Raw genomic sequence first — 115343 nt, 5'->3', positions numbered from 1 at the left:
CAGAAGACATATCCGGTTTACCCTTCTTTTAAACGAAGCCCTGCTGTAGCCGGAAAAATCATATCCGTACATCTCATATACATCGTTGATCAGATACTCAACTTCCTGATCTTTTATGATACTTGGTTCCAGCATGTATTACAATTTTTCTATTGCTTTTATTAAAAGATCCACATCTATCGGCTTTGAAACATAATCATCAGCTCCGGCTTCGATACATTTCTGACGGTCTTCAGGCATTGCCTGTGCAGTAACAGCAATGATGGGAATATTTTTGATTTCAGGGGTATTTCTTATAATCCTGGCAGCTTCATAGCCATCTATCCCGGGCATCATCATATCCATGAGAACAACAGAAAACTGAGGGTCTGATTTCAGGATATCAAAAGCTTCCTGAGCCATTGTACAGGTTTCAACAGCATATCCACGGGCCTTCAGGGTCAGTTTCAATGCAAATATATTACGCGGATCATCATCCACAATTAAAATTTTCTTACTCATCAGAATTATATCTGTTTAACTTTCATATAACCAAACGCGAAGGAGCGATAATAACTGATCGATATCTACAGGTTTTGAGATATAATCCGAAGCTCCAGCCGTAATGCATTTTTCACGTTCTCCGATCATTGATTTTGCCGTTATAGCAATAATAGGCAGTCTTTTAAATGCTGGCATTTTTCTGATCTGCTTGATTGTTTCATAGCCATCCATTTCCGGCATCATCATGTCCATTAAAACAACATCTATGTCTGGATGGTGATTCATCTGCTCAAGGGCATGTTTTCCATCCATCGCAACAATGACTTCAACTTTATATTTTTCCAGTGCCTTGGTTAAAGAAAAAATATTGCGGACATCATCATCAGTGATCAGTACTTTTTTTCCACTCAGCACTTCTGTCAGAGAACCCAGCATTCTTCCCGTATTGTTTTCCGCTGAATTGTTTTTTTCTTCCACCAGATGCAGGAACAACCCAACCTCATCCAGAATTCTCTGGTACGAGTGTGCTGTTTTTACAACAATTGAATCTGCATACTGCTTTATTTTAAGTTCTTCTTCTTTAGAAAGATGATGTTCTGTGAAGATAATGATCGGAAGATTTTCAAGTCCCTCATGGCTTTTGATGGATTCTATTACATGGTAGTCATTTCCTTTTGAGCTTCCGATATCCAGAATAACGCAGTCAACAAGATCTGAAGTCAGTGTTTTCACACTATCTTCCACCGTATGCTCTACCGATAAAGAGATATTAAAATTGCTCAGGAAGTAAGACAATGCACTGGCATGTTTGGCATTTTCCTCTACAATGAGAACTTTCTGAGGTCCTTTTTTTAATGCTTCCTCTATTTTTCCGAATACATCAGTCATTTTATCCAGCGCTACCGGCTTGTTGATAAAATCGACTGCACCTTTCATAAGACTTTCTTTTTTGAGATGAAGGACAGACATCATATGCACCGGGATATGTTTTATATCCGGATCAGATTTCAGTTCATCCATTACCTCCCAGCCATCTTTTACAGGAAGCTGCACGTCCAGCAAAATAGCATGAGGCCGGTACTTCTGCGCTGCAGAAAGCCCATGGTCTCCCCTTACAACAACAACACCTTTATAATTCTGCAAGTGTGCATATTTCAATAAGGCTTTTGCAAAGTTGATGTCATCTTCAATGATGAGAATAACCCTATCTCCATCTTTAATATTTTCCCTGTCATCTGCTACATCTTCAGGAATTTCAAGAGTGTTCAGAGGAGCTGTTTTTATTTCGCCTTCATCCAGAATATTCTGAATTTCTTCAACATCTTCACGGATGACCTCTACAATATCCTGGTCTGTTCCGGAATGCGTAATTTCTGTGACAGCATGTACAGGAATGATAAAACTGAATTCACTGCCTTTGTCTACTTCACTTTTCAGAACGAGTTCACCTCCAAGAAGTCTGGCAATTTCACGGCTAATCGACAAACCTAAGCCTGTGCCCCCGAATTTCCGTTTGGTAGATCCGTCAGCCTGCTGGAAAGCTTCAAAAATAATTTTCTGTTTATCCTCTGCAATCCCAACACCTGTATCCTTCACTGAAAATATTATAAAATCAGGTTTTTCAGCATGTTTTCTGATATGCAGATCAATGCTTCCTTTCGTAGTAAATTTTAATGCATTGGATAACAGATTTCTCAACACCTGATCAATTCTAAGACGGTCGCTTTCAATCACTTTCTGCACATCTGCACCGATCACAATGTTAAACGGCAGTGCCTTTTCCTGAAATACGGGATTGAATAAACTCTTTAAATCTTTTACTATTTCTTCAATGACTACCTCCTGATATTCCAGGGTCATTTTTCCGGATTCTATTTTTGCAAGATCCAGAATTTCATCGATAAGCGTTAATAAGCTCGATCCTGAACTATGGATAACCCTAGCAGATTCTACCTGGTCTTCATTGAGATTTTCATCCGGATTTTCCGTCATTAAACGTGATAAAAGGAGAATGGAGTTCAGAGGAGTGCGCAATTCATGAGACATATTGGCTAAGAATTCAGACTTATATTTGGTACTTAACGCCAGCTCTTCCACTTTTTTCTGAATCTCATTGTTACGTTCTGCAATCAGATGATTTTTTTCTTCCAGCAATCTTGAACGCTCCTCAAGCTCCGCATTAGCCTGCATCAGCTCTTCCTGCTGCACCTTGAGTTCTTCTTCCGAAGCCTGAAGTTTCTGTGTCTGTGCCTCCAATTCGGTATTTAAGTTTTCCAGCTCAGAATGCTGAACCTGCAGTTCTTCAGACTGTGCCTGGGTCTCTTCCAGCAACTGCTGTTCTTTTTCCCTGCTTTTTGCAGCGCTGAGGGCAATTCCTATATTAACGCAGCATTCTTCAAAATAACTCACTCTGTCTTCATCAAAATTAGATGTTGAGCCAAGTTCCAAGACTCCGATGATACGTCCATCTGCAAAAAGCGGTATCAGTATGATCCCGTAAATCTTTATTGTACTGCTGGCAAAGGTTACCACAAAGTCATCTTCATGAAGGTTATTGTAAACCTGTGTTTTAGCATTAACAAAAGCCTGTCCTATCATCCCTTCGCCAGGTTCAAAAGTTCTTTTCATATTGGATTCCAGCCCGAATGCTTTGTTAAGCTTTAAAATACCTTCATCGTACAGGTACAATGCCCCGTTGATACAGTTCCCGTATTCAATGAGCTGCATCAAAGCCTTATTGGAAACTTCCTGCACCGACTTGGTTCCTACCAGGGATTCATTCAGCAAAGCAAGTCCTTTCTGACGCCAGTCGCTCTTATTAATCTTCTCAAAAGAGATTTTGAGGGATTCTGTCATATGATTCAGAGATTCTACAAGATCTCCAAGGTCATCCTGAGCATTATCTACTGCTTTCTCACTGTAATCACCGTTAGCTACCCTGTTTGCAATTTTCTGAATAGCACTTACACGGCGGGTCATTTCCTCATCTTTTTCCTTAAGCATTCTTTCCAGCTTATCCCGACGGATAAGATCAGCACGCATTTTCAGATAAAAAAACGTAGTTACCACAATAGCAGCAATTGCCGAAAAAATAATAAAAAGAACGGTTGTACCGGAGGAACGGTTGAGATCCTTATTTTTGATTTCAAGCTGACTTTCTTCATATTGCACAAAATCATTGACAATTTTACGGCACTGATCCATATACGCTTTACCGTCCGTAATTTGCTGCTGGGTCATAATGATTCCCCGCCGCCTGTTTTCAACCAGCTGTTTCAGGTTCCCCATCACCCTGTCAACTGCAGTCTTTAAGCCTGCAAGTCTTTCGGATTGATTCTGATCATCTATACCCAAAGATTCGGCACGTATCAGGGCTTTCGGGTACTCCCTCAATCCCCGTTTATAAGGCTCAAGAAAATCTTCCCTGCCGGTAAGCTGATACCCTCTGTTTCCTGTTTCTGCATCCAGTAAAGCAACCAGTACATCTTTCACTGCTGTTACAGAACGTCTGCTTTTGGAAAGGCTTTCACGGTGATTCATCTGATTCCGGATACTCCAGTAGGAAGCCATTGAGCTGGCTATCAAAATCAAAAGGGAAAGACCTACTCCAAACTGGAGATTTCGTATAATTTTTTTCGGCATTAAAATTAATTTAGTGGTAATGTGAAATAAAAGGTAGAACCTTCACCTACGATACTGGAAACCCCAACGCTTCCATGATGCTGTTTGATGATTTCGGAACAGATAAACAATCCGATCCCCATTCCCTGAAACTGCAGTGAAGATTCTTCTACACGATAGAATTTTTTGAATACAGCATCCTGTTTAAAATCCGGGATACCGATTCCAAAGTCGGTTACATTAACCCTTACTTCCTCCGCTTCTTTATCTACAAAAGTGGTAACGATAACCTGATTATTATGAGGTGAATATTTAATCGCGTTAGTCAGGAAATTGATCAGTACCTGTTCTATACGGATTTCATCCAGAGGAATTAAAATATCCGGTTTGATTCCGTGGCGTTCAATTTTTACTTCACGCTGGTCGTGAGTCTGCAATATGGTTTCAATGGCATTACTGATGACATTTTCAAGGTTAACCGGTTTTTTATTGATTTTCAGTTTTCCGTTTTCTATTTTAGAAACATCCAGCAGATCGGTAATGAGCGTATTCAGCTTCTCAATCTGCCCCTGGACTTTCGTTACAAACCCTGCTTCGGAGCTTTCTTTATCAAGCTTTAATTTTCTTTCCAGTAGCTGTACGTATGCTTTAATACTCGTTAAAGGGGTTTTCAGCTCATGGCTTGCAATGCTTAGGAATTCATCTTTTTCTTTTTCAACTTTCTTCTGATCATCAATATCCGTAAAGGTTCCCACCCAGTTTTTGATACGGTCTTCATCATAAACCGGTGTTATTCTGAGCAGATGGTAACGGTAATGACCTGAAATGACATTTTTAATTCTGATTTCCATTTCAAGGGCTTTTCCCTTTTTTCTGCATCTCTCCAATTCTTCTTTGATATTGAGGTCATCGGGATGTGTTTCCGGAAAATCCAATTCAGAATCAGAATACTGGTACCATTTACCATTCACGAAGTCCACGGCTCCGGATTCATTGAGTGTGAACGCAATCTGGGGAAGTGACTCAAGCATTAAGTGGAAGTGATCAATCTGGGACTTCATGGTAACCTGGGATTCTCTTCTTCCCTTTACTTCCAGCTCAAGATTCTGCTGTGTTTTTTTCATGGCAATGTTCTGCTCCTGAAGGTTATAGAAAGTCTTTACTTTCAGCAGAAGAATTTCAGGATCAACAGGTTTGGTAACATAATCTTTCGCTCCGGAGGCATATCCCCGTGTTATAAAGCGTTTATCCGTATTGACAGCAGATAAGAATATGATAGGAACATCTTTTGTTTTGCTGTAATCAGCAAGGGTTTCTGCAACTTCAAAACCATCCATATCCGGCATCTGAACATCCAAAATAATTAGGGCATAGTCATTTTTCAGGGCTTTACCAAGAGCCTCTTCGCCGGAATTGGCGGTTTCCACCTGAAAATCCTTGGATTCAAGTAATTTCTGCAGTGAATAGAGGTTATTTTGGTTGTCATCAACAATTAAAATCATAAAAATTAAAATCAATAATTAGTTACAGCTAGTTTAGTTTCAAAAATACTCACAATATTTGAGAAAACAGTAATTTTTAAAGGTATTTGGGGGTATAATTCATACCACATTTTGTAAATAAAATTTCAATGGCATAAGGATTGAAATGTTATTACTATTTTTAAACTTTCTTCATAATTTAAGAAAAAAACAAGCCTATGAAAAAAACGATAAGCTGCATGAATATAGATGAGAAAATTCTATATTCATACGGGGGCGAGCGGGTTACTTATAAACCTAAAGAATTCATTTTCCGCGAGGGTGAGCATTCACAATATTATTTTCAGATCATAAGCGGAAAGGTAAAGCTGAATACATTCAATGAAAACGGAAAAGAATTTATTCTGAATATCCTGGGTAAAAACCAGAGTTTTGGTGATCCGTTATTGTTTATTGAAAAACTTTATCCTACGAATGCCGTCAGTTTACAAGCTACTGAAGTTATAAGAATGCCTAAAAATAACTTCATGGAAATGCTTCAGAAACATCCTGAGCTTTCTCTTGAAATGAATATATGCCTGTCCCAAAGATTGTATTACAACAGTCTGATGATCCATAATATGGCTTCATCAGATCCTTCCCAGCGTCTAAAAGGTCTACTGGATTACCTTAAAAGTTATCATGACGGAGACTGCCAGCACTGCTTCCCTATAGAACTTACCCGCCAGCAAATGGCAGATCTTACAGGCTTAAGGGTAGAAACCATCATCCGGACTGTGAAAAAGATGGTTAAAAATGAAGTGATAAAACTGGACGGACGTAAAATTTTGTACTAGCTAATCCAACAAAAAAACACTCAAATATAGAATACAAATAAACCACATTCATAATAAATGACCAGAGCCTCAAGAACTCCGGTCATTTATCAAACTAACTTTAATTTGTTTTTTTTCTCCATTCTGCCTTCACATCTTCTGCAGCATCCTTTGTCTTTTCCCAGGCTTCATCAGCTTTATCTTTAATATCATCCCACGCGTCAGAAATATTGGATTTTACCCTTTCTATCCAGTCTTCCTGCGTTGCTTCTTCATCATTATTCCTTTTTTCATTGATATAGTCTCTGGCTTTGTCTGCCAGGTCACTGACCTTCCATTTAGCATCGTTAGCTGCATTTTTCAGCGTATTTTCCGTTTCGTTTACTGCATTTTCTGCTTTGTTGTAATCTGAATTATTCATAATATAATATTTAAGTAATTGGTATATAAATAAACAATGTTCATGCCTAAAAAACAGACATTATGTTAAAATATTCTTAAAATCACATGATAAGAATTTTAATTTCCCTTTCCACTGAGACTTCTGATCATTCCTTTGAAGATCAATCCATGAAATGGCAGCACCATAAACCAATACAACCTGCCCCAAAGGCCTTTTGGACGAAATACAGCTTTTTGCCAGATCTTATTTCTGTAAATTTTAAACATCAGCCATGCTTCTCCGGGCAGCTTCATCTCTGCCAGTAATATAAGCCTGCCTTCTTTACGGTCAGCATATAATACCCGCCAGAAATCTAATGCATCACCATCTTTAAGATCTGAAGGATGTCTGCGTCCCCTTCTCAATCCCGGGCCGCCAACGAGTTTATCAAGAAATCCTCTCATCTTCCAGAGATACTGCCCATACCAGCCATGCTCACCTCCTAACTGAAAGATACGGTTCATACAGGCTTCCCTGTCATCATACTCTTCACTCCGGAGGTCCGTAAAACAGCCGTATTTCGGTACATCCTGGTATTCTTTCAAGGTTGAATCATTACGACTGCTGATAAAACTGTCTTTCCAGCTGGAAATAATTTCATTGGCCTGAATTTTTGCGAGCGTTCTCTTCAATGCTGTATCATAGGAAAACGGCTGCACACCGGTAATTAATTTGATCCTGGCAAGACTTCCGGGGCGGCAGACCACTTCTACCTTCATGCTTCCAACCAATGCCCTGGCCAGATTATAAGAGGTTGAAGTAATAAAATAGAGCCAGTATGAAGACAATCTGGGAGTCATTACAGGGAGTGTAAAAATTGTTCTTTTCAGGCCTCTTACTTTTGCAAATTGCAATAGCATGTCTTTATAAGTCAATACATCATCACAGCCGATGTCAAAATTTTTCTGATAAGCAGGCTCTTTAAACAGAACAAAAATCAGGAAATCCAGCACGTTGGCAATTCCTATCGGCTGACATTGGGTATAGAGCCATTTGGGCGCTACCATGACAGGCAGCTTTTCAACGAGATCTCTTATGATTTCAAATGATGCGCTTCCTGACCCAATGATAATTCCTGCACGAAGAACTGTTGCAGGAACCCTGCAGTCCATCAGAATTTTTTCAACTTCATACCTTGAATTCAAATGCTTTGACAGTTCTTTTTCATTCGCCAGACCTGAGAGATAGATAATATGTTTACACTGCGTCTTCTCAATATAACCGGAAAAGCTGGCGGCACATTTTTTTTCTGAGTCTTCATAATCAGCAGTATTGCTCATGGAATGCATCAGATAGTAAGCACCTGCAATATCTTCGGGAATATTTTTAAGTGTTTCGGGCTTCAGAAAATCAACTTCAATAACTTCAATGAGCTGTTCGTCAATATCCGTGTCTCTTGTAAAACGGCGGATATCCCTGCAGCAGCAAACGACTTTATATCCCTGCGCGGCAATCACACTGATCATTCTTTTACCGATATAGCCGGTAGCTCCCGTAAGCAGTATTTTTTCCATAATTATTGGATTTAACAGATCAATACATTTCCTGTCTGAAGACCATTAAATTTTTTCTAAAAAATGGCCAAAATAATCTTTCTTTTTTACAAGATAGCCCGCATTAATCTCATTGGAATCAATTTCCAAAGGAATCCTGCTTTTGAGAATGATACTGCTGTTCTCAACAGATTTAATTTTGTCAGGATTGTTGGTTAACAGATTGATTTCCTTAACATCCAGCAGATTCAGCATTTCCACCGCCACATCAAAGTTTCTTCCGTCTGCCGGCAGACCCAGTCTGAGATTAGCTTCAACAGTATCTATCCCCTGTTCCTGAAGGGCATATGCTCTCAGCTTATTGATGATCCCAATATTTCTTCCCTCCTGGCGGAGATAAATGATCATTCCTCCTTTTTCAGATATATATTTCATGGCAGCATCAAGCTGCTGGCCGCATTCACATTTTTTAGAATGAAAAACTTCCCCGGTAATACACTCAGAATGAAAACGGACATTAACCGTCTTATTACAATCTGTATTTTCTGCTACCAGAACCAGATGCGGACTCCAGTCTTTTTCATTTTCTGAAAATGCATATATGGTGAATGTTCCGTAATCTGTAGGTATTTTTGATTGTGCCTGTATTGTAAGCATAGGTTTCGTTTCGGTTTTAATTTAAATTTGAGAATCTATTTGTCAAACGGATTTTTCTTATCCTGTTTCACCCAGATAAGTTTAGAGGTATCATATCCGATTTCCTTTGCTTTGGAAATAAAGTCCTGTTTTATAGTTTCAGGAATTGTTTTTTCACGGGAAAGAATCCACAGATAGTCCAGATTTTTCCCGGCAACCAAAGCATATTTGTAATTTTCCAGTGCCACCACATTATATCCTGCATAAAAGGGTCCGAAAAAGCTTACCTTTAAGGCGGCTATATCTTTATCACCTCTGAATTTTGCCGTTCCATCAGCCGATACCCATTTTTCTTTTTTAGTGTTATACCCGCTGTTGACGACATTAACACTTCCATCTTTATTAAGACTATACTGAGCCACAGCATTATCCAGATCTTTTTCAAAACGATAATCAAATCTGGCGATCTCATACCATGTACCTAAATATTTATTGATATCAAACTGATTCACAGGCTGTGCTTTTTCAGGCATAGAAGTACATGAAGACACCATGAATATCCATAATCCGCAGGCAGCAATAAGTTTAAAAATTAAGTTATTTTTCATTTTTAGTAATTTTTTTAAAGAAATAAATATTCAACAGAAATTGGCTGTAGCCATATACAGCATCTTCTATGGGAATGGTACCCATTCTGATTCCCAGAAATTCTTCCGGATTATAATTAACAACCGGTGATGGAATTAAAGATCCTGTCAGGATTCCATTCACAGCAAAAAATCCGGGCATTAAAGCCAGATAGACCAGACTGGCTTTTCCTATCCATTCTTTTTTAGCAATAAAATGAAGGTAGCAAAGCGTGGCCATTGTAACAATTACAGTAAGCAAAGTATATATTCTGTCATAATACAGAAAGCCTGTTACACCTAGCACAATAACTGATGTAAATACGATGAGATTATTAAACATTCCCGCCCAATCCAGTTTAAAAAATTTTTCAAAGCAGTAATAGGTAAAAACACAGGCGAAGGGGATACAGTAAAAAAACAGCCATTCTTCACCAGGAAGCCCTGCGATTTTAAACCCTAAGGTGTACCTGAGATCAAACCACCACACCCCTTTTCCGGTAAACCATATATCCCAGATAATAAAAGGAACAGCCACAATAGTAGATGATATCAGAAACTTCCCGAAAAGCCTGTTAAATTGTATCCTTCTGTCAAAAGAAGCCAGAAAGCAGATAATGACCGTAAAAAAATTAATCAGTATGTAAGTGTAGGGCATCATTTTTTATCGAAATACATTTTAAAATATTGAACAGGCACCCATAAAAAGCCGAAGCATTCTCCTTTTTCTTTTCCCAGATGTTTATGATGCTGTTTGTGAGCACGTCTTATCGCAAGCAAATAAGGATTTTTGGTTTTGGTAAAAATTTTTGCTCTCTGATGGATGAAAATATCATGTACAAAGAAATAGGCCATTCCGTAAAGGCTTATTCCAAGGCCAATATAAAACCAATAGCTGAATTCCTGTTGTACTCCCAGATATAATAAAGCTATGGCCGGACTTGCAAAAATGAAAAAGAAAAGATCATTTCTCTCAAGTTTTCCTTCATTGCTGTGATCATGATGGTCACGGTGAAGCACCCACAGGAAGCCATGCATAATATACCGGTGGATGAGCCATGTAACGCCTTCCATACCGATAAAAACACCCAAAACGATCAGAAAATTCATTGCCAATTATTTTTTGCTGTTAAAACGATTATCCAGAATTCTGTATCTGAAATCAAATATGCTGTTCAGTTTTTCTTTTATAAACAAGCTATGAACTATCCGTCCTAAAAAACCTAATGGAAGTTCGTAATCTACCGTATCTTTCATTAATACTCCTTTTTCATTGGGAATAAACTCATGGAAGTGGTTCCAGTATTTATAAGGTCCTGATTCCTGGAAATCGGTAAAACTTTTAAGCTCATCTACCTGGCTGATAATGGTTTTCCATCTCATTGGAATCCCCAGCAAAGGAGAAACACGGTAATCGATCTCCATTCCTTTGAACACAGGCGTATCCTTAACATCTGAAAGAACGACAAAATTCATGCTTGCCGGGGTTATTTCAGATAAATTATGAGGGGATGAAAAGAACTTCCAGGCGGTTTCAATGGTACAGTTCAACTGCTGCTCTCTGTATAATCTGTATCTCATTACTTATTTTTTATTCAAGATTTTCCAACGAATTAATTACCAGTTTTTTACCATCACAGATAGGCAGATTTATATCTTATATAGCTTTTGAATGCTACCAGCAGTTTCTGTGAATTCGCAATCCTGATCCTGTTCTGTAAAATATGATGTGAACTCGCTTTTTTTATTTTTTCAAACAATGACAGGTAATACTTATAAGCGAGATAAACTCCAAACATTGAAGAGCCGGGCAGTTTTTTAATCCCTTGTAATGCTTCTCTGAACTCTTCCTCAATTTCTTTTTCAATCCGGACTTTCACATCATTATCAAAGACAGACATATTCAAAGCAGGAAAATATGTTCGTCCCAATATCTGGTAATCATCTTTGAGATCCCGTAAAAAATTAACTTTCTGAAAAGCGGAACCAAGCTTCATGGCAAATGGTTTAAGCTCTTCAAACTGTTGCTTATTTCCTCCGGTAAATATTTGCAGACACATAAGGCCGACAACTTCTGCTGATCCGTAGATATATTCATTATACAAAGCAGAATTGTAATCTATTTTTTGCAGATCCATTTCCATACTGTGCAAAAACCGGTTGATAAGCTGAACATCAATATCATACTGACGAACCGTTTCCTGAAACGAATGCAGAATGGGATTGATTGATATGCCTTCTTCCAGCGCATTATAAGTTTCAGCTTTTAATCTTTTTAAAAGTTTTTCTTTATCATAGCCGTGAAAACTGTCTACAATTTCATCTGCTAGACGTACATAGCCATAAATGGCATAAATGGCGGGTCTTATGGAAGGTTTTAATGCCAATATTCCTAATGAAAAACTGGTACTGTATTTCCGGGTAGTATATTTGCTCACCTCGCAAGACAACTCATCAAACAATTTTTTCATATTAATTAAGTTTTAGTTTACTGACCTCAGATGCTACAATTTTACCTGAAATAACAGATGGAGGCACTCCCGGCCCGGGAACAGTGAGCTGCCCTGTATAAAAAAGGTTCATGATCTTTTTGTTCCTGATTTTTGGCTTCAGTACTGCCGTTTGGGATAAAGTGTTAGATAATCCGTAGGCATTACCCTGATAGGCATTATAATCTGAAATAAAATCACTGACACAATAACTTTTTTTATACTCAATCCTTGAAATAAGATGAGTTTCTCCTGTATGTTTTTCTATTCTTCCGAGCATTTCCAACAGATACTTTTCCCTGACCGATTCTTCATCATGAATTCCCGGCGCCAGGGGCAGCAGCAGAAAAAGATTCTCACAGTCTTCAGGTGCTACACCCGGATCTGTTTTTGAAGGGCAGCAGGAATAAAAAAGAGGTTTTGCAGGCCATTTCTTATTTTTATAAATGCAGTCTATATGATTATCCAGCTCATTTTCAAAGAAAAGTGTATGGTGTTTTAAGTGAGGGATTTTACCTTTAATTCCGAGATAATATATGAGGCATGAAGGGGCAAAGGTTTTGGACTCCCAGTAAGCATTCTTGTAATTTCTGAGGGATTTGGGAATCAAGGTTTCCGTATGATGGTAATCTGATGAGGCAATGACCGCATCAAATTCATAATCTTTATCATTTACCCTGATTGAGGTAACCTTCCCGTCTTCTGTATTAATTTTCTGAACATCATGATTAAAATGGAAAACAACCCCTTGTTTTTCCGCCACTTTCTGCATAGCCAGAACGAGCTGATAGAAGCCACCCATAGGATATTTCGTTCCCAAGACATATCCACCATAATTCATAAGGCTGTACAGTGCCGGTATATTCTGAGGGGAAGCTCCGAGGAAGATGACAGGAAATTCCATTAATGATCTCAGTTTTTCGTCTGAAAAATATCCGGATACATATTTTCGGAAATTACTGAGAAGATCAAGCTTTACAGCACTGCCTGCTATTTTTAAAGAAGCAAACTCCAGCCAGCTGTAGCAGGGTTTGGTAACAAATTCTTTCATTCCCACTTCATATTTATATTTTGCAGATTCCATGAATTTGTCATACTGCTTACCTGCTCCGTTCTCAATCTTTTCAAACAGGGCCCTTATTTCATCATTTTTTCCGGGAATGCAGATCTTTTCACCTGAAAAAACCATTTCAAACTGGGGATCCAAAGCAACAAGTTTAAAAAAATCACCTGAATTCATATTAAAATCCCTGAAAAAATCTTCAATAATATCAGGCATCCAGTACCAGCTGGGACCCATATCAAAAACATATCCTTCTTCAGTTGTAAACTGCCTTGCGCGCCCACCCGGCTGATTGTGTTTTTCAAATACGTGCACTTCATTTCCGGATTTAGCGGCGTAGGCTGCTGCTGAAAGCCCGGAAAAGCCAGAACCTATAACTGCTATCCTTTTTCTCAATTTTTCCTTATTCATTGCTATTCATTTAATAGTTGGGAATAACCCGGCTCAATTCAGTCTTTTATATGCAATATCCAGCAGCTCCATCGCTTCAAGATTCATTTTGTATACAGCATAGTGAAATTCATCTAACTTGGAAAGTATGGCAATGAGCAGCATTTTCTCGGAATGACTCAGGTTTCCGGTCACCATTTTTGAGGCTTTGCGGATTTCATCCATATGCCGGTCCAGCATCTTAAGCCCTTCTTCTGTTATCTGAATATGCCTGGCCCTTTTGTCTTTTTCCGATACAGTCTGCTCTATCCAGCCATTCCTGAGTAAGCGGTTAATGATGAGTATGCCTGCAGGTTTTTCATGAACATTATGCCTTATGAGTTCCATTTTTGACATCGCTCCCATAGATTTCAGGCTGATCAGATAAATGAAGTCATCCTGGCTGGAAAATCCTGAATTATTAATGGCAGACTTAGAATAAGACTTTGCATACCTGCTTATTCTTATCAACAAAGTATTGATTACACTTTCTTCACTTCTTCCCATCTCCTTACCTATCCATCCGGGCTCCTCTGACAGCTCATTTCCTTTATGGGAAGATTCGATCCATTCTATAAAACCCTGAAGATTGTTGCTATAAATAGCTTTTTCTTCATTTTCATCAGCAAATTGTTTAATAAGTTCCACAACTGCTTTTATAAGATCATAATTCATATTCAACAAATTAGTATACAAATATACTTATAAAAATAAAACAAGTATATAAATAAACTTAATGAATTGCAAACAAACACCCAACCAGCTGATTTACAGTTGATTTATTTTTCACATAAAAGGTATTAGCTAAGGAATATGATATATTTATAAACTTGAAATTCTGTTTATACTAAACCGCTACGTACACGCCTACTTAGGTTTTCAGACATCAGACAACTTAAGAATAGTATGGCAATATGATCTTAGCTAAAAATATTTTTCGTAATATAAATGCGTATTAAATGGCCTGATGAAAAACTTCCGTAATGACAGACTAAGTGGATATTAAAATCCTCTAAAAGAAAATGAAAATTATACAATAGTCAGTATGAGTATCACTTTTTATAAACCAAAATCAGATCTATTAAGCCAGTATATTGAGGGATTTTATTTTATTTCTGAACATGATACGCTGGAATCAAATCAATATTGGACATTTCCCAGTAATTTTTGTCTTGCAACGATTTGTCAGGACACAGAATTAAATCCTGAAGAAAACAAAATCACAATAAGGAAATCAATCGTTAAAAGGGTGGATTCATTTCTCTTCTACAACATTTCCAAACCCGTTAACGTTACTTATGAAGAACCTAGAAATGAACTGACAATATATTTCAAACCCCTTGCTGTTTTTCATTTTTTCCCTAAATTGTCATTATCATCAACTGAAGATCATTTGGAGAATTTCAAACCATATCCTGATTATCAATCTAAAATCCAGGATCTGTTGAAAATAAATAATAAAGATGAACAGGCACATATGTTGGAAAATTATCTTATCTCCAAACTTTGCAGTCCTAAGCTCGAAACGATTCGCGACATCCTGCAAAAAGTTGAAGAAGGATGGAAATTAAATGATATTGCAGAATCAATGGGTATATCCAGGCAATATCTCCACAGGACATTTTTAAAATATACGGGAAAGTCTCCGTCTCTGTATAAAAGAATACACCGCTTCAGGCAGGTTACCTCTTCTCTGCAGACCCATGAAAAATTCATTTCATTATCACACGAAAACTTATTTTTTGACCAGCCTCATTTTAACAGGGAATTCAAAGCGCTGACGGGTGTTGTTCCCACCTTATTTTTCAAAAACATTAATGATTCGAAAGATATGCTCTGGCTTTTTGTTTAATGGTTTACATTCATACAATGTTCAGGGTATTTGTATTTATAATTTTGTACATGAACAATAGACAAGAGATGATCAGATTACTTTTTATTCTTTGGGGAACATTAGCTTTTGGACAGTCGGTTAACCTGTCTGCCATAAGAAAACAACTGCGTATCCTTGAGAAAGAGAATTACTTCAGTGGTGTTGTTCTGATTGCCAAAGGTGATAAAACGATCTATAAGAAAGCTTTCGGATATGCTAATTTAGCTGACGAAATTCCCAATAAAACAAATACCAAATTTAATTTGGCTTCTATGAATAAAATGTTTACGGGTTTAGCCATTATGCAGTTAGCAGAAAAGGGAAAGCTTTCGCTACATGACAGAGTCGGTAAATATTTACCGGATTTCCCCAATAAACTCATAGCCGATTCCGTTACCATTCATCAATTACTGACACACACTTCCGGAATGGGAAACTTTTGGACTGAACATGACAAATTAGCGAAAGAAAAATTTAAAACGGTAAGTGATTATTTGCCACTGTTTATACATCAGGAATTACTATTTTCTCCCGGGAAAGGGTTTCAATACAGCAATTCGGGATACATGGTTTTAGGACTGATCATTGAAAAAGTTTCCGGATTAAATTATTTCGATTATGTAAGAACTTACATTTTCGAACCGGCAAAAATGAAGGATACAGATTCTTATGATCTGGAAGAAGCAATCCCGAATATGGCAACAGGATATACAATGTTATCAGAAAAACCAGGGCATTGGAAAAACAATATGTACAGTAATGTAACCAAAGGCACACCAGCAGGTGGAGGGTATTCGACTGCAGAGGACCTGCTGAGATTTTCTGTAGCTCTTCAGCAAAACACGATACTGAAGAAAGAATTTACACAGCTGTATTCCACTGGTAAAGTGAAATATAAAGACGGTTCTTACGCTTATGGTATCGTTGAGAATTTTTTAAATGGTCAAAGAATGCTTGGACATACGGGCGGACATTTCGGAATAGCAAATGAACTGATGATTTTCCCGGAATCCGGCTATACCGTTGTAATTTTAACAAACGGAGAAGTTGAAAATTATTGGGAAGCTTCCAATCTCATCAAAAAGGAATTAACCGGAAGCACAAATGCTACAGATAACTTTTTCTATACTAAAGATGTTATCCGGACAGTAGAAAAAAACGGTCTTTCTGCCGGAATAAAAAAGTTAGAAGCAGATTCAGACAAAAAATATGTCCTTAAGGAGAATTTAATAGAAAGATACGGGCAAAAGTTCCTTTTCGAAAAAAAATATATTCAGGCAATTCATCTGTTTCAGCTGTGTACTGCTCAGTTTCCTGATTCTGCCACACCCTATTACAACCTGAGCGAAGCGTATAGATTATCCCATCAGACGGAAAAAGCCGTTGAATTTTTGAAAATCTATTTAAATAGAGAACCGCTGGACAAGGAAGCTGAAATGAAGTATGAAAATTTAAAAAGCAGTAAATAATAGTATTCATCTTTTTCCCAATATTGTCCGCTTAAGGACAATAACTTAGAAATCCAACCATTACCACCTGAATATTAAACATACTGAAAAACAACCATATGTATTCATAAAAAAAGAGACAACTATTAAAGTTGTCTCTTTAGTGACCCGGCTGGGATTCGAACCCAGGACCCATACATTAAAAGTGTATTGCTCTACCAGCTGAGCTACCGAGTCGGCCGCTTACTTTTTCAAGTAAATCCCTTTGTTTAAGGGACTGCAAAGATAGGAAAACCCTCCTTAATTCCAAATTTTCCGGCACTTTTTTGTAATAAATTTTCTGCCAAAAAAGTCAAACACCTGTTTATAAAACAATTACGTTATTTATTTTTTTATTGAATTTTTCCAGCAATAATCATAGTTGACAGATAAACTGCGGTTTTGGGCATGGAAAATGTTTGGCAGAATAAAAAACAAATTATATTTTAGCAACTAAGATAATTATCAAATAAGTAAATTAATGACAAAATATAATATTCAGAATTTCAGGGACGCCAGCAGGGCCTATTCCGATGCCAGTATCTTCATGCATGAGGCCATTGCCAGAAAGGCAGGGCTTTCCAGTACCGATCATAAATACCTGGGGCTCATTCTGCAGTATGAATCGGTTACAGCCGGCGAAATTTCCAGGTTGACAGGCCTTACAACCGGTGCTGTAACAGGCTTAATAGATCGTCTGGAGAAAAAGAATCTTCTGAAAAGACAGTTTATTAAGGAAGACCGAAGAAAAGTGGTCATTATCCCAAATGTTGAGAACAGCATGAAATTACTGGGCCCCATTTTCGATGAACTGCAGCAAAAAACACTGCACTTAATTTCTACCTTTTCAAAAAAAGAAGTAGAAACCATTGAACGCTATTTCAGGGAAGCAACAATCCTTATGAAAGAAACAGCAGACCATTTAAACAACCAAAAAACAATATAAAACCATGGAAAGTTTAACCACCACTTATATAACCCGTGCAGAAATATGGCTTTGCATTACGACTTTGCTGTATTTTCTTATGAATGGCGCACAGATTTTTGAGACCCTTGTTTTTGTCCCCAAATGGGCTTCTTCCCCACCCGAGACATTTAAGTTTCTTCAGGATGGAAAAGGAGCAAGCCTGAAGTTTTTCTGGATTATACTCCACTCACTGCATGAAATCGCTTTTATTCTTGCCATTATTTTCTGCTGGAAAATAGATCCGGTAAGGAACTGGCTTTGGGTATTATTCATCATTCACGCCGCTGTAAGAGTATGGACACTTACATTTTTTGCGCCCAATATTATCCAGTTTCAGAATCTGGCTGCAGCTTCTTCGGTTCCGGAACAAATCTTAACAAAAATATCGCTTTGGAAAACGTTTAACTATATCCGGGTAGCAGTTTATATTGCTGTTTCAATAGGTTTTATTCCTCTCTGTATTAAACTTTTCGGGCTTCGCCAGTGATGAACGGCACAGTATTTAAAATATAAGAAAAAGAGACTGCCTGATCAGGCAGTCTCAGCACTCTACTATAAAATCAGCTGATAAGCTATACTTTTGTTAAAACATTTCCTTACGCAGGTGAAAGTCTGCGTGACTTCAGATAAAGGGCAGTACGGTTGAGATATGGAAAAAGGAAAATCAATAACAGTGAGGCGGCAAGAAGCCACACCATCATTTCATAATAGTCCATTGCAAAACGGACATGATCCTGAACATTCATCCTTCCAACCAACATTTTATTGGCAGCTTTTACGGCTTTACCTTCAGACATTCCTCTTGCAGCAAGTTTAGCAGTCTGCTGATGAAGAAAATTTTTAACTGCCGGGTCCACAGCACTTAAATGATCCTGAAAGGCATTATAATGACGGCTTTTTTCAAACAGTTCAAAAAAATTGATCAATGCAATGCTGATACAAAACCCAAGATATCGTACCGCCAGGGCTGTTGCAGCAGCTGAAGGGCCAATGGCAGCAGGAACTGAGGAGATAATAAAAATAATCGTCGGAACCATAATTAATCCTACTCCCAATCCCTGAATGAATAATGGAATATAATAATTAAACTCATCAGCCTGAACATCAAAAGAGCAATACATTAATCCATGAAAGATAAGAAGCATTAAAAATCCGGGGCCCCAGATATATCTTATATTTTTCTTCTGTAAAACCATACAGCAGGCGATGATCACACCTGTAACCAGTCCTGCAAGGTTGAATATATTGATATAGGAAATGTGAAACGGATCCAGATGCAGTTCTGATGCAAAATAACTATTAACAATTCCTGATGCAAACCGGCAGATGTACATTATAAAAAGGATCAGCAGACCTACCTTAAAATTTCTGTACCTGAAAACACGCAGATCAATATACGGCCTTTTGATAGCCTGCTGACGGAATACGGATATTATTGCCAGAACAACAATTCCAATGACACTTCCCATAATCCGTCTGTCTTCCAGCCAATAATATTCCTGTCCGAAAATGGTTATGTATCCGATGAGCACCAGCATTGTACTGAACAGCCCAAAACTTTGCCAGTCGAGCTTGTACAAATGAAATCTTGCATGGGTTCTGTAATTGCTCATGGCCAGTGTAAGAAAAATAAGTCCCGGCAGATATGAGAATATAGCTGTTTTATAAACGATATTAAAATTATAGGAATCAATAAGATCTGCTGTGATCAGGTTATTAAAAGGCAAAGCGCAGATCAGAATTCCGAAGAATACTGAAAAGCTGATCTCCCGGCCTCTCTCACTGCTTAATCTTGTAAAAATAAGAGTCAGCGAAAGATTCACGTTCCCTGCAAACAGCATTCCCTGCATGAAGCGTATCGGGAACAGTATATAAATTTCATGGGTAAAATAGCAGGCCAGGCAGGCCAGGATCTGCAGTGTGGTAAAAACAAGAAAATACTCTTTCGCAGCCAGGAAACTGAAAAATCTTCTTTCAAGGCTGTAAAAGCCTACATATCCAGCATAAAATAATGCTACTGAAAACTGGATATCTGCCGGTTCACTTCCGTAATATCCAGCTGCTGCATTCACATTCGCAAGCGGAAGGAAAAAGATAATGATTCCCGGCAGTGTCATTGAAAAAAGGATGATTTTAACAAGCCACTCAGGAGCCCATTTTTTGAAATAAGGCATCTGTCTTTTAGCCATTGGAATGCTTTTTATCGGCATATACATTTACATTCATTCCTACTTTCAGAATATCAATGTCTTTTCTTTGCCCATCCACCCTGATTCGTACAGGAATACGCTGTACAATTTTCACGTAATTTCCTGTAGAGTTATCCGGAGGAAGCAATGAAAAACTTGAACCTGTAGCCGGGGAAAGTGAAATAATGGTTCCCTTAAACTCTCTGTCAGGATAAGAGTCTGCTACAATTTTTACATGATCTCCGATATGCATGTCTTTAATCTGTGTTTCTTTATAATTGGCCACTACCCATTTGTCGGTTTCATTATTGACTATAAATGCAAGTGTTTCTCCTGCATCAATCATCTGCCCTACTTCAACGGTTCTTCTTCCCATCCTTCCGTCATATGCTGCAGTAACGGCTGTATAGCTCACATCCAGCTTATGACGGTCCAGCAATGCTTTCAGTCTGGCAATTTCTGCAAGGACAACCGTTTTTTCCGCCCGGATATCATTTATTTTGGATATTGAAGCAGCATAATTATCCTGTGAAGATCTGTAATCACTTTCATTGATGTCAAGGGTTGCTTTTACATCTTCAAGACGCTGTCTGGTGGCAGATTCTTCATCATACAGTTTTTTGTACCTGTTATAATCAAGCTTTTGTTTCCAAACCTTTGCTTTATTGGCATCTACCAGATCCATTGCTGCAGCGGCTTCTTTTTCTGTAGTTTCTGTAGTACTTTCCAGGACTTTCAGTTGAGCGCAGGCTTTACGGAGGGCTGCCTGCGTTTGTTTTTCCTGAAGAACATATTCACGGTTATCAATGATTAAAAGGGTATCTCCTTTTTTTACTTCCTGATTTTCCTCAAATTTTACTGCAACAATGAATCCTCCGGCTCTTGAAATAATCGGGTTTACATATTCCTGAACCTGGGCATCATTGGTCTGTTCATATGCATAATAATTCTTTAAGGTAAAACCGCCCCAGACAGCAAGTGCGGCAACGATAGCAAGTGAAATCCATCCTGTGATCTTCGTGATCAGTCTGTCGGTTGGGGTATATTTTTTTTTCATTGTATTATAAAACGCCTGTAATGTTTTGTAGTAAATAATAATTGTTCTGTGCCATAATCTTTGCCGCTTCCAGCTCAAATTTTGTCTGAAGAAGCTGTATATCTGCATCCAGCAGTTCTGTAATAAGGGAAGTCTGGCTGAAGTAAGTATTTTTGATGATTCTTGCATTTTCCTTTGCCTGGGCTACATTGGCTTCTGCCACTTTGATCTGTTCCAGAGCTTCCTGATATCGCAGATAAGCTTCCTTCACCTGCTGTCTTACTTTATCTTCCGTATCCTTGTGTGCTTCCTCTTCTTTTTCAAACTCCAGCTGCGCTGCCTTTACCTTTTGGGTATTATGATACAGTGAAGAGATAGAAAACGAAGCTTTTATTCCCACTATTCCCAACGAATACCAATACGGATTGTAAGGATACAGGAAAATCTGTGGATTGGCATAATAAAATTCACCATACATCCCTATTTTAGGCCTTACATTCGCTTTTACCTGTTTCAGTTTGATGATACTCAGTGCGGTCTGCTGTTCAGAAACGTGGTAGTCAAAAGAATGGTCCAGCGCCATTTTCAAATACTCATTATAAGAAGTATTTTCATTCCACTGGCCAGATGGCGCTTCCGGGATAACAACCTGCTCATCAGGAATCCCCAGAATAATATTCAGCTTCTGTGTAGCGATGAGAATATCATTTTCTATGGTCACCAGGGCCATTTTCCGTTTTGAAAGTTCAAGTTCAATCCTTAAAACGTCACTTTTTAAAACCACTCCGTTTTTGTAAAGAGTCTGTATTTCTTTCAGCTGCGTTTTCTGATCAGCAATATCCTGTTTGATAAGATCTCTGAAGATGAATGTTTTCTGTAATTCCAGATAAAGCGCTGCTGTTTTGTAATGAATATCTGAAACAGATTGTTCTTTCTGAATATCCTTTATTTTCTGAAGTGTCTGATTTTCTTTAATCTTTAGATTCAGTTTATTTCCGTTATAAATATTCAGGTAAAAATCTGCTCCGGCTCTGTAAAGCGTATGGATAACCTCATGCTGGGTAGGTTTTGAAAAGATTCCGTTTTCATAGATCGGAATATTGGACGCTTTTTCTGCAGAACCTTTAACTTCTATTTCCGGAAGGCGCTCTCTTCTGGCATCTTTTACTTCGGCTTCGGCAATGTCTGCGTTGAGGGTATTGATTCTGATATGGCGGCTGTTTTCTTCCGCTTTCTGCCATGCGTCTTTCAGGGAGAGTCGTATGGTATCCTTTGCCGGACTGCCGGTCTGAGCTGATATGGTGGAGGAAATTCCAAACATCAGCAATCCGGCGACATAAATTTTCATTTGAATTTTTGAATTATTGCACTGCAAATTTATTGGCAATCCGGAAATTTTATTTATCTAAAATAGTCAAGTTTTACATGATTCCGGCCAAATGGTTATATTTGCATTTTCATTGTTATTTTAAATTTTTATGGGATTAATTGCTGCGCTTCCGGATATCGATAAAGACGATAAAAGTGTATTTGTAATGCACGAAAAATCGGAAAAGCTGATTCCTTTTCACAAACATACCAAAGGACAGCTGAGCTATGTGGAAGGCGGTATCGCTTATATTACCATTGATAACAAAACCTATGTGGTACCGGCCAGACATTTCTTCTGGATTCCTCAGGGAATGGAGCATATTTTAGAGATCGGGCACACCGCAACGGTTCTGCGGTCTCTTTATTTTTATGCTCATGATGACGTCTCAGATCCTTTTTACAGCAGACTGGGGATTTATCCGGCATCCGAACTGCTCATCCAGATGATAAAGTATACTGAAATATGGGATGAAAAACATGTTACCGCAAAAGACGAAAATTTTGAATTCCTGGTGGCATTAAAAAAGATTCTTCCGAAAACCCATCAACAGCCATTGCCTATTATTCTTCCGGCTACTCACCATAAACAGATGATGAAAATTGTATCTTATCTGGAATGGAATATCGGGGAAAGGCTTACCCTGGCCCATGTAAGCAGCAAGTTTGGCTTGAGTGAACGTTCTTTGTCCCGCCTGTTCAAAGCGGATATGGATATTTCTTTCCTGCAGTACCTGAAGACCTTGAGAATTATCAAGGCTATTGAACTGCTTTTAAATACGGACAAGCCCATCAACGAGATAGCAGATGATGTCGGCTATAGCTCTATCAGTGCTTTTAGCGATACTTTTCATGAATTCACCCAATCCAGACCTTCGGATTTAAGGAAGAGCAATAAAGCCATTCAGAACCTTACAGATTAAAGAATCCTGAATTAAACAATAAAGCCTTTAAGCTGTTTGCTTAAAGGCTTTTCACTTATTATTACTGTGTCACTTTCATCATTGCATGGGTAATCTCAATTTCCTTTTTCCCGGAATATGTGGAATCAAAAGGTTCCATAACGTTGAACAGATACTGATAAAAAGGAGCAATCTGGCGTATATTTTCGGATTCCTTCACTGCTTTTTCTTTGCCCATCTGCTGAAGTCCCTTTATAAAAACATTGAATTTTTTGTCGATGGGCTCAATCGATTTTAAAAGGTAGGCATGCGCTTTTTCATTTTGTCCCAGGTTCTTATAGGCGTCAGTAACTGCTGAGACAACAAGTGCATATTCCATCGGTTTTGACCTCAACTGCCTTTTTGCCACGGCTTTAAATGATGGTGAGAGACTTTGATAGTAATCATATTCGTCAAATATCCCTTTCTTAAGCATTTCGGCCAGCTGAAGCCCCTTCTGCTCCTGCCCTGCAACAATATATCCCGTAACCATGGCGCTCAGTGAACGTGGGTCATTGTATTTTTCAGCAGGAATTTCTTTTGCAGCAAGTTCCAGTAACTCGAGTGCTTTCGCTTTCTGCCCGCTTGCTACAAGTGCAGATACAGCTCTGCTCACCGACACTCTGTAGCCCAGAATATTTGACGTTGCTGTTTCATCATAATAATTACTCAGATCTTTAAAATTTCCCCATCTGAAATTTTTTACCACCTGATAAATAGAATTGGCATCTACCCTTCCTTTATCTCCACCAGATCCCTGAGGAGTATGGATAGGTACCAGTCTGTAGCTGAAACCGTCAAACTGCAGATATTCATCGAGATAAAAAACATTTTCACTGTCATACATTCCGCCTGATGAGAAGTTTACCGGGCGCTTCCAATCAAAATTCGCGAGCATATCCAGCATCATCAGGTTACTTTTGTAAAGGGTGTTCGCTTCATAATTAATCATAATCTGATCTACTGCATTCGGAACATCAGCTTGATTAATAATCCCTGCCTTTACGGCATTTTCTTTGTTCACAGGCAGAATAAATTTACTTACCGGAAGAATATTATATTTTTCATATTGCTTTTCACCAAAGTACATTTTCAGAAGTTCGTCTTTTTCAGATGATTTTAGTTTCAGGAATTTAACAGCATCTTTCAGCGTCAGAGAATCCTGCGTCAGGTATTTCCTGAAATCCTGGAAAGCGGTTTCCGGTGCCCCCTGCTCTTTCAGCATTTGGAAAAGCCCTTGCCAGTCTTCTTTTTTCATCAGATACACCTGATCATTCACTCCGTCTCTATATTCCTCATGCGTTAGCTCACCCGGAATTCCCATGGCATTGTAGGTTCTTCTTTTCACCTGATCAATATTCCATGGAGTGGCTAAAAGGGTGAAGTTGACCGTTTTCACATCGTCCCTGAATCTTTCTGTTTCCTGAATAGCCCATACCGGGAAGGTATCATTATCACCATAAATAAAAATGATATCATCTTTAGGCAGTGAACGTAACAATGAATAGGCATAATCACGGGCTGCCGTTTTTTTACTTCTGTCATGCGAAGTATAACTCTGAAATCCCATCATAAAAGGAATTCCCAGCAATACAGCTCCCAAAACAATATTGACAGCATTGGATTTTACCTTAGACTGAATAAAACAAAGTATGGATCCCGCACCCAGACCGATCCAGATGGCAAAAGCATAGAACGAGCCCACCATGGCGTAATCTCTTTCCCTTACCTCAAACGGTTTTACTCCGGTATAGAAGACAATTCCCACACTGGTCAGAATAAACAGTGAAAGAATGGCATAAAACCTTCCGAAATCCCTGTTGAGCTGGAAAAAGAAGCCTATCAGGCCCAAAATCAACGGAAGGAAGAAAAACTTTACGGTACTTTCGTTTTTAAACTGTGCAGGTATATGGTCCTGATCGCCCAGCAAAGCATTATCAATGAAAGAAAATCCTGAAATCCAGTTTCCATTGGTATTTTCCATATGGCCCTGGAGATCGTTCTGTCTTCCAACAAAATTCCACATCAGGTATCTTACAAAATAATACCCGTTCTGGAACGAGATGAAATAATCCATATTCTGTGCAAAGGAAGGACGCTGCACCTTGATCAGATCATATGGTTTTACTTTCAGATAGTCTTCTGCCGTGATAGAATCTCCTTCATATTTTGCTCTCAGTTCATCAAAAATACGGTGGGCTTCAGGATTGTCTGCCACCTCTTCGTTATCATAATTAAAGCTAAAATCAGGAGCTCCGTACAAAGAAATATAATTAGCCATCACCTCTTTGTCCTCGTTGAACATCCTTGGCATAAAGCTTATATGAGATTTATTAAACACATAATTGAATCTTTCCCCGGTTTTTCTGTAGGTCCCGGTTTTTTCATCTTTTTCATAAATATCTCCGGTGATGTCCCTTTTATAACTTCCGTCTTCCTCTTTTTCCAGTCCGTTTTTATCGAGAAATGCAGTGTAATTCTGTCCGTAGATGGTAGGCCAGTCTCCATATTGCACCCTGTTATAATAATCTCTCATTCCGATGGCTGTATCCGGATCATTAAGGTTCATTGGCGGGTTGGCATTGGCCCTGATCGGAATCACCAGCCAGCAGGAGAAACCAATGATCATGTAAACAAGGGATAATACTACAGTCTGGTATACCTTTTTTTGGGTTTTTCCGGCATATTGAATCAGGAAATAACTTATTAAAGTCATGAGAACAAATGCAGCAATTGTCCCTGAATGGAAAGGAAGCCCTAAACCGTTAACAAAGAAAATCTCAAGCTTTCCGAATAATGTCATAATCAAAGGGAAAATTATCTTGAACACAAAGGCAAGAATTCCCAAAGTAACAAGATTGGCTATGATAAAACTTTTCCACGAAAATGTGTAATTCCGGGTGTAGTATACCAGACATATAGCCGGAAGAGCCAGCATACACATCATATGTACTCCCACAGAAAGTCCTATGATGAAAAAAATAAGAATAAGCCATCTTTCGCTGTCCACAGCTTTATATTCGTTCTCCCATTTCGTGATGAGCCATACCAGCAACGCAATAAACAGCGAAGCCATTGCATACACCTCACCTTCTACAGCTGAAAACCAAAAGGTATCTGAAAAGGTAAAGCATAAGGCCCCGATAGCTCCGGCAAAAAGGATGGAGATTTCCTGATGTCTTGTCATCTCTTCAAAGTCTTTATGCAAAAGCCGTCTTAAAAAATGGGTGATCGTCCAGAACAGAAACAGAATGGTAAATGCACTGAATAACGCCGACATGGCATTGATCACAATGGAATAATTTTCAGCATTCCCCAATGCAAAAATACTCGCCACGGCTCCCACAATCTGGAATAAAGCGGCTCCCGGTGCGTGCGTGACCTCCAGTTTTACGGCTGAAGAGATGTATTCGCCACAATCCCAGAAACTCAGAGAATGTTCAATGGTTGAAAGGTAAGTAATAAGCGCAACAGCGAAAAGGAACCATCCCAGTACGGTGTTCCATTTTTTAAAAGACCAGTTTTTCATATTATATTTTCCAATATGTATATGACAACCGGGAGAAAGAGTTTATTACATTTCCCTTATTTATTCTAAAACCACAAAGTCACAAAAGTCTTGGCGTAGTTTAATTAAGTTTAAAAACAATGCTGCAAAAAGTTCATATAAGAAGGAGCAAATCAAAGATTTCAATACCTTAAGTGTAATGCTCAAAATAGAAAGCTTAGAAACAAACTCAAAAAACTTTGGGACTTTTGTGGTTTAAAAATATGCATATTTCTTAAATGGTAAAATTTTAATAGGTATTATTCAATCCCCCATCCAGCGGAATGCTTGTTCCGGTAAGATAACCTGCATAATCAGATGCCAGGAAAGCCACCAGATGTCCGTATTCTTCAGGCTGTCCTAATCTTTTCATCGGAATTTTATTTTCCCTCGCCTTTTTTATTTCTTCTGCAGAATTTCCGGTTTGTTCAGCTTCATGGGCAACCAGTTTCTGAATTCTTTCAGTATCAAAATACCCTGTCAGCACATTATTTACCGTAATATTATGTTGTGCAATTTCATTGGATAGGGTTTTGGCCCATGCAATTACAGCGGAACGAATTGAATTGGATAATGCGAGATTTCCGATCGGTTCTTTTACTGAAAGTGATGAAACATTAATGATACGCCCGCTTTTCTGTTGGATCATATGAGGCAGAGCCAGTAATGTTGTTTCGCAAACTGTTTTAAAAAGGAGATCAAATGCTTTCTGGTAATCATCTGTGCTTTTATCAACTGCCAGGCCGGGTTCCGGACCATTGGTATTATTAACAAGGATATCTACTGAATGTTCCTTAAAATATCCTGCAATTACTTTCTTATAGCTTTCAAAATCCGAGAAGTCAGCAACCAGATATCTGTGTTTCTGACCGGCATCAATGATTGGCAGTGAAGAAACGAAATCTTTCAGTTTTTCTTCATTGCGGGACATAACGGTTACGTTGGCACCACAACTTGCCAGTTCTAAAGCAATCCCGGCGCCTATTCCCTGTGTAGCTCCTCCCACTAAAGCATTTTTTGAAAAAAGTTGAATGTTCATATGGAGTTTGGATATAATAATTGGTATAGATAAATGTAAGAAAAAACCTTCAGATTATATTTTTAAGGTTTAATTTTTTAAGTTCGATACTGGCAGAAAACAGCGTTAAAATGTAAACGGATACACATCACTTAATGCAGGATGAATAGTATTCAGGGCTTTATAAAACTCTTGACGAACCGGCTCCGGGATATGGTCATATTTTTCAAAACAGTGATCCAGCTGACGGATAATGAACGCCATTTGCAGCCATTCTTCAAAATTAATATGCATCGGCTTCAGCTTCCCGTCATCATCATGATCATAGAAAAAAACCTGATGGTCTGTATTCAAAAACCATCGGTCGCCCTGCCCATTGCCAGCAAAACACCAGTAATCCGGTAAATTAAATTGTTTATTTTCATTGACTGCATCCCCTGAATTGTACAGGATAGTCTCAGAAGAGACTTCAGCTGTTTTTATTTGGGTAACCAGGCTTATATAGCTATCAGAGAAAGGAAATACTATAGCCTTTGGAAAGTTCTGTACAGATTTTTTTTCTTTCAGAATTGCAGCTCTTATTTCTGTAAGAGCAGGCAGGATAAAGGGAATCATCATTAGATTTAAAATTATGACTTTTCATTCAATAGTTCATCAATCTGTTTATAAAACGAATCTTTACTATAATCGGCAAGGCCTTTATGGTGTAAACGGATTTCACCTTTTTTATCCAGTACAACAGTTGTTGGCAAAGATCCGCTATACAATATATCAGGAATATTTCCAGCTGGTGTAAGAAAAGGAACCGTAAAACTTTTCTCTTTTAAATAAGATTTTCCAAGACTCATATTATCATCCAGATTTACCGTGAGAAACACCATTTCCGGATTGTTTCTGTACCGGTCATATAACTTCTGAACAGACGGAAACTCCGCCCTGCAGGGAGGACACCATGATGCCCAGAAATTAATGAAGATTACTTTATTCTGTAAAGCGGAAACATCGATCATTGTTCCGTCTTCATTTTTCAGCATCAGCCCGGTATAAGAAACTTTGGCTGAAACATGCCGGCCTTCTTTTGATTCTGATATACTGGAATTAAGGATTCCGGTAGACGCTGCCTGCCGCATAAGCCATGCTTTTTCATCTTTATTCACCAACAGGATAATGAAAAGCACTGTAAGTATTGCAGTGGAACCATTTTTTCTTATCCAGATCTTCAGATTTTCCATATTCTTCCGCTTAATTCCCAGCCAATATAAGGTTAATATTCTGATCAAAGTCCGGAAAGGTTATTTTTAAAACAAAAAACCTTCAAATACCTAGATTTAAAGGCCTTTCTCTGTGTTTTATTTTAAGTTATCATCATGGTAAGATTCTTTAAAACTATATCTTATTGAGCAATTTCTTTCTGAAAAGGAATAGCAGTGAACTGAAAAATGTCAGATAGGCAATATTGAATATTGCTCCTCCTACCCATCCTGAAAAAGGAAGAGGTAAAAGATTTTTTATAGGAATGATAAACAAAGTAAGCGCAAATGGAGTCAGCAAAGCCATCCACCCCGGCAACAGGGTTTTATTGGAAAGAATACAAACAGCAAAGGAAATCCATCCGGCTGCCAGTACACCAATAGCTGTTCCCCAGGCAATGTTAAGCATTTTCATAAAACCTCTTCCCGTCTCCAGAAGATAAGGATGAGAGGCAGAATCCGTATGATAAACCGCTTTATAGATCTCCCCCACATAGAAGAATCCGGCATGCCCCAGAGGTGATAAAACCGCTCCTGCCAGTAAGATCCAATACACCAAGACTGCATACCATTTTTGAGTGTCTTTGAAAAACTGATACACCAGCCAGGTGGCAGGAAGCAGTAAAGGCCCCGTAAGAGCACCAATCAAAGCACCAAACATCAATCTCGGAGTGGAACCTTCCAGCATTAAAGTTGCAAATTCTACATTCACCTGATCTGCATAGGTCTTTGAAAACAAAGGATAATCCGATGGGTCCGGATCAAATCCGGCAACGTAAATATCACCAATAATCCAACATATTGACACTGCTATTGCTGCAGCAAAAGACCAGTTTATTTTACCTGAATATTTCATAAATTTTAACAATTAATTGTAGATGAGATGTACATCGTTTCATTATTTTTTCTTTTTTTTAAAAGCAATTTAATTATTAAGAATGATTCTAAATAATTATTACCTTTGTGCAAACTTACTCTAAACATTCAACAGAAAGGGTCTATAAAACGGAATAAAAAGTCCGTAAAAAGGAAATTCTGACAAAGCAAAAGGAAATGACAGTACGGTTATATGATGAAAAATTGGAAAACATGCTTATGGAGCGAGATTATACCTCCTCTTATTTCGTAGACGATGGAGGCATCCAGGAATGCATTACCCAGCTCATTCCTCCTTATGGAAATGGTTTTTATCACGAAATAAGCTTTACCCATGTCCACATCAGTTTTGGGAATATTGTATTGAATAAACCGCTTCGATTGTACCTCGAAAGTGATTTTGATTCGGTAGAAATGCATTTTACCCTGAAAGGAAAAAGCAAAGCAATTTCAGGTAATTTCCAAAAAACAATAGTGTTTGATAGCTACCAGCACAACATTATTTATGCCCATCATATGGAAGGCAGGATGGAATTCGAAGGTCCGGAAATGTATGTATTCGAAATCAACCTTGCTCCTGAATTCTTTAAAAAATTTCTGCCTGAACATTCAGTACTGTTTGAAATATTCAGAAATTCGATTGACAAGCAGAATTCATCTCTCATTCAGACTGAGCATAACCGCATTACCCATGATATGTATCAGATTCTGAACGACATCATTCTTTGCAACAGAAAGGGGACTTTCAAACGAATTTATCTTGAAGCTAAAGTAAATGAACTTCTTCTGTTGCAGCTTGAACAGTTTTTCAACAGTGAATCCCCATCTTCTTCTCTTCAGAAAAAAGATATAGAGAAAATGTATGATGTGAGGGATTATATTGTAAAGAACCTGAATGCAGATAGTTCTCTGAATGATCTTGCCCATCTGGTGGGAACCAACGAATTTACTTTAAAGAAAGGATTCAAAGAGCTTTTCGGGACTACCGTTTTCGGATTCTGGAATGATCTCAAAATGGAGCAGGCCAAAAAAATGCTTCTCAATAGTGATCTGAATATCAGTGAAATTTCTGATCATATCGGCTATAAAAATCCGAGACATTTTTCATCAGCATTTAAACGAAAATTCAATATCCTGCCCAGCCAGCTCAGAAGCAGGTAGCATCATACAGTTTTGTAAAAGCTTATTTGTATTTTTTAATTCCGGATAATAATAAAAACTAAACAACAGTCGTTAATAATTTGTTTTTCAATAAAATCTACCAAAGAACAACAATAAATTAATATCCAATGCATAATACTGCTTTTTATCTGACAATCCTCTTTTATCCTTGTCATTACCATTTCCGGAAGTAAGCTTTTTCAATGGATTTATTTCATAATTAATTTGTTACATGTAACAAATCCCCTATTCATCCAACTCATTGAACATCATCAAAACATTAACTCATAGACAAGAGATCTATTACTTTAAAATAAACTAATGCAAACATCCTTTCTAAAAATTACCGCTGCCACCGCTGCGCTCTGCTTCAGTACACTGGCAATGGCCCAACAGACGTATTCCGTAAGTGGAACCGTGAAAGATAAAAAAAACGGGGAATTGCTCATCGGAGTCTCTGTAAAAGTAAGCGAAGATCCCAGCATCAATGTTGTTGCCAATGAATATGGATTTTATTCTCTTTCATTACCCGAAGGAAATTATACACTTATTATTTCCAATCCGGGATATAAGGATTTTGAACAACAAATCAAAGTGGACCAGAATATAAAACTGGATCTTCCTCTTATTCCGCAGGAAACAGAGACAAAAACCATTGACGAAGTAGTGGTAACCGCTATAAAAAAGGATAAAAACCTAACATCTGCCCAAATGGGGGCGGAAACGTTAAACATTAAAAATATAGAAAAGCTTCCTGTTCTTTTCGGGGAAAAGGATGTGATGAAAACCATACAGCTTTTACCGGGTATCAAAAGTAACGGTGAAGGAAGCAGCGGGTTCAGTGTAAGAGGCGGCGCTACAGACCAAAACCTGATATTACTGGATGAAGCACCGGTTTATAATGCCTCCCATCTTCTTGGTTTTTTCAGCACATTCAACAGTGATGCTCTTAAAGATGCCAGCATTATTAAGGGAAACAGTCCTGCCCAATATGGAGGCCGTCTTTCTTCTGTTCTGGATGTCAAAATGAAAGACGGAAACAATAAAGACTATAACGTGAACGGAGGAATCGGCCTGATCAGCAGCAGGCTGAGTGTGGAAGGCCCTATTCAGAAAGAAAAGTCGTCATTCATTGTTTCCGGAAGAAGAACGTATGCCGATTTGTTCCTTAAGACGAGTAAGGATTATAAAGACAACAAACTGTACTTTTATGATCTTAACCTGAAGGCCAATTACCAGATCAATGAAAACAACCGTATTTACCTGTCAGGGTATTTCGGAAGAGATGTTCTGGGACTGGGAGATACTTTCAATACAGACTGGGGAAATACTACAGCCACTTTGAGATGGAACAGCATCATCAGCAGTAAGCTATTCTCCAATACATCATTTATTTACAGTAATTATGATTATAAAATCAGTCTGAAAAATGATGATACGGTATTTGATTTAAATTCAAAAATCCGTGACTGGAATCTGAAGCAGGATTTTACCTGGTTTGCAGGAAACAAGCATTCTGTAAAATTCGGGCTGCAGTCTATTTATCACACCTTAACGCCGAGCAGCGCTTCCGGTACTACGGTGAGCAGCTTTGCAAGAAATCCGAGATATTCATGGGAAAATGCCGTTTACATTAACGATGATTATAAAGCAACGGAGAAGCTGACCATCAATTACGGGGCAAGGCTTTCCATGTTTAGTGTATTGGGAGGTGATACCTTTAATACTTATGAGAATGGAGTGCTTACCGACAGCAGATTCCTGGAAAAAGGGAAATTCGGGAAAACCTATGTGAATCTTGAGCCGCGGATCAGTGCCAACTACCGCATCAATGAAGTGAGCAGTGTAAAAGGAGGTTATTCCAGAAATACCCAGAATCTTCATCTGTTAAGCAACAGCAACAGCGGAAATCCTACCGACCAGTGGATCGGAAGCAGCTATACGGTAAAACCGGAGATTGCAGATCAGATCAGTCTTGGGTACAGCAGAAATTTCAATAACAACAATTATGAATTGAATGCTGAGGTGTACTATAAAGACATGAAAAACCAGATCGACTTTAAAAACGGGGCTCAGATTGGCTTTGACACAGGAGCGGATGTGGAAAGTGAACTGTTATTCGGAAAAGGGAGAGCATACGGTCTGGAACTTATCGCCAAAAAGAAGAGCGGAAAACTTACAGGATGGATTTCGTATACGCTTTCCAAAACAGAAAGAAAGATCAACGGAATCAATAATAACGAATGGTACAATGCCAGAATGGACAAAACACATGATCTCTCCATTGTTGCAACGTATCAGCTTAATCCGAAATGGAGTTTTTCAGGGCTGTTCGTTTACAGTACAGGAAATGCCGTTACCTTCCCTACCGGGAAATATGAGCTGAACGGACAAACCATATTCCAGTACAGCAACAGAAATGCAGACAGAATGCCTGCTTATCACAGAATGGACCTGAGTGCAACTTATGAACCTGGTTCCAATAAGCGTTTCCGCGGATCGTGGACATTCGGTATTTATAATTTGTATGGGCGTGAAAATGCCTACACCATTAATTTCGAGGACAATCCTGACCGTCCCGGAACAACCCGTGCCATGCAGACCTCTTTATTCCGCTGGGTACCTAACATCACTTATAATTTCAAATTCTAAATCATGAAAAATACATTGTATATCATATTATCTCTCCTGGCATTAACTTCTTGTGAAAAGGAAATCGACCTGGATCTGAATGATCAGAGCGGAAACATTGTCATTGAAGGAAATGTTACGAACCAGCCAGGCCCTTACACCGTAAAAATCACAAAATCAGTTGGCTTTTCAGAGCCTAATCAATACCCGGCTGTTACCGGCGCCCAGGTTATTTTAAGTGATGATATGGGACAGACCGAAACACTTCAGTATACGGGAAATGGAGTGTACCAAACCTCAACTTTTACAGGGTCACCCGGCAGAACCTATACATTGAAGGTACAGGCTGAAGGAAAAGAATATACAGCCCAGAGCAAAATGCCTGAAGTTGTTTATTTTGACGGATTGAAGCAAAGCTCTTTTAAATTTGGGGATAAGACTACTTATACCCTCTTACCACTCTTTACAGACCCAATGCCACTCGGGAACCGTTACCTTTTCATTTTTACGATCAATGATCTTTCTAAAAAATACCTGAATACAATTTCGGATAATGTTAATAACGGATTGCCCAACCAGCAGCCTCTCATCCTTCCTAATGATGATAACAAAGGCAGGGATCATGAAGTCGTTGCAGGAGATAAAATTTATGTGGAAATGCAGTCTATAGACACGAATGTATTCACTTATTACAGTGCATTGCTTCAGATTTCGGGAGGTAATGGGGGAACCGCTACTCCAGCCAATCCTCCAAGCAATATCAGCAATGGAGCATTAGGATATTTTTCAGCGCACACAACAGACACGGAGACTTTTGTAATCCAGCCTCCTGTTACTCCATAAATTAAAAAGGATATTCATCACAGAATATCCTTTTTTATTTTTCGTTTATCTCAATCTTCTTTTCAGGGAATAATACCTATACAAAAGTTTATCATACCGGATAACAAACAATAATAATCCGGCAGTCACTATCAGTGTTTTTAGCTGAATGATGCTGTAAACAAAACCACCAGCAATACATCCAGAGAAAAAGCAGGCAATAATCACCAGTTTCAGGGTAATATTCTTTTTAAGCTGGCGCTGTTCATTTTCCCGCTCCTTAAAAAACAGCTTTGAAAGCTCTATTCCCAGATCAGTAAACAGCCCGGTAAGATGGGTGGTTCTCACTACAGACTGGGATACTCGTGTTACCAATGAATTCTGAACTCCCATTGCAAAAAGTAAAAGCCCGGCAGTTGTATAAGGAGATATTGAAATTCCTAATGGCTTCCCGCCAGATATTCCTACAAAACCCAATATCATAATTTCAGTGATCAGAGGAATGAGATGTGGACGGAACATTTTACGTCCTGATGAAAATTCTACCATAAAGCTTGAGCAGAACGCGCCGCTAAGAAAACACACAATAAAGATGAAGTAAATAAATGCTTTGCTGTAATGATCCAGAAGAATCTCCTCAGAAAAAAAGGCAAAATGCCCGGTTATATTCGTAGTAAGCACTTTAACAGACAAAACACCTGCAATATTCACGATTCCGGCAACAAATGAAAGTGCTGATGCCAGCTTAAGGTTATGAAAATAGGTTCTGTTTTTCCCTCTGTGTCTGAACATTCTGAATCTCTAAGAAATGTATTGCTGTAAAAAACAGCTGGATAAAATAAATAAGTAAAAAAAAATAATTTAGAAATGTCAGTATCAACTGTGAAAAACATGTCCGCTTAAATATCTATCCAGTGTTCTTTATAAATTTACTATTGCCTTTTATTATAAAAACCTGTTGTTTTAATAATGATGACAGATCTGGAACTGCGTCCAAAAGACCTCTCTGAAATGCCTGTTTCTTATTTCAGGATCAATTTCATTACTTTTGTAAAAGTAATCCGTTTAAGAAAAAAACATTGTGATGCTGATCATCTTTAAATGTGATTTAAGTTAAAAACTGAGCGTATTCAACAGCCTGTATAGAAAAATTATGATCTCAAAATTTATTTTCAATAATCAATATCTTTTTGATGAACTTCCTGAGTATGATAAAAACCTGCTTACAGGAGCTATGAAAACCAAAAATTACCGTAAAAATGAGCCTGTATTTACTGACGGAACAAAACCTAACGGCGTTTACTATCTGAATGAAGGGAAAATAAAGAAATACAAGGTGGATAATGATGGAAGAGAACAGATTATTTATATTTACACTTCTGGTGAGTTTTTAGGTTATTCAGCTATTCTGAGCAATGAATCTTACGGTGACACTGCATCAACACTGGAAAATTCTGTGATTTCCTTTATTTCAAAAGACAGTTTTCTTGATATTCTCAATCAGTCATCAGTACTTTCAAGGCTGCTGCTGAAGTCTTTAAGTCATGAATTCAGTGTGATGGCCAATCTTATTGCAGTTTTGTCCCATCGGACCGTTCGGGAAAGAGCTGCCCTCAGCTTACTGATTCTTCATGATAAGTATAAATCAAATGGTGCACCTGACAATGAAGTATTCATTACTCTTTCGCGCATAGATCTTGCCAATATGGTGGGAACTGCCAGAGAAACTTTGGCCCGCATCATCAATGATTTTAAACAGGAAAAACTAATCAGATCTGAAGGGCGGAAAATACAAATTACCGACTTTAAGCGGCTAATTCATATTGCTAATTTTTATTAATTTATTTTTTTACTTTCAGTTTTTTCCTGTTCTTGTTTGATTTTCATGAGCATATCAATAGCATCGGTATTGTTAGGATTAAGGGATAATGATTTACCATAGTTCATAATGGCAGCCTTATAGTCTTTTGCCATCCAGTAAGCCTCTCCCAGGCTATCAAATAAATTAGCATTTTCAGGGTACATTTCTGTAGCGAAGGTAAAAATCTTAATAACCGCACCTATTTGTTTTTTGTCCCGCATCCATTCATATCCGATATAATTGCTAAGCCAGGCTAATCCTGATGTAGCTTTATAATTTTCAATTTCTTCCTTGGTTTTACCAGCTTTTCCTTTTGCCCAGATATCCTGAAGATATCCCGCAGGATTATCTGCATCATTATATTTCTTATAAAATAATACTCCTTCTGAAGAGGCAGGGAAAAGGTCTGCCATCATGTAAGAATGGGTCCCTTTTTTCAATTCTTTCTCAAGATTAATTTCGACTGAATGAGAGAAGTCATGATGAAGGAAAAGCTGTATTGTTCCTTTATTCAGATCATAAATATTGGTATACTGCGTATCTTTCACATGCATCTGATCCATCACTGAAGTACAGAAAGCAGGCGTTCCGTCAGGCTGCCGGGCTTTAAGAAAACCGACACCTTTCATATAATAATCCAGCTTTTTCTTATCTTCTTCAACGGTACTTTTTGTAGGATTAAAATTCGACTGGATATAGTATTCCTGATTTCCCAGAACCAAAGCTCCGCCTTCTACAAGTAAATATTCTCCTGTTGTATCAACAAACATCATCACACTGGAAGTCAGAAAACTCATATCTATGCCAGACAGATAGTCTTTTACCTGATGAACAGTATTAAAATTTGCCATTACGTAATGTACAATATCCCGAACCGGCTTTTGAACCTTCCCTTCCTGTTTGGGAACTGAAATTTCCGGAGTGGCAAATCCATCAAAAACTAACCCGGCTTCGTTCATGGCTCCCTGAGGAAAACGATTGATAAAACCAACATAGGCTACTCCGTATGTATCCTGCTGTTTAGGCTCAAACCAGATTTCAGCATTGGGACTTACCCAATCTTCATTATTTCCAACGATTGTCTTTCCTTTATGGGTCATTTTAAACATGCTGCAGCCATAAAAGACATGGCTAAGGAAAAGCAGAAAAAGAGTTAATACTTTGATTTTCACAGGTTATTAATTTGGTGCTATCAAATTTAATCAAAAAAATAAAAACTGTCAATAACTGCTGACAATCTGCTGTCATAAACACCTCTTACCTTTGTTTTAAATAATTTAAATAAATATTCTTATGAAACTTACCTCATTAAGACTCATCAGTAAAGACATCAAAACAGCAGTAGCTTTTTATGAACAGGTAATAGGTATAACTGCCACATGGTATACAGAAGATTTCGCAGAGCTCTCTGCTGATTCTATCACAATCGCTGTCGGAAGTACCCGGACAATGCAAATGTTCTCAGAAGGTCTGACAGATTTCGCAGGAACAAAATCAACCATAATCGAATTTCTGGTTAAAAATGTAGACGAAGAATATGAAAGAATTAAAGAGATAGCATCTGAAATCATCCAGGAACCAACAACAATGCCTTGGGGAAACCGATCTCTCCTGTTTTGTGATCCGGATGGAAATATGATTAACTTTTTTACTCCCGTAACTGAAGAGGCTGTGAAGAAATTCAGCTAAATCCTGATATCATCAAAAAAATAAAACCTCACTGTCCAACAGCGGGGTTTTATTCTGATTTTTAAAGCCAATCTTATTTCTTCAGGAATTCAATGGCTTTGGCAACAAATGTATCATGGTACTGATAAAAAGAGGCATGTCCCGAATCAGGAAAAATAACCAGTTCTGCATGGTCTAAATGCTGAGCCATATTTTTAGCATTCTGAACAGACACCGGAAGGTCATTTTCACCATGTACAATCAGTACCGGATTTTTAATTTTCTCTATTTCCGTAAGGGCATCAGCATTAGGCTGGGCCCAGCTCAATACAGCTGTAAACTGTGCGTTGGAAGCAGCATCGCTCAACGGAAGATCCCGGTCCGTAGTACGGAGCTGAATTCTTGCAAAAGAAGCTTTTCCTTCCGCAATACTCTGCGCAGATTCTGTGAACCCGAATTTCAGAAATGAAGCTTCGGGACTTAATCCTGCGGTTCCTGCAACAATATCAGGCAGATTAGACAACCCGATTGCTCCCTGTGGTCCTGTCCCGGTTAAAATCACTTTATTGACCAACGACGGATTGGTCAGTACTATTCGCTGTGCAACAAATCCACCCATAGAAAACCCCATGATATTCACTCTGGTCAGATTCAATGCTTTGATAAAGTCTGCCGCATCATCGGCCATTGCCTGCACCGTATTGGGGGTGGTTCCTTTTGAGGAAGCTACGCCTTTATTATCAAAGATGATTACTTTATATTGTTTTGCAAGACCATCTGTGACTGCAGGATCCCAGTCATCCATAGAGCCGCCTAACCCCGGCAGCAGTACCAATGGAATCCCTTCTTCTTTTCCTAAAACGCGGTACGCAATGGCATTTCCTTTAACGGTTATGAATTGGGTCTTGGCAGTTTGGTGGTTTCTGTTTTGTACCTCCTGTAACGTGGGAGGCTCGTTTTCTTCCGTACAGGATACTGTTGCTACAGTAAAAAGAGTTAAACATAGTAATAAGCTTAAGACGGAGGTTTTTCTGATTGTTTTCATTGTAGTTTATTTTTGTTTGATTATGGTGCAAACATAAAACACAAAAACAGGCAGAACACGTGAAAGCTTTATCAACAGGACATTTTAGTGATTCAAGTAGACAATTGGGATTGCGAAATTAAAACCGGATGTTCAAAACGTTTTAAAAACATTCTATTTTGTTTTTAACGAGCCAAGAGTTTTCATCGCCTTATCAGTGTCTTCTTTCGCTATAAATATATGGTCATGGAAATAAGCGGCTACTACATTGCAACTGATATTTTCGTTTTTTAAGGCATTGGCAAAGGCAGCGGTAAGCCCTACGGCTTCCAGTGAAGAATGAATAGTAAGGGTTATCCATGAAGAAACATAGCTGTAAGCCATATTCCATTCATCTGCTACGGATCTCTGCAGCACAATGGTAACAGCTTCATGCTCGCGGAAGAAAAACAGAATCTTTTCTATATCCGGAATTTCATCTAAGGTTTCAATGGGACAAAACACATATTCTCCGGCATTCAATACCGGTTCCATCTTTTGAAGCAATACAGCTAAGTCTTTTTCTCCTGACATTTTTTTGTCTGCAAAACTAAGATATAGGCAGCAACATTCATTTATCATTTGATAAAAACCCTATTCGTTGCTATTTTATCAGTATTTTTAAAAGATTTTCCATCCAAAAAACAAAAAAGGAGGCTGACTGCCTCCTCTTTGTTTTTGTACTGTAACCTATCAACTGAACCTCACTATATGTGTTTGTGTTTTTTTTTGATCATTTGGTTTTTTAAGAAGTCCGCTTAAGGTTATTCATACACTTCTTTAATTTCATCGTTGTGTTATTAATTTTCATCATTTGTGTTTTTATAACTACCGTTTATTATTTGTATAGTTATAAATCATCATTTGTTTTTTGTGTATGAAATTCCAATAATTGGAAGCAATTCTCATTTGCTTTTTTCATTATTTAAATTTCACATTACAAAGGAACAACTTTATAAAATAAAATCCTCTATAAACCTCATCGATACATATCGATCGATTTATAGATATTTATCGATAAAATATAATATCCTGATACAATGAAGTGATGAACTTTCTTAAAAAACTACAGCTTATGATGGGTTTTGATAAGGTCAACAAGCTCAACCATATTTTCGATCTTTAATTTTTCAAAAATATTTTTTTTAATTGTGCTTACTGTATTTTGTTTGATATTCAGACTGTTTGATATTTCCAGGTTTCCATATCCTTCAGCATAAAGTTCTGCAATCTGCAGTTCTCTTTTGGTTAAAATGCTGAGAGGGCTTATAAGATCCGGATTGTAAACAAACTGTACCAGAAGATTTCGTAAAAGATCAGAAAAATATTCTCCCTTCTCGATAAAGGTTGTCAGAGCCTCCCTTACCTCTTCTTCTTCACTCAGTTTGCTCAGGTAACCATTAGCGCCGGCTTTGATAAATTTAAGTCCGTGCAGATCCTCTTCAAGTCCCGTAAAAATTAAAATTTTCATATCAGGATTTACACTTTTCATCTGAGGAAGAATATGAAGACTGTTTCCGTCCGGGAAATGAGCATCAATAATTGCCATCTCTATTCCTTTTGATTCAACCAGTTCCAATACCTGATGTAAAGAAGAAGTCTGATATACCTTCGCGTTAGGAACAATATCACTGATAACAATTTCCATTCCCTGGCGCACAATGCTGTGATCATCTGCCAGCAGGAATATAATCTCTTTATTTTGAATTGATGTTTCCATTATTATTACTATTTAAATTGATCCTGAATGTCACTTTCGTTCCTTTGTGCAGTTTACTTTCAACCGATATATCACCATCGAAAAGCTCTACAATTTCTTTTACCAGGTTAAGGCCAAGCCCTGCTCCCAGATTATCCACTTCATCAGATACTATTCCCTGATAATACGGATCAAAAATTTTACCAAGATCAGATTCTGATATTCCCACTCCGGTATCTCCTACTGTTGTAATCAGGGTGATTTTATTTTCGCCGGCAGGTTCTGTAGCCATTACAAGATCAATCTGACCGTTTTCCGTAAACTTGTTGGCATTTCCGAGAATATTCATAAAAATCTGATTGATTCTGATATTATCCGAATATACCATTATATTTTCAGGAATTCTGTCCGTGACCACAAATCTGTTGTTCCTGGTTTCCAGATAAGGTGTAATTACCTTTACGATAGAACTGACCTCATCTTTAAGGTTGAAAACTGATTTTATAAGTTCTTTTTCAGCATTTTCATTTTTGGTGTATTCCAGGATCTGATTAGACTGCAGAAGCAAAGTACTGTTCGTAAACTTGATTGATTTAAGATAATCCCTGATCGTTTCATCCTTTGTGGTTCTGTGAATTTTATCAATGAAAATATTGATGATTTTTAATGGTGACCGCAGATCATGGCTCAGCATTCCAAGAATCCTGTTTTTGAAATTAAGATTCTTTTTAATCTCTTTATTGGCAGCATTAAGTTTTTGTTCATAGATAAATGCTACTCGTGTAAAATACATGATCAGGATAGATACAATAAACATCAGAATCATCAGTCCCAATACCAGATAAGTCCTTATCCTGTTATTGTTTGAGCTCTGCTCGTTATACTCTTTTTCCAGCTGGGCTTTAAAATCATTGATTGCATTTTCATACACCTCTATCAGCCCGTTGCTATACACCAGCAGCTTACTGAAATTGCTGTAAAACTGTAAGCTGTTTTTCTGATTCCGGGCTGCCAGGAGCTGTACTTTTTTCACTTCGGCAGCATAATGTTTATCCATAGACTTTAAAGTATTGTCCATTTTGGATTTTACCTGGGAAAGATCCAGCGTTTTGTTGTTGGTCATCGTAATTACCGTACTTTCCTTCTGTACATCCACCTTTCCTGTTACAGCATCTTTTAAACGTCCGAAAAAGCCTTTCTTTTTAACGGTATCGGCATAAGTACGGGTTTGAATTTTGAAATCTTCAAAATCATTTTTATACTTGGCAGGTACATACTGCTTATCTTCAATATTGGCAGGCGGGTTCAGGGAAGTCTGGTACACTGAATCTATTAGTGTTTTCAGTTTTGCAGCTTTCACTGTATCCCGGCGGTGAAGGGCCAGCATTTTTTTCAGTCCCGGGCTGGTATTTTCATATTCCCCTATTTTGTCAAAATTCAATTTCAGCTTTCTCAAAGACTGGAAATACAGCTGCAGCTCTTTATTATCCTGAGTCGCCATATATTTCTGAAGATGCTCCTGGGCATCCAGGAAATCTTTCCTTGAATGATCTGTCAACCCACCCAGGGCACGGCTTTCTTCCAGCTGATCTTTAATAAACTTAAGCTTTTTCCCGTTGACAAATTCGTTATAGAAAAATATGGCGATAATGACCTGTATCAGCAGAATACAAAGGATCAATGAGTAATGAACAAGTTTTCTCAATTTAAAATTTAAGAATTTATATTTCATATTTGTTTATCAGTTAAATTAATTTCCTGACTACATAAGTTCATGAGGTATTAGCCTTTAACAATATACCATTATTTTCAATAATTTCATAATACCGGTATATCATTCAATTGGCAAAGTTAAAGTAATTTTTGTCTTCTTATAATAATGAATATTTGATAAAACCCCGGGAATTTAATTTTTTTTGCTATTAAAACGTCTTACAGACATTCAGTTTTATTTACGTAAATCTGTTTTTTTAGATCAATTGCAAAAGTTAGAGGCTCTATAAAATATTCTAAATCTGTTGATTTATTTTATCTGATGAACAATATCTAATCGGCAACGTATGAAAAATAAAAGATCATTAATCAAATGGAGAAGCCGTATGCGGGCTTCAGGTTTGAATTGAATATCTTTATTTATAGAATATTCTTTCCGGCGGTCATCCATATCAGAATTTTAATTGGTATCCGGCCTTCTTAAGATTTCTAATCATTACCTTTATTCATTCAAATTATATTCTTATCCATATCACCATCATTAGTATTTTCTATTTTTCTGATGAAATCCTGAGATGATATTTTCCTAACTTTTCAGTTTGAAACGAAACAAAGAATATCCCGGACAATTCATTCGGCTATCCGGGATATTCAAACCAATAACAGCAAAACAGCTTTATCATCTTATGACAGACAAAAATTTTAATCCTCAGAGAGGCTTTATATTCAGCAAACATGTGCCGGAGGAATTATCGCATTTTGACCGGGTCTTTGATGTGTTCAAAGATTTGCTTACCCACACTTCCGGAGACATCGAAGAAGCTTTCGAGTGGCTTGATATGCTTGACCAGGAATATGATATTTTCAGTGATGAATATACCCTTCAGGATTTTGAAGAAGATCTGAAAAAAAGAGGCTATATCAGGGAAGAAGATCCAGAAGAGGGAAATACAGGAAGCGGAAAAGGTAAAAATATATTAACCCCCAAACTGGAGGCAGCCCTTCGGGAATATGCCCTGGATCAGATTTTCGGAAAACTGAAGAAAACCGGAGCCGGAAATCACCGCACCAGCAAAACAGGAATCGGAGATGAACGCGACGGCGAAAACCGATCGTATCAGTATGGAGATGACCTGGCAGCAGTGAACATGACTGAAAGCTTAAAAAATGCCCAGATCAATAACGGCATCTCAGATCTTCACCTGACTGAAGATGACCTCATCGTAGAGGAAACCAAACATAAGGCTCAGATGAGTACTGTCCTGATGATCGATATCAGCCACTCCATGATTTTATATGGTGAAGACCGCATTACTCCGGCCAAAAAAGTAGCCATGGCACTTGTGGAGCTGATTAAGCGTAAATACCCTAAAGATTCCATCGATATTATAGTATTCGGGAACGAAGCCTGGCCCATCAAGATCAAAGACCTTCCCTACCTGAAAGTAGGACCTTATCATACCAATACGGTAGCTGGTCTGGAGCTGGCCATGGATATTCTGCGCAGAAAAAGAAATACCAACAAACAGATTTTTATGATCACCGACGGTAAGCCCAGCTGTATACAGCTGCCCAGCGGAGAGTTTTATATGAATAGTTTTGGGTTGGATGAAAGGATTGTTAACCAATGCCTCAACAGAGCGGCACAGGCCAGAAAACTCAAAATTCCTATCACAACCTTCATGATTGCGCAGGACCCTTATCTCCGTCAGTTTGTAGAAGAATTTACCGCTCAGAATAAAGGAAAAGCTTTTCTGACAGGACTTTCAGGCTTAGGACAAATGATTTTTGAAGATTATGAGAAAAACAGAATAAGAAGAATATAAAAGCAGAATTCCCTTAAAACATTACCATAAAATCTTACCAGATAATTAGTATTACAAGACAATGAAAAACGATATTACATTCAAAGAATTAAAAGACTCCGGTTACACCCATAAAACAATTAATGAGGAGATCCAGGCCAACCTGATTGCCAGGATTAAAGCTAAAGAGCCCGTATTTGAAGGTCTTTGGGGGTATGAAGATACTGTTGTTCCCCAATTGAAAAAAGCAATTCTTGCCAGCCACCACATCAATCTGCTTGGACTGCGCGGACAGGCAAAAACAAGAATAGCAAGAAGTATGGTCAACCTGCTTGATGAATATATGCCTGTTGTAAAAGGATCAGAAATCAATGACAGCCCATTCCATCCGATTTCAAAATATGCCAGGGATCTTATTGAAGAACTTGGCGATGACACTCCGATTTCCTGGGTACACCGCTCTCACCGTTTTTATGAAAAGCTGGCCACCCCGGATGTAAATGTTGCCGATTTAATCGGAGATATAGACCCTATAAAAGCAGCTACTTTAAAACTCCCCTATTCTGATGAACGTGTTTTACATTACGGAATGATTCCACGTGCCAACCGTTCTATCTTTGTTTTAAATGAGCTTCCGGATCTACAGGCAAGAATCCAGGTTTCTCTGTTTAATATTTTACAGGAAGGAGATATACAGATCCGTGGTTTCCAGCTGAGAATGCCTCTTGATATTCAGTTTGTATTCACAGCCAATCCGGAAGACTATACCAACAGAGGAAGTATTGTAACTCCGCTGAAAGACAGAATCGGATCCCAGATTTTCACCCATTATCCAAAAACAATTGCCCTTGCCCGTCAGATTACGGAACAGGAGGCATTGATTTCTGCACAAGATAAAGCACAGATACAAATTCCAGATCTGGCTAAAGACCTTTTGGAGGAAGTTGCTTTTGCAGCCCGTATCAGTGAATATGTAGATGCAAAAAGCGGTGTCAGTGCCCGTCTGACAATCAGTGCTATGGAAAATTTAGTCGCAGCAGCCAAATTACGGCTGATTGAATCCGGTGAAGAGAGAACTACCGTCCGCCTGCTTGATTTCATGTCAATTATCCCATCTATTACGGGAAAAATTGAACTCGTGTATGAAGGTGAACAGGAAGGTGCAGATTATGTAGCCAAAATGCTGATCGACAAAGCTGTGATGACACAGTTTGAAAGCATATTCCCGCGTATTTCCAAACTGGAAAAAGAAGGAATCAAAACGCCGTACACAGATCTGATCAGATGGTTCAATAAAAATCACCTGGAACTTAATTACAATGATACGGATGAAGAATTCTATGCTAAACTTGATAAAATAGAACCTTTGGTAACCGTTGTTGAAGAAAATACTTCCGAACTGAGTGCTGAAGACCGGAATTTCTGTAAAGAGCTTGTGCTGTGGGCACTAACCATCAGCAATAAAATTGACAAATCTGAAAGCCAGAATACTTTCACATTTGATTCTCCCGGAATCGGTCAGTTTTTACGCAATTAAAATAAATATTTGACACATTTAAAATAAAACCTTCAGCCTGAGCCTGAAGGTTTTTTTTGTTCACAAAATTGAAAGTTATTCATCAAAAAATACCGTAAATTTGCCCCGTCCATCTCAAAAAGATGGTTTTCCAGTTTTATGATTATGAAAAAAACAGCAGTTTCTTTATTGGCCCTTCTTCTGAATATTGTTTGTCAGGCACAGAATTTTGATGTGATTCCCTTAGGGATATATGGTGGGGAGCAGGAAGATAATTTATCAGCTTATCTGGTAGGTGCACCTAAAGATAATGCATTTCTTTGCCTTGATGCCGGTACTGTCAATGCAGGCATCCGGAAAGCCATTCAATTGAAAAGCCTTGACGGAACTACAGAAACAGTTCTGAAGGATCAGATAAAAGGATATTTCGTCTCGCATGGTCACCTTGATCACCTGTCAGGTCTTATCATCAATTCCCCGGCTGATTCTAAAAAAGATATTTTCGCTATACCTCCGGTAATTCAGATTTTGCAGAATCATTATTTCATTACAGATACCTGGATTAATTTTGCCGATCAGGGTCAGAAACCAATCCTTGGAAAGTATCATTACAATGAGCTTCAGGAAGGAACCGAAATTCCGGCACCTAAAACACCGTTTTTTATAACAGGCTACGAATTAAGCCATGTGAACCCTTACAAAAGCAGTGCTGCACTGGTAAGAAGAGATGATCACTACCTTCTTTATCTGGGAGATACCGGTGCTGACCGTATCGAAAAGTCTGACCGCCTTGACAACCTATGGAAGACTATAGCTCCTCTTGTTAAAAAAAGACAGTTAAACACCATATTAATTGAAGTTTCTTTTCCTAACAGCCAGCCGGAGCATCTGCTCTTTGGGCACCTTACTCCTAACCTACTGATAGAGGAACTGAGCAAACTGAAAGAAAAGACAGGACAAAACAGCCTTGAGAACCTCAGCATTGTGGTTACTCATAGAAAACCTACCGGAGATAATCCCGAACTTATTAAAAAAGAATTATTACAGAACAATCCTTTAAAAATAAACTATATCTTCCCTGAACAGGGTAAAAAGATAAGTTTGCCATAAGAACCAATTGAAAGATGAAGCGGCAATATGCTTCATCTTTATTTTTACAACCTGAAATTCAATCAGTTAAAATAATTTTTTTAAAATTAAAATCTTTCTTTCATTGTTTTACGAATTTAACATCGTAATATTGCAATATAAAATAAGAATAATGGGAGTTACTAAAACTGACATTTACACGCAAGAACAGAATAAGCTGGCTTCGCTTCTAAAAGTTTTGGGGCATCCGGCAAGGATAGCCATCTTACAATACATCATCAATCAGAAAGCATGTATTTGTAATGATCTCGTTGAAGAACTTGGACTGGCACAGGCTACTATCTCACAACATTTAAAGGAATTAAAGAACATTGATATTATCAAAGGTTCCATTGAAGGGAAATCCGTATGCTATTGCATTAATGAAAGCACCTGGAAAAAATTTCAAAATGAATTTAATCTGTTCTTTAATCAGGATGTCACAATAAAGCAATGCTGTTAAGCATTTTTTCACACTTCAACATCGTAATATTGCAATATATAATTATAAAATCAATACATTTAATCTCTAAAAATACCTATTATGAAATTATCAGAAATTAAAGAAATTCTACCTACTCTCAAAAGTGTTGAATTTCAATTGGAAAATGGAACTTTTGTACCTGAACATTTCCATGTAACGGAGATCGGTCAGATTATAAAAAAATTCATCGATTGCGGAGGTGTGATCCGGAGTGAAAAAGCAGTAAACTTTCAGCTATGGAATGCCAATGACTACGAACACCGTCTTAAGCCGGAAAAACTGCTTCACATTATACAGCTTTCAGAAGAAAAATTAGGTATAGAAGATTCGGAAATTGAAGTGGAATATCAGGGTGAAACCATCGGTAAATATGATTTGGAATTCAACGGGAGAAATTTTATCCTTAAAAATAAAACTACAGCATGCCTTGCACAGGAAGCTTGTGGAATCCCGTCTGAAAAACAAAAGAAAAACCTGTCTGAACTGTCTGTAAACCCAACATCGGCCTGCACTCCGGGATCAGGATGCTGCTAATTAATTTTATTAGAAACTTATGTATCAGGAATTATTAAATACGGTTCAATCTCTGAAATGGGAAAAGACAGATACTGACAGAAAAGAGGTTCTGGAGCCACTAATCAGCTTTATCCAGCAGAAAGTGGATGATAGAAAGGAAGTCAACCTGAATTTTATCTGCACCCACAATTCACGACGGAGTCATCTGGCACAGATCTGGGCACAGACAGCTGCTTCTTTCTTTGCGATTCCGGAAGTTCATTGCTATTCCGGAGGAACGGAAACAACGGCATTATTCCCTAAGATTGCGGCAACTTTAACCGATCAGGGGTTTACAGTTTTCAGTGTTTCTGATACAACCAACCCTGTATATGCTGTAAAATATGATGATAACAGTCTTCCAATAATTGGTTTTTCAAAGAAATACGACAGCCTGTTCAATCCTGTATCCGGTTTTGCTGCGATAATGACATGTTCACAGGCAGATGGCGAATGCCCCTTTATTCCTGGTGCCGAAAAAAGAATCCCCATTACATTTGAAGATCCAAAAATCTCAGACAATACTCCAGATCAAACAGCAGTGTATGCTGAAAGAAGTTTACAGATTGCTGAAGAAATATTCTATGTGTTTTCAAAAATCAAAAAATAATCATGCAGGTATCATTGAGATCAAATTCTTTATCATAGGTATACTATTCCCATTTTGTATATTTGAATACCTATAACAACCATCATTTTGGAAAATATTATCAATCATTTTAAAAAGTACCTACCCCTTAATAACGAAGAAATACAGGCTTTGAAAGACCGCGTAACGGAACGGAAAATTAAACGCAGACAGTTTCTTTTGCAGGAAGGGGATGTATGTAAGTATTTCACGTATGTACAAAGCGGGTGCTTCAAAATGTATGGTGTAGATGATAAAGGTGTGGAGCACAATCTTGTTTTTGCGGCTGAAGATGACTGGATTTCAGACATTGGCAGCCTGCACAAGGAAATCCCTTCCAAATTGTTTATCGAAGCAATTGAGCCATCAGTGGTTCTGCAGATTTCCAAAGGAGATTTGTGGTATCTGTATACCAATTATCCAAAATTTGACAGAAACTTTCGAGTCATCATTGAAAATAAATATATTGAACTTCAGGACCGGCTGCTTCAAACGTTTAGCACAACTGCCCTGGACAGATATGAAAGCTTCATCAGCCAGTATCCTCATCTGGCCAACAGGTTACCCAATACACAAATTGCTTCATATCTGGGAGTTACTGCCGAATTTCTGAGCAAAATAAAGAATGACAGGTTTAAAAAATAACTTATACCCTTAAACTAGATTAAGGGTATTTCTTAAGATACCTTATAGGCGGCAAATAGTAGTTCATTGCAACTTTGTAATGTCGATATTGACAAACAATTTAAAACAGAGTAATGAACACAAACAATTCAACAACAAAAGTTGCCGTTATAGGCTTAGGAAACATAGGTAAAACTATTGCTGCCAATCTTATAAAAGGCGGTCATCCGGTTATCGTATCGTCAAGAGAAATCGAAAAAGCAAAAGGTTTTGCAGGAGAGCTGGGTGAACTTGCCGATGCAGAGGAAATATCTGCTGCCATCCATCATGCAGATGTGGTTATTCCGGCAATTTATTTTGATAAGATTAAAGAATTTTTAAAACAGTATGCCGAAGAGCTGAAAGGAAAGATCATTGTGGATGTCTCAAACCCTATTGCACCGGATGGGAACGGGGGGTTTAAAAAGATTATTGATAAAGACACCTCAGCCGGCCAGATACTTTCATCTTTAATACCTAAAGAGGTGCATTTCATTAAAGCTTTCGGAACATTAGGAGCCGCCTCCTTGTCGGGATCTGCATTTTCAGAGCCTGAAAGAAAAGTTCTTTTCTATGCTTCAGACAGTATTAACAGTAATAAAGCTATTGAAGAACTCATCATTGACAGTGGTTTTGAACCTTTACACATAGGCAGTATCAGCCAGTCTATCCGTATTGAGGTATTTGGTGACCTTCATGAGTTTGGCAGATTGGGTAAACCTATATCCATTAAAGAGGCTAAAAATGCTCTTAATCAGCACAAAGAATAAAACCAGCTATTATGAAAACAGTTATCATAACGGCAGTATTGCTATTCAGTGTAACAGCCTGCCAGAAAGATATAAAGCAAAAAAAAGACAATTCTGCAATTCTAAATTCAACAGCAATGGAAAACCCAACAACAAAGACAGGAATAGAAAAGTCATTACATATTTACTTTGATGCTCTGAACCAATCAAGTGTAGAACAGGCAGCTGGCCAGTATACCTCGGACGGAATTTTTATGCCAGCCGGACTGCCAACTGCTTCCGGAACATCAGAACTTACAACGGCCTATAAAAACATATTCCAGGCAATTCAACTTAATGTAAATTTTAAAATCGAAGAAATCGTAACACTTGACGATAATACCGCATTTGTCCGTACACAATCAAACGGAACGCAATTAATACATGCCAATGGCCAAAAAACTGAAGAGCTTAACAGAGAGTTCTTCCTGATGAAAAATGAAAATGGTGCCTGGAAGATTTCACGGTATATGTTCAATCAACCCAAATAATCAGGAATGCCTGTAAACTCTTAATTATATAATAATTTTAAGTTTTAAGTCATATTTATTTTCCCATAAAAAAGCTCCTGAAATATCTGATTTCAGGAGCTTTTTATCGATTGGTATCAATTCTTGACCAGTTTATAATTTCCACTGTCCTTATCCTTACTTATGGTGTAGCCGTCAGACAGTTCAAGGATCCAGCCATCCCCGGATATTTTTTTATTTTCAGTTTTCACCGGATTTGATATTGAAATTTTATCCCAATCAGGGCTCATTAATGCCCCGTTTTCTACTGTCAGGATGCCCCATAAATCTGTAACCCTGATATTGGGATATACGGTACCTTTATCTTCCAGCGGGACAATATTTCTTGGATCAAACGAAACATTCATCTTCTCAAATCTGATCTCAAAATGAGGCTGTTGAATAAATTTCAGCTTATATTCTGCAATAAGCTTTTTAGTCCGTTCTTCTCTTTCTGCTTCTTCTTTAATAATTGTTTTACCATTATAATCATCATATAATTCCTCAACTGCTTTCTGCAGATCAGCCGGAATTGTAATCTTGAATGCTTTAATGAAATAACCGGTCAGATCTGTTTTTGCATCAATTTTTTTGTTCCAGCCTTTATCTTTATTATACAACAGATATCCATAAACAGGAGTCGTATGATAAGCAAATGATCGTACAAAGGTGGGGTTTTTCATAAAATCATCTATCCCGTTCAAAAGAGATGACCTTGCGTCCTCTTTATTTCTGCCGCTCACAACAAGCCCTGTAAACTCGGCAATTCCTTCGTTCAGTTCCAGCAAATTTTCTGCAGCCTCTGAACCGTTATAAAGTGTATTCCTGTATTTTCTAAACGTAAATGCACTGGTGAGATGCTGCTTTAATTCTTTTTCTGAAGATGAGCGGACTGCCTGTTTCAGTGCCTCCAACTCTAACCGCAGATAAATTCTCCCGTCTTTTTGATCAAGATGATTATTCTCCACATTATTGAGCGTAAATCCTAATGAAGGCTGGATCCTGTGAAATGATTCATGGGCCAGCAGATTGATTCTGTTTTGCCGGTTTTGAGAAAGAGGAAGCATGATCATCGCCCATTTTTTTCCACTCCAGTTAACAGCTGTATTGGCAATGTTAATGTCAGGAGGCAGAATTCCGGAAAAAATATTTCCGTTTTGTTTCAGAATTCCTTCTGCATCTTGCTCGTTGGAAAAAACTTCTCTGGTCTTCGGATCTATTAAAATTGTGGGGCCATATAAATCTTTGTCCCAAAGCGTGATATTCTTCGCTGAAGCGGTTTTTAGCTCATCGAAAAAAATAGAAATTGTATCAGGGGAAATAGATTGCTTTTGTGCTTTTACACCCAATATAAACAAAAAAAAGAAAGATGTAAGAAAAGTCTGCTTCATGGTCAGATTCTTGTGGTTTTATCACTGAATAGTAAATACATACCAAAAATACTTATTAAATACTTTTGGAATTGCCAATATAATGAATTTTAACCAGGAGTAAAAGCCCACCTACTCTTTATTATTTCATATGCCTTTTCTGAGTAAGGAATTTTTCTGATTCTACAAATTCAAATAAAAAAACCTGCAGATCGCAGGTTTTTTGCAACATATCAGAAAAAATCTAAAATTCAGGAACGTCCGGAATTGTTTTTAATAAAAACCGAGGGCTGTTTTCACTAAAATTCGTTCTCTTTAAATAGGAATATGACGTTTGTGTTCTTAGAATCGAATCAATAAAATAATAATTCCAGGATTATTGTAATTAATCACAGCCCCAGTTTCTTTTTGATGGCATCCATTTCTGTTTCCAGCTTTTTAATCTTATCTTTTTGCAGCTCTATTTCAGCCTGCTGCTCCTGAATAGCTTTTGTAAGTGCAGGAACAAGCGAAGCATAATCAACAGCCCAGGCCTCTTTTGTGTCATCTTTTGGTTTATAAACCGCTTCAGGAACTACTTTATAAAGATCCTGTGCCAGGAATCCGATTTTATGCTGCGTTTTCTGGCCTGGATCTACAGCCGGTTTCCCATTTTTGATCTGGTTATTGGCTGACAGTTCGTATTGTTTCGGCTGCAATGCCATGATGGTGTTTAGTCCATATCCGATATCTTTAATCTGAGTTTTCAGACGCATATCTGAAGTATTGACAAAGCCTCCTGCGGCACTCACCAGTCCGTTGCCGTCAATAGTCACTTTAGTACTGCCATTGTAGCTGTATTTGAATCCTTCTGCACCAAGATAGATCTGGGTAACGGAACCATTCAGTGTATTATATCCGCTTAAATCAAGATGCCCTTTTGTAGCGGCAACTTTATTTCCACCAACACCTCCTGTTTCCGGCCTGTTCATATTGATATCCCCATTACCATCGATGTCAAGCATGCTGTTTGTATTATTGCCATAATAATATCTAAGACCTGTACTCCCCAACGTCATCTGAGAAAATGCAGCACTGTTGCTGTTCCCTTTTAAAGTAAGAAGACCGTTGTAGGCATTAACGGCATTTCCGGCAGCACCAAAGGCTGTAATATCTCCATCTCCGTTGAAGTTGAGCCTTCTGTTACCATTATAAAGATAATCACCACCACTCAGCTGGCTTAGCCTTAACTGTGCCACATTATTATTACCGGCAACAGTTAAAGGGCCTCCCACACTATTCACTGTTGATGCATTGGCACCACCGTCCGTAGTTTTTGTAGAAGAGTTCAGGAACATGTTCAGAGAACTGCCTGTATCATTGGTAAACTGCAACAGCGCTGCAGCATTGGTTCCCGGATTGCTGTTACTGATTGCTGTAAGTCCGAAACCGTCAACATTACTTCTGAAATATAAAGCCTTATCTGCATAATCAATTGCTGTATTCTGCAAAAGTGTACCACCAAGTCTCACATCATTACCCACAGTACTAAGGCCGTTACTTGCCGTTACAGCTGCAGAATTGTTTCCGGATATTTCCCATGTGGAAGCCGCCCCTGTAAGGCCGGTACTGATCAGCTGCAAACTTTGGTCAGGACCTACAGCAACGCTGGCATTACCATTAATGGTTTCTGTAGCTGCAGGATTTACTGTAACGGTAAAAGACGTGTTATTCTTAATGGTATACATACGGCCTTTGAAATTACCTGTACCCGTTATCGCCGCTGGCAATGTAAAAACGGCATTGGCTGTTCCGTTATACGAGATATGAAAATCTCCGGAGGTCATGGCATAAGCCGTAGAGGTGACTGCGCTGTACTTTGCAGCCAGAGAGCCGTTAACGTCAAGGGTTGATCCAGGCTGGGCTGTGTTGATTCCCACACTTTGCGCTGACATAATGCTGTATGAAAGCAAGGCTGCCGCTACTGATAATGTAGTAAAGTTTTTAAACATTCTTATATAATTATGAGTTTTTAATGAAGTGAAGAAATCGTATGAAAGCCTTGGAGATCTGATCCCGGATCAGTTAGGATAAAGTTTCATACATTGCCTGGCTTTGTCAACAGAATAAAATTGGAATAACCTCTTTCTGAAAGATTTAAATGAAGAAAATCATGGTCATATTTTTTCATTGTTTTCTGTTTTTGATAGTACAAAGCTAAATTTTCCTGAACCTTTTCCGAAAAAACACCTGTACGAAAATATCCACCTGCATGTGGAAAAATTATTACAAATTAAACAGGGAATACATCATTACTATTTTATATAACAAGATTTGAATCCCAAAATATCCATTCCTGATCTATTCATAATATTTGAGATTGTTCATTATTCTAACCACAAAAGGCACAAAAGTTTTAAACACTTAAGTTTTTTCAGAGACAAACTTTATGCATAATAAGTACATGTAAGTTTTGCAAAACTCTTTGCTTTTTCATCTTATGTGAACTTTTCTCCGAAATCATTTTAAACTTAATTAGGTGAACCAAGGTGTTTTAAATGAAACTTTGTGTGACTTTTGTGGCTGGGTAAATTTTAAACAGCTTTATTGAGAAAACACTGCTGACCGGAGGCTTTTTCCCGGAAATAGATTACCTTTATACGGAACGAAATATTTATTATAATGAAGTTAGAATTATATCAGATAGATTCTTTTACAGAAGATATCTTTCATGGAAATCCTGCATGTGTTGTCCCCCTGGAAAACTGGTTACCCGATGAATTACTTTTAAAAATAGCCCGTGAAAATGCTGTAGCGGAAACCGCTTTCTTTATCGATAACGGAAATAATACCATTCAGCTGAGATGGTTTACCCCGGAAGTAGAGATGGATTTGTGCGGACATGCTACCCTTGCCACGGCCCATTGCCTGATTTCTATATTAAATTATCCAAACAATACTATAATTTTTGATACCAAAAGCGGCGATCTAACAGTACATGTAAAAGATGGAGTTTACTATATGGATTTCCCTTCCAGAATGCCTGAGCCGGCCTCACTTCCGGATATCATAACGAGATCTCTGAATATACAGCCTAAGGAGGTATTTCAATCAAGAGACTACGTGCTGGTATATGATTCTGAGGAAGACATAAAAAATATCAAAATTGAAAGATCTGTTTTTGACCTTATCAATCTGGATCCGGGCGGTGTCGTGGTAACATCAGCTGGAACCGATTGTGATTTTGTATCAAGATACTTTACCCCCCAGTCAACCATTCTTGAAGATCCGGTAACCGGCTCTGCACACTGCTCGCTCATCCCCTTCTGGGCAGCAAAACTGGGAAAAGATAAGCTTTTTGCCCGGCAGCTGTCTGAAAGAGGAGGCCAGCTCTTTTGTGAAAATAACAATGAAAGAGTCATTGTGGCAGGAAAAGCCAAAACTTATTCTGTGGGCCACCTGTGGATTGAATAATAAAATCATCTTATCTGTAAAGCGACAGCGCTCAGATATAATAAAAAGCCTTGGACATCCGATCCAGGGCTTTTGCTGATTTTACCGGTAATCTTTTGGAGCTGCAATTTATTGAGTTAGTTTAAAGATATCCAAACAGCAGTTTCCGGAAACATTGTTATATTTGAACGATATTAATAACCATCTGTTAGTTTTAAAAATGAAAATCTTCATTCCTCTTTTCCTTTTTATCTCCGGAATTTTGTTTTCTCAAAATCAAAGATTTGTCTACGAATATTCATTTAAGATGGATACGTTAAACAAGGATAAAGTAGAAAAGGAAATCATGAATCTTGATATCACCAAAGAAGGCTCCTGTTTTTACAGTGCATTGCTGATTACGCGTGATTCTCTTGTCAATGCTGAAGTTGAAAAAGGAAAGGCTTCAAATTCCGTTACCATTGATTTTAGAAAGATCAGACACCCGAAAGTCAATTTCAGGATTTCCAAAACATATCCTGATCTGACAACAATATACCACACTTCACTTAACGCCAGCAATGTTGCAGTAAAAGAACTGAATAAAATGAATTGGACAGTTCTTCCTGAAACAAAGAATATCGAAGGTTTTAAAGCTCAGAAAGCCACCACGCATTTCGGCGGAAGAAACTGGACTGCCTGGTTCGCGAATGATATCCAGATACAGGACGGACCTTATAAATTTTGTGGTTTGCCAGGCCTGATCTTACAGATTGAAGATGAAGAGGCTACCCATATTTTTAAATTGCTTGGAAGCATGAAGCTTAACAACGGGTTTTCACTTATAGACTCAAAAACAGCAGAAATATTCGTGACAAAGGAAAAATTCAACAAGCTTTGGAATGAATACATACAAGATCCTGCTAAAAATATCAAACTCATGCATAGTACTTCCGGAATGTCAGAAACAATATTATTTGATTCAAATACAGGAAATCCCCTGAGCAAACAAGAGTTAATAAGGAACAAAGAAACACGTGCAAAAGAGTTCCTGAAACGATTTAATAATTTTATAGAAAAGGATTTGTATAAATAATTCCGGTATTCGATTTTTGTCAGAAGCAGACACGAAAGATTACACAATTCAGTAAATTCAATCCTTTAAGCATTCAAAAGGTTACTAAAAACATATAGATTTGAAACAGATTATCGTTTCTGCATAACAAAAACCTATCGGAATCCGGTAGGTTTACTTGTTTTCTACAGAAGAAATATTATTCCGTAATTATAGCATATTCAGGTTTAGGAAATCCACCGGGAGTTTTTATCTGGTTGAATTGCTTTTATGATAACCCTCGTACTACAACATAGAAATTCAGGCTAAATCAAAATACAAAGGAAGAAATAAATACCACATTTCATGTAATGGCAAAAAAATTGTAATTATTTGAACAAAACAGATATCATATGAACAATACAGTAAAAATAGCAATGGCCTTAGCGGCAGGAAGCTCTTTGCTTTATCTGGGCCTGCGAAAAAAGAACCAAAAGAAAAAGTTATACCTCGCTCCCGACGGAAACACTTATAAAGAGGATCAGATTTACCGTACGTATGACAACAAACTTTATAAGAACGGTAAAGAGTTTCATTATAATGTTCCGGAATTGCATGATGACCTTAAAGCCGGCAATATGAATTATGAAAAAGCAGATAACGGTATTCATCTGAATTACAAAACCAATCAGAAAAATCCGATCTACCACCACAAAGGCTTAAGGCATCAATAGAGCTGAACACCATTACATCACACTAACCACAAAAAATAATATTATGAGAAATTTATTATGGCTTGTTGCAGTAATCTGCATCGCCGTATGGCTTTTAGGAATGCTCGGAATTATTCCGGGTATGGATACAGGAAATTTAATTCATACGCTTTTGGTGATTGCCATCATCGTTGTTTTGATTAATCTTTTTACAGGGAGAAAACCTCTTAATTAAGATAAGCTAAAATGATAGTTACTTCCTTAAGTATATCATTTTTTAGTCATCGTTTTAAACAATTATAAAAATTTTATTTCAATAATTTAACCCAAAGTCCGGAAATTCCCGGGCTTTTCTTTTTATTTCTATTAAAAATTTAAGATTTCTTTAAGTACCACATCTCACCAAACAGGCTGTTTAAGGCACGGCACTTGTAAAGTTTATACTACCATTTTAAAAAATATACAATATGAACAACGAAAAAACAGTGTCAGTATTAAACGATTTACTGAACATTACAAACGACAGAATTCAAGGATTTTCTAAAGTTGAGGATAAGGTATGGGAGCAATATCCACTGTTGCGTGCAGATTATGACAAGATGGTATCACAATCGTATACCATGAAAAATGAGCTTACCGATCTTATTACAGAAAGAGGGGGTACACCGGATCAGTCTGGTTCTGCTGCAGGAGCCATCCACAGAGCCTGGATTGATGTAAAAAATTCTTTTGCAGGAGATACAGCCGATGCTACACTCGGAAATGTTGTGTATGGGGAAAGTGCTGCTATTGATGCCTATCAGGATGCCTTAGACAGTGGTGATCTATGCCCGGAAAGCTCCCGTGTAGTGCTTGATCAGCTTCACCAGCTGAAAGCTTCTCATGATAAATTTGAGAATCTTGAGGATTTAAAGAAATAAAATCATGCCCGCATCTGAAAGCGGAGCTTCTTATAGTGGCTGTCAGCGGTTTTACAGGTGGTTGAGCCACTGCTTTATCAACAAAAAAAAATAAAATTATGTCAAAAAAGATTGCAATACTGGCCACTCATGGCTTTGAAGAGAGTGAGCTGAGCTCCCCTAAAGAATATCTGGAACAACAGGGATGGACCACACACATTGTAAGCCCTGAAAGCGGAAGCATTAAAGCCTGGGCAGAAAAGAACTGGGGTAAAGAGTATCCTGTAGATAAAAATTTAGATCAGGTACAAGCCGCAGATTATGATGCATTGGTGCTGCCGGGAGGTGTTATTAATCCCGATCAGTTGCGGACCAATGAAAAGGCCATTTCCTTCGTGAAAGAATTTTTTGCCCAGCATAAACCTGTAGGTGCCATCTGCCACGGGCCTCAGGTTCTCATCAATGCCGGCGTTGTTGAAGACAGAAATTTAACTTCAGTTCATTCCATCAGTCAGGATTTGAAAAATGCAGGAGCCCATTGGGAAGATCGTGAAGTGGTTGTAGATTCCGGGCTTGTCACCAGCCGGACTCCCAAAGATCTTCCTGCTTTCAACTCGAAGCTTGTAGAGGAAATTAATGAGGGAAAGCACTAAATTCAGGAGACAGTACATCATAAAACGTAAATAAAGAAGGATGCTATTCCAGCATCCTTCTTTATTTTTCCTTGATATTTCCCAGACTTCCGGTCTCAATTAAAGGAAGCCCGGAATTCCAGTGGTGACATATCTGTTTTGGTCTTAAACAGTTTACTGAAAGACTGTGAATGTTCAAATCCTAAGTCATAAGCAATTTCACTGACTGATAGACTGGTGGTGGAAAGCTTTTCTTTGGCTTTGCTGATAAGTTTATCATGGATATGCTGCTGTGTACTCTGCCCGGTTAGCGTTTTGAGCAAGCCGCTCAGATATTTTGGCGAAACATGTAAGGTATCTGCAATATATTGAACCGTCGGCAATCCCTTCATCGTTAAATTATCGCTGTCAAAATAATCTTCAAGCAGATCTTCCAGACGGCCCAAAATCTGATGGTTCGCCTTCTCTCTTGTAATGAACTGGCGGTTATAAAACCTTTCAGAATAATTAAGCAGGCTTTCGATCTGTGAAATGATAATCTGCTTGCTGAATTGGTCTATATTCGTATGATATTCCTGTTGAATGTTCTCAACGATGCCGTTCAGGGTTTTTTGTTCCTTTTCCGAAAGAAACAACGCTTCATTGACGGAATAATCAAAATAATCATACCGTTTAATTGTTTTCGCAAGCGGTGTGTTCCATAGAAAATCCGGATGGATGAGCAACATCCAGCCCGAACGTTCTTCAACAGAAGCAGGGTCAGACTGTATCCTGAAAACCTGATTGGGCTCTATAAAAGCCATCACTCCATCATCAAAATCAAATTCCTGCTGTCCGTAATACATTTTCCCGCCGATTCCTCTTTTCTGGGAAATCATATAAAAATCGAGAACCATACTTATTTCGCTGATGTCCGAGGGTCTTTTGATCGCCGAATAATCGACAACACTGATCAGGGGATGCTCAGGCCTTGCCAGGCCACGCAGCAGATGAAATTCGCTAATCGTTTTTATCCTTTGAATCTGCCGTTTGTCCATTGTTCAAAATTAAACTGATTTTTAGAGCATTACATTACCAGGCTAATTCGTTTCCGTTGCTGTCAAAAAACTTACCTGATGGTACGTCTTGTAAAGTTACAAATTTTACAATGATACCTGCTGCCTGCTCAGGAGTTTGAGTACCCTGATATTGGTTAAGATTTGATGCCGTATATCCGGGCTCTACACTTATTATTTTAAAACCTGTTTCCTGGAATTCTTTTGCAAGAAGGACGGTAAAAGCATTGAGTGCCGTTTTGGAGGCACTGTACGCATCGTACATTCTGAAATTGGGATTCGGAGATTCACTTTGAATGGAAAGGGAACCCAAAGGACTTGACACATTGATGATTCTTGGTCCGTCCGATTTTTTTAACAGGTCAATGAACAATTGGGTAGTCTGTACCGCTCCGAAAAAATTGGTTTCAAAGACATTCCTAAGATTGCTCATACTTCCACCGGACATATTCTGCGGCTGTTCACCTGCAATTCCGGCATTGTTAATCAACACATCCAGCTGCTCTGTTTTGGATTCCAGGACCTGTCTCGCAGATTGTATGGAATGAATATCCGTAACATCTATTTCAATGCATTCTACATTCTGAAAACCTGCCTTGTTCAGTTTTTCCTTAGCTTCCATCCCATTTGACAGGTTACGGCTTCCGAGATAAACATAATGGCCGAGTGCGGCCAGCTGTCTGGCTGTTTCGAAGCCAATCCCCTGATTGGCGCCTGTTATAAGTACCTTTTTCATTCTGAAATCTTAAATTTTACGTTTACTTTAGTATTCTGCATCGGTCTTTTAAAAATAATGCTGCTGCATATCTTCCAGCAGTCCGATGTGTACAGGTTTCCAACCCAGCATTTCCTGTGTTTTGAGGTTACTTACAGGGCAATCCATTGTGATAAAGTGGCTCATCCACTCAAAATGCTCTTGAAGTTCTTCGCCGGAAACAGAGATAACCGGCAGATCCAGACTTTTGCCAATAACTTCGGCTATAGTTTTTATCTCAATGCTATGTTCTTCCACCACATTGTACCGTGCTCCTTTATGCCCTTTTTCCAAAGCTAAACGGAAAGCCCTTGCAGCATCCAAACGGTGTACTCCTATCCAGCGGTTTTTGCCGGCATCCGGATAAGCTGAAACTCCGTTTTTGCGTGCCTGATGAATTATGAAAGGAATGAAGCCTTTATCCCCTTTATCATGAACCGAAGGGGCCAGCCTGATCACTGAGGCATTCACTCCTTTTTCAGCCAAAGCCAATGCAGCAGCTTCAGATGATCTGAGTGAATTTTCCGCAATACTGTCTTCAGTTATAAAGTCATTGATGACAGGCAAGCCCAGCATTCCTGCAGTTACCACAATAGCTTTATCTGTGCCTATAAGCGCTTCTCCCATTGCATGGATGGCCTTTTTGTCTGTTAGTGCTGCCTCAGAAAATGTAGTTGCCCCACCTTTCATAAAATCATGGTTGAAACCACAGTGAATGATACCGTCCGTATCAGCAGCGGCTTGTTTCAGGATATCAAGATCCTCAAGACTGCCTTTTAATACTTCAGCACCCAGATCATGAATAATTTCTGCCGATTTTTCCGAACGGGCCAAACCTACTACCTGATGTCCGGCACCAATTAATTCTTTTACAACTGCAGAGCCGTTAAAGCCCGATGCTCCTGTTACAAATACTTTCATTGTCTTACTATTTTGTTGAAGCAAAGTTGCAATGATTTGGCAACCCGGATGTAGCCAAAAGTTAGTTTGTTGTAGTCAAAAAAGAGGATGTTATGAAAAATGTTTTAATTAAAATATCAGGCTGAGTTTCAATGCTGGAAAATCTTTGGCTGTGTAAAAGAAAAAAAGCTGTAAACATTACTGTTTACAGCTTTTTTGTATGTTTTGGTTTCTAACCTTGCGGAGAGTGAGGGATTCGAACCCCCGGACCTGTTACAGTCAACAGTTTTCAAGACTGCCGCAATCGACCACTCTGCCAACTCTCCCTAAACTCCGGCTATACCGTTGTTTTCAGTGGTGCAAATATAGAACGATTTTTAATTTCTGCAAAACTTTTCCCACACAAATTTTAACAAAACTTAATAATAGACTAGGAATCAGGGGAATTATTTTTCACTCTTTCGCTAAAGTTTCAATATAAAAATCTAAAACGTCCATGTTTTGGGGAATCCCATTCTAGAAAGGCTTTTGTATGACAAAACTTACAGCTATATTTACAAACACACATATTTTTCACTACATTTGTAAAAACACAGGTATCCTATGACAATGGAAAAACTAAGAACTTTAAGAAAGCAGAAAGGTTATACTCAGCAGCAGATTGCTGATCTTCTTGCCACCGATGTCTCCAATTACAGCAGAAAAGAAAATGGAGACGTTAAAATATTTGATGACGAATGGGAGAAACTGGCTAAAGCACTAGATGTTCCTGTAGAAGATATCAGAGAGGAGAAAGCAGCAACTGTTATACAGAATCTTACATTCAACGATAGTAGTTCTAATACCAGCAACCAATCTGGCAACTATAATCAGTATTGCAATATTCCAGAGTATTTATTAGACAACCAACAGGAATACATTAATTTTCTGAAAGAGCAAATTAAAGCTTTAAAAGAAGAAAATGAAAAACTAAAAAAAGGATAATCACTTTTATATAAGAACAAAACGGCTTCTACTGGAAGCCGTTTTTATTTTGTACCTGTAAAAGTTTCTATTCCCGATCAACAATGGAAATAAAACTGTTTTTTAAAAGGTCAGACGGGTATACAAACTGATCACCATTCTCTCCTTTTACAACGATAGCTCCCTGTTCATCATTCAGACATTTGTCCAGCTGGGTTTTCAGGTCGTTCAGTGATCCGTTGGGAACATCAATAATGTAAGTTCCGGTGACATGTGTGATTTTGATGATTTTTCTTTCCATATTCTTTTTTGATTAGGGAGCTAAATGTAAGGATTTTACCTGACACAACAGGAATGATTGCTTACCGCAACGTTTGTTATTCTGAAGAATTTAAACTGCTATTTTATCATCACTTATGATAAGAATACTTTTTGGCCTGTATTCGTATGGAATGATAAGCAGAACGCTTTATCTATGCGCACACTTTGTCATTCCGCAGGAATCTAAGCTTTATTAAAATATTCCAGTCCACGCTTATCTTGTTCCGCACTGAATGACAAGCTTTAAGTATAGCTAATAGCAGGTTGTCAATCACAGCCCTTTCCGTCCTCTACTCTCCTGCCGGTTCAAACAATTCGATTTTGTTTCCTTCCGGATCCAGGATGTGTACAAATTTTCCATATTCGTATACCGCGATTTCATCCAGAACCGTAACCCCTTCTTTTTTTAATTCCTCTACCAGCGTTTCAATATTCTCCACATGATAATTGATCATAAATTCTTTGGCAGAAGGCTCAAAGTATTGGGTAGATTCTTTAAAAGGACTCCACAGCGTATATCCTTTCTTACCGGATTCTTCGTCTTTCCAGTCGAATTTGGCTCCGTATGGGCTGGTGGGCAATCCCAGGTGGGTTTTATACCATTCATTTACTTGTTCAGGGTCTTTACACTTAAAGAATATTCCCCCGATAGCGGTTACTCTTTTCATTTTTGATTCGTTTTTCAGTTTAAAATAATGGGTTGCAAAGCGGAATCGTTTGCAGTTTCACAAATATATTAATGTTTTCATGGAATATTTGATATGGAAAAACATTTTATATTGGAAAACAGTATAATATTTGACCATTAAGAAAAATGAAATCATTAAGAAATATTAAGAAACAGTACGCTTTTAAAGGCATCTTTGATGCTTCCTTAATTTTCCTTCACAGCTTCAATCTGTTTAATGGTTCAAAAATCTGAAAACATTGTATTATTTCAATCCTCAGAAAAGAATATAACAAAAAAGCGCACCCTTCAGGTACGCTTTGTATTGTATAAACTGAATAGTATTAGTGTAATTCAGCTAAATATTTCTCTGCATCCATAGCAGCCATACATCCGCTTCCTGCAGCTGTAATAGCCTGTCTGTAGATGTGATCCTGAACATCTCCTGCAGCAAATACACCCGGAAGATTTGTTCTTGAAGAACCTTTCTCTGTTAAGATGTATCCGTTTTCATCAAGATCTACCTGACCAACGAAAATATCAGTATTCGGTTTGTGACCAATAGCAATGAAGATTCCTTCAACATCTACAGTAGATTTCTCCTGAGTCTGGTTATTGATGATTACCGCTCTTTCTACCAGGCTGTTTTCTCCTTCAATCCCGATTAACTCATGGTGAAATTTCACTTCAATATTCGGAGTATTTTCTACTCTGTGGATCATGGCCTTTGATGCTCTGAAAACGTCTTTTCTTACCAGCATAGTCACCTTTTTACAAAGTTTGGCAAGGTAAGTAGCCTCCTCAGCTGCTGTATCTCCTGCTCCTACCACTACAACGTCTTTACCTCTGTAGAAGAATCCGTCACATGTAGCGCAGGCAGAAACTCCGCCTCCTGCATATTTTTTTTCATCCTCAAGACCTAAATATTTTGCTGTAGCTCCTGTAGAGATAATAACTGTTTTTGCAAGGATTTCTTTGTTGCCTGCGTATAGTTTGTGAACACCGCCTTTTTCCTTAGAGAATTCAGCTTTGGTGATCATTTCGTAATGAACTTTGGTATCAAATCTTTCTGCCTGTTTCTGCAGATCCATCATCATTTCAGGACCTGTAATCCCGGCTGGATACCCTGGAAAGTTATCCACTTCAGTAGTGGTTGTTAATTGTCCGCCCGGCTCCAAACCTGTATACAATTCAGGTTTTAAGTCTGCTCTTGCTGCATAGATAGCAGCTGTGAAACCAGAAGGTCCAGATCCAACGATCACACAATCTAAAATGTTTTGCTCCATAATTTGCTTTGTTCGAAAAGATTTAATTTGAATTAAGACCGCTAATTTCGGAATTTTTAATTTCTTTTTAAAGTTATTTTAATGATACTTGTCAATATCTGATATGTTGAATTTCGATGGCTGCTGTTGGGGATTCGGATGCGAGTTATTTTAAAACCTTTTTACATTAACCCTCGAATCACGGATCTCGAAACCCGTACCACGTCACCTCATATCCCGCCTCACACCTTCATCTTAATCTTATCTACGTTGATGATCTTGTACACCAGTTCTCTGATCAGCTCAGCATCTCCCATATTCACCGCTCCAAGTCCTTTTCCTTTCATATCGAATTCACGGAGAATGGAAATCACTCTTGTGGCATGTTTCAAAGGATAAAGCCTGGCACTTTCCGCGTAGTCTTTAATAAAATAAGGATTTACGCCCATCTGTGAAGCAATAGCCTGCGGAGACTGTCCGGCCATAGTCTGATAAATAATAACGTTCGAAAAATAATTGTAAAGGCTTGCCAGCATCATGACAAAAGGATTATTCTTCGGGTTCTTTCCCATAAAATGGGCAATTTTAAAAGCTGCATTGGCATTTTTGGTACCTAAAGCCTTCTGAAGTTCAAAAATATTGTACTCTTTACTGATCCCGATATGGTTTTCAACAATGGTACCGTCAAGAATTTCTCCTTCTTTAAGGATCATCTTCAGCTTGTTCAGCTCATTGGCAATTCTGGACAGGTCGTTTCCCAGATATTCTGCCAGAAGATGGGAAATATTGGGAGCGGTATTGATTTTAAGCTTTGCACATTCATCCGAAATCCATTTGGGAAGGTTGCTTTCCTTTACAGACTCGCTCAGGAAAAGTGCTTTAGCTTTATCTAATGCTTTGGCTGCTTTTTTCCTGCTGTCCAGTTTTTTGTGCTTGTGAGCGAAAACCAATACTGTTGAAGGCACCGGGTTCTCTACGTACGATTCCAGAATTCTGTTTTCCTCTTCATTAAACCGTAAATCCTGAGCTTCTTTTACAATAATCACCTGCTTGTCCCCCATCATCGGAAACTGCCTTGCCAGGGAAAGAACTTCCTGGTAAGAAGTATCTTTTCCGTAGGTAACCGTTTGGTTGAAGGCTTTTTCATCCTCTTCCAAAAAGTTGTGTTCAAGGGCTTTTACAGCAACATCAATAAAGTAGGCTTCTTCTCCGTGGAAAAAATAAATAGGTAAAACTTCTTTATTTTTAATATTTTTGAGGATTAAATCTAATTCTTTCATCTTATTAATGGAACTTCCAAAACTGAATTTTCAGGAAACTTTTGATTTTAAATTCAAGAAAGACAAAGATAAGTTTTTTATTTATGATTTGGTCCGCAAAACTTATCTTCTGCTCACTCCTGAGGAGTGGGTCAGACAGCACTGGATTCATTATTACCTTACTGTAAAATCTTATTCCACTTCTGCCCTGATTACAGAAAAAAAGATTGTTCTGAATGGTCTTACCAAACGTATTGACCTCCTTATCACTGAAAAAACAGAACCTGTAATTCTGATCGAATGTAAAGCACCCCAAATCAAATTAACGGAAAAAACATTTGAGCAAACCGCCAGATACAATTCAATTATCGGAGCAAAAGAAATTATCTTAACCAATGGTTTGCAGCACATCAATGCCTATTATGAAAATGAGCAGTACCAGTTTTACAGACCTGAGTAGGGCTTACCATATCAGATAATTCATGAAAAGAGTTAAAATCATATTCTATTAATACTCTTTCTGAGTTATTTTTATTAATTTCGATAAGGTTTTCTAAACACTAATATCACATATTTCTACATGAATTATACAATTGTTATGTTTTGTATTTGTGAAAAGCATTAGTGTGAATTTGTGTTAAAAATAAATTACAAAATATGATACGTTCCATCTTTTTAACTGCAGTGCTTATGGCTTCAGGAACCCTTTTCAGTCAAAAACTTAAACCTGTTTCCTACCAGGACGGTTCACAGAAATTAAATGGTCTCATCACCCCCAATGCTGGAAAAAAGCTTCCGGGAGTTCTGATCCTTCCGGCCTGGAAAGGTATTGATGAAGAAGCTAAAACGGCAGCTCTTGAACTTGAAAAGCAAGGTTATATTGCTTTTATCGCTGATATTTATGGCGAAGGAAAAATTCCTGCAGACAATGAATCTGCTGCAAAAAGCTCAGGATATTACAAACAGAATTATCAGGAATACCAGAAAAGGATTTCTCTGGCATTGGAGCAGCTTAAAAAAAACGGAGCTGTTCCTGACAAAATTGCTGTGATCGGATATTGTTTCGGAGGTACCGGTGCCCTGGAATCTGCAAGAGGCCACTTACCTGTTGCCGGTGTGGTTTCTATCCACGGAAGCCTGGCAAAGGATCAAACCAGAAAAAATGAAGCTTTAACAGCTAAAATTCTTGTTGAAAACCCTGCAGATGATAAAAGCGTTACCCCTGATGATTATAATAACCTCATCAAAGAGATGAATGAAGGAAACGCCGACTGGCAAATCATCACCTATGCACACTCAAAGCATACTTTTACAGATCCGAAATCCCCGGATTATAACGAAACCATGGCTAAAAGAGCATGGAATCATACATTGATGTTCCTGAAAGAAATTTTGAAATAAACATAAAAAGGCAAATTCATTGATTTATGAATTTGCCTTTATTTTTTTACCTGAATCAGTTATGGTTTAGCTTCCAGCTCAACGTCATATTTTTTTGGAGAATATTTGGTAAGAGAACCTGTTGCAGCATCAATTCCGACACCTATTGCTCCTCCAAGAATAATATTCAGTAAAGTCACGGCATTAAAATTTTTCGTAAGTTTTACTTCTTTCTTCTCAAATCCTTCTTTTTCGAATGTAACCGTCTGCTTACTCAGAGATCTTGGGATCTTAACTGTACAAGGTGTAGTACATTTTTCAATTCCTTTGTGAAATACTTTTGCTCCTTCAGGATTGGAAGAAAAAGCTATCGGATCCTGAGTTCCTGTAAAAATGGTTGCACAAGAAGTGGTAGAAAGTGCAATACTCAGTGAAAGCACCATTGATAATTTGTTTTTCATAGATTACTTAGTTCATTTTTTTAAGTCCGCGAACTTACGAAATAATTCAAAAAATCAGAACTATCAATGGGGCAAATATTTCAAAAAATGTAGTATTGACAGACGTTTTCATTACCTGCAGACTGAAATCCGATCTCAAAACACTCAATAACACGGAGTTATTTGTATTGTAAAAATTAGATAAAAAAAAGCAAATCTGCATTTCTGCAAATTTGCTTTTTTTATTTTTCAACTATTATTCTAATCCACTCCTTCCTCTTCCCTGTGCACCAGCTCCATAGAGAATGCGGGAAGACAGATCGCAAGATATTCGCATGGCTCAGAAAATGGATTGCTGTAGCGGATCCTCGCCCCTTTTTCAATAAGGATACTCTGACCTTTTTCCAGCGTAACAATCTCACCATCGATTTCAAATTGCTTTTTCCCGGAAATGATATAGGTAAATTCATCGAACTCGGGAGTCTGATGCGGCTCGCTCCACTCAGGAGGTGCTACCATATGAGCAATGGAAATATTGGAATTTCCGGTAGAATTCCCCCAGTGTTCTTCAATCAGTTTTCCATCTGTTGTAGGAACGATAAACGGAGATTGCTGAATTTTATATTTTTTCATAACCAGTCTTCTTTTTTGATTTCATATACAAAATTGGTTCTTGTGGGTTCTGCAAAATAAGCCACTTCCTCTTCAGCAATTTTCTTCCCGCCAAGTCTCTCCAAAGCCTTTTGAGAACGGAAATTTTCTTTTCCGATATGGAAATGAACTTTATCTACAAACTGAAAGATATAATCCAGCATCAGTTTCTTAACCTGCGGATTAATACCTTTTCCCCATGACTTTGTTCCATAGAAAGTATATCCTATGAAAATACGACCGTCTTTTTCATCAAAATCATAATAACGGCTGCTTCCCAATACATCTCCGGTCGCTTTCTCAATAATTTTGAAAGCTCCCTTACTCTCCATAGCTCCTCTGAAAAAGTTTTCAAAAACCTCTTTTTTGTAACGGTCCTTATTCGGGTGCTGTTCCCAAACTTCAGGATCGGAAGCTACTTTATATAAGGATTCAAAATCCCCTTGCTGTAAGGGGATCAATTGAATTTCTTCATTCTCTAAAACGGGCTGAACAGAAAAATTCATTGCTTAGCTTTTTTTAGCAGAATCTGATTCTATCTTTTTGATCTCTTTCAGTTTATCAGAAATCTTAATTACCGTGTCTAATTTTGAAGGCTTCAATGGAACTTCTGCCTGAGCCATATCCCACTTGATTACCAGATTCCCTGAGTTTTCGTCTGTAGGATTCAAAGTAATTTCAAACCATTCCTGCTTGTCTGCCAGTTTGTTAACCGGTACCGTAACGTCTACAACGTCCTGTTTTGGATCGTAAGTATAGGCACCCCATTGCTGGAAGTCTTTATTCAGGATCACTTTCCATTCTTTTTCTGTAGGAACGATGAATAATCCGTAAGTCCCGGCAGGAACTATTTTCCCTCCGAAACTAACCGACTGTCCAAAAGTAATTTTCGTAGATGAGTTCGCTCCTGCTCTCCAAACCTGGCCATAAGGAACCAATTCCCCGAAAATCTTACGTCCTTTCACTCCCGGTCTTCCATAATCAATGGTAATTTTAGACATTGAAAACTGCTGCTCTACCTTCTGGCGCGGACTTACTGCCGGCACAGAGTAATCCTGAGCAAAACTGAATGCTGAAACTGAAATGCAAACTGCTATTATTAACTTTTTCACGTGTAAATTTTTGTTTAAAATTACAAAAATCAAAACGAAATAACTTTCCCAAACTTCGTTAAATTTTGTTCTACCGATATTTTTCTATTAACATATTTTTAACTCAAATTCTTTTTTACAGATGAATCTGTCCGCCATTTTTACCATGAAGGAAAAAAAAAATCTTAAAACAAAATAGCTTTTTCCAGTTCCAGTAATTTTTGTTTTCTCCATATTCCTCCTCCATATCCTGTTAACTGTCCATTGCTGCCGATCACCCGGTGGCAAGGTATCAGAATGGATATTTTATTCAATCCATTAGCATTTGCAACAGCTCTTACGGATTTAGGATTGCCGAGAATATCAGCCTGTTCCTGGTAGCTTCTGGTAGCTCCATAGGGAATCTCCTGCAAAATATTCCAGACTTCTTTCTGAAAAGCTGTTCCTACCGGAGAAAGGGGAACTGTAAATTCTGTTCTTCTTCCTTCGAAATATTCGGAAAGCTGTTTTTCCAGGGTTTCAAAATGAGGGTTTTCTCCTTGTATAATATTTGCTTTACAATGGGCTGCAATACTTTTCAGTTCGGAGGGGAGAGCTTTCCTGTCAGAAAACTCCAGAAGGCAGATCCCATTTTCATCAGCACACGCTATCATGGTTCCCAGCATGGTTTCAATTCTCTTCAGATCAATAATTTTCTCCATGGTATTATTTTTAGGGGATACTCCAAAAATATTCTTAAAACTGTCGTTAAAACCACTGAGACTTTCATATCCTGTGTCAAATGCAACTTCCGTAACCGACTCTCCCTGCTGAAGTTTTTTAAATGCCGTATTAAGTTTAGACATTCTCTGAAAGGCATGAAATGTTATTCCATGGTGTTTCAGAAACCATCTGCGGACCGTCGCCGGTTCAAGTCCTCTTTTTACAAGATCATAATCTTTGAGTTTCAATGCAGGATCATCCGCAATTTCTTTAAGCAGTTCTTTAATATATGGTGGGGTTGCATTGAGGTTTTCCAAAGGTCGGCACACTTTACACGGACGGTAACCTTTCAGCATCGCATCTTTGGTACTGGAGAAAAACTCTACATTTTCAAACTTGGGTTTCCTGGCTGTACAGGTTGGTCTGCAGAATATTCCTGTGGTTTTTACACCCATCCAGAATATGCCTTCAAATGAAACATCTTTGGTATAAGATGCCTCATACATTATTTTTCCTGTGAGTTCCATACTTAAACAAAAAGGGTTGAAAAGCTTTTCTCATTTGTAATCTTCTGCCCCGTTTTTTCCAGCGCTTTATAAAGGTGTCTGTACATAAAAGCGCCTGAAGTAATTCTTTTGACCCCTGATTCTCCAAGGGTATCAAATTCCGGCAAATCAGGAAGGCTCATCACATTTACAGGAAGATCAGTAGACGCGGTAATTGTTCTGATATCGGTTTCAGAAGTCACTCCGGGAACGAAAACGCCATCAGCTTTGAGTTCTTCAAAGAGTTTAATTCTCTGCAGGGTTTCTTTCAGCGCATTCTCCATATTCAGTAAAAAAGGATCTGTCCGTACATTGATAAATACCTTGTCTCTGTTTTCTCCTAATTTGATGAAAATGTCTTTCAATCTTTCGTAGAAGATATTCTTGTCTGTTAGTTTTCTTTCTCCTTCAATCACATAAGTATCTTCAATATTGATTCCGGATACTCCTATTTCTAAAAGCTTCAGGATATTGGATACGACGGTATCATTTTCACTGCCATATCCTGATTCCAGGTCTACAGAAAGAGGAATTGAAACTGAAGCTTTAATTCTTTTGATGATATAAAAATATTCTTCGAAAGACATCTGCTCTCCGTCCTCATATCCCAGGCTGAGTGCCACTGCCGAGCTTGAGGTTGCCAGTGCTTTGTAACCCAGCTTTTGATATACTCTGGCACTTTCTACATTCCATACATTACCCAAAAGTAATGGCTGTTCACCATGATGTAACTGTTTAAAACTGATCATAATTTTTTTATTCAAAAGTAGAAAGATTACAGAGTGTTATACAACCGAAAAATGAACATCTATTTTTTAATAACTTTAAAGTAAAGCTCAGGTATTAAAATAAAATAGCTTTTTCCAGCTCCAGCAGCTTTTGTTTTCTCCAGATCCCTCCGGCATATCCCACCAGTTCTCCATTGGAACCTATTACACGATGGCATGGGATTAAAATGGCAATTTTATTGATTCCGTTCGCTGTCCCTACGGCACGTATCGCCTTGGGATTTCCCAGTATCTCCGACTGCTGTTTGTAGGTTCTTATTTCTCCCATTGGAATTTCACGCAGAAGCTGCCATACTTTTTCCTGAAATGCTGTTCCCGTGGTAAACAACGGAACTTCAAAATGACGTCTTTTTCCTTCAAAATATTCTTTCAGTTCTTCTTCCAGCTGTGCGAAATGAGGATGATCTTTTTCTATGATGTCTGCTTTCAAAGCCTTTGATAAGGCTTTCAGCTGTTTTTCAATATTCTTCCGGTCTGTAAATTCAAGCAGACAAATTCCCTGATCTACAGCACAGGCAATCATTTCTCCCAGCGGTGTTGATATGTTTTTTTGAGATACTTTCATTTTTTAATAATAAAACCTCATAAGAAAACTTATGAGGTTTAAATTTATATAAAAAAAAAATTAATATCCGTAAATAGCAGATACTCTCAAAAAATCATTTGGCGTATTATCGGAAACCTTCTCCTGATAATAAATTATGGAGGGCAGGCCATTATTCTGATATTGAGAAATCATTTTAATTTCTTTTTTCGGGCTATTAGGCAGCGAACCGAAATAATACACATTTTTTTTACTTACATTATTCCTGGAAATTTGTGAGTAATCCTGAAGCATAAAAATATTATATGCATATTCAGGCAATGCAAGTATTCTATTTCTGTCAATCAAAAAGTCAGGATTTATATTATTCTCATATTCATAAGTGATAATATTTCCCAACTTAGATAAATTTCCTTCTTCATATCTTTCAACTTTTGTTACATTCTTATTATTTATATAAATTTTAAGCATATATGTATTGAATGGTATACCAGAATAATTATCAATATAGTTTTTCACAATAATAACATCTTCAGAAGGATATTCAAAGGTTTTGTAATTTTTTTCGTAGTTTATATTTAAATTTTCCACCTTTACAAGTCTCTGATTATCATCATAAATAAGCCTTCTTTTTTCGCTAAACGGAGAAGGATCAGACAGTCCAGGATACGAATTTCCTTCGATAGAAATTGAGGTTAATAATCCATTGGCATAGTCAAGATTTTCAGTATAATTGCCATTAATATCCCAGACCTTAATTAATTTATCATTGTTGTATTCAAATTTAAAATCTAGTTTTTCGATAACGGAAACCGCACTATTTGTAAGCTCTTCGTCTTTAATGGTAAGTGTTTTAATTTTACCTAATGGCGGATTAATATCTGGTATTTGATTGTCTAGTTCGTCAGAACTTCCACATGATATGATCGAGAATAATAGAACTCCTAATAAATATTTTTTCATATAAGGCTTTTAGTGCTGCAAAGCTATGAAAAGTTGATCTATAATCTAAGTTTATAAGTTAAGTATTTTTTGAATCTGTGCCATATGTCTTGCATTATGGTAAATAACAAAACGGAAGGTATCTCCCAGTCTTAGTTTGATCAGTTTTGAGATACTGATACCTGTTTTTGTCTTTTCCAGATCAACATGCTGTGCTTCTTCTAATAACTCAAGCAGCTTTTCCTGTTGTTTTATGAATGTGTGAACTACGGTTTTATCCAAATGACTGTACATAGGATTCATTTGCTTAAGTGTTTTCATTGTATTCAGCTTCTCTTTGGGAAGCATGCTTTTGGCAAAATAGTTCCCAAGAATCCCGGGTTTAAAATAAGTTCGTGACGATTTTCCGGCTGAATTAATATTGCGTTTGATTTCAGGAATATAAAAATTCCCATATCGGTTGAGATGTTCCAGACATTCTAATGCACTCCAGCTGTCTTCTGAAATTCTGAAATTGAGATCATCTTCCGGTTTTACAGACAGCATTTCAGCGAAGCGTAAATGCTGTTCTGTCCTGTTTTTTAATTCATCCAATAATTCTGAGGTTGAAATTTTCATTACGTTTTTTATACAAATATCCTCATCTGACAATTCTTAAATCTTGACTGAACTCAAGATTTTTTGAGTCTGGATAAAGTTTCAGGTGACATTCTCAGATAATTGGCAATATATTTATTGGGAACCTCCTGAAACAGCTTCGGACTTCTTTTCAGAACTCTTTCAAAGCGCTCTCCGGGAGCATTGATCAGCAGATCTTTTTCTCTTTCAAGCTGCTGCAATACCAGGTCTTCAAGAATGTCCATCCAGAATTTCATGTGTTCTTCGTCAGATTGTACAAACCCATAGAAATCTTTTTTTGAAGCTGTTTTTACGGTTGTTTTTTTAATCGCCCGGATATAAAGATCCGAAGGTTTTCCCGATAAAAAGGAATCCAGGCTGACAATAATATTTCCGGTATAACCGAAACGAATTATTCTTTCCTCATTTTCATCCATCATAAAGATCCGGACACTTCCGCTTTCAATAAAATAAATGCTGGTATCTGTACTTCCTGAAATCTTCAGGAACTCATTTCTCCTGAATTCTTTCTTCTCCCAATGGATTCCGCTTTGAAGCAATTTTTCAACCATTTCATTTTATTTATTTGCTTTTCCAAAGATAATGGGTAATTTTAAAGTTTTAAAACACTAATCACGATAATGCTCAAAAGAACAGTCCTTTTCACACTGCTTTCTGCAGGATGCTGTACCATGAAAGCCCAGCAGACCATTCCATTCAGGATTACAAAGCACAATAACATTATTGTCAAAACCCTGGTCAACCAAAAGGATTCGCTGGATCTGATGTTCCAGATCGCTATGAAAGATAATGCAATCTCACCTGAACGAAAGCGGAAAGCGGATCATATCATTTTCAACAAGGAAGAACTCAGCGATCATAATACGGTTGAGATTGGAAAAATCACACAAAAGAATGTACGCTTTTTTAATAATCAGTTAACAGGGCTTGAAGCTGACGGAAAAATAGGAACCGGAATTTTTGAGGGCAAAGCTTTTAAAATTGATTATGACAACAACCAGTTTGTGATGTATGATACAATGCCTGATGTGAACGGTTACCAGCCCATCAATATTATCTTAGATCATGACGGATTTTATCTGGCTGCGGATAATATTATTGAAGGTGATCAACAGCAGGAAGCTTATTTTGTACTGCAATCCGGATTTTCCGGAGCTATTCTATACAGTAATGAATTCGCTGAAGAAAAGCATCTGGAGAAAAAACTGAAGGTAACGGGAGAAAAAACGCTGAAAAATTCTGAAGGAAAAACTTTAACTACCAAACAGGCTGTCCTTCCCTATTTTAAATTGGGAAGCAGTGTATTCAAAGATGTGTCCGTGGGATTCTTTTCAGGGGAGCTGAAAACACAAAATGTAAGTTATCTGGGTGCTGATATGCTCCGCAGATTTATATGGATATTTGATGCCGACAGGAAAACGGCTTACATCAAGCCCAGCAAATATTTTTCCGAACCTTACTACAAAATCAATTAGAAACAATGATAAACACTTTACTATTAAGAAAAATGATGAAGTTTAAAACTGCTGCTGCTCTGGTATTTTTTCAACTGGTTATTGTGGGCTGTCAGAAAGAAGAGAAAAAAACAGCTGCCACAGAAACAAAAATCAAGAATGACACTATAAAAACGACAAAAGCAGAGGAGAAAATAGATTACTCGGATTTCAATATTTTTAATCTGTCTGTCATTTCATCAGCTGAAAAAGATTCTGATATAGATATTTTTATTTCGGTTTCGGATATTTATAAAGGGGTTCAGCCTGTTCCTGAAAATATTATAAAAAACCATAAGCAGATGACTTATGAAGAACTCCAGCATTTTGATCTGGATGCCCCCAGCAGAAAAAAACTGCTCAACGGGATTCATCTTACCGAAAATGATTCCCTTTATATTTATGAGTATTGGTCTAATAAACTTCAGAGAATACCGGTAAGCCGATTAAAGGCGGTGGCTTATTTAAGTCCTTATTCAGATAGTGAAGATTTGGATCCGGATGCTTATATGATGGGGTTTCAGGTAGCAGCTCACCAAAAAACAACAGAGTATGACCGGTACATTAATGCCATTGCTTATTTTGGGAATAAAAATCCTTTCGTAGCGAATAAAATGAAGGCTGTAAAATGGCAAAAAGCAGGTACTGATGTTTCTAAAAAATACTTTAGCCATTCAAAACTTACTCAGGGAAATACCTACCAGACAAAGTATGAAAACATGACCTATTATCTGCAGGATTATCTTGAAGAAGGAAATACGGTGGAACGCAGACTTGCAGTCATTAATGATCATCAGGAAAAGATGGCGGAAAAAACATTCAGCCTTGCGGAAAGTGATGGCGGAGAATTTCTTCCTCTGTATGGAATAGATACCGATGAAGCTAACATATTCCAATATACAGGCTACCTTTTTAAAGGAAAACCTCCTGTTATTTTCGGATTCATTGCACAGTCTTTTGGCTGTCCTTCCATTAGTTTTTTAGATAAAAACGAGAAAGATTTTTGGATCAACTGTGATAACAGGCATTAAGGGATAAAAACAAAATGGTAAAATGCAGCTTTACACTTACTGTACATTATGAAAATACATTATCAGGAGCAGGTTAACAGCAAACCTACACATGTATTTTCAGTGTTCATCAATTATACAACCGCTGGAGCAATCATCGACATGTAATAATTGGCACAATGCAGTGCATTGATCAATAATATTTCTTTGGCCGGATACATTTCGAATTTTTCTGTTGTGGTAATGTGATATTCATAGTTCATGGAACTCCACTTCAGATGGGGTTTCATCACGAAAAGTTCATTACCCTGCTGATCGGCAAGAACAAATGATTCTTTGAAAATTCCCCGGTGCTTAAAAAGAAAGCCTTCTTTTACGCTGTCAAAATACGTCTGTATTACAATTTCACCATTCCAGTTCATCCGAAACTTAAGGAGCACTTTTTCATTGTCTTTAAGTTCAATAGTGGTTCCCCAGAAACCTTTCGGTTCAATCAGATAAAAACGGTTGGCAATTTCAATCTCAGCATTAAACTTAAACCAGCTTTCGTAAATAAGCCTGCCTATAATCTGGCTTTCTTTGGTGATTTCAAAGGATAAAGAGTTGTGTGATTTTGCGTAATATTCTGCCATGGCTGTATTTTGGTTTGGTGAATTTTATTAGTTTTTCAAATAGTAATAACGGCCTGAATTTTAACGCTCTAATTTATAAATAATTCGGTAAACATAATGTATTTTTAAAAGTGATCTGATAAAAAACGATTAATTATTAGCCATGGCCGTTTTTTTCCAGATTTCAATTGAAAAATGTTGAAAATTATTTCATAATTAGATTCAAACCTAACAGTTTTAGAAACCTGTTAGGTTTAGCAGTTAATAAAATTGCTCATTATATCATAATATTCTTCTGAAATACCATAATCTCATTTTTTACTTATTCAATTTTAAATATATAATCATCTTTAATATTCTCAGATTTTTTGACTATTTCGTCTATACTATATTTTTTTCCGTCAATTTCAATATCAACAATATACCATTCCCACATAAAATTATGAGTTTTTTCAATCCGTACTGTTGAATGAGGGTTGATTTCCAGCATGACACCAGAGCTGTCAATCTTTTTTTCAAGAGATTTTAAATTTTTATTTTTTCTAAAAAATTTTGGCTGTACAATATCGTTCTCATAATTGAAGCCAGGTGTACCGTAAGAACCTTCAGATAATTCTTTGACCATTCTTTTTTTATAATTAATCTTTACTATTTTCTTCGTCTCTGTTAGATTTTGAAGATAAAAGTCTGTCGGTATTGAACATCCCCAAAATACGAGCACAAAAACAACACTCAAAATACCTTTAAAAATTGCATTCATATAATTTTAGCTTACATGTTTTTTTGCAAAAATAAACAGAATCCTCTGTGTTTAGATTAACAGAAAAAAATCCCGCAAGAAAACCTGTGGGATTCATTTATTTACATTGTTTCACTTGCAAACTATACATTAAGTTGCAGCAGTACAATAGATTTTCAATGAGTCAGTATTATCCTATCCGGTCATAAAAGACCTCAGCTTGTTAATTTATTCTTATATAATAATTAACAGCCATATTTTTGGGACGGGTTTCTTTTCCTCCGGCAACAGCAATAATTAAAGGGACAGTTGCTTTGTCATAACCGCTAATCACTTGTGAGCCATCAAGGTCACCATCTGCACCAGATGTATTTGCTGAAACTGCCCGGGGTGTTGAAGTTACTCCTCCAAAACTCTGCTGCATAATCTGGTGATCATGTTCTTTAATCTCATCTCCCTGAATACTGCCCCGTAATCTGTTACCCGAAGGATCTTTTTGATTTTCAGAAACCGATGGGATACCGAAGGCCATTTCATTGGTATCAAAAGCATTATTCCCGCGCAGGAAGATTCCTCTCAAATCAGGAACATTTGTGAGATTTTGCGTAGCACGGGCGAGCCCGCAGTTTGTGTCTACTTTTCTACCATCACACGGAGCCCATTTAGAATATTTACTGTTCCAGTTTTTATCAGGATTGGTTAAATTATTTTTAGTTACTTCCTGGAATTCTTCCCAACTTAAATATGAACATAAGATTGTACCCACAGGGAAATCTTTATTGAAACCTGTGGGAAGTCCATTTAACAAACAATTTACAGGTCCTTTATCTGTGTCTAAGAAAAAGAAAATATCTTTTGAAGGATCATCTCTTTTAATGGTAATTGAATTATTAATATCCAATATACTTCCCTTTTGAAAGCTCTTACTAACTTCTATTCCATTCGTTACTGTATAATCCTCAACAATGGGATTGGGATCCGTACTCGATATTTTGTTGTAGAAAATATAAATGGTTATTCCTTCATCCCCTTCCTGTACTACTGTTGATAATCCTTTTTTATTATTTTGAACATCTAAACACTTCACATATCCTTCAATAATATCTTTGTTTGGGGTATGTAAAGTAAATGAATCAAAGAATGATTGTGAAACCATAATGGTTTTCAGTGATTTAATTGTCTCCTGAAAACCATTAATTTCATCATCGGAAGCTCCAAGGTTTAAGACATTCTTAACCATTGATGTAGGATCAATGGCTTCAAAGCCAAATGAAAATTTTTTAGTTTTAAAATCATCTTTGAATTTTTCGGATTCATAATATTTTTTCAGGTCGTAAAGAAAATCACCTGTGTTTGCGACATTCAGAGTGGTATAAATTCCACCTTCAAGAAGCTTGGTACATTGATTAGGTTCCATTTTGTATAGTTTTTTGAGGTTAGTTTTGTATTGTCAATTTTCATCTGTTATGCCTTATCAAAAGTACTCTGTATGGAATACCATGTCAATTACCCTTTTGTGGTATTATTTATATTAAGCACAAAAAACCCCGCAAGAAACTTGCGGGGTTTGAATATTTATTTTCGAAATTACATTGTCTCCATTTTGAAGCTCATGCTTTCGATTACTTTTAGAATGGCTTCTACCGTATCCATTGAAGTTAAACAAGGAACACCGTTTTCCACACTCATCCTTCTGATCTGGAATCCGTCTCTTTCTGCCTGCTTACCTTTTGTAGTGGTATTTACAACATACTGAACTTTTCCTTTCTGGATCAGGTCGATAAGATTTACATCTTCTTCTCCTATTTTATATCCGATCTTGCAAGGGATTCCTTTTTCTTCAAAGAACTTCGCAGTCCCTTCCGTAGCCCAGATTCTGAAACCTACTTCATGGAATCTCGCTGCAAGCGCTGCTGCTTCTTCTTTGTGCTTATCTGCTACTGTGAACAGGATAGAACCGTGCATAGGAACTTTTCTTCCTGCTGCTACCAATCCTTTGTATAATGCTTTTTCAAGGGTTGTATCTTTCCCCATAACTTCTCCTGTAGACTTCATTTCAGGACCTAAAGAGATATCAACTTTCGTTAGTTTAGAGAAAGAGAATACCGGCACTTTTACAAAAACTCCTTCTTTGTTTGGAACCAATCCGTTTTCGTATCCTAAGTCTTTCAGCTTTTGTCCTAAGATTGCCTTTGTTGCAAGGTTAGCCATCGGAACGTCTGTAATTTTAGATAAGAAAGGAACTGTTCTTGAAGAACGAGGGTTTACTTCAATTACATATACATTTCCTTCGAAAAGAACGTACTGGATATTCATTAATCCGATAACGTTCAGTCCTTTTGCCAGTCTCTTCGTGTAGTCTACCAAGGTATCGACTTCACTCTGAGAGATATTCTGTGGCGGATATACAGCGATAGAATCCCCGGAGTGAACTCCTGCTCTTTCGATATGTTCCATGATTCCGGGAATCACTACTGTTTCACCGTCGCAGATGGCATCTACTTCGATTTCCTTTCCTACCATGTACTTATCTACCAGTACAGGATGCTCAGGGCTTGCGTCTACAGCATTCTCCATATAGTGAGCCAGTTCTGATTCTGCGTACACAATCTCCATGGCTCTACCTCCAAGAACGTAGCTTGGACGTACCAATACCGGATAACCGATTTCGTTGGCAATTTTTATCGCTTCTTCTTTCGAAGTTGAAGTTCTTCCTTTTGGCTGAGGAATTCCAAGCTCCTGAAGTGCTTTTTCAAATTTGTCTCTGTTTTCAGCTCTGTCAAGATCTTCCAGGGAAGTTCCCAGGATCCGTACTCCGTGAGAAGCTAGCTTATCTGCAAGATTGATGGCAGTCTGTCCTCCGAACTGTACCACAACCCCTTTAGGTTTTTCAAGCTCGATGATGTTCATTACATCTTCTTCCGTAAGTGGCTCGAAGTATAGTTTATCAGAGATAGAGAAGTCTGTAGAAACTGTTTCAGGGTTGTTGTTGATGATAATCGCTTCATAACCCATTTCTTTGATTGCCCATACTGAGTGAACGGTTGCGTAGTCAAACTCAACTCCCTGTCCGATTCTGATAGGCCCGGAACCCAGTACAATGATTTTTTCTTTATTTGAAACCACACTTTCATTTTCTTCTTCGTATGTTCCGTAGAAGTAAGGGGTTTCGCTTTCAAATTCAGCAGCGCAGGTATCAACCATTTTGTAAACCGGCATTACCCCGTTTTCTTTTCTGAAATTGAATACTTCACGTTCTGTCACATCCCAAAGAACTGCGATATTGACATCTGCAAAACCTAATCTCTTCGCTTCAGTTAATATTTCTTTATCAAATTTGTTGGCAGCGATTACTTTTTCAAAATCAACCAGCTTTTTCAGTTTCCAGATAAAGAATTTGTCGATCTTACTCCATTCTACGATCTGCTCCCAGTCATACCCTCTTCTTAAAGCATCTCCGATGATGAATAATCTCTCATCATCACATACTCTGATTCTTCTTTCGATTTCCTCTGCAGTAAGTGCCTGCGCCTGTTTTGTCTTTAATCCTAAATGTCTGATTCCTGTTTCTAATGAACGGATGGCTTTCTGTAAAGACTCTTCAAGGTTTCTTCCGATCGCCATTACCTCACCGGTTGCTTTCATCTGAGTGGAAAGTCTTCTGTCTGCCGTTTCGAATTTATCGAATGGGAATCTTGGGAATTTTGTTACCACATAGTCAAGAGCAGGCTCGAAACATGCGTAAGTTTTTCCGGTTACCGGATTCATGATTTCATCCAGCGTTAATCCTACAGCGATCTTTGCAGCAATCTTTGCAATCGGATATCCTGTTGCCTTACTTGCCAATGCCGATGAACGGGAAACTCTAGGATTTACCTCAATGATATAATAGTTGAACGAATGCGGATCCAAAGCTAACTGTACGTTACATCCTCCTTCAATTCCTAAGGCTCTGATGATTTTCAGTGAAGCGTTTCTCAGTAACTGATACTCTCTGTCTGAAAGCGTCTGAGAAGGTGCTACTACGATAGAGTCTCCTGTGTGAACTCCTACCGGGTCTATATTTTCCATGTTACAAACCACAATGGCGTTGTCGTTTGCATCACGCATTACCTCATATTCAATTTCTTTGAAGCCAGCAATTGATTTTTCAATAAGACACTGTGTAACCGGGCTGTGTTTTAGTCCCAGTTCAGCAATCTCTTTCAATTCAGCTTCTGTGGAAGCGATACCACCTCCGGTTCCTCCCATTGTAAAGGCAGGACGAACAATTACAGGATAACCGATTTCATCTGCGAAAGCAAGGGCTCCTTCTACTGTATTTACAATATCAGATTCCGGTACCGGCTCGTTCAGTTCTCTCATCAGCTCACGGAAAAGGTCTCTGTCTTCTGCTCTGTTGATCGCAGAAAGCTTTGTTCCCAATACTTCCACTTTGCATTCTTCAAGAATTCCTGATTTTTCAAGCTCTACCGCCATGTTAAGACCTGTCTGCCCTCCAAGGGTTGGCAGTAATGCATCCGGACGTTCTTTTCTGATGATGTGGCTTACAAACTGTAATGAAATCGGCTCGATATATACTTTATCCGCGATTTCCACATCCGTCATGATCGTTGCAGGGTTTGAGTTGATCAAAATTACCTTGTAGCCTTCTTCTTTCAGAGACAGACAAGCCTGCGTTCCTGCGTAATCAAATTCAGCTGCCTGACCGATGATGATAGGTCCTGAACCGATTACTAAAATTGTTTTTATATCGTTTCTTTTCATAGGGGGTTAAAATGTAACAATTTATCAGTCTAACAGTGTAACAATGTTACTAACCGTTTTCATTTGATAAACTTGTGCTTAAAATTTTATAAATAATCTTTCCAATTTCTATAATCTGTGTTTCCAATTTTTCATCAAATGGGTAACTTTGAGAATGTTTACACAGATATAACCAATATTTTGTTTCTTCAAGCTCCTTAGCAGCAATTTTAATTTTATTCACAAAATCTTTTTTACTGTATGGATTCTGTGCTTCAAAAGAATTTGCTCCAATACTTGTTCCCGAACGTAATAACTGTTTAGCAATAATAAATTTCTTTTTACTTTCCAATAATTCACAGAACTCTATAATATCTAATGAGAACTTAACGGTCTTTTCAATTAAAGGATTGCTTTCGAAATTGATCATCTTAGTTATTGTTAAACTGGTACATTTTTAAATTGGTACATTAAATCAATGAACTCATCAAACAGATAGTTTGCATCTTCCGGACCCGGGCTCGCTTCAGGGTGGTACTGAACTGAGAAACAAGGGTGGATTTTGTGTTTTAAACCTTCGTTTGTTCTGTCATTCAGTGCGATGTGCGTTTCGATAAGATCTGTTCCTTTTAAACTTTCCTGATCTACAGCATATCCGTGGTTCTGAGAAGTAATGGCTACTGTATTTTTCTCAAGGTCTAACACCGGGTGGTTTCCTCCTCTGTGTCCGAATTTCAGTTTGAACGTTTTCGCTCCGCAGGCAAGACCAATTAACTGGTGCCCTAAACAGATTCCGAAGATCGGAACTTTTCCTAATAATCCTCTGATCATATCTAAAGCGTGCGGTACATCTTCAGGATCACCAGGACCGTTTGACAGCATGATTCCGTCCGGATACATCAACAGGATTTCTTCTGCTGTAGTATCCTGAGAAACCACGATAATGTCACAGTTTCTCTGAGACAATTCTCTGATGATTCCCAGTTTGGCACCGAAATCTACCAATACAACCTTGAAACCTCTGTTAGGATTGGCATAAGGTGTTTTTGTAGAAACTTCCTCTACCTGATTGGTTGGGAAAGCTGTTGATTTCAACTCTGAAGCTACAGCAGTTTCATCAGCATCAGCGTTTACAATTTTTCCTTTCACTACTCCGTGGTTACGAAGAACCCTGGTAAGCCTTCTGGTGTCGATCCCTGAAATTCCTGAAAGGTTTTTCTTTTTAAATAATTCATCTAAAGTGATCTGAGTACGGAAGTTGGAAGGAAGATCGCAAAGTTCTTTTACGATAAGCCCTTTGATTGCCGGCTCAATACTTTCATAATCATCACGGTTAATACCATAATTCCCGATAAGCGGATAGGTCATACAAACTATCTGACCGCAATACGACGGGTCAGAAATCAATTCCTGATACCCTGTCATTCCGGTATTGAAAACTACTTCCCCTGCAGTTTCCAATTCTGCTCCGAAACCTTCTCCATGAAACACTTCACCGGACTCCAGTATTAATTTTTTCTTCATTTTTAAAAATTAGATTTTCTATTATTTTCTTTTTGTACAATGTCAGGTAAAATGTATCATGTATTCTTTACATTTTATTTATTCATTGTACTTTGTATATTTTACTTTTTACAATTACTTAAAGGTATACCCTTTGCTTTCCAGCGCATCTTTCAGAATAGCCATTCTTGCGAATACTCCGTTTTGCATCTGCTTGAAGACTCTTGATCTTTCGCATTCTACAAGTTCAGAGTCAATTTCTACACCTCTGTTGATTGGAGCCGGGTGCATGATAATGGCTTCTTTTTTCATCGCATGTTCTCTTTCTTTGGTCAGGCCGTACCTTTTATGGTATTCCGAAGCGGTGAAACTCATTGCAGAATCATGCCTTTCATGTTGTATTCTTAACAGCATCAGAACATCCACTTCACCAATCAGTTCGTCCACTGACATATAAGTTCCGTTAATCAGAGCTCCTTCGTCAAACCACTGTTCCGGTCCTGAGAAATATACTTTAGCCCCCAATCTTCTTAACGCCTCTGCGTTTGAGTTGGCTACGCGGCTGTGTTTTACGTCTCCTACAATTCCTACTTTAAGGCCTTCAAACTTTCCGAATTCCTGATAGATAGTCAGCAAATCCAGCATACATTGTGAAGGGTGGTTTCCTGTTCCGTCTCCTCCGTTGATTACAGGAATATTAATATTTTTCAGTTCCTCGAAGTATCTGTCTTTTTTATCGCGGATCACCACAAGGTTTACTCCTATGCTTTCAATCGTCTTTACTGTATCATAAAGACTTTCTCCTTTGTTTACCGAACTGTGTGATGCATCAAAGGGAACTACCTGAAGTCCCAGTTTTCTTTCTGCAAGGTCAAAACTTGTTTTCGTTCTTGTGCTGTCTTCGAAGAAAAGGTTTGAGCAAAAAACTTCTCCTTCAATTTTAGCAGTTTTACCATTTGCAAAAGCCATTGCTTCTGTCAGTATACTGTTGATTCTCTCGGTGCTTAGTTCTGTAATCGTAAACATAATTCTTATTTTTTGGCATAAAAAAAAGCGAAGACAACTATCTTCGCTTAATAACAATAAATATCGTAAAGGGCGCTTTCGCCCGGTAAATCTAATGATATAAATGCTTTTTTATTCATTAGGTGCAAAGATACAACAATTTTATGAACCTACAAAAATTATGTTCAAAATAAATTAAAAACTTCCGTCATTCCTTATTCTCATTAAAAATTAATATTTTTGTTATCACTCAAATATATTCTATGGATTTAAAAGACAAAATGATTCTCAGTATTATTCAGGAAGATTCTACACTATCGGTAAAGGAAATTTCCGAAAAGATAGGTCTTACCTTTACCCCAACGTATGAGCGAATCAAACAATTGGAGAAACAAGGGATCATTCAGAAGTATGTGGGGCTTTTAAACCGTGAAAAGCTGGGTTTAAATATTGTAGTCTACTGTAACGTACGTCTCAAGGAACAATCCAAGAAAGTATTGGAAACTTTTGAGAACCATATCGGGAAATATGATGAAGTACAGGAAATCATCAGTCTCTCCGGGGAGTATGACTATATGCTGAAGATTATTGCCAAGGACATCAACTCTTATAACGAATTCGCTGTTAATGTTATTTCAAACATTCCCAATATCGGGCAGTACCACAGTTCTATCGTGCTTCACGAGGTAAAAAAATCCACCAAGTTCAAAATTGATCTGGAATAATCCTTCCATTTTTTAAACCATTAAGAACTTTAAGAATGAAGAATAATTAAGGAATCCGCTTGCGGATTTGAAGCTATGCGGCTAAAAAATCGCAGATTTTCTTAACTTACCTTAAAGTCTTCATCTGCCTTAATGGTTCAGTTTATCAATCATCAAATTCAAAGAACGGAATAAAATCAAACCATTAAGATCACTTAAGCAGTTAAGATTTATTAAGATTAAGGTTTCCACAACGAAAAGACAGCAGGCTAAAATAATTTAGAAATTCCACTGATTTTTGCTTAAGTTCTGATGACCTTAATGGTTTAGACTCTAACCCAATAATTTATTTTTCAGTTTATTGAACTGATATTCTATTTTATCCAGACAAAGGTTTCCGATACTTCCCTGGTGGGTGTGCTCAAGGTTGCCGGGTTCAAATTCAAATTCACTGTTTTCAATCTCCTGTCCGACTTTCACATACGCATCACGGAATGAACTTCCGTTTTTAACCTCCTCATTGATCTTTTCTACACTGAAAAGGTACTTATATTTCTCATCCTCCAGAATTCCGTCTTTAACCTGGATATTCGGTAAGGTATAGCTTAAGATTTCCAGACATTCCTTTAAAGAATCTATCGCAGGGAAAAGAATTTCTTTCGTCAGCTGAACGTCTCTGTGATATCCTGAAGGCAGATTACTTGTTAAAAGAATCAGTTCGTTCGGAAGAGACTGAATCCTGTTGCAACGTGCACGGACCAGCTCAAAGATATCCGGGTTCTTTTTATGAGGCATAATGCTGCTCCCTGTAGTAAATTCCTTTGGAAAGCTGATAAAATCGAAATTCTGGCTCAGATACAGACATACATCGTAAGCAAACTTCCCCAGCGTTCCTGCCAGAGTAGCCATAGCCATGGCAAGCATTTTCTCTGACTTCCCGCGGGTCATCTGAGCGTACACCGAGTTATAATTCATCGACTGGAACCCGAGGTTATAAGTAGTGCTTTCACGATTGATCGGGAATGAAGAACCGTAACCGGCAGCTGATCCCAATGGATTTTTATTAATGATATTCTTTACCGAAAACAGCATTTCAACATCATCCAAAAGCGCTTCCGCATAAGCTCCGAACCATAATCCGAATGATGAAGGCATCGCAATCTGCAAATGGGTATATCCCGGAAGCAGTACATTTTTATGCTGATCTGCCAGTTGAATTAAAATCTGGAAAAACTCATCTGTAAGCGATGTTATTTCACGGATTTCATCCAGCAAATACAATTTGATATCCAGTAAAACCTGATCGTTTCTTGATCTTGCGGTATGGATTTTCTTTCCTGTATCTCCTAATTCTTCAATAAGAATAGCTTCTACCTGAGAATGGATATCCTCAGCATCTTTATCAATTTCAAAACTACCTTCTTCAATTTTATATAAAATACTGTTTAAAACAGATAGCATCTGTTCTGATTCTTCCTTAGTGATAATCCCGGTTTCTGCCAGCATTTTGCAATGCGCCATAGAACCTTTGACATCATATTTGGCTAAACGTTCGTCAAAGTCAAGATCTTTACCGACTGTAAAGTTATTGACTAATATATTGGTGGCAAGGTCATCCTTCTGCCATATTTTTTTCATGATAATATTTGATTTAAATATTTATTGGTCTTGACATGCCCGGCAAGGCAATCCTTATTACTATTAACTATAAAAAAACATTTCCTTATGTAAAGCCTTCATTTCTAATTTTCTTCTTGCATAAATCTTATTAAAAACTAAACTTCTAGCGCCTGCCGGACGGAGTCAAAACATATTTTTTGACATTCAGATTTCAGATGGCAGACATCAGACTTTAAATTTCATCTGATATCTCATATCTGGCATCTTATATCTTTATAACACTTTTTCTAAAATGCTGATGTAGATTTCTATACCTTCTTCTATTTCATGGATATAGACAAACTCATCTGCAGTGTGGGAGCGCCTACTGTCTCCAGGTCCTATCTTTACTGATGTGCATGGAATAATCGCCTGATCTGAGGAGGTAGGTGAACCATAGGTTGTCCTTCCGATTTCAATTCCTGCTTTTACAAACGGATGATCCATTTCGATCTTTGAGGAATTCAGCCTGAAAGATCTGGCAGTGAGTGTAGATTTCATCCGGGACTGGATAATTTCAAATGCTTCCTGATTGGAATATTCATCCGTTACCCTCACATCCAGGGTAAAATTGCATGACTCCGGAACAACATTATGCTGTACCCCTGCATGAATTCCTGATAAGGTAACTTTAACTTCTCCCAGATATTCTGAAACCTTTGGAAATTTAAAGGCTAGAATATTCTGCAGATCCTGCATACATTTTACAATTGAGTTATCATCATTAGGATGAGCGGCGTGAGAAGGAGTACCTTTCATTTCTCCATCAATCACAAGAAGTCCTTTTTCTGCAATCGCCAGGTTCATCTGCGTGGGTTCTCCTACAATGGCAAGCTCTACGTTGGGTAGCTGCGGAAATAAGGCTTCGATTCCATCAAATCCTGAAATCTCCTCCTCTGCCGTCAAAGCAATAACTAAATTATATTTTAAATCTTCTTTATCATAAAAATGTAAAAAAACCTGTGCCATAGCAACCAGCGATGCTCCGGCATCATTGCTTCCCAAACCGAACAGTTTTCCTTCTTTTTCGACAGGTACAAACGGATCAAGGGTGTAAGCTTTGTTAGGCTTTACCGTATCATGATGGGTATTCAGTAAAACGGAAGGCTTAAATACATCAAAGTGCTTGTTTACCGCCCAGATATTGTTTTTAAAACGCTTGGTAGGAATCCGGTGTTTTTTGAAAAAATTCTCGATTTCTACGGACGTATTAAATTCATCTTTACTGAATGAAGGAATTTCAATCAAATTCTTAAGCAATCCGACTGCATTATTCAGCAGTTCTTCTTTATTATAAACAGATTTCAGTTCCTGCATGATGATTTTCTATATGGTTTTTCAGTTCTGTTTCTTTGATCAGAAACACTTTATTTACATTATTTTTTATTGCTCCGAGAGCATTCTCAAGTTTGGGTAAAATCCCCTTGTGAAGTTTCCCTTCTTCTTTTAATACGGTGAATTCTTCCTCATTTACACTTTTGATCACAGATTCCGGGTCGTTTACATCCTCCAGCACTCCTTCTTTATCAAAACAATACAACAGTTCAACTTCATATTTCTCAGAAAGCGCCTGTGCGATCACAGAAGCAATGGTATCTGCATTGGTATTGAAAAGATTTCCTTTTCTGTCATGGGTAATGGCAGAAAATACAGGAACAAGATCCAGCTTGATTAATTTTGAAACCAGCTTCCTGTTCACACTTTTCTTGGTAATATCCCCCACAAACCCAAAGTCTATTTCAGGATGTTCTCTTTTCTTAGCTTTGATCAGGTTTCCGTCGGCTCCGGAAAATCCTATGGCATTGCATTTTTTCTGCTGCAGCTTTTCAACAATGTTCTTATTGATCCCTCCTGCGTATACCATCGTGACAATATCCAATGTTTCTTTATCCGTAATCCTCCTTCCGTTGATCATTTTCTGTTCTATACCCAGTTTATCGGCCAACGTTGTAGCCAGCTTTCCACCACCATGAACAAGAATTTTCTTTTCATTAATTTCGGAAAACTGTTCTAAAAACTGATCCAGCAATTGTTCATCATCAATGAGCGCTCCGCCTATTTTTATGATGTATATTTTCTGTTTCATTAGAAAGGATTAAAGATTAAAATTATAGGGTGTATACTACTTAATATCATTTAAAATTTCACTGAACACAGCCTGTGCAGAGAAAATACGGTTTTTAGCCTGCTGATAAATGATTGAATGCTCTCCATCCATTACCTCATCACTCAGCTCCACATTACGGCGAACCGGAAGGCAGTGCATTACTTTTGCATTATTGGTATTGCCCAGTTTTTCATTCGTCAGCATCCAGTCACCTTTCACTTCAGGCATTGCAGCATAGTCATCAAAAGAAGACCAGTTCTTCACATAGATAAAATCTGCATCTTTCAAAGCTTCCTCCTGATCATGGATTACTTTTACATCTTTTGTAAAGTTTTTATCTAAATCATACCCTTCGGGATTGGCAATAACCAACTCAACATCCATTTCCTGCATCCACTCAGCGAAAGAGTTTCCAACAGCGTGCGCAATAGGTTTAATATGCGGCGCCCATGTCAGAACGACTTTCGGCTTGTGATCTTTTTTCCAGTTTTCTGTAATCGTGATACAGTCTGCCAGACTTTGCAGTGGATGACGAGTTGCAGATTCCAATGAAACCACAGGTACTTTTGCATGTTTTTCAAACTGGCTTAAGATGCTTTCATTCACATCATCTTCCTTGCTCTTCATTCCTGCAAAGCAACGTACCGCAATGATATCACAGTATTGATTCAACACTTCAATGGCATCTCTGATATGCTCTACAGTATCACCGTTCATGACGGCACCGTCAGCAAATTCAAGATTCCAGGCTTCCTGCGCTGCATTTAATGTCAAGACATTCAACCCCAGATTCTGAGCAGCAATCTGACTGCTCAGACGGGTTCTCAAACTTGAATTTAAAAACACAAGTCCTATTGTTTTTCCCTTTCCTTTTTCCGTTTCAGTAAGGGGGTTTGCTTTTATCTGTAAAGCTTTTTTTATGATTTCCTGTAAGTTTTCCACATCACTTACAGAGGTAAATTTTTTCATTTGAATTGATTTTAAAGGTTACTACCTATTAATTGTTAATTTAACCACAAAAGCTTTATTTAAACACTTCAGAACACTTAAGTAAGTTTAAAATGAAACTGTATATTATAGTTCACATAAGAAGAAAATCAAAGATTTTTGAAAACTTAAGTGTACTTCTTAAGCGTTTAGTGGTTTCTTACTATCACGTAAATGCTTAACTCTTTTGTAATTTTTGTGGTTAAAAGATTTGAAAGCGAGTTACTCCGTTTAGATTCCTATGGAATGAAAATACGGCATCATATTCCTGCTCATTTTGCACTTTACCCTCTTACTCTTTTTAATTTTCGATGCTTTCCAATACTGTTTTCAAAGCATTGATGAAAAGATCTGTTTCCTCTTTTTTGATATTGAGTGCAGGAAGAATCCTCAGCACTGTTTTATCATTCGAGTTTCCGGTGAAAATATGATGACCGAAAAGAAGTTCTTTCCTTACTTCTGAACAGTCCCTGTCTAGTTCTATTCCGATCATCAATCCTTTCCTTCGGATGGATTTAATATGTGGTAACCCTTTAATTTCATTTTCAATATACTCACCCATTTTCTGAGCATTTCCGATAAGATTTTCATCTTTCATAACATCCAGCACAGCAATGGAAGCGGCACAGGCAAGATGATTCCCTCCGAATGTGGTTCCCAGCAGACCATTATTTGCCTGGAATTTTGGATGGATCAAAACTCCGCCCACAGGAAATCCGTTCCCCATTCCTTTTGCCGTAGTAATGATATCCGCCTCAACTCCGAACTCCTGATGTGCAAAGAAATATCCGCTTCTTCCGTATCCTGACTGCACTTCATCCAAAATAAGAACGGTATTATATTTTTCACACAGTTCTTCGATTTTAGATAAAAATTCCGGTGTTGGAATCATGATTCCTCCTACTCCCTGAATTCCTTCGATGATAACAGAAGAAATTTCATTTCCCAACTTCTCAAAAGTCTCTTCAAGCTGCTGTACATCATTCCATTCTGATTTGATAAATCTTTCGGAAAAGTTAACCGGAGCAACAATTTTCGGATTATCAGTAACCGAAACCGCAGCAGAAGTTCTTCCATGGAATGAACCTGAGAAATACAGCACTTTGCTTTTCCCATTGTGAAACGAAGCCAGTTTCAAAGCATTTTCATTGGCTTCAGCCCCCGAATTACATAAGAAAAGGTTATAATCTTCATACCCTGAAAGCGCTCCAAGTTTTTCTGCCAGTTCAGTCTGCAATTCATTCTGAACAGAATTAGAATAAAAAGATATTTTTTCCAGCTGATCTTTCAGTTTATGCTGATAATACGGATGGTTGTGGCCGATAGAAATTACAGCATGACCTCCGTAAAAATCAAGATATTTTTCTCCTTTGTCATCCCAAAGAAAAGATCCCTGAGCTTTTACCGGATTGATGTTGAATAATGGATATACGTTGAATAAATTCATTTTTGTTGTTAATTGTTAGTTTGGTAGTTGATAGTTGAAAGCCTGCAGGTCTAAAAGTTATGCTTCACACTACTGCAACTTATCATCAATCTTCTACCTTATTAAAAAATTAAAATGCTATCGGTTTCAGGTTCAGTCCTGCATTTTCTTCCCAGTTCATGGCCAGATTCATATTCTGGACCGCCTGTCCCGATGCACCTTTTAACAAATTGTCAATCGCTGAGTGAATAACGACAACATTTCCACTCTTTTCGATCTGAATCACACAGCGATTTGTATTGACAACCTGCTTTAAATCAACTGCCTTCCTGCTTACCGTAACGAAAGGCTCCTCCGCATAAAAATCCTGATACAATTGTTCTATTTCCTCCAGCTCCAGCTCCGTCTTCATCGTGGAACTTGTAAAAATTCCTCTTGCAAAATCGCCTCTCCATGGAACAAAATTCAGGTTTACTTCTTTATTATTGAATGAAATCAGCTGCTGCAAAATCTCATCTACATGCTGATGAGTTAATGTTTTGTACGCTGAAACATTATCGTTTCTCCAGGTAAAATGAGTTGTAGCCTGCAGAGACTGCCCGGCTCCTGTAGAACCTGTAATCCCTGTGGTAAAAACCTCATTTAACATTCCTTTTTCCGCCAATGGCAATAAGGCCAATTGAATTGCTGTTGCAAAGCATCCCGGGTTGGCAATGCTTTTGGCACCTGCCAGCTGTTCTTTATTGATTTCCGGTAATCCGTAGATAAAATTCCGGTTTCCGAAATCCCCCTCTAAACGGAAATCATTTCCAAGATCAATTACCAGTGTTTCCTCTTTGACAGGATTCTGAGTTAACCAGTTTTGACTTTCTTTATGAGGAAGACACAGAAAAAGAATATCCACTTCTTCAGGCTTATCCGTCAAAACCATTTCACAAACCGTCGTTAAATCCGGGTACAGATCCGAAATACGTGTTCCCGAATTCGAACGACTATATAAAAAACTCAATGTCACATAGGGATGAAAAGCGAGTAAGCGTATCAGCTCACTTCCTGTATAACCGTTGGCACCAATGATTCCTACTGTTTTCTTCATTTTGATTCTGACAGAATTTTGTTCTGCCTTTTCATTAAATTGTCCCTTCGGAACTAGTTGATATTCTGGTTAATCTGGTGGTATATATTTAAAGAATTGCTTACAATCTTAGTATATCCTTTTACATCATCGCCTGTCCATGCTCTGTTCGCTTCTCCATAACTTCCGAATTTATCAGACATCAGGTCATGATCAGATTCAATTCCATTAAGAATAAATCTGTATGGATGAAGGGTTACAAATACTTTCCCGGTCACCGTTTTCTGAGAATCAGTCAGGAAAGACTCAATATTTCTCATGACAGGGTCTAAGAAAAGTGCTTCATGAAGCCAGTTCCCATACCAGTCGGATAACTGTGACTTCATCATTTGCTGATATTTCGAAAGCGTATGCTTCTCTAATAAATGATGTGCTTTGATAATCACTGCTGCTGCTGCCGCTTCAAATCCTACCCGTCCTTTAATTCCGACAATAGTATCCCCTACGTGGATATCACGGCCGATTCCGTATGCTGAAGCCAGTTCTTCTATTTTTTGAATGGCATATACAGAATGTTCAAAGCTTTCTCCATTTACTCCTACTACTTCACCTTTTTTAAACTCGATCTCCAGTTCTGATGGCCGGGTTTCTTTGATCTGAGACGGAAAAGCTTCTTCCGGCAGATAATTTCTTGAAGTCAATGTTTCTTTACCGCCCACTGAAGTTCCCCAAAGTCCTTTATTAACAGAATATTGCGCTTTCTGGAATTCCATTTCATAACCATGCTGCTTCAAAAACTCAATCTCTTCTTCACGGGATAAAGCCATATCACGGATAGGCGTAATAATTTCAATATTCGGACACATTACCTGGAAGATCAGATCAAAACGAACCTGATCATTTCCAGCTCCCGTACTTCCGTGAGCAATAGCATCTGCCTGTACTTCAACCGCATATTTTGCAATTTCCTGCGCCTGAATCGTACGCTCAGCACTTACAGAAAGTGGATAGGTATTATTTTTCAGTACATTTCCGAAAATGAGATATTTCACACATGAATTATAATAGTCTTCCTGAGCGTCTACGCACCTGTATTCTTTTACTCCAAGGTTTAAGGCTTTTCTCTCCAGTTCTTTTTCCTCTTCTTTTGAAAAACCTCCGGTATTTACAGTAACGGCATACACATCATACCCCAGTGTTTCACTAAGATATTTTGCACAGTAGGAAGTATCTAAACCTCCGCTAAACGCTAAGATGACTTTCTTTTTCATCTGGACTCTTTTTGTTTTTATTAATGGTCACATGGAATTCATCAAAATGTTCCTGAATCATTCCATCATATTTATTTTCAGGCAGATTATTCACTGCCTCCTCTTTTTTTTTATCGTTTTCCGGAACAAACAACATTGCTGTACACAGACAGTTTTTACGTTCCTTCATCATTAAAATCTCATAGTTCACACAGTTCTTGCAGCCGTTCCAGAATTCTTCATCCTGAGTAAGTTCAGAATAGATCACCGGTTTATATCCCAGATCACTATTGATTTTCATCACTGCCAAACCTGTTGTTAATCCAAATACTTTCGCATCCGGATACTTGTCTCTAGATAACTGGAAAACTTTCTGCTTGATCTGAGTCGCTACTCCCCCGTTCCTGAATTTCGGTGACACAATCAGCCCCGAATTGGCCACGAACTTTCCGTGTGACCAGGTCTCTATATAACAGAAACCTACCCACTCCCCGTTTTCAGTGGCTACCACAGCATTGCCCTCTGAAATCTTCTTGCTCAAATATTCTATGGAACGTTTTGCGATTCCCGTTCCTCTACGCTGTGCAGAATCATACATTTCCTGCTGTATTTCACTCACATACATTAGATGTTCGCATGAGGAAATTTCTATTTCCATTTATTTATCTAAATTTTTTGGCAAATTTAAAATATAATTTCTTTTATATCCAAATAAAAAAGATATTTTTTTTGTTTTAAAATTTTATACAGGTAAAATTATCTTTAAACAAAATTATACATTTGCTAATTTATTATATATTTGCTAAAATAATATAGCTATGGAAAACACCTGTCCCAAATGCAAGAGTACCAAAGTGGTAAAAAGCGGCATTGTCAATGACAAACAACGCTTTCACTGCAAAGACTGTAATTATTATTTTACCGTTAAAAAACTGGGGAAACAAATTGATGATTACTATGTCACCAAGGCCCTTCAGCTTTATCTTGAAGGCTTAAGCTACCGTGAAATTGAAAGAATCATCGGAGTTTCTCATGTTACTGTAAGTTCATGGATTAAAAAATACAACATTACCAGACCTCCACACTCCGAATTCCATCCTGTATATAAAATATTAAAACAGAATGAGCTGATCGAGTACATTGCACAGGAAGAAAACATTAAAAATTCCGGGATTATCATTACCCAATTTGCGGATAAGTATATGCTGATCAAGTGGGAAAGATTTAAGAAATAGAGCGGGATGCGAGATCCGGATTACGCGTTACAGGATGAAAGATACCAGACACAAGATTTAATTATTCCATTAAATATCAGACATTTACAAACGATTTAAAATTAAAACCCGGATCACAAAACCCGCAACGTTATAACATAAAACAAATCATAACTATACTATTACCAATAATATATATTAAATTTTCATAAACAAATTATTAATTACAATTTGGCTTTCACAAAAAATAACGCCAAAAATTGATAATTTATGAAGAAATTACTTACATTTATTGGAGTAGCCTTAATCAGCTGTTCTGTATACTCACAAGGTTCTCCTGATTATGGCAGTGGCTTAAAAATTAACCTTAACCCGGATGGTGATAAATTTGTCAGATTTATTTTGTGGGACCAGCTTTGGTTAAGAAACACTTCCATGAACCCGGGAAGTATGGTAGGCGGAGAACCTACAGACAATTCCTGGAGCATAGGAAACAGACGATTACGTGCTCTTACCTACGCACAGATCTCTAAAAGATACATGATCCTCCTTCACTTTGGAATCAATAACCAAACCTTTATCAATGGCGGAGCTACAGGTACTTCCGGGACAGGAGGTTACGGAAACGGAAAGAAGCCCCAACTGTTTTTCCATGATGCCTGGAACGAATATGCAGTTATTTTACCTGGAGAAGCAGGAAAATTTAGTTTATCTTTGGGAGCAGGGCTTCATTACTATATGGGACTTTCCCGTATGACCATGGCTTCTACCCTTAATTTCCTTACATTGGACTCCCCCGTTTTTTCATGGCCGTTAATTGATAATTCAGATCAGTTTGCAAGACAACTGGGAATGTTTGCCAAAGGAAAATACGGAAAGCTGGAATACCGCTTCAGTTTAAATAAACCATTTGCTACGGATCTCGTTCCTGTGAATGTGACAGATCCTTCAAAAGCAGTAGCCGTAGACAACAATGGAAATCCCAGTTTTTCAAAAGCAGGATATGTTGAATATCAGTTTCTTGATGAAGAATCCAACACCCTTCCTTTCAAAGTGGGCTCTTATCTGGGAACAAAGAAAGTCTTCAATGTAGGTGCCGGCTTTTACCATCAGGCTGACGGTACGAGGACTTCCGTCAATTCAAATATTGAAAAACACGATATAACGCTTTTTGCAGTAGATGCCTTCGCGGATATTCCTTTGGGCGAAGCAAAAAATAAAATGGCAGTTTCCGCATATGCCGGATATTATAACTATAATTTCGGTCCTAACTATGTAAGAAACCTGGGAACGATGAATATTGCAGCATCTGACCCTAACTTTATCGGGAATAAAGCCATCGCAGGACCCGGGAATCTGCAGCCGACAATTGGAACAGGTAATATTATCTACGCACAGGCAGGTTTACTCTTACCAAGCCAGGCAGAAAAGCCAAAGATCAGAATACAGCCTTTTGCTGCTTATACTCATAAAAACTTTGAGGCTTTTGATAAATCTTCATCTCAGTTTGATATCGGAGCCAATTGGTTTATAGATGGACATCATGCGAAAATAACAACACAATATTCAACAAGACCGGTGTATACCAGCCCTACGGAAAGCCCATCTTCAAAAGGGGAATTTATTGTACAATTCCAGATTTACCTATAAAAATTACACCAACTTAAAAGCCCTTAACGGTTCAAAAATTCAAATTAACATCCTATTCCACTAACATCAAAAACTAATCAATATGAGCGAAAATCATCACGAAAGCTACGAAAATATGACCGACAGGCAGAAAAACCGCACCATATGGAGCGTGATCACAGCCTCTTCCCTCGGGACATTGATAGAATGGTACGACTTTTACATCTTCGGAAGTCTTGCGGTTGTTCTGGCTACTAAATTTTTCCCTGCAGACAATCCTACGGCAGCATTTTTATCTACTCTGGCAACCTTTGCAGCCGGATTTGTTGTAAGACCTTTCGGGGCTTTATTTTTCGGAAGACTGGGAGATCTTATCGGAAGAAAATATACTTTCCTTGTGACACTGCTGATCATGGGATTTTCCACTTTCCTGATCGGGTGTATTCCGAGTTATGAAACCATTGGGTTTCTTGCACCGGTTTTAGTCCTGATTTTAAGATTACTTCAGGGACTTGCTCTTGGAGGTGAATACGGAGGGGCTGCTACTTACGTTGCAGAATACGCTCAACCTCATCGAAGAGGCTACTGGACTTCATGGATCCAGACTACTGCAACAGCAGGACTTTTTATTTCATTAATTGTTATTCTGATCACCAAGACCACTCTTTCTGCAGAAGAATTTGACACTTGGGGATGGAGAGTTCCTTTCTGGATTTCCATTCTGATGGTTGCCGTATCTTACATCATCAGAAAGAATATGAAAGAGTCTCCGCTTTTTGCGAAAGCAAAAAGCGAGGGAAAAACTTCTAAAAACCCCTTAAAGGAAAGTTTCGGAAACAAATACAACTTCAAGTTTGTACTACTGGCTTTGTTCGGGGCCGCGATGGGACAAGGAGTAATCTGGTATACAGGACAATTCTATGCCATGAGTTTCCTTCAAAAGGTCATGAATGTAGAATCTGCGCAGGTAGATTCATTAATGGCCACCGCTTTATTCTTAGGAACGCCTTTCTTTGTCTTTTTCGGATGGCTGTCTGATAAAATCGGAAGAAAAGCAGTGATGATGACCGGAATGCTGGTCGCCATTTTAGCGTACAGGCCTATTTATGACAGCATGTTCAAAAGTGTGAGCCTTGAGAGTAAAACTGTTGCCGCTAATGGAATTACTGAAAAAAGAACAGCAAAAATCCACAATGATATTGCAACAGACAGCCTGGTTACTTTCCACAAAGAAACGCTTTATACAGACGGAACCCTGATCAAAAAAGACAGTGTAGTTCACTGGTCACCTTCAGGAGTTGTTATGAAAGACGGAAAAGCCGAAGAGCCTAAAGTTTCCCAAAGTTTAAAATTAAGTGACAATACCAAATGGTACCTGGTTTTCCTTGTATTCATCCAGGTGATCTTTGTAACCATGGTATACGGACCTATCGCAGCTTTCCTTGTTGAAATGTTCCCTGTGAGAATCCGATACACCTCAATGTCACTACCTTATCATATCGGAAACGGAGTATTCGGGGGGCTTCTTCCGGCCGTGGCAACTTATCTTGTAACCACCGGAAAAGAAGCAGGACATGCAACCTGGTATCTTGAAGGATTATGGTATCCGATCGGAGTGGCTACGGTATGTCTCATCATCGGATTGTTTTATCTTAAAAATAAGAACAATAATCTTCACGATTAAGTACTGAATCACTCAAATTTTTATTAATTTTAAAACTACTAAAATGAACGGACTAAAAAAAATATTAGGCATTCTCTGGATCGCAATAGCAGTAATTGTGGGTTATTTCGGAATTACCGTACTGGGAATCCCGAAAATAACTTCCGGAAAACAGGAAGATCTGGTTTTTGGCATCATCATTCTTTTTGTACTGATGCCGATTATCTCAGGTGGAATGGCTGTTTTCGGATATTACGCCTTAAAAGGAGAATATTCTGACGACAAAATTTAAAGCAATATAAAAAAACAGATAATTGATGGATGCTATATTCATCAATTATCTGTTATCAATTATAAAAAATGGACATCACGATTAAAGCAATTCCTCGTCCCTCTGAAGATAAAAGAGTTATTGATCTCATCCACAGATTAAATACTTCTCTTACTACAATCTCTGGGGAGAGTGGAAGCAAAAGTGCAAACCTTGACGACTTTACTCAGGAGAAAGCTTTGTTTCTCATTGCTGTAAGTGATGAAAAAGCCATAGGCTGCGGAGGCTTTCGCCCCCTTTCATCAGAAATATGTGAAATTAAACGCATGTTCTCTCTGGAAAAAAACATAGGGCTAGGCGGAAAGATCCTCTCAGCATTAGAAACGGCAGCAAAACAATTTGACTATAAATACATCTATCTGGAAACCCGTAAAAAAAATGACAATGCCGTGAAATTTTATCTGAAAAATGAATATAAAGTCATTGAAAATTATGGAATTTACATCGGACGTGAAGAAGCTGTATGCTTCGGTAAGGAACTAAAATAGTTATGAAAAAGAGACATGAACAAAAACTTATCATACTGAGCATAGGACTTATGATTGCTTTCAGTATTCCTGTTTCATTGCTTTTTAATAGCGACAGAGAGGTTTTGGGCTATCCTATGATTCTTATTTACCTGTTCGTGGTGTGGATGATTTCCATTATCATTTCTTTTGTAATTGTAAAAAGGTATGATGAGTAGTTTCGCCTTATTTTTTGTGGTTTTATTTTATCTGGCTCTTCTGTTCTTAGTTGCTTATTTAGCAGAGAAGAAAAGAAGTAAGATCTGGATCAACAACCCTTATATTTATGCTTTGTCTCTTGCCGTTTATTGTACTGCCTGGACGTATTATGGAAGCATAGGCGTTGCTGCAACAAGCGGATTAAATTATCTTCCGATCTACATTGGCCCTATCATGATTATTCCGGCATGGATCTATATTAATACGAGGATTGTAAGAATTTCAAGAGTCAACAAAATAAGCAGCCTTGCCGACTTTATTTCATTGAGATACGGGAACAGCAGAAGCCTGAGTGCTATTATCACGGTGGTTTGTCTGCTCGCCATTGTTCCTTATATCGGACTGCAGATCAAAGCTATTTCTGAAACTTTCCATCTGGTAACGGAAACTCCGATGTCGAAAGATATCCTGACTGATAATGCAACTTTTGTGGTAGTTTTAATTGCCCTGTTTTCATCCTATTACGGAACAAGATATGTGGATGCTTCGGAAAAAAGACTTGGCATTATCTCAGCAATTGCACTGGAAAGCTTTTTAAAGCTATTTTTCATCATCATTCTCGGATTTTTTGTTATTTATTATGTCTTTGACGGATTTTCAGACATTTATGAAAAAGCCAGCAAGTTTGAAGATTTTAAAGAAAAAAATACCTTCAACGGGATTGAAGGTGCCATGAACTGGATGGTTTTATGCATGATCTCTGCTACAGCCATATGCATTTTACCAAGACAGTTTCACACTGCGATTGTTGAAAACAGACAAGAAAAGCACATCAGAACAGCCATTTGGTTTTTCCCGCTTTATCTTTTAATCTTCACCGTATTTATTTTTCCCATTGCCTGGGGCGGCAGATTAATTTTTGACGGACAAAAAGTAAATCCTGAGTTCTACTCTATTCTGATTCCACAGCATTTTGACAACACCTTAATCACGGTATTTGTATTTCTGGGAGGATTGAGTTCATGTATTTCCATGATTATTATTTCTGCCATTACCCTATCTATCATGCTTTCCAACAACCTTATCATCCCGTATGGCTTGCTGGGAAAACTAAAGTCTGAAAACGAGGAGCAAAACACCAGAAGCATTACCAATATCAGAAAATTCAGCATTTTCGCTTTGATCATCATGGCTTTCGCTTTCTATAAATATTTCATTCTGAAAACTTCACTGGATTCTGTAGGATTGATCTCATTTGTGGTTATTGCACAGCTGGCTCCTGCATTTTTCGGGGCTTTATTCTGGAGAAGAGGAAGCTACAAAGGCGCTGTTACAGGACTTATAGCGGGATTGATAATCTGCTATTTCGGATTAATTATTCCTCAGTATTATTTTTCATACAACCAGGAGTTCAAAGGAGTGCTGAGAGATATGTATAATGCTTTCGGTTTTTTCACGATTCCTTATCTGGGAAGAATTCCACAGATTTTTTTCTGGTCGATGCTCGTAAATACCGGCTTGTTTACCATTATTTCCGTAAGCTCAAAAGGAAATTACCGGGAAAGGAACTTTGCTGAACTCTACGTTGATATTGACAAATATATTCAGAATCATGAAAATGCTTTCATCTGGCGTGGGACAGCCTATATTTCGGATATCCGGAATATCCTTGAACGTTTTTTAGGCAAAAATAAAACAGAACAGGCGTTAAGAATTTTTAATTTAAAATATAACATCGACTCTAATACCGAGACTGCTGATTCAAGGTTTATCAAATTCTCAGAAAACCTTTTGGCAGGAAGAATCGGAACTGCTTCCGCAAAAATATTGATTGAAGGCGTCACCAAAGAAGATAAAATATCTTTAAAAGAAGTACTGAATATCCTTGAAGAATCCAAAGAAAATATCACCTTAAACAAAAAACTTACAGAACAGTCTGAAGAACTGCAGAAGCTTTCTGATGACTTAAGAAATGCCAACGAAAGTCTTATCATCAAAGACCGTCAGAAGGATGATTTCCTGGATTCCGTTGCCCATGAGCTGAGAACCCCGATTACAGCCATCCGCTCTGCGGGAGAAATTTTAGCGGACGATGATGATATGCCTTTTGACATTAAACAGGAATTTTTAAACAACATCATTACAGAATCTGACAGATTAAGCGAAATTATCAATGATATTCTTTACCTGGACAAACTGCAGCATGGTGAAATCTCTTTACATATTCAGGAAAACAATATTCTTGAAACTTATAAAAAAGCATTAAATCCGCTTATTCACCTGATACAGCAGAAAAATATTCATTTAAGTGAAGTAAATCTCCTGAATCAGTTTATATTTGAATATGATGAAGCGAGAATGATTCAACTTTTTCAGAATATCTGGGGAAATGCTTTAAAATTTACGGATGAACAAGGCACCATCCAGACCAAGTTATTTGAAAAAGATGAACAGCTAGTGATTACCATTTTCAATACCGGGAAACATATTCCGGAAGAGGATCTGGAAATGATTTTTGACAAGTTTTATCAGTCGAAAAATCAGAATATTTTAAAACCTACAGGAAGCGGACTGGGACTGGCCATTTCCAAAAAAATAGTACAGGCACTCGGAGGAAGTATAAAAGCCGAAAACAGCGGACTGGGCGTAACTTTCACCATAAGCATTCCCAAAAAAACTAAAAAAGAGATTACAAATGAAGTTGAACACCATTAAAACCTTTTTATGAGAAAGATCATTATTGCGGATGACGAACACAAAATCTTAATGTCGCTGGAATACAGTTTTAAGAAAAACGGGTATGACGTTTTTATTGCCAGAGACGGCACAGAAGTCCTCGACTTCCTGAAAACAATGGTTCCGGACGTCATTCTTCTTGATATTATGATGCCAAACCTTGATGGATACAGTACTTTGGATATCATCAGGCAGGATGAAAAACTGAAAAATACCAAAGTGATCTTTCTGAGCGCCAAAAACAATCCCAGGGATATTGAAAAAGGACTGGAAATGGGCGCAGATGCTTACGTCACAAAACCCTACTCGATCAAAAAGCTGATGCAGCAGATTGAGGAGATGTTTTAGATTGCTTCGCCTCCGGCCCGCAATAGCACAGCTTAAACCCAACACAAGATTATTGACATGAAAACAGATACATTATTTAAACAAAGCATAGAAAATAAAGAAGGCTTCTGGAAAGAGCAGGCAGGGAAAATACAATGGTTTGAATTTCCCCAACAGATCCTTTCCAAAGACGAAAATGGTTACCCACAGTGGTTTTCTGATGGAAAGCTCAATATGTGCTATTTATGTATCGACAAACATATTGAAGACGGATTTGGAGATCAGATTGCCATTGTTTATGATTCACCTGTTACCCGCCAAAAGAAAACCTACACTTTCAATCAGGCGCAAGAAGAAATTGCAAAGCTGGCTGGAGGATTGATTTCTCTAGGATTAAAAAAAGGAGATACAGCCGTTATTTATATGCCAATGATTCCGCAGACGCTCTTTGCCATGCTGGCATGTGCAAGAATCGGAGTTATTCATAATGTGGTTTTCGGAGGTTTTGCCCCTCATGAGCTTGTAGTAAGAATTGATGACTGTAAACCCAAAGTTTTAATCACTGCTACAGCCGGTGTGGAAATTGCCAAAAGAATTCCTTACCTGCCACTGGTAGAAAAAGCGATTGAACTGGCGCAGGATAAAGTAGACAATATCGTTGTATACAACAGAAGATTAGTGGATAATCAGGATGAAATGTTTGACGGATTAATTGATTATGAAGAACTGGTAGAGCAATCAGCTCCGGAAGAATGTGTTTCTGTAGAATCTACCCATCCGCTTTACCTGCTTTACACGTCAGGTACTACCGGAAAGCCCAAAGGTATTGTTCGTGATACCGGAGGATATGCCACTGCATTACAATTCTCAATGACCTATGTGTATGGTGTTGAGCCGGGGGAAACCTATTGGGCTGCATCAGACTTCGGGTGGGCCGTAGGACATAGCTTTTCTGTGTACGGACCATTAATCAACAGGAATACGACTATCATTTTCGAAGGAAAACCTGTCATGACTCCTGATGCCGGAACTTTCTGGAGAATCATATCAGAATATAAAGTTTCGGTGATGTTTACAGCACCTACTGCTATCAGAGCTATTAAAAAAGAAGATCCGAACGGAGAACTGGTAAAAAAATACGATTTAACCCACTTCAGAAAACAGTTTCTGGCAGGTGAAAGATGCGATGTAGCTACTTTGGACTGGTTTGCAGAGCATATTGGCGTTCCGGCAATAGACCATTGGTGGCAGACAGAATCCGGATGGCCTATGCTTGGATTATTGACTTATGATGAAAATTATCAGATCAAAAGGGCATCCGCAGGAAAACCTGTTCCGGGATATGATATTAAAATCTTTGATGAAAATGGCTTTGAACTGGATCCCCATCATGAAGGTTACCTTGTGATCAGACTTCCTCTCCCACCCGGCGCTATGCTTGGAATCTGGAAAGACTATGATCGTTTTGAAAACAGCTATCTCTCCCAGTATAAAGGGTACTATTTCTCAGGAGACGGCGCCATACAGGATGAGGACGGCTATATATTCATTACAGGAAGAGTGGATGATGTAATCAACGTGGCAGGACACAGACTTTCCACTTCTGAAATGGAAGAAATCGTTTCCTCACATCCGGACGTTGCCGAATGCGCTGTAGTAGGTATTGATGATGATTTAAAAGGACAGGTTCCTTTTGCAACAATAGTTCTAAAAAACGGCTCAGCTATTTCCGAAGAAGACATAGAGAAAGACATTATTCAGATGGTCCGCAACAAAATCGGAGCGGTAGCATTTCTTAAAAACGCCATGGTTGTCAAACGATTACCGAAAACAAGATCAGGAAAGATTTTGAGAAAGCTGATCAGGACCTTACTGGACGGGAAAGATTTCCAGATTCCATCAACGATTGATGATGAAAAAATCATTGATGAAATTCAGGAAAAAATCAAAGAATATAGGCTTTAAACGGGAAATTAAACATAAATTTAAAATATAATAAATTCAAATTTCAAAAACGAAAGGGATATGAGAAATTACTTGATAGAAGATTTACCACAATATTTTGAAGACTATAAAAAATCTATCAAAAACCCAAAAAAATTCTGGGATAAGGTAGCGGATCAGAATTTTGTGTGGTACCAGCGATGGAGCAAGGTTGTTAAGTACGATATGAATGAAGCCAAAATCACATGGTTTAAAAATGCAAAACTCAATATTACCAAAAACTGTATCGACAGGCATCTGTCGATAAGAGGAGATAAAACGGCTATCATCTGGGAACCCAATGATCCTAAAGAAGAAGCACAACACATTTCATACAACGACCTCTATACACGTGTCAATAAAACAGCCAATGTTCTTCGTGACATGGGTATAGAAAAAGGAGACAGAGTATGCATTTACCTTCCTATGATTCCTGAACTTGCCATTACAATGCTCGCCTGTGCTAAACTGGGTGCTGTGCATTCTGTTATTTTTGCAGGGTTTTCGGCTTCAGCAGTGGCTTCCAGAGTGAATGACTGTGAAGCGAAAATGGTCATTACTTCGGATGGAAGCTATAGAGGAAATAAAGTTCTTGATCTTAAAAGCATAGTAGATGATGCATTGGAAAAGACACCAACTGTTGAAAGCGTTCTTGTGGTAAAAAGAACCCACAATGAAATCAAGATGAAGGAAGGAAGAGATCACTGGATGGCTGATTTGTACGAAAAAGCTTCTCCTGATTTCGTCACTGTCATTATGGATTCTGAAGATCCCCTTTTCATTCTATATACTTCCGGATCTACAGGAAAGCCAAAAGGAATGCTTCATACCTGCGCCGGCTATATGGTATACACCGCTTATACCTTTAAAAATGTATTCAATTATAAGGAAAACGATATCTATTGGTGTACTGCGGATATCGGATGGATCACCGGACATTCTTATATCCTTTACGGACCTTTATTGAATGGCGCTACTACAGTAATTTTCGAAGGTGTTCCTACTTATCCTGAACCGGATCGTTTCTGGGAAGTGATTGAAAAACATAAGATCACTCAGTTTTACACTGCGCCTACAGCCATCCGTTCTTTAGCAAAAGAAAGTGCAGAATGGGTAGATAAGCATGATCTTAGCTCCCTTAAAGTAATAGGCTCTGTGGGTGAACCTATCAACGATGAAGCATGGCATTGGTTTAATGACCATGTCGGAAGAAAAAAATGTCCTATTGTAGACACCTGGTGGCAGACAGAAACAGGAGGAATTATGATTTCACCGCTTCCTTTTGTGACACCAACCAAACCTACCTATGCTACCCTTCCATTACCTGGTGTACAACCTGTCCTGATGGATGATAAACGAAATGAAATTACAGGTAACCAGGTAACCGGAAATCTTTGTATCCGTTTTCCATGGCCGGGAATTGCAAGAACCATCTGGGGAGACCATCAGAGATATAAAGAAACCTACTTCACAGCCTTTCCTGGCAAATATTTTACCGGCGATGGTGCATTAAGGGATGAAGTTGGTTATTACAGAATTACCGGACGTGTAGATGATGTGATCATCGTTTCAGGCCACAACCTGGGAACCGCACCTATTGAAGACAGCATCAATCAGCACCCTGCTGTTGCAGAATCGGCTATAGTAGGCTATCCTCACGATATCAAAGGAAATGCATTGTATGGATATGTAATGCTGAAAGAAACCGGGGAAAGCCGTGATAAGGAAAACCTGAAAAAAGAAATTAACCAGCTGATTTCAGATCAGATCGGCCCGATTGCCAAGCTGGACAAGATACAGTTTGTTTCCGGACTTCCAAAAACGCGTTCAGGAAAGATTATGCGTAGAATCCTGAGAAAAATTGCTGAAGGTGACTTCAGTAACTTCGGAGATATTACCACCCTTTTAAATCCTGAAATTGTAGAGGAAATCAAAAACGAAAGAATTTAATTAATCATTATTTAACCAATAGTGGGCCCTGGGAATTATTTTCCGGGGCTTTTTGTCTATATTTTTATAATTAAAAAATTACGACAAGTTTTGTCGTTTCGTGTATATATTTTGGCTTCAGAATAAAATAAAGCCAAATATAAATAATGAAATTAAATATTTAACAGCAGGTTTTACATTAAATCGCATTAATGTGATTTTTGCATCTTAAAAAGTGTTAATTTCGCAAAGTTTTAAAAGCTAATTACTAACTCAAAAAACATTAAAATGAGAAAGTTTTATCTCAGTGCACTTACTTTGTGCATGGTTCTGGGCGTATCTGCCCAGGAAGTGGTATGGCAGAAAGATATCCAATCCTCTACCCAGGATTTTCTAAGTCAGGTTACCACTACCATTGATCAGCAATATCTTATCACAGGAAGTTCCATACAGTCAGGAAGCGGGAAGCCGGAGGCTGGAAGTAAGCAGAACAACGGTTACGATTTTCACCTTATCAAACTGAACCAGCAGGGTGAAGAGGTCTGGGAAAAATACTTCTCAGGACAAAACCATGATTATCTCTCTGCAACGGTTACCACACAGGACGGTGGATTTCTTTTAGCTGGTACCAGCTATTCGGGAAAAGGGTTGGATAAAAAAGAGGATTCCAAAGGAGGATCAGATATCTGGCTGGTCAGAATCAATGAATTTGGGGATGAATTATGGCAGAAAACACTAGGAAGTATTTCTGATGAAGAAGCCAGAGCAGTTATTCAGACTACAGATTTAGGATTCTTTGTTGCCGGAAATGTACAGGGCTCTTCAAAAGGATATGGCTCCAAAGATGTTCTGATCACAAAACTGGACAAAGACGGAAAAGAACTCTCACAGGTAATTTTAGGAGGAAAAGGTTTGGATGAAGTAGAGAAAATGATTCCAACAAAAGATGGAGGAGCATTACTGGGTATTTATTCGAGAAGTTCTGAAGTAAAGGCGGGAAGCGGGAGGCTGGAAGCTGGAAGTGGCGTGAAGATCGACTCTTATTCCAAAGCCAGCAGCAACTTTGGCGAAGGCGACTACTGGATCGTAAAGCTTGACAAAAACGGAAAAGTGGAATGGGAAAAAAATTTCGGAGGAAAAGGTGATGATCATTTGAGAACATTGGCTTTAACTTCAACCGGCTTTATCATTGGCGGGGAATCCAGATCAGAAAGGTCAGGAAATAAAACCGTAGGAATTGAAGAAGGAACAGACCTCTGGCTGATTTCCTTGAATGAAAGAGGCGATGAACAGTGGCAGAAATCTTACAATTTGGGGAACCGGGATATCCTGATGGGTATGAATGTAATAAACGGGAAGCAGGAAGACGGAAACGGGAGTTCTAAAGGCATTCTGCTGGGAGGTTATACCCAGGCGGAAGGAAGAATAGAAACGGATGATGAAACTTTCTGGATGTTATACCTTGATCATAATGGAAATGAACAGTGGAGAAAACACGTCAAAGGAGAATCAAGGAAGAAAGCAGAGAGGCTATCTGATTTAAAACTCAACAGGGACGGTTCTATTGTTCTGGCCGGAACCAGTGCAGAAGAGCTGGGGAAAGAAAACTGGAAGATTGTAAAACTGGGAGACAAACAGGTTGATCAGTTAATTGAAAAATACGATATCAAAATCTACCCGAATCCGGTGTCAGATTATGCTTACATAGAAATTGGCTTTGATTTTAAAGAGGCTGATATTCTGTTGTATGATATGAGCGGAAGACAGCTTCAGAGTATAAAAACGAAGAACAAAGTGACTAAGGTGAATACCCAGGCTTTGGTTCAGGGAGCCTATCTGGTGACGATAAAAACGGATAACAACAAAACGGCGAATGCTAAACTAATTAAGAAATGATACACATGAGAAAACACTTTATTTTTCTTTTGTTGGCATTTTGTATATGCCTGAAAGCACAAAGCAATCCTACAGAATTCGATAAACCTATACCTACTCTTTCTTATTTATCTACTTATGTAGATACACCCATTGATATTTCAACAGGTACTCCAAAAATAGATGTATCTGTTTTTGGTCTTCCAACAAGAAATAAGAATGTGAATATTAATCTGGGAATGTCTTATCACATTAAAAACTCAGCCCGATTTCAAAAATCTTCCGATGTTGGTTTAGGATGGAGCCTGATGAATGTTAATAATGCTATTTCTAAAGTTACCATTGGAGCATTGGATGAAAAAACGGCGAATAACCCACTGACGAATATGGATTTATTCCAGTTCGATGATGTATTTTATTTTAATGCATTTGGAATGTCTGGTAAGTTTGTTTTCATAAAAAGTGGTAGTACTATTACCGTTAAGAATTTAGGAACTTCAAAGGAAAAAATTGAATTTACTAACTCGACCAATAAATTCTATGATATTTTAGATTTTAAAATCACTGATGAATATGGTAATCAGTACTTTTTTAATAAAAAAGTTTTAGCTATAGAAAATTATTATCACGAAGTTTATCCAGGGGCCTATTATTTAACCAAAGTATTGGATGCTCAGAATCAGGAAATTGTTAATATTGAATATACAGAATATCCTTACTCAGAATATCAACTCGCTATGATGGATTATAAACCTAAAAAAATCATTTCTAAAGATTATGGAATAATTAATATTGAATATGATTATTTTCCAGAGAATAGATATAAGTCCAATACCACTAATATGGCAGATTGTTACCGTGTCAAAAAAGTAGAATTAAAAGACACACAAAACAGACTTGTACAGCAACTCGATTTGGAATATGGAGGTTTTGCTTATTATAAATACGAATTCGGTAATACTGTTACTTATAATACAACAACGCTCGATAAGATCACTAAGAAAAATAGCCAGGGAAATGAAATTGAATCCCGATCATTTGTTTATAATACAACAGGAACTGACAGAAATTATGGACCATCGCCTAATTTTGGGTTTGATGTATGTCCTACTGATCCTGAGCCTATAAGAGAATGGATTGATAATCCAAAATATTCTGCCATTGGAAGTTTGTCAAAAATGATCTTGCCTACTAAAGGCTATGTTAAATTTAATTTTGAATCCAACCAATTTGAAATTCCATCCTGGATTTCGGGAATAGGATACATTAGCGGAAAAGAATCATATTATTTTAAACCAATTACTTCTTTCAGTTTCGATACAAAAATTAACAATACTTTCGCTTTTAACGTAACAACGACTGGAAATCCTCAATATAATTATAGGGCACTTGTTTTTTGTTTTCAGGTCAATGGTTATGACCCAAATCCTTTACTTGATCCTGAAGCAATTCCTAATATAACCTTTTTTGTAGACGGTCAGGCAGTAATGCAGACTGCTGATGGCTATGGAAGAATATATATGCCCGAAGTGTTGGAAGGTCAACATAGCATTACGATTTCGGGAAACACGACTGGTGTTGGATCTTTATCTGTTTCAGAAAAAACGGAGGCAGAGTATCCTCAAAGCTATATAAGTAAATATGGGGTAAGAATTAAAAGTATAGAATATTTTGATACTGAATTTTCAGTCAAGCCTTCTAACTCTAAAACCTATTACTATGAGAAGTTTTCGGATATCAATAGTTCCAGTGGTATACCTTCTCTGTTCAATAGTTTTAAAAAAAGCTCGGATTTTATAACAATGTATGGAGGATATGAACTCAACAGAAATATCATCTATAAAAATGTGAAAGAAGTAGATCGTGATGGAGGATATACTAAATATACTTTCCTTGGCATGGATGATATAAACCCCTCTATGACTAACAGTTATGCGGATAATCTCGATTATATGGAAGATATTAATAATCGAGGATTGTTAAAAAAGAAAGAAATGTTTGACTCAGCTAACCAAATGATAGCTTCAGAAAGCCATGAATATACTACGCAAGCCTTATCTGCCACGCCTATTATGGTGGAGCAGCCTAGCGGGTATATAAAACTTAATCCTATATATGTCCGAAATCATAAGATTACAAATACGCTTTATTTTCCTCAAAATAGATTTGTCACTTCGTTAAAAGAAACACAGATAAACCAGTTTGACTTCAATGTAGATTATGCTAAAGAAACTACAGAAAGAGGGGTGTATGAAACTTATTATTTTTATCCACAAGCTAAGTTATTGAACAAATTATTGGATAAAAATATTTATAAATATCTATTAGAGAAAAAAGAAACTTTCAATGGTAAAACACTATCTCGTGTAGAAACTAAATATGATAATGCTACTAATCTGTTTCCAAGTTCAGGGCTATCTTATGATCTTCAGGATATTCCATCTACAGATATTGTGTATGACCAATATGATTCCCAAGGAAATCTTCAACAATACACTACAAAAGACGGTATTTCCACAGTCATCATCTGGGGCTATAACCTGACCCAGCCTATTGCGAAAATAGTAGGAGCTAAATTATCGGATATTCAGCAGTCCTTAATAGATTCCATTGTGACAGCTTCCAATACAGATGCATCTGCTACAGCTAATAATGATGAGACTTCATTTTTATCAGCATTGAATACCTTCAGAAGTAATACCGCATTATCCGGTTATCAGATCACTACTTATACTTATGACCCTTTCGTAGGAGTAAGAAGCATCACCCCACCATCAGGAATTACCGAAAGCTATAGTTATGATTCGGCTAACCGACTTGAAAAAGTGATTGACGTGAATGGTAAAGTGCTGAAAGAAATGAAATACAACTATAAAAACTAAAACCCATAAAAAGAATATTAATTCCTATAGGAATTCTCCTTATGGAACTGCCAAGTCTCAGGAGGGAACAATGGCAAAAGCTAAAAAAAACTATTAAGAAATGAAAAAGATAACACTTTCTATATTTAGTCTATTTTTTTATGAAATTGTGTGTTCTCAACATCATATTGGAAATGAGTTAACTAATATTGTTCCTCCTTCTCCACAATCAGGAGAAATAATTTCATATGGAAATCAGCCACTTAATGAATACAAAGGAATGGCTCAAATAAACATTCCTATTGCAAAAATAAATGAGAAAGATATATTCAATAATATTGAGCTTAAATATTCAAAGCTGGGTGTTAAAGTAAATGATATCCCTAATAATGTTGGGGTTAGCTGGCTTCTTGATATGGGTGGTGTAATTACCAGGACAATATATGATTTACCTGATGAAATGCAACTTCCGTCTAAAAGATTAATTTTCGATAACTTATATGGAATCAATACTTTAACACAATCTCCAAATGGCTCAGCCAATGCGATTTTATTGAATAGTTATATTAAAGATACAACTTTCGATAATGAAGTAGATATATTTAATATTTCGGTTAATGGCCTTACTGGTAGTTTTTATTTAGATAAAGATTTAAACCCTGTATTATTAGCAAACAGTCATCAATTTAAAATAGAAACAATAGGGGATTTTAAAATTACGCATGAGTTTAAATTAACAACAAATGAAGGAATAAAATACTACTTTGGGGGAAGTGATGCTATTGAAAAAACATTTGTGAGAGATGCTCCAGAATTTAGTGGATTTACAAGTTTTTATTTAACAAAAATACAAAGTGTACAAGACAACGAAATAAGTTTTGAATATAAAAATATTGGACCAAAAACAACTCCTATTTCAGAAACTGAATGGGAAACTATCAGAACTCAGACTTTTCAAGATTGTGTAAATTCAGTTAGACCATTAGGATCGAATAAAACTTATTCTGGATTTGTTTTAAAAATATCTGATGCTCGAGTTCTATCTTTTATTAAAGGGAGCCAAACTACCATTAAGATTAATTACGATTCCTTAGATGTTGATAAGTTATCTTCAATAGAAATATTTAACAATAGAAATAACAAAAAGCAAAAAGAGTTTAATTTTATTTATCTAGACGCTCCCTTAAAAAAAAGATTTTTCCTGTCAAATATTAAAATATATGATTTTATAAATGATACTAAAATATTTAATAATGAGTATCTTTTTGAATATAATGATCCGCTTGCTATACCTGAAAGGATGAGTCGTAGTACAGACTTGTATGGTTATTATAATGGAAAATATTCCTCTACATTATTACCTGATCTCAATTTATTAATTGGTGATGGAACTGGTACTCCATTTCCTGAAGTTGCAGGATTGTCTGATAGAAGATCAAATTTTGATTATGCTGTAAAAGGAACACTTAAATCAATAACCTATCCAACTAAAGGCAAAACTTTTTTTGAATATGAAGGATTAGGGCAAAAAGAACTTTTGTATGATGGAAGATCTGGTGAGCTTGATGCTGATATAGTTCCAGGAGGAAATGAGACTTCTTCATTTATAGATGGCAGTGAAGTAATGGATGACAAAATTAGTATTAAATTATTTATATCTCAACATTTTATAAGTGGCCCTCCAAGTAATTATACTGCTAATTTCAAAATACTTGATGCTGTAACAAATGAAGTTTTGTATGATCAGAGTTTAATACTGCCTAAACCTGGTTTCCTTCAAGAAGGTCCATCTGAAAAGACGGTAAATTTTGATTTTACAACTAATAAGAATAAAAAGTATAAATTTATTATGAAATTATTAAGACCTAATTACCATGATATTGGTTATTATGATATTTCTTATAAAAATAAATATGCAGAAGTAAATAAAGTAGGACTAAGACTTAAAAAAATCTATGATTTTGATGGTAATAATATCACAAACATTAAAAGATTATACTATACTTCATTTGATAATATTAACAAACCTGATCTTCTTCCTAATAATCTTTATCAGATAGGTGGATATACTACTTACCTTTATGATTTGGCTGGTTGTACGGATGGTAATGGATCACCTACATTTACCCCAAAAGTTATTCAACAAACTATACTTTCATCTCAAAATTCAAATGATTATTTTGATAACCTGCCTTCTTTTCCTGTGGTTACCATTAGTTATGGAGGAGATAATTTTGAAAAAGGAGGAGAAGAAAAAAAATTTATAGATGGAGTTTTTGATACGACAGATATTTTTTATTCTCCTCCTCCTGCTACGGGTACAACTTTCTATGGAGATGCTTCTGATCTTAACTTAATCACAGGTTCTGCTGTAAAAGACTTTAACCGTAGTATTTTATATGAAGATTATAATGGAAAACTAATAGAAAATAGAATTTTTTCCAGCTTAATCAATGGGAAAGCTTACATGAAACAAAAAACCGTTTTTAATTATGACTTTAAAGAGTATAAAACAACTTACAATTTAATGGGAAAACCCGTATATGAGCAATTTTATTTTTCATCTGGACAAGATCCAAATAACATTATAACTAATTTAGCTTTGTTCTACCTTCCTAGAAAATCTTATTCTATTCCTCTGAATAGTAAAATAGAAACATTATATTTCGATAATATCCCTATAGATGAAAACAATGATTCTTCATATAAGAAACTAATAACAACGACAAATTATTCTTATAACAATACCTCTCATTACCAACTGACTTCCCAAAAAACAATTTTACCGGAACAGAATACGATGGAGATTAATTATAGCTATGCTCATGAGAAAAATAATCAGAAGCTGATAAACGCCAATATAATAGGTATTCCGCTGCAGACTATAACAAAAAAGGATAATGTAATAGTATCGAATACGGAAACCAAATATGACAACCCTTTGAATTTACTTCCAAGCTCTGTTGTCTCCACTGATTTACAAAATGTTGTTTCTACTGAAGTGGCTTACGATAAATATGACAGCAAAGGAAACCTCCAGCAATACACCACCAAGGATGGCCTTTCCACAGTCATCATCTGGGGGTATAACCAAACTCAGCCCATTGCCAAAATAGAAGGCGCTAAATTAGCAGATATCCAGCAGTCATTCATTGATTCTATTGTGACAGCCTCCAATACAGATGCATCAGCAGGCGTGAACAATGATGAAACAGCCTTCTTATCAGCATTGAATACCTTCAGAAGTAATACTTCATTATCCGGTTATCAGATCACCACTTATACCTATGATCCTTTAGTAGGAGTAAGAAGCATCACCCCACCATCAGGAATCAGAGAAAGCTATATTTATGATTCAGCTAACCGGCTTGAAAAAGTGATTGACGTGAATGGCAAAGTACTGAAAGAAATGAAATACAACTATAAAAACTAAAACCGATGAAAAAAATATTAATTCCAATAGGAATTCTCATCATGGGAACCGCTAAGTCCCAACTTACCAATACAGAAAATTATGTATACTCAAAGACGTATTTGTCCGATCCTACCCTTGCTAATGTTAAAAGCTCGGAAACAGTTCAGTATTTTGACGGATTGGGAAGGCTTAAACAAATCGTTAATGTAAAAGCATCACCTCTGGGGCGTGATGTTGTGACCCATATCGAGTATGATCAATTCGGAAGACAGGTAAAAGATTACCTGCCTGTTCCCCAGGGGAACACTTTAAATGGTGCTATTATTCCTAATCCTTTGAGCAATACAGCGAGTACTCCCTATGGCCAAGAAAAGATCTATTCTGAAAAAGTGCTTGAAAACTCACCTTTAGACAGGATTCAGCAGCAGATCCAGGTAGGCAATGACTGGAGTAATAAACCTGTTAAGTTTGAATATTCTGCCAATATAGGAAATGATGTCTACAAATTTGTTCCTGCAACGGTATGGGAAAACGGAGCCACTAAAACGACTTTAACGGTATCTGCGTATAGTGAGGCCAATCAACTCTACA

At 37.7% G+C, this 115343-nt stretch carries 109 protein-coding genes and 2 tRNA genes (1 of these 111 running past the window's edge); 47 read left to right on the top strand and 64 right to left on the bottom strand.

Annotation, left to right across the window (positions count from 1 at the left end):
- The 4 genes in view from ACR1PO_RS19090 to ACR1PO_RS19075 are tightly spaced (at most 15 nt apart) and all read right to left on the bottom strand, a layout consistent with a single transcriptional unit that may run on beyond the window.
- Nucleotides 1–135, bottom strand: the 5' portion of a protein-coding gene (locus tag ACR1PO_RS19090) for a CheR family methyltransferase (RefSeq protein ID WP_433987820.1). The gene continues 696 nt to the left of window position 1, outside the view; only the first 135 of its 831 coding nucleotides appear in the window; the start codon lies at nt 133–135; its stop codon lies beyond the left edge, outside the window.
- Nucleotides 136–138: 3 nt separating this feature from the next.
- Nucleotides 139–501: a response regulator gene (locus tag ACR1PO_RS19085; protein ID WP_332387355.1), complete on the bottom strand. Its 363-nt coding sequence runs from the start codon at nt 499–501 to the stop codon at nt 139–141.
- Between the two features lie 15 nt (nt 502–516).
- Nucleotides 517–4125, bottom strand: coding sequence for a response regulator (locus ACR1PO_RS19080; RefSeq protein WP_433987819.1), 3609 nt, complete (start codon nt 4123–4125; stop codon nt 517–519).
- Nucleotides 4126–4130: 5 nt separating this feature from the next.
- On the bottom strand, nt 4131–5606 hold the full coding sequence (locus ACR1PO_RS19075; protein WP_433987818.1) for a hybrid sensor histidine kinase/response regulator: 1476 nt from the start codon (nt 5604–5606) through the stop codon (nt 4131–4133).
- Nucleotides 5607–5803: 197 nt separating this feature from the next.
- On the opposite strand from ACR1PO_RS19075, the gene ACR1PO_RS19070 reads away from it, so the two are divergent.
- Nucleotides 5804–6421: a Crp/Fnr family transcriptional regulator gene (locus ACR1PO_RS19070; RefSeq protein ID WP_332387361.1), complete on the top strand. Its 618-nt coding sequence runs from the start codon at nt 5804–5806 to the stop codon at nt 6419–6421.
- Nucleotides 6422–6521: 100 nt separating this feature from the next.
- Here the strand turns inward: ACR1PO_RS19070 and ACR1PO_RS19065 are convergent, their stop codons facing one another.
- The 10 genes from ACR1PO_RS19065 to ACR1PO_RS19020 form a co-directional block, all read right to left on the bottom strand.
- Nucleotides 6522–6821, bottom strand: coding sequence for a hypothetical protein (locus tag ACR1PO_RS19065; protein WP_433987817.1), 300 nt, complete (start codon nt 6819–6821; stop codon nt 6522–6524).
- A 98-nt stretch (nt 6822–6919) separates the two neighbouring features.
- The gene (locus tag ACR1PO_RS19060; protein ID WP_433987816.1) at nt 6920–8356 is read right to left on the bottom strand and encodes an SDR family oxidoreductase; all 1437 of its coding nucleotides are present in this window, start codon (nt 8354–8356) and stop codon (nt 6920–6922) included.
- Between the two features lie 45 nt (nt 8357–8401).
- Complete coding sequence (gene ribA, locus ACR1PO_RS19055) at nt 8402–8992, bottom strand: GTP cyclohydrolase II (protein ID WP_433987815.1); 591 nt, start codon at nt 8990–8992, stop codon at nt 8402–8404.
- A gap of 35 nt (nt 8993–9027) precedes the next feature.
- Nucleotides 9028–9579 (bottom strand): lipocalin family protein, encoded by a 552-nt coding sequence (locus tag ACR1PO_RS19050; protein ID WP_433987814.1) that lies wholly within the window; start codon nt 9577–9579, stop codon nt 9028–9030.
- Nucleotides 9569–10258: a lycopene cyclase domain-containing protein gene (locus ACR1PO_RS19045; protein WP_433987813.1), complete on the bottom strand. Its 690-nt coding sequence runs from the start codon at nt 10256–10258 to the stop codon at nt 9569–9571. The genes ACR1PO_RS19050 and ACR1PO_RS19045 overlap by 11 nt, the downstream gene beginning before the upstream one ends.
- Nucleotides 10255–10707 (bottom strand): sterol desaturase family protein, encoded by a 453-nt coding sequence (locus tag ACR1PO_RS19040; RefSeq protein ID WP_433987812.1) that lies wholly within the window; start codon nt 10705–10707, stop codon nt 10255–10257. The genes ACR1PO_RS19045 and ACR1PO_RS19040 overlap by 4 nt, the downstream gene beginning before the upstream one ends.
- Nucleotides 10708–10713: 6 nt before the next feature.
- Complete coding sequence (locus tag ACR1PO_RS19035; RefSeq protein WP_433987811.1) at nt 10714–11178, bottom strand: SRPBCC family protein; 465 nt, start codon at nt 11176–11178, stop codon at nt 10714–10716.
- Between the two features lie 53 nt (nt 11179–11231).
- A complete protein-coding gene (locus ACR1PO_RS19030) occupies nt 11232–12068 on the bottom strand; it encodes a phytoene/squalene synthase family protein (RefSeq protein ID WP_433987810.1) in 837 nt (278 codons plus the stop codon).
- A gap of 1 nt (nt 12069) precedes the next feature.
- Nucleotides 12070–13560 (bottom strand): bifunctional phytoene desaturase/3,4-desaturase, encoded by a 1491-nt coding sequence (gene crtID / locus ACR1PO_RS19025; RefSeq protein WP_433987809.1) that lies wholly within the window; start codon nt 13558–13560, stop codon nt 12070–12072.
- Between the two features lie 33 nt (nt 13561–13593).
- Complete coding sequence (locus ACR1PO_RS19020) at nt 13594–14253, bottom strand: MarR family winged helix-turn-helix transcriptional regulator (RefSeq protein ID WP_332387370.1); 660 nt, start codon at nt 14251–14253, stop codon at nt 13594–13596.
- A gap of 370 nt (nt 14254–14623) precedes the next feature.
- Here ACR1PO_RS19020 and ACR1PO_RS19015 point away from each other — a divergent pair, with 370 nt between their 5' ends.
- On the top strand, nt 14624–15430 hold the full coding sequence (locus ACR1PO_RS19015; protein WP_433987808.1) for a helix-turn-helix transcriptional regulator: 807 nt from the start codon (nt 14624–14626) through the stop codon (nt 15428–15430).
- A gap of 50 nt (nt 15431–15480) precedes the next feature.
- Nucleotides 15481–16920, top strand: a complete 1440-nt coding sequence (locus ACR1PO_RS19010) for a serine hydrolase (protein WP_433987807.1) — start codon at nt 15481–15483, stop codon at nt 16918–16920.
- 143 nt (nt 16921–17063) lie between these two features.
- Here ACR1PO_RS19010 and ACR1PO_RS19005 read toward each other — a convergent pair.
- A tRNA-Lys gene (locus ACR1PO_RS19005) sits at nt 17064–17136 on the bottom strand.
- 283 nt (nt 17137–17419) lie between these two features.
- Between ACR1PO_RS19005 and ACR1PO_RS19000 the strand changes: the two genes are divergently transcribed.
- Both ACR1PO_RS19000 and ACR1PO_RS18995 read left to right on the top strand, forming a co-directional pair.
- Nucleotides 17420–17884: a MarR family winged helix-turn-helix transcriptional regulator gene (locus ACR1PO_RS19000; protein WP_433987806.1), complete on the top strand. Its 465-nt coding sequence runs from the start codon at nt 17420–17422 to the stop codon at nt 17882–17884.
- Between the two features lie 4 nt (nt 17885–17888).
- Complete coding sequence (locus tag ACR1PO_RS18995) at nt 17889–18392, top strand: transposase (protein WP_332387374.1); 504 nt, start codon at nt 17889–17891, stop codon at nt 18390–18392.
- Nucleotides 18393–18501: 109 nt separating this feature from the next.
- Here ACR1PO_RS18995 and ACR1PO_RS18990 read toward each other — a convergent pair whose 3' ends face one another.
- Genes ACR1PO_RS18990 through ACR1PO_RS18980 form a run of 3 tightly spaced genes read right to left on the bottom strand, consistent with a single transcriptional unit; the run spans nt 18502 to nt 22478 of the window.
- Nucleotides 18502–20094, bottom strand: coding sequence for an efflux MFS transporter permease (locus ACR1PO_RS18990; protein ID WP_433987805.1), 1593 nt, complete (start codon nt 20092–20094; stop codon nt 18502–18504).
- Nucleotides 20087–21151, bottom strand: a complete 1065-nt coding sequence (locus tag ACR1PO_RS18985) for an HlyD family secretion protein (protein WP_433987804.1) — start codon at nt 21149–21151, stop codon at nt 20087–20089. The genes ACR1PO_RS18990 and ACR1PO_RS18985 overlap by 8 nt, the downstream gene beginning before the upstream one ends.
- Nucleotides 21152–21155: 4 nt before the next feature.
- Complete coding sequence (locus ACR1PO_RS18980; RefSeq protein WP_332387377.1) at nt 21156–22478, bottom strand: TolC family protein; 1323 nt, start codon at nt 22476–22478, stop codon at nt 21156–21158.
- A gap of 130 nt (nt 22479–22608) precedes the next feature.
- On the opposite strand from ACR1PO_RS18980, the gene ACR1PO_RS18975 reads away from it, so the two are divergent.
- Entirely contained in the window at nt 22609–23421 is an 813-nt protein-coding gene (locus tag ACR1PO_RS18975; RefSeq protein ID WP_332387378.1) for an AraC family transcriptional regulator, read from the top strand.
- A 61-nt stretch (nt 23422–23482) separates the two neighbouring features.
- Here ACR1PO_RS18975 and ACR1PO_RS18970 read toward each other — a convergent pair whose 3' ends face one another.
- From ACR1PO_RS18970 to ACR1PO_RS18950, 5 genes are all read right to left on the bottom strand, one after another.
- The gene (locus ACR1PO_RS18970) at nt 23483–26968 is read right to left on the bottom strand and encodes a glycosyltransferase family 117 protein (RefSeq protein WP_433987803.1); all 3486 of its coding nucleotides are present in this window, start codon (nt 26966–26968) and stop codon (nt 23483–23485) included.
- Nucleotides 26969–27236: 268 nt separating this feature from the next.
- A complete protein-coding gene (locus ACR1PO_RS18965; protein ID WP_433987802.1) occupies nt 27237–28025 on the bottom strand; it encodes an SDR family oxidoreductase in 789 nt (262 codons plus the stop codon).
- A 105-nt stretch (nt 28026–28130) separates the two neighbouring features.
- Nucleotides 28131–28622: an SMI1/KNR4 family protein gene (locus tag ACR1PO_RS18960; protein WP_433987801.1), complete on the bottom strand. Its 492-nt coding sequence runs from the start codon at nt 28620–28622 to the stop codon at nt 28131–28133.
- 11 nt (nt 28623–28633) lie between these two features.
- Nucleotides 28634–29236 (bottom strand): TlpA family protein disulfide reductase, encoded by a 603-nt coding sequence (locus ACR1PO_RS18955; protein WP_433987800.1) that lies wholly within the window; start codon nt 29234–29236, stop codon nt 28634–28636.
- A 154-nt stretch (nt 29237–29390) separates the two neighbouring features.
- The gene (locus tag ACR1PO_RS18950; protein ID WP_433987799.1) at nt 29391–30110 is read right to left on the bottom strand and encodes a DUF6796 family protein; all 720 of its coding nucleotides are present in this window, start codon (nt 30108–30110) and stop codon (nt 29391–29393) included.
- Between the two features lie 197 nt (nt 30111–30307).
- On the opposite strand from ACR1PO_RS18950, the gene ACR1PO_RS18945 reads away from it, so the two are divergent.
- From ACR1PO_RS18945 to ACR1PO_RS18935, 3 genes are all read left to right on the top strand, one after another.
- The gene (locus tag ACR1PO_RS18945; RefSeq protein ID WP_433987798.1) at nt 30308–31291 is read left to right on the top strand and encodes a helix-turn-helix transcriptional regulator; all 984 of its coding nucleotides are present in this window, start codon (nt 30308–30310) and stop codon (nt 31289–31291) included.
- A 321-nt stretch (nt 31292–31612) separates the two neighbouring features.
- Entirely contained in the window at nt 31613–33943 is a 2331-nt protein-coding gene (locus ACR1PO_RS18940) for a TonB-dependent receptor (RefSeq protein ID WP_433987797.1), read from the top strand.
- 3 nt (nt 33944–33946) lie between these two features.
- Entirely contained in the window at nt 33947–34765 is an 819-nt protein-coding gene (locus ACR1PO_RS18935) for a DUF4249 domain-containing protein (RefSeq protein WP_433987796.1), read from the top strand.
- A 45-nt stretch (nt 34766–34810) separates the two neighbouring features.
- On the opposite strand, the gene ACR1PO_RS18930 is transcribed toward ACR1PO_RS18935, so the two are convergent.
- Nucleotides 34811–35536, bottom strand: coding sequence for a YoaK family protein (locus tag ACR1PO_RS18930; RefSeq protein ID WP_433987795.1), 726 nt, complete (start codon nt 35534–35536; stop codon nt 34811–34813).
- 177 nt (nt 35537–35713) lie between these two features.
- Here ACR1PO_RS18930 and ACR1PO_RS18925 point away from each other — a divergent pair, with 177 nt between their 5' ends.
- Nucleotides 35714–35845, top strand: coding sequence for a hypothetical protein (locus tag ACR1PO_RS18925; RefSeq protein WP_433987794.1), 132 nt, complete (start codon nt 35714–35716; stop codon nt 35843–35845).
- A 52-nt stretch (nt 35846–35897) separates the two neighbouring features.
- A complete protein-coding gene (locus ACR1PO_RS18920; RefSeq protein ID WP_433987793.1) occupies nt 35898–36584 on the top strand; it encodes a Crp/Fnr family transcriptional regulator in 687 nt (228 codons plus the stop codon).
- Here ACR1PO_RS18920 and ACR1PO_RS18915 read toward each other — a convergent pair.
- The gene (locus tag ACR1PO_RS18915) at nt 36581–37777 is read right to left on the bottom strand and encodes a hypothetical protein (RefSeq protein ID WP_433987792.1); all 1197 of its coding nucleotides are present in this window, start codon (nt 37775–37777) and stop codon (nt 36581–36583) included. The genes ACR1PO_RS18920 and ACR1PO_RS18915 overlap by 4 nt on opposite strands.
- 121 nt (nt 37778–37898) lie before the next feature.
- Here ACR1PO_RS18915 and ACR1PO_RS18910 point away from each other — a divergent pair, with 121 nt between their 5' ends.
- A complete protein-coding gene (locus ACR1PO_RS18910; protein ID WP_433987791.1) occupies nt 37899–38294 on the top strand; it encodes a VOC family protein in 396 nt (131 codons plus the stop codon).
- Between the two features lie 73 nt (nt 38295–38367).
- Here the strand turns inward: ACR1PO_RS18910 and ACR1PO_RS18905 are convergent, their stop codons facing one another.
- From ACR1PO_RS18905 to ACR1PO_RS18890, 4 genes are all read right to left on the bottom strand, one after another.
- Nucleotides 38368–39318: an alpha/beta fold hydrolase gene (locus ACR1PO_RS18905; protein WP_433987790.1), complete on the bottom strand. Its 951-nt coding sequence runs from the start codon at nt 39316–39318 to the stop codon at nt 38368–38370.
- Nucleotides 39319–39471: 153 nt separating this feature from the next.
- Complete coding sequence (locus tag ACR1PO_RS18900) at nt 39472–39870, bottom strand: ACT domain-containing protein (protein WP_332387400.1); 399 nt, start codon at nt 39868–39870, stop codon at nt 39472–39474.
- Between the two features lie 532 nt (nt 39871–40402).
- Nucleotides 40403–41056, bottom strand: a complete 654-nt coding sequence (locus ACR1PO_RS18895) for a response regulator (RefSeq protein WP_433987789.1) — start codon at nt 41054–41056, stop codon at nt 40403–40405.
- Nucleotides 41034–42740, bottom strand: a complete 1707-nt coding sequence (locus ACR1PO_RS18890) for a sensor histidine kinase (protein WP_433987788.1) — start codon at nt 42738–42740, stop codon at nt 41034–41036. The genes ACR1PO_RS18895 and ACR1PO_RS18890 overlap by 23 nt, the downstream gene beginning before the upstream one ends.
- Nucleotides 42741–43434: 694 nt before the next feature.
- Between ACR1PO_RS18890 and ACR1PO_RS18885 the strand changes: the two genes are divergently transcribed.
- The 9 genes from ACR1PO_RS18885 to ACR1PO_RS18845 all read left to right on the top strand — a co-directional run bounded on the left by ACR1PO_RS18885 (nt 43435) and on the right by ACR1PO_RS18845 (nt 50806).
- Nucleotides 43435–44574 carry a vWA domain-containing protein gene (locus ACR1PO_RS18885; protein ID WP_433987787.1) on the top strand — a complete coding sequence of 380 codons (1140 nt, stop codon included), beginning with the start codon at nt 43435–43437 and terminating at the stop codon, nt 44572–44574.
- Nucleotides 44575–44635: 61 nt separating this feature from the next.
- Nucleotides 44636–46090 (top strand): sigma 54-interacting transcriptional regulator, encoded by a 1455-nt coding sequence (locus ACR1PO_RS18880; RefSeq protein WP_332387405.1) that lies wholly within the window; start codon nt 44636–44638, stop codon nt 46088–46090.
- 144 nt (nt 46091–46234) lie between these two features.
- Nucleotides 46235–47179, top strand: a complete 945-nt coding sequence (locus ACR1PO_RS18875; RefSeq protein ID WP_332387406.1) for a 3',5'-cyclic-nucleotide phosphodiesterase — start codon at nt 46235–46237, stop codon at nt 47177–47179.
- Between the two features lie 151 nt (nt 47180–47330).
- Nucleotides 47331–47660 (top strand): ArsR/SmtB family transcription factor, encoded by a 330-nt coding sequence (locus ACR1PO_RS18870; RefSeq protein WP_374464708.1) that lies wholly within the window; start codon nt 47331–47333, stop codon nt 47658–47660.
- Nucleotides 47661–47741: 81 nt separating this feature from the next.
- Nucleotides 47742–48215 carry a DUF6428 family protein gene (locus ACR1PO_RS18865; RefSeq protein ID WP_433987786.1) on the top strand — a complete coding sequence of 158 codons (474 nt, stop codon included), beginning with the start codon at nt 47742–47744 and terminating at the stop codon, nt 48213–48215.
- Nucleotides 48216–48234: 19 nt separating this feature from the next.
- Nucleotides 48235–48846, top strand: coding sequence for an arsenate-mycothiol transferase ArsC (locus tag ACR1PO_RS18860; protein ID WP_433987785.1), 612 nt, complete (start codon nt 48235–48237; stop codon nt 48844–48846).
- Nucleotides 48847–48933: 87 nt separating this feature from the next.
- Nucleotides 48934–49509 (top strand): Crp/Fnr family transcriptional regulator, encoded by a 576-nt coding sequence (locus ACR1PO_RS18855; protein WP_433987784.1) that lies wholly within the window; start codon nt 48934–48936, stop codon nt 49507–49509.
- Between the two features lie 113 nt (nt 49510–49622).
- Nucleotides 49623–50297 carry an NADPH-dependent F420 reductase gene (locus ACR1PO_RS18850; protein WP_433987783.1) on the top strand — a complete coding sequence of 225 codons (675 nt, stop codon included), beginning with the start codon at nt 49623–49625 and terminating at the stop codon, nt 50295–50297.
- Between the two features lie 11 nt (nt 50298–50308).
- Entirely contained in the window at nt 50309–50806 is a 498-nt protein-coding gene (locus ACR1PO_RS18845; RefSeq protein ID WP_433987782.1) for a nuclear transport factor 2 family protein, read from the top strand.
- A 116-nt stretch (nt 50807–50922) separates the two neighbouring features.
- Here ACR1PO_RS18845 and ACR1PO_RS18840 read toward each other — a convergent pair whose 3' ends face one another.
- Nucleotides 50923–52215 carry a hypothetical protein gene (locus ACR1PO_RS18840; RefSeq protein WP_433987781.1) on the bottom strand — a complete coding sequence of 431 codons (1293 nt, stop codon included), beginning with the start codon at nt 52213–52215 and terminating at the stop codon, nt 50923–50925.
- A 368-nt stretch (nt 52216–52583) separates the two neighbouring features.
- Nucleotides 52584–54185, bottom strand: a complete 1602-nt coding sequence (locus ACR1PO_RS18835) for a tail fiber domain-containing protein (protein ID WP_332387412.1) — start codon at nt 54183–54185, stop codon at nt 52584–52586.
- Between the two features lie 670 nt (nt 54186–54855).
- Between ACR1PO_RS18835 and ACR1PO_RS18830 the strand changes: the two genes are divergently transcribed.
- From ACR1PO_RS18830 to ACR1PO_RS18805, 6 genes are all read left to right on the top strand, one after another.
- Nucleotides 54856–55647 (top strand): PhzF family phenazine biosynthesis protein, encoded by a 792-nt coding sequence (locus tag ACR1PO_RS18830; protein WP_332387413.1) that lies wholly within the window; start codon nt 54856–54858, stop codon nt 55645–55647.
- Between the two features lie 199 nt (nt 55648–55846).
- Nucleotides 55847–56701 carry a GLPGLI family protein gene (locus tag ACR1PO_RS18825; RefSeq protein WP_433987780.1) on the top strand — a complete coding sequence of 285 codons (855 nt, stop codon included), beginning with the start codon at nt 55847–55849 and terminating at the stop codon, nt 56699–56701.
- 371 nt (nt 56702–57072) lie between these two features.
- Complete coding sequence (locus ACR1PO_RS18820) at nt 57073–57393, top strand: hypothetical protein (protein WP_433987779.1); 321 nt, start codon at nt 57073–57075, stop codon at nt 57391–57393.
- 43 nt (nt 57394–57436) lie between these two features.
- Nucleotides 57437–57607, top strand: a complete 171-nt coding sequence (locus tag ACR1PO_RS18815; protein ID WP_433987778.1) for a lmo0937 family membrane protein — start codon at nt 57437–57439, stop codon at nt 57605–57607.
- A 232-nt stretch (nt 57608–57839) separates the two neighbouring features.
- The gene (locus tag ACR1PO_RS18810; protein ID WP_433987777.1) at nt 57840–58292 is read left to right on the top strand and encodes a PA2169 family four-helix-bundle protein; all 453 of its coding nucleotides are present in this window, start codon (nt 57840–57842) and stop codon (nt 58290–58292) included.
- A 98-nt stretch (nt 58293–58390) separates the two neighbouring features.
- A complete protein-coding gene (locus tag ACR1PO_RS18805; protein WP_332387418.1) occupies nt 58391–58924 on the top strand; it encodes a type 1 glutamine amidotransferase domain-containing protein in 534 nt (177 codons plus the stop codon).
- Nucleotides 58925–59019: 95 nt separating this feature from the next.
- Here ACR1PO_RS18805 and ACR1PO_RS18800 read toward each other — a convergent pair whose 3' ends face one another.
- From ACR1PO_RS18800 to ACR1PO_RS18785, 4 genes are all read right to left on the bottom strand, one after another.
- Nucleotides 59020–59940, bottom strand: a complete 921-nt coding sequence (locus tag ACR1PO_RS18800; protein WP_433987776.1) for a helix-turn-helix domain-containing protein — start codon at nt 59938–59940, stop codon at nt 59020–59022.
- Nucleotides 59941–59974: 34 nt separating this feature from the next.
- On the bottom strand, nt 59975–60694 hold the full coding sequence (locus ACR1PO_RS18795; RefSeq protein ID WP_332387420.1) for an SDR family NAD(P)-dependent oxidoreductase: 720 nt from the start codon (nt 60692–60694) through the stop codon (nt 59975–59977).
- 48 nt (nt 60695–60742) lie between these two features.
- The gene (locus ACR1PO_RS18790; RefSeq protein WP_332387421.1) at nt 60743–61633 is read right to left on the bottom strand and encodes an SDR family oxidoreductase; all 891 of its coding nucleotides are present in this window, start codon (nt 61631–61633) and stop codon (nt 60743–60745) included.
- Between the two features lie 220 nt (nt 61634–61853).
- A tRNA-Ser gene (locus ACR1PO_RS18785) sits at nt 61854–61938 on the bottom strand.
- 283 nt (nt 61939–62221) lie between these two features.
- On the opposite strand from ACR1PO_RS18785, the gene ACR1PO_RS18780 reads away from it, so the two are divergent.
- Nucleotides 62222–62596, top strand: a complete 375-nt coding sequence (locus tag ACR1PO_RS18780) for a helix-turn-helix domain-containing protein (RefSeq protein ID WP_433987775.1) — start codon at nt 62222–62224, stop codon at nt 62594–62596.
- A 67-nt stretch (nt 62597–62663) separates the two neighbouring features.
- On the opposite strand, the gene ACR1PO_RS18775 is transcribed toward ACR1PO_RS18780, so the two are convergent.
- The 4 genes from ACR1PO_RS18775 to holA all read right to left on the bottom strand — a co-directional run bounded on the left by ACR1PO_RS18775 (nt 62664) and on the right by holA (nt 66108).
- On the bottom strand, nt 62664–62876 hold the full coding sequence (locus ACR1PO_RS18775) for a glyceraldehyde-3-phosphate dehydrogenase (RefSeq protein ID WP_433987774.1): 213 nt from the start codon (nt 62874–62876) through the stop codon (nt 62664–62666).
- 310 nt (nt 62877–63186) lie between these two features.
- Nucleotides 63187–63564 carry a VOC family protein gene (locus ACR1PO_RS18770; RefSeq protein ID WP_374465776.1) on the bottom strand — a complete coding sequence of 126 codons (378 nt, stop codon included), beginning with the start codon at nt 63562–63564 and terminating at the stop codon, nt 63187–63189.
- 343 nt (nt 63565–63907) lie between these two features.
- Nucleotides 63908–64849, bottom strand: coding sequence for a thioredoxin-disulfide reductase (gene trxB, locus ACR1PO_RS18765; protein ID WP_002980248.1), 942 nt, complete (start codon nt 64847–64849; stop codon nt 63908–63910).
- Between the two features lie 221 nt (nt 64850–65070).
- Nucleotides 65071–66108: a DNA polymerase III subunit delta gene (holA, locus tag ACR1PO_RS18760; RefSeq protein WP_433987773.1), complete on the bottom strand. Its 1038-nt coding sequence runs from the start codon at nt 66106–66108 to the stop codon at nt 65071–65073.
- Nucleotides 66109–66115: 7 nt separating this feature from the next.
- On the opposite strand from holA, the gene ACR1PO_RS18755 reads away from it, so the two are divergent.
- Entirely contained in the window at nt 66116–66547 is a 432-nt protein-coding gene (locus ACR1PO_RS18755; protein WP_433987772.1) for a type I restriction enzyme HsdR N-terminal domain-containing protein, read from the top strand.
- Nucleotides 66548–66744: 197 nt separating this feature from the next.
- Nucleotides 66745–67488, top strand: coding sequence for a dienelactone hydrolase family protein (locus tag ACR1PO_RS18750; RefSeq protein WP_433987771.1), 744 nt, complete (start codon nt 66745–66747; stop codon nt 67486–67488).
- Nucleotides 67489–67547: 59 nt separating this feature from the next.
- On the opposite strand, the gene ACR1PO_RS18745 is transcribed toward ACR1PO_RS18750, so the two are convergent.
- The 10 genes from ACR1PO_RS18745 to ACR1PO_RS18700 all read right to left on the bottom strand — a co-directional run bounded on the left by ACR1PO_RS18745 (nt 67548) and on the right by ACR1PO_RS18700 (nt 74360).
- Entirely contained in the window at nt 67548–67928 is a 381-nt protein-coding gene (locus ACR1PO_RS18745) for a PEGA domain-containing protein (protein WP_332387428.1), read from the bottom strand.
- A gap of 240 nt (nt 67929–68168) precedes the next feature.
- On the bottom strand, nt 68169–68540 hold the full coding sequence (locus ACR1PO_RS18740) for a cupin domain-containing protein (protein ID WP_332387486.1): 372 nt from the start codon (nt 68538–68540) through the stop codon (nt 68169–68171).
- Nucleotides 68537–69064 carry a GNAT family N-acetyltransferase gene (locus tag ACR1PO_RS18735; RefSeq protein ID WP_433987770.1) on the bottom strand — a complete coding sequence of 176 codons (528 nt, stop codon included), beginning with the start codon at nt 69062–69064 and terminating at the stop codon, nt 68537–68539. Before ACR1PO_RS18735 ends, ACR1PO_RS18740 begins: the two co-directional genes overlap by 4 nt.
- Nucleotides 69065–69067: 3 nt before the next feature.
- Complete coding sequence (locus ACR1PO_RS18730; RefSeq protein WP_374464764.1) at nt 69068–69670, bottom strand: DUF2911 domain-containing protein; 603 nt, start codon at nt 69668–69670, stop codon at nt 69068–69070.
- 164 nt (nt 69671–69834) lie between these two features.
- Entirely contained in the window at nt 69835–70878 is a 1044-nt protein-coding gene (locus tag ACR1PO_RS18725) for a bifunctional transcriptional activator/DNA repair enzyme AdaA (protein WP_433987769.1), read from the bottom strand.
- Nucleotides 70879–70880: 2 nt separating this feature from the next.
- A complete protein-coding gene (locus ACR1PO_RS18720) occupies nt 70881–71645 on the bottom strand; it encodes an isocitrate lyase/PEP mutase family protein (RefSeq protein ID WP_433987768.1) in 765 nt (254 codons plus the stop codon).
- A gap of 94 nt (nt 71646–71739) precedes the next feature.
- Nucleotides 71740–72249 (bottom strand): methylated-DNA--[protein]-cysteine S-methyltransferase, encoded by a 510-nt coding sequence (locus ACR1PO_RS18715; RefSeq protein ID WP_433987767.1) that lies wholly within the window; start codon nt 72247–72249, stop codon nt 71740–71742.
- A 60-nt stretch (nt 72250–72309) separates the two neighbouring features.
- Nucleotides 72310–73191 (bottom strand): hypothetical protein, encoded by an 882-nt coding sequence (locus tag ACR1PO_RS18710; RefSeq protein ID WP_433987766.1) that lies wholly within the window; start codon nt 73189–73191, stop codon nt 72310–72312.
- A gap of 51 nt (nt 73192–73242) precedes the next feature.
- Nucleotides 73243–73788 (bottom strand): DinB family protein, encoded by a 546-nt coding sequence (locus ACR1PO_RS18705; RefSeq protein ID WP_433987765.1) that lies wholly within the window; start codon nt 73786–73788, stop codon nt 73243–73245.
- A 53-nt stretch (nt 73789–73841) separates the two neighbouring features.
- Nucleotides 73842–74360 carry a Crp/Fnr family transcriptional regulator gene (locus ACR1PO_RS18700; protein WP_433987764.1) on the bottom strand — a complete coding sequence of 173 codons (519 nt, stop codon included), beginning with the start codon at nt 74358–74360 and terminating at the stop codon, nt 73842–73844.
- A 69-nt stretch (nt 74361–74429) separates the two neighbouring features.
- Between ACR1PO_RS18700 and ACR1PO_RS18695 the strand changes: the two genes are divergently transcribed.
- Together ACR1PO_RS18695 and ACR1PO_RS18690 are read left to right on the top strand one after the other, a co-directional pair.
- Nucleotides 74430–75284 (top strand): hypothetical protein, encoded by an 855-nt coding sequence (locus tag ACR1PO_RS18695; RefSeq protein WP_433987763.1) that lies wholly within the window; start codon nt 74430–74432, stop codon nt 75282–75284.
- Between the two features lie 5 nt (nt 75285–75289).
- Complete coding sequence (locus ACR1PO_RS18690) at nt 75290–76333, top strand: hypothetical protein (RefSeq protein WP_433987762.1); 1044 nt, start codon at nt 75290–75292, stop codon at nt 76331–76333.
- 113 nt (nt 76334–76446) lie between these two features.
- On the opposite strand, the gene ACR1PO_RS18685 is transcribed toward ACR1PO_RS18690, so the two are convergent.
- From ACR1PO_RS18685 to ACR1PO_RS18655, 7 genes are all read right to left on the bottom strand, one after another.
- Nucleotides 76447–76944: a hypothetical protein gene (locus tag ACR1PO_RS18685; RefSeq protein ID WP_433987761.1), complete on the bottom strand. Its 498-nt coding sequence runs from the start codon at nt 76942–76944 to the stop codon at nt 76447–76449.
- Nucleotides 76945–77245: 301 nt separating this feature from the next.
- Nucleotides 77246–77683: a hypothetical protein gene (locus ACR1PO_RS18680; RefSeq protein WP_433987760.1), complete on the bottom strand. Its 438-nt coding sequence runs from the start codon at nt 77681–77683 to the stop codon at nt 77246–77248.
- A 202-nt stretch (nt 77684–77885) separates the two neighbouring features.
- Nucleotides 77886–79079 carry a hypothetical protein gene (locus tag ACR1PO_RS18675; RefSeq protein ID WP_433987759.1) on the bottom strand — a complete coding sequence of 398 codons (1194 nt, stop codon included), beginning with the start codon at nt 79077–79079 and terminating at the stop codon, nt 77886–77888.
- Nucleotides 79080–79249: 170 nt separating this feature from the next.
- Entirely contained in the window at nt 79250–82429 is a 3180-nt protein-coding gene (gene carB, locus ACR1PO_RS18670; RefSeq protein ID WP_433987758.1) for a carbamoyl-phosphate synthase large subunit, read from the bottom strand.
- Nucleotides 82430–82478: 49 nt separating this feature from the next.
- On the bottom strand, nt 82479–82838 hold the full coding sequence (locus tag ACR1PO_RS18665) for a four helix bundle protein (RefSeq protein ID WP_433987757.1): 360 nt from the start codon (nt 82836–82838) through the stop codon (nt 82479–82481).
- 11 nt (nt 82839–82849) lie between these two features.
- The gene (locus ACR1PO_RS18660) at nt 82850–83932 is read right to left on the bottom strand and encodes a carbamoyl phosphate synthase small subunit (protein ID WP_433987756.1); all 1083 of its coding nucleotides are present in this window, start codon (nt 83930–83932) and stop codon (nt 82850–82852) included.
- A gap of 114 nt (nt 83933–84046) precedes the next feature.
- The gene (locus tag ACR1PO_RS18655) at nt 84047–84937 is read right to left on the bottom strand and encodes an aspartate carbamoyltransferase catalytic subunit (protein WP_374464755.1); all 891 of its coding nucleotides are present in this window, start codon (nt 84935–84937) and stop codon (nt 84047–84049) included.
- A 242-nt stretch (nt 84938–85179) separates the two neighbouring features.
- Here ACR1PO_RS18655 and ACR1PO_RS18650 point away from each other — a divergent pair, with 242 nt between their 5' ends.
- Nucleotides 85180–85641 carry an Lrp/AsnC family transcriptional regulator gene (locus tag ACR1PO_RS18650; protein WP_002980286.1) on the top strand — a complete coding sequence of 154 codons (462 nt, stop codon included), beginning with the start codon at nt 85180–85182 and terminating at the stop codon, nt 85639–85641.
- A gap of 312 nt (nt 85642–85953) precedes the next feature.
- Here the strand turns inward: ACR1PO_RS18650 and argH are convergent, their stop codons facing one another.
- The 8 genes from argH to ACR1PO_RS18610 form a co-directional block, all read right to left on the bottom strand.
- Complete coding sequence (gene argH / locus ACR1PO_RS18645) at nt 85954–87258, bottom strand: argininosuccinate lyase (RefSeq protein WP_332389020.1); 1305 nt, start codon at nt 87256–87258, stop codon at nt 85954–85956.
- Between the two features lie 255 nt (nt 87259–87513).
- Entirely contained in the window at nt 87514–88596 is a 1083-nt protein-coding gene (locus ACR1PO_RS18640; RefSeq protein ID WP_332389021.1) for a M20 family metallo-hydrolase, read from the bottom strand.
- A complete protein-coding gene (gene argB / locus ACR1PO_RS18635) occupies nt 88571–89365 on the bottom strand; it encodes an acetylglutamate kinase (RefSeq protein ID WP_332389022.1) in 795 nt (264 codons plus the stop codon). Before argB ends, ACR1PO_RS18640 begins: the two co-directional genes overlap by 26 nt.
- 36 nt (nt 89366–89401) lie before the next feature.
- Nucleotides 89402–90355, bottom strand: coding sequence for an N-acetylornithine carbamoyltransferase (locus ACR1PO_RS18630; protein WP_433987755.1), 954 nt, complete (start codon nt 90353–90355; stop codon nt 89402–89404).
- A gap of 319 nt (nt 90356–90674) precedes the next feature.
- Nucleotides 90675–91820 carry an aspartate aminotransferase family protein gene (locus ACR1PO_RS18625; RefSeq protein ID WP_433987754.1) on the bottom strand — a complete coding sequence of 382 codons (1146 nt, stop codon included), beginning with the start codon at nt 91818–91820 and terminating at the stop codon, nt 90675–90677.
- A gap of 109 nt (nt 91821–91929) precedes the next feature.
- On the bottom strand, nt 91930–92895 hold the full coding sequence (argC, locus tag ACR1PO_RS18620; RefSeq protein WP_433987753.1) for an N-acetyl-gamma-glutamyl-phosphate reductase: 966 nt from the start codon (nt 92893–92895) through the stop codon (nt 91930–91932).
- A gap of 53 nt (nt 92896–92948) precedes the next feature.
- Nucleotides 92949–94145: an argininosuccinate synthase gene (gene argG, locus ACR1PO_RS18615; RefSeq protein ID WP_433987752.1), complete on the bottom strand. Its 1197-nt coding sequence runs from the start codon at nt 94143–94145 to the stop codon at nt 92949–92951.
- Nucleotides 94117–94782 (bottom strand): GNAT family N-acetyltransferase, encoded by a 666-nt coding sequence (locus ACR1PO_RS18610; RefSeq protein WP_433987751.1) that lies wholly within the window; start codon nt 94780–94782, stop codon nt 94117–94119. Before ACR1PO_RS18610 ends, argG begins: the two co-directional genes overlap by 29 nt.
- A gap of 160 nt (nt 94783–94942) precedes the next feature.
- On the opposite strand from ACR1PO_RS18610, the gene ACR1PO_RS18605 reads away from it, so the two are divergent.
- The 14 genes from ACR1PO_RS18605 to ACR1PO_RS18540 all read left to right on the top strand — a co-directional run.
- Nucleotides 94943–95359: an IS1/IS1595 family N-terminal zinc-binding domain-containing protein gene (locus tag ACR1PO_RS18605; RefSeq protein WP_433987750.1), complete on the top strand. Its 417-nt coding sequence runs from the start codon at nt 94943–94945 to the stop codon at nt 95357–95359.
- A gap of 249 nt (nt 95360–95608) precedes the next feature.
- On the top strand, nt 95609–96988 hold the full coding sequence (locus ACR1PO_RS18600) for a porin (protein ID WP_433987749.1): 1380 nt from the start codon (nt 95609–95611) through the stop codon (nt 96986–96988).
- Nucleotides 96989–97070: 82 nt separating this feature from the next.
- Complete coding sequence (locus ACR1PO_RS18595; RefSeq protein WP_433987748.1) at nt 97071–98651, top strand: MFS transporter; 1581 nt, start codon at nt 97071–97073, stop codon at nt 98649–98651.
- Nucleotides 98652–98694: 43 nt separating this feature from the next.
- Complete coding sequence (locus tag ACR1PO_RS18590) at nt 98695–98922, top strand: DUF6814 family protein (RefSeq protein ID WP_062670707.1); 228 nt, start codon at nt 98695–98697, stop codon at nt 98920–98922.
- 68 nt (nt 98923–98990) lie between these two features.
- The gene (locus ACR1PO_RS18585; RefSeq protein WP_433987747.1) at nt 98991–99449 is read left to right on the top strand and encodes a GNAT family N-acetyltransferase; all 459 of its coding nucleotides are present in this window, start codon (nt 98991–98993) and stop codon (nt 99447–99449) included.
- 2 nt (nt 99450–99451) lie between these two features.
- On the top strand, nt 99452–99646 hold the full coding sequence (locus ACR1PO_RS18580; protein WP_433987746.1) for a hypothetical protein: 195 nt from the start codon (nt 99452–99454) through the stop codon (nt 99644–99646).
- Nucleotides 99639–102341, top strand: a complete 2703-nt coding sequence (locus ACR1PO_RS18575; protein WP_433987929.1) for an ATP-binding protein — start codon at nt 99639–99641, stop codon at nt 102339–102341. The genes ACR1PO_RS18580 and ACR1PO_RS18575 overlap by 8 nt, the downstream gene beginning before the upstream one ends.
- A gap of 9 nt (nt 102342–102350) precedes the next feature.
- Entirely contained in the window at nt 102351–102710 is a 360-nt protein-coding gene (locus ACR1PO_RS18570) for a response regulator transcription factor (RefSeq protein ID WP_433987745.1), read from the top strand.
- 57 nt (nt 102711–102767) lie between these two features.
- Nucleotides 102768–104654 (top strand): AMP-binding protein, encoded by a 1887-nt coding sequence (locus ACR1PO_RS18565; protein ID WP_433987744.1) that lies wholly within the window; start codon nt 102768–102770, stop codon nt 104652–104654.
- Nucleotides 104655–104684: 30 nt separating this feature from the next.
- Nucleotides 104685–106622: an acetate--CoA ligase gene (gene acs, locus ACR1PO_RS18560; protein ID WP_433987928.1), complete on the top strand. Its 1938-nt coding sequence runs from the start codon at nt 104685–104687 to the stop codon at nt 106620–106622.
- Between the two features lie 267 nt (nt 106623–106889).
- Entirely contained in the window at nt 106890–108497 is a 1608-nt protein-coding gene (locus tag ACR1PO_RS18555) for a T9SS type A sorting domain-containing protein (RefSeq protein WP_433987743.1), read from the top strand.
- 5 nt (nt 108498–108502) lie between these two features.
- Nucleotides 108503–111358 (top strand): RHS repeat domain-containing protein, encoded by a 2856-nt coding sequence (locus tag ACR1PO_RS18550; protein ID WP_433987742.1) that lies wholly within the window; start codon nt 108503–108505, stop codon nt 111356–111358.
- A 100-nt stretch (nt 111359–111458) separates the two neighbouring features.
- The gene (locus ACR1PO_RS18545) at nt 111459–114770 is read left to right on the top strand and encodes a hypothetical protein (protein WP_433987741.1); all 3312 of its coding nucleotides are present in this window, start codon (nt 111459–111461) and stop codon (nt 114768–114770) included.
- 5 nt (nt 114771–114775) lie between these two features.
- The coding region (locus tag ACR1PO_RS18540) for a DUF6443 domain-containing protein (RefSeq protein WP_433987740.1) at nt 114776–115343 on the top strand (568 nt) is incomplete at its 3' end.

The organism is Chryseobacterium amylolyticum, assembly GCF_051011775.1.
GTDB lineage: Bacteria > Bacteroidota > Bacteroidia > Flavobacteriales > Weeksellaceae > Chryseobacterium.
The sequence above is the reverse complement of the archived record's forward strand: the minus strand, read 5'-3'. Positions and strand labels throughout refer to the sequence as shown.

Bases quoted from the DNA above. Each gene is read 5' to 3' on its own strand.
- ACR1PO_RS18805 (WP_332387418.1), top strand. From the start codon at position 58,391: ATGTCAAAAAAGATTGCAATACTGGCCACTCATGGCTTTGAAGAGAGT.
- ACR1PO_RS18695 (WP_433987763.1), top strand. From the start codon at position 74,430: ATGCTCAAAAGAACAGTCCTTTTCACACTGCTTTCTGCAGGATGCTGT.
- ACR1PO_RS18570 (WP_433987745.1), top strand. From the start codon at position 102,351: ATGAGAAAGATCATTATTGCGGATGACGAACACAAAATCTTAATGTCG.
- ACR1PO_RS18905 (WP_433987790.1), bottom strand. From the start codon at position 39,318: ATGAAAACAATCAGAAAAACCTCCGTCTTAAGCTTATTACTATGTTTA.
- ACR1PO_RS18715 (WP_433987767.1), bottom strand. From the start codon at position 72,249: ATGAAAGTATCTCAAAAAAACATATCAACACCGCTGGGAGAAATGATT.
- ACR1PO_RS19085 (WP_332387355.1), bottom strand. From the start codon at position 501: ATGAGTAAGAAAATTTTAATTGTGGATGATGATCCGCGTAATATATTT.
- ACR1PO_RS18655 (WP_374464755.1), bottom strand. From the start codon at position 84,937: ATGTTTACGATTACAGAACTAAGCACCGAGAGAATCAACAGTATACTG.
- ACR1PO_RS18975 (WP_332387378.1), top strand. From the start codon at position 22,609: ATGGGATTAATTGCTGCGCTTCCGGATATCGATAAAGACGATAAAAGT.
- ACR1PO_RS19015 (WP_433987808.1), top strand. From the start codon at position 14,624: ATGAGTATCACTTTTTATAAACCAAAATCAGATCTATTAAGCCAGTAT.
- trxB (WP_002980248.1), bottom strand. From the start codon at position 64,849: ATGGAGCAAAACATTTTAGATTGTGTGATCGTTGGATCTGGACCTTCT.
- ACR1PO_RS18830 (WP_332387413.1), top strand. From the start codon at position 54,856: ATGAAGTTAGAATTATATCAGATAGATTCTTTTACAGAAGATATCTTT.
- ACR1PO_RS18995 (WP_332387374.1), top strand. From the start codon at position 17,889: ATGGAAAGTTTAACCACCACTTATATAACCCGTGCAGAAATATGGCTT.
- ACR1PO_RS18865 (WP_433987786.1), top strand. From the start codon at position 47,742: ATGAAATTATCAGAAATTAAAGAAATTCTACCTACTCTCAAAAGTGTT.
- ACR1PO_RS18985 (WP_433987804.1), bottom strand. From the start codon at position 21,151: ATGAAAAAAAAATATACCCCAACCGACAGACTGATCACGAAGATCACA.
- ACR1PO_RS18920 (WP_433987793.1), top strand. From the start codon at position 35,898: ATGATCTCAAAATTTATTTTCAATAATCAATATCTTTTTGATGAACTT.
- ACR1PO_RS18575 (WP_433987929.1), top strand. From the start codon at position 99,639: ATGAGTAGTTTCGCCTTATTTTTTGTGGTTTTATTTTATCTGGCTCTT.
- ACR1PO_RS18640 (WP_332389021.1), bottom strand. From the start codon at position 88,596: ATGCAGGAACTGAAATCTGTTTATAATAAAGAAGAACTGCTGAATAAT.
- ACR1PO_RS18885 (WP_433987787.1), top strand. From the start codon at position 43,435: ATGACAGACAAAAATTTTAATCCTCAGAGAGGCTTTATATTCAGCAAA.
- ACR1PO_RS18585 (WP_433987747.1), top strand. From the start codon at position 98,991: ATGGACATCACGATTAAAGCAATTCCTCGTCCCTCTGAAGATAAAAGA.
- ACR1PO_RS18860 (WP_433987785.1), top strand. From the start codon at position 48,235: ATGTATCAGGAATTATTAAATACGGTTCAATCTCTGAAATGGGAAAAG.
- ACR1PO_RS18820 (WP_433987779.1), top strand. From the start codon at position 57,073: ATGAACAATACAGTAAAAATAGCAATGGCCTTAGCGGCAGGAAGCTCT.
- ACR1PO_RS18775 (WP_433987774.1), bottom strand. From the start codon at position 62,876: ATGGAAAGAAAAATCATCAAAATCACACATGTCACCGGAACTTACATT.
- ACR1PO_RS18705 (WP_433987765.1), bottom strand. From the start codon at position 73,788: ATGAAAATTTCAACCTCAGAATTATTGGATGAATTAAAAAACAGGACA.
- ACR1PO_RS19075 (WP_433987818.1), bottom strand. From the start codon at position 5,606: ATGATTTTAATTGTTGATGACAACCAAAATAACCTCTATTCACTGCAG.
- ACR1PO_RS19030 (WP_433987810.1), bottom strand. From the start codon at position 12,068: ATGAAAAAATTGTTTGATGAGTTGTCTTGCGAGGTGAGCAAATATACT.
- ACR1PO_RS18900 (WP_332387400.1), bottom strand. From the start codon at position 39,870: ATGTCAGGAGAAAAAGACTTAGCTGTATTGCTTCAAAAGATGGAACCG.
- ACR1PO_RS18825 (WP_433987780.1), top strand. From the start codon at position 55,847: ATGAAAATCTTCATTCCTCTTTTCCTTTTTATCTCCGGAATTTTGTTT.
- ACR1PO_RS18800 (WP_433987776.1), bottom strand. From the start codon at position 59,940: ATGGACAAACGGCAGATTCAAAGGATAAAAACGATTAGCGAATTTCAT.
- ACR1PO_RS18665 (WP_433987757.1), bottom strand. From the start codon at position 82,838: ATGATCAATTTCGAAAGCAATCCTTTAATTGAAAAGACCGTTAAGTTC.
- ACR1PO_RS19040 (WP_433987812.1), bottom strand. From the start codon at position 10,707: ATGAATTTTCTGATCGTTTTGGGTGTTTTTATCGGTATGGAAGGCGTT.
- ACR1PO_RS18880 (WP_332387405.1), top strand. From the start codon at position 44,636: ATGAAAAACGATATTACATTCAAAGAATTAAAAGACTCCGGTTACACC.
- ACR1PO_RS18870 (WP_374464708.1), top strand. From the start codon at position 47,331: ATGGGAGTTACTAAAACTGACATTTACACGCAAGAACAGAATAAGCTG.
- ACR1PO_RS18795 (WP_332387420.1), bottom strand. From the start codon at position 60,694: ATGAAAAAGGTACTTATAACAGGCGCCAATCAGGGGATTGGCTTCGAA.
- ACR1PO_RS18650 (WP_002980286.1), top strand. From the start codon at position 85,180: ATGGATTTAAAAGACAAAATGATTCTCAGTATTATTCAGGAAGATTCT.
- ACR1PO_RS18970 (WP_433987803.1), bottom strand. From the start codon at position 26,968: ATGAAAAACTGGTCTTTTAAAAAATGGAACACCGTACTGGGATGGTTC.
- ACR1PO_RS18935 (WP_433987796.1), top strand. From the start codon at position 33,947: ATGAAAAATACATTGTATATCATATTATCTCTCCTGGCATTAACTTCT.
- ACR1PO_RS18660 (WP_433987756.1), bottom strand. From the start codon at position 83,932: ATGAAGAAAAAATTAATACTGGAGTCCGGTGAAGTGTTTCATGGAGAA.
- ACR1PO_RS18595 (WP_433987748.1), top strand. From the start codon at position 97,071: ATGAGCGAAAATCATCACGAAAGCTACGAAAATATGACCGACAGGCAG.
- ACR1PO_RS18790 (WP_332387421.1), bottom strand. From the start codon at position 61,633: ATGAAAGTATTTGTAACAGGAGCATCGGGCTTTAACGGCTCTGCAGTT.
- ACR1PO_RS18960 (WP_433987801.1), bottom strand. From the start codon at position 28,622: ATGATGATTCCCTTTATCCTGCCTGCTCTTACAGAAATAAGAGCTGCA.
- ACR1PO_RS18590 (WP_062670707.1), top strand. From the start codon at position 98,695: ATGAACGGACTAAAAAAAATATTAGGCATTCTCTGGATCGCAATAGCA.
- ACR1PO_RS18945 (WP_433987798.1), top strand. From the start codon at position 30,308: ATGACAGTACGGTTATATGATGAAAAATTGGAAAACATGCTTATGGAG.
- ACR1PO_RS18770 (WP_374465776.1), bottom strand. From the start codon at position 63,564: ATGAAAAGAGTAACCGCTATCGGGGGAATATTCTTTAAGTGTAAAGAC.
- ACR1PO_RS18675 (WP_433987759.1), bottom strand. From the start codon at position 79,079: ATGGAACCTAATCAATGTACCAAGCTTCTTGAAGGTGGAATTTATACC.
- ACR1PO_RS18780 (WP_433987775.1), top strand. From the start codon at position 62,222: ATGGAAAAACTAAGAACTTTAAGAAAGCAGAAAGGTTATACTCAGCAG.
- ACR1PO_RS18990 (WP_433987805.1), bottom strand. From the start codon at position 20,094: ATGGCTAAAAGACAGATGCCTTATTTCAAAAAATGGGCTCCTGAGTGG.
- argC (WP_433987753.1), bottom strand. From the start codon at position 92,895: ATGAAGAAAACAGTAGGAATCATTGGTGCCAACGGTTATACAGGAAGT.
- ACR1PO_RS18895 (WP_433987789.1), bottom strand. From the start codon at position 41,056: ATGGAAACATCAATTCAAAATAAAGAGATTATATTCCTGCTGGCAGAT.
- ACR1PO_RS18980 (WP_332387377.1), bottom strand. From the start codon at position 22,478: ATGAAAATTTATGTCGCCGGATTGCTGATGTTTGGAATTTCCTCCACC.
- ACR1PO_RS18955 (WP_433987800.1), bottom strand. From the start codon at position 29,236: ATGGAAAATCTGAAGATCTGGATAAGAAAAAATGGTTCCACTGCAATA.
- ACR1PO_RS18555 (WP_433987743.1), top strand. From the start codon at position 106,890: ATGAGAAAGTTTTATCTCAGTGCACTTACTTTGTGCATGGTTCTGGGC.
- ACR1PO_RS18680 (WP_433987760.1), bottom strand. From the start codon at position 77,683: ATGAATGCAATTTTTAAAGGTATTTTGAGTGTTGTTTTTGTGCTCGTA.
- argG (WP_433987752.1), bottom strand. From the start codon at position 94,145: ATGAAAAAGAAAGTCATCTTAGCGTTTAGCGGAGGTTTAGATACTTCC.
- ACR1PO_RS18685 (WP_433987761.1), bottom strand. From the start codon at position 76,944: ATGGCAGAATATTACGCAAAATCACACAACTCTTTATCCTTTGAAATC.
- holA (WP_433987773.1), bottom strand. From the start codon at position 66,108: ATGAAAGAATTAGATTTAATCCTCAAAAATATTAAAAATAAAGAAGTT.
- ACR1PO_RS18815 (WP_433987778.1), top strand. From the start codon at position 57,437: ATGAGAAATTTATTATGGCTTGTTGCAGTAATCTGCATCGCCGTATGG.
- ACR1PO_RS19050 (WP_433987814.1), bottom strand. From the start codon at position 9,579: ATGAAAAATAACTTAATTTTTAAACTTATTGCTGCCTGCGGATTATGG.
- ACR1PO_RS18840 (WP_433987781.1), bottom strand. From the start codon at position 52,215: ATGAAGCAGACTTTTCTTACATCTTTCTTTTTTTTGTTTATATTGGGT.
- crtID (WP_433987809.1), bottom strand. From the start codon at position 13,560: ATGAATAAGGAAAAATTGAGAAAAAGGATAGCAGTTATAGGTTCTGGC.
- ACR1PO_RS19065 (WP_433987817.1), bottom strand. From the start codon at position 6,821: ATGAATAATTCAGATTACAACAAAGCAGAAAATGCAGTAAACGAAACG.
- ACR1PO_RS18745 (WP_332387428.1), bottom strand. From the start codon at position 67,928: ATGAAAAACAAATTATCAATGGTGCTTTCACTGAGTATTGCACTTTCT.
- ACR1PO_RS18735 (WP_433987770.1), bottom strand. From the start codon at position 69,064: ATGAATTTTTCTGTTCAGCCCGTTTTAGAGAATGAAGAAATTCAATTG.
- ACR1PO_RS18600 (WP_433987749.1), top strand. From the start codon at position 95,609: ATGAAGAAATTACTTACATTTATTGGAGTAGCCTTAATCAGCTGTTCT.
- ACR1PO_RS18850 (WP_433987783.1), top strand. From the start codon at position 49,623: ATGAACACAAACAATTCAACAACAAAAGTTGCCGTTATAGGCTTAGGA.
- ACR1PO_RS19035 (WP_433987811.1), bottom strand. From the start codon at position 11,178: ATGAGATACAGATTATACAGAGAGCAGCAGTTGAACTGTACCATTGAA.
- ACR1PO_RS18755 (WP_433987772.1), top strand. From the start codon at position 66,116: ATGGAACTTCCAAAACTGAATTTTCAGGAAACTTTTGATTTTAAATTC.
- ACR1PO_RS18610 (WP_433987751.1), bottom strand. From the start codon at position 94,782: ATGGAAATAGAAATTTCCTCATGCGAACATCTAATGTATGTGAGTGAA.
- ACR1PO_RS19080 (WP_433987819.1), bottom strand. From the start codon at position 4,125: ATGCCGAAAAAAATTATACGAAATCTCCAGTTTGGAGTAGGTCTTTCC.
- ACR1PO_RS18710 (WP_433987766.1), bottom strand. From the start codon at position 73,191: ATGAAAAAATATTTATTAGGAGTTCTATTATTCTCGATCATATCATGT.
- ACR1PO_RS18565 (WP_433987744.1), top strand. From the start codon at position 102,768: ATGAAAACAGATACATTATTTAAACAAAGCATAGAAAATAAAGAAGGC.
- ACR1PO_RS18580 (WP_433987746.1), top strand. From the start codon at position 99,452: ATGAAAAAGAGACATGAACAAAAACTTATCATACTGAGCATAGGACTT.
- ACR1PO_RS18965 (WP_433987802.1), bottom strand. From the start codon at position 28,025: ATGAACATTCAACTTTTTTCAAAAAATGCTTTAGTGGGAGGAGCTACA.
- ribA (WP_433987815.1), bottom strand. From the start codon at position 8,992: ATGCTTACAATACAGGCACAATCAAAAATACCTACAGATTACGGAACA.
- ACR1PO_RS18720 (WP_433987768.1), bottom strand. From the start codon at position 71,645: ATGATCAGTTTTAAACAGTTACATCATGGTGAACAGCCATTACTTTTG.
- ACR1PO_RS18625 (WP_433987754.1), bottom strand. From the start codon at position 91,820: ATGAATTTATTCAACGTATATCCATTATTCAACATCAATCCGGTAAAA.
- ACR1PO_RS18630 (WP_433987755.1), bottom strand. From the start codon at position 90,355: ATGAAAAAATTTACCTCTGTAAGTGATGTGGAAAACTTACAGGAAATC.
- ACR1PO_RS19060 (WP_433987816.1), bottom strand. From the start codon at position 8,356: ATGGAAAAAATACTGCTTACGGGAGCTACCGGCTATATCGGTAAAAGA.
- ACR1PO_RS18875 (WP_332387406.1), top strand. From the start codon at position 46,235: ATGAAAAAAACAGCAGTTTCTTTATTGGCCCTTCTTCTGAATATTGTT.
- ACR1PO_RS18550 (WP_433987742.1), top strand. From the start codon at position 108,503: ATGAGAAAACACTTTATTTTTCTTTTGTTGGCATTTTGTATATGCCTG.
- ACR1PO_RS18545 (WP_433987741.1), top strand. From the start codon at position 111,459: ATGAAAAAGATAACACTTTCTATATTTAGTCTATTTTTTTATGAAATT.
- ACR1PO_RS18750 (WP_433987771.1), top strand. From the start codon at position 66,745: ATGATACGTTCCATCTTTTTAACTGCAGTGCTTATGGCTTCAGGAACC.
- argH (WP_332389020.1), bottom strand. From the start codon at position 87,258: ATGAAAAAAATATGGCAGAAGGATGACCTTGCCACCAATATATTAGTC.
- ACR1PO_RS18925 (WP_433987794.1), top strand. From the start codon at position 35,714: ATGATGACAGATCTGGAACTGCGTCCAAAAGACCTCTCTGAAATGCCT.
- ACR1PO_RS18605 (WP_433987750.1), top strand. From the start codon at position 94,943: ATGGAAAACACCTGTCCCAAATGCAAGAGTACCAAAGTGGTAAAAAGC.
- ACR1PO_RS18700 (WP_433987764.1), bottom strand. From the start codon at position 74,360: ATGGTTGAAAAATTGCTTCAAAGCGGAATCCATTGGGAGAAGAAAGAA.
- ACR1PO_RS19045 (WP_433987813.1), bottom strand. From the start codon at position 10,258: ATGATGCCCTACACTTACATACTGATTAATTTTTTTACGGTCATTATC.
- ACR1PO_RS18930 (WP_433987795.1), bottom strand. From the start codon at position 35,536: ATGTTCAGACACAGAGGGAAAAACAGAACCTATTTTCATAACCTTAAG.
- carB (WP_433987758.1), bottom strand. From the start codon at position 82,429: ATGAAAAGAAACGATATAAAAACAATTTTAGTAATCGGTTCAGGACCT.
- ACR1PO_RS18845 (WP_433987782.1), top strand. From the start codon at position 50,309: ATGAAAACAGTTATCATAACGGCAGTATTGCTATTCAGTGTAACAGCC.
- ACR1PO_RS18950 (WP_433987799.1), bottom strand. From the start codon at position 30,110: ATGAAATATTCAGGTAAAATAAACTGGTCTTTTGCTGCAGCAATAGCA.
- ACR1PO_RS18835 (WP_332387412.1), bottom strand. From the start codon at position 54,185: ATGTTTAAAAACTTTACTACATTATCAGTAGCGGCAGCCTTGCTTTCA.
- ACR1PO_RS19000 (WP_433987806.1), top strand. From the start codon at position 17,420: ATGACAAAATATAATATTCAGAATTTCAGGGACGCCAGCAGGGCCTAT.
- ACR1PO_RS18810 (WP_433987777.1), top strand. From the start codon at position 57,840: ATGAACAACGAAAAAACAGTGTCAGTATTAAACGATTTACTGAACATT.
- ACR1PO_RS18910 (WP_433987791.1), top strand. From the start codon at position 37,899: ATGAAACTTACCTCATTAAGACTCATCAGTAAAGACATCAAAACAGCA.
- ACR1PO_RS19020 (WP_332387370.1), bottom strand. From the start codon at position 14,253: ATGAATTATGATCTTATAAAAGCAGTTGTGGAACTTATTAAACAATTT.
- ACR1PO_RS18940 (WP_433987797.1), top strand. From the start codon at position 31,613: ATGCAAACATCCTTTCTAAAAATTACCGCTGCCACCGCTGCGCTCTGC.
- ACR1PO_RS18725 (WP_433987769.1), bottom strand. From the start codon at position 70,878: ATGGAACTCACAGGAAAAATAATGTATGAGGCATCTTATACCAAAGAT.
- ACR1PO_RS18690 (WP_433987762.1), top strand. From the start codon at position 75,290: ATGATAAACACTTTACTATTAAGAAAAATGATGAAGTTTAAAACTGCT.
- ACR1PO_RS18740 (WP_332387486.1), bottom strand. From the start codon at position 68,540: ATGAAAAAATATAAAATTCAGCAATCTCCGTTTATCGTTCCTACAACA.
- ACR1PO_RS19070 (WP_332387361.1), top strand. From the start codon at position 5,804: ATGAAAAAAACGATAAGCTGCATGAATATAGATGAGAAAATTCTATAT.
- ACR1PO_RS19010 (WP_433987807.1), top strand. From the start codon at position 15,481: ATGAACAATAGACAAGAGATGATCAGATTACTTTTTATTCTTTGGGGA.
- argB (WP_332389022.1), bottom strand. From the start codon at position 89,365: ATGAAACAGAAAATATACATCATAAAAATAGGCGGAGCGCTCATTGAT.